The organism is Mesorhizobium sp. YL-MeA3-2017 (assembly GCF_030814575.1).
GTDB lineage: Bacteria > Pseudomonadota > Alphaproteobacteria > Rhizobiales > Rhizobiaceae > Mesorhizobium > Mesorhizobium terrae.
The window spans coordinates 913269-1025115 of sequence record NZ_JAUSVH010000001.1; the positions used below are offsets into that span (position 1 = coordinate 913269).

117 protein-coding genes, 1 tRNA gene, 1 other RNA gene and 1 riboswitch (1 of these 120 running past the window's edge) are annotated in these 111847 nt (G+C 63.4%); of the genes, 34 read left to right on the forward strand and 85 right to left on the reverse strand.

What is annotated here, in order from left to right:
* Positions 1-71 precede the first annotated feature (71 nt).
* From QFZ88_RS04240 to QFZ88_RS04360, 25 genes are all read right to left on the reverse strand, one after another.
* On the reverse strand, positions 72-539 hold the full coding sequence (locus QFZ88_RS04240; RefSeq protein WP_024924589.1) for a DUF6006 family protein: 468 nt from the start codon (positions 537-539) through the stop codon (positions 72-74).
* Positions 540-666: 127 nt separating this feature from the next.
* Positions 667-1347, reverse strand: a complete 681-nt coding sequence (locus QFZ88_RS04245; RefSeq protein WP_036255054.1) for an ABC transporter ATP-binding protein — start codon at positions 1345-1347, stop codon at positions 667-669.
* Entirely contained in the window at positions 1347-2633 is a 1287-nt protein-coding gene (locus QFZ88_RS04250) for a lipoprotein-releasing ABC transporter permease subunit (RefSeq protein ID WP_024924587.1), read from the reverse strand. The genes QFZ88_RS04245 and QFZ88_RS04250 overlap by 1 nt, the downstream gene beginning before the upstream one ends.
* On the reverse strand, positions 2630-3958 hold the full coding sequence (gene proS / locus QFZ88_RS04255; RefSeq protein ID WP_024924586.1) for a proline--tRNA ligase: 1329 nt from the start codon (positions 3956-3958) through the stop codon (positions 2630-2632). The genes QFZ88_RS04250 and proS overlap by 4 nt, the downstream gene beginning before the upstream one ends.
* Before the next feature lie 728 nt (positions 3959-4686).
* Positions 4687-4980, reverse strand: coding sequence for a DUF1467 family protein (locus QFZ88_RS04260; RefSeq protein WP_024924585.1), 294 nt, complete (start codon positions 4978-4980; stop codon positions 4687-4689).
* A complete protein-coding gene (gene mce, locus QFZ88_RS04265) occupies positions 4977-5381 on the reverse strand; it encodes a methylmalonyl-CoA epimerase (RefSeq protein ID WP_024924584.1) in 405 nt (134 codons plus the stop codon). The genes QFZ88_RS04260 and mce overlap by 4 nt, the downstream gene beginning before the upstream one ends.
* A gap of 117 nt (positions 5382-5498) precedes the next feature.
* Entirely contained in the window at positions 5499-7169 is a 1671-nt protein-coding gene (locus QFZ88_RS04270; RefSeq protein ID WP_024924583.1) for a ribonuclease J, read from the reverse strand.
* Positions 7170-7217: 48 nt separating this feature from the next.
* Positions 7218-8042, reverse strand: a complete 825-nt coding sequence (locus tag QFZ88_RS04275) for a biotin--[acetyl-CoA-carboxylase] ligase (protein WP_024924582.1) — start codon at positions 8040-8042, stop codon at positions 7218-7220.
* A gap of 184 nt (positions 8043-8226) precedes the next feature.
* A complete protein-coding gene (gene nuoN, locus QFZ88_RS04280; protein ID WP_024924581.1) occupies positions 8227-9663 on the reverse strand; it encodes an NADH-quinone oxidoreductase subunit NuoN in 1437 nt (478 codons plus the stop codon).
* A 10-nt stretch (positions 9664-9673) separates the two neighbouring features.
* Positions 9674-11179, reverse strand: a complete 1506-nt coding sequence (locus QFZ88_RS04285) for an NADH-quinone oxidoreductase subunit M (RefSeq protein ID WP_024924580.1) — start codon at positions 11177-11179, stop codon at positions 9674-9676.
* Complete coding sequence (nuoL, locus tag QFZ88_RS04290; protein ID WP_024924579.1) at positions 11179-13170, reverse strand: NADH-quinone oxidoreductase subunit L; 1992 nt, start codon at positions 13168-13170, stop codon at positions 11179-11181. The genes QFZ88_RS04285 and nuoL overlap by 1 nt, the downstream gene beginning before the upstream one ends.
* Before the next feature lie 10 nt (positions 13171-13180).
* Positions 13181-13489, reverse strand: coding sequence for an NADH-quinone oxidoreductase subunit NuoK (nuoK, locus tag QFZ88_RS04295; protein ID WP_024924578.1), 309 nt, complete (start codon positions 13487-13489; stop codon positions 13181-13183).
* Between the two features lies 1 nt (position 13490).
* Complete coding sequence (locus QFZ88_RS04300; protein WP_024924577.1) at positions 13491-14111, reverse strand: NADH-quinone oxidoreductase subunit J; 621 nt, start codon at positions 14109-14111, stop codon at positions 13491-13493.
* Between the two features lie 130 nt (positions 14112-14241).
* Complete coding sequence (gene nuoI / locus QFZ88_RS04305) at positions 14242-14733, reverse strand: NADH-quinone oxidoreductase subunit NuoI (RefSeq protein WP_024924576.1); 492 nt, start codon at positions 14731-14733, stop codon at positions 14242-14244.
* Positions 14734-14737: 4 nt separating this feature from the next.
* Positions 14738-14968: a hypothetical protein gene (locus QFZ88_RS04310; RefSeq protein ID WP_024924575.1), complete on the reverse strand. Its 231-nt coding sequence runs from the start codon at positions 14966-14968 to the stop codon at positions 14738-14740.
* Complete coding sequence (gene nuoH / locus QFZ88_RS04315; RefSeq protein ID WP_024924574.1) at positions 14968-16011, reverse strand: NADH-quinone oxidoreductase subunit NuoH; 1044 nt, start codon at positions 16009-16011, stop codon at positions 14968-14970. Before nuoH ends, QFZ88_RS04310 begins: the two co-directional genes overlap by 1 nt.
* Positions 16012-16014: 3 nt before the next feature.
* Positions 16015-18093, reverse strand: a complete 2079-nt coding sequence (gene nuoG, locus QFZ88_RS04320; protein WP_024924573.1) for an NADH-quinone oxidoreductase subunit NuoG — start codon at positions 18091-18093, stop codon at positions 16015-16017.
* The gene (locus tag QFZ88_RS04325; protein ID WP_244431118.1) at positions 18093-18359 is read right to left on the reverse strand and encodes a pentapeptide repeat-containing protein; all 267 of its coding nucleotides are present in this window, start codon (positions 18357-18359) and stop codon (positions 18093-18095) included. The genes nuoG and QFZ88_RS04325 overlap by 1 nt, the downstream gene beginning before the upstream one ends.
* Positions 18360-18393: 34 nt before the next feature.
* Positions 18394-19116: an NADH-ubiquinone dehydrogenase gene (locus QFZ88_RS04330; RefSeq protein ID WP_024924571.1), complete on the reverse strand. Its 723-nt coding sequence runs from the start codon at positions 19114-19116 to the stop codon at positions 18394-18396.
* A 94-nt stretch (positions 19117-19210) separates the two neighbouring features.
* A complete protein-coding gene (gene nuoF, locus QFZ88_RS04335; protein ID WP_024924570.1) occupies positions 19211-20515 on the reverse strand; it encodes an NADH-quinone oxidoreductase subunit NuoF in 1305 nt (434 codons plus the stop codon).
* A 10-nt stretch (positions 20516-20525) separates the two neighbouring features.
* Complete coding sequence (nuoE, locus tag QFZ88_RS04340; RefSeq protein ID WP_024924569.1) at positions 20526-21647, reverse strand: NADH-quinone oxidoreductase subunit NuoE; 1122 nt, start codon at positions 21645-21647, stop codon at positions 20526-20528.
* Positions 21648-22838, reverse strand: a complete 1191-nt coding sequence (locus tag QFZ88_RS04345; protein ID WP_024924568.1) for an NADH-quinone oxidoreductase subunit D — start codon at positions 22836-22838, stop codon at positions 21648-21650.
* An 8-nt stretch (positions 22839-22846) separates the two neighbouring features.
* The gene (locus tag QFZ88_RS04350) at positions 22847-23452 is read right to left on the reverse strand and encodes an NADH-quinone oxidoreductase subunit C (RefSeq protein ID WP_024924567.1); all 606 of its coding nucleotides are present in this window, start codon (positions 23450-23452) and stop codon (positions 22847-22849) included.
* Positions 23453-23458: 6 nt separating this feature from the next.
* Entirely contained in the window at positions 23459-24040 is a 582-nt protein-coding gene (locus tag QFZ88_RS04355; RefSeq protein WP_024924566.1) for a NuoB/complex I 20 kDa subunit family protein, read from the reverse strand.
* The gene (locus QFZ88_RS04360) at positions 24031-24396 is read right to left on the reverse strand and encodes an NADH-quinone oxidoreductase subunit A (protein WP_024924565.1); all 366 of its coding nucleotides are present in this window, start codon (positions 24394-24396) and stop codon (positions 24031-24033) included. The genes QFZ88_RS04355 and QFZ88_RS04360 overlap by 10 nt, the downstream gene beginning before the upstream one ends.
* Before the next feature lie 331 nt (positions 24397-24727).
* Here QFZ88_RS04360 and QFZ88_RS04365 point away from each other — a divergent pair, with 331 nt between their 5' ends.
* Genes QFZ88_RS04365 through QFZ88_RS04375 form a run of 3 tightly spaced genes read left to right on the forward strand, consistent with a single transcriptional unit; the run spans position 24728 to position 26955 of the window.
* Positions 24728-25942 carry a winged helix-turn-helix domain-containing protein gene (locus tag QFZ88_RS04365; protein WP_024924564.1) on the forward strand — a complete coding sequence of 405 codons (1215 nt, stop codon included), beginning with the start codon at positions 24728-24730 and terminating at the stop codon, positions 25940-25942.
* 15 nt (positions 25943-25957) lie between these two features.
* Positions 25958-26425: a GNAT family N-acetyltransferase gene (locus tag QFZ88_RS04370; protein ID WP_024924563.1), complete on the forward strand. Its 468-nt coding sequence runs from the start codon at positions 25958-25960 to the stop codon at positions 26423-26425.
* A 41-nt stretch (positions 26426-26466) separates the two neighbouring features.
* Complete coding sequence (locus QFZ88_RS04375; protein WP_024924562.1) at positions 26467-26955, forward strand: shikimate kinase; 489 nt, start codon at positions 26467-26469, stop codon at positions 26953-26955.
* Positions 26956-27011: 56 nt separating this feature from the next.
* Here the strand turns inward: QFZ88_RS04375 and QFZ88_RS04380 are convergent, their stop codons facing one another.
* The 3 genes from QFZ88_RS04380 to QFZ88_RS04390 form a co-directional block, all read right to left on the reverse strand.
* Positions 27012-27455, reverse strand: a complete 444-nt coding sequence (locus QFZ88_RS04380) for a hypothetical protein (RefSeq protein WP_036255072.1) — start codon at positions 27453-27455, stop codon at positions 27012-27014.
* A gap of 2 nt (positions 27456-27457) precedes the next feature.
* Positions 27458-28162 (reverse strand): SDR family oxidoreductase, encoded by a 705-nt coding sequence (locus tag QFZ88_RS04385; RefSeq protein ID WP_024924561.1) that lies wholly within the window; start codon positions 28160-28162, stop codon positions 27458-27460.
* Between the two features lie 147 nt (positions 28163-28309).
* Positions 28310-29203 carry an NmrA family NAD(P)-binding protein gene (locus tag QFZ88_RS04390; protein WP_036255053.1) on the reverse strand — a complete coding sequence of 298 codons (894 nt, stop codon included), beginning with the start codon at positions 29201-29203 and terminating at the stop codon, positions 28310-28312.
* 109 nt (positions 29204-29312) lie between these two features.
* On the opposite strand from QFZ88_RS04390, the gene QFZ88_RS04395 reads away from it, so the two are divergent.
* The 8 genes from QFZ88_RS04395 (at position 29313) to QFZ88_RS04430 (ending at position 38949) form a co-directional block, all read left to right on the forward strand.
* Positions 29313-30227, forward strand: coding sequence for a LysR family transcriptional regulator (locus QFZ88_RS04395; protein WP_024924559.1), 915 nt, complete (start codon positions 29313-29315; stop codon positions 30225-30227).
* Positions 30228-30311: 84 nt separating this feature from the next.
* Positions 30312-30517, forward strand: a riboswitch (cobalamin riboswitch).
* Between the two features lie 33 nt (positions 30518-30550).
* Positions 30551-30976 (forward strand): DUF1636 family protein, encoded by a 426-nt coding sequence (locus QFZ88_RS04400; protein WP_024924558.1) that lies wholly within the window; start codon positions 30551-30553, stop codon positions 30974-30976.
* A gap of 2 nt (positions 30977-30978) precedes the next feature.
* The gene (gene cobW / locus QFZ88_RS04405) at positions 30979-32016 is read left to right on the forward strand and encodes a cobalamin biosynthesis protein CobW (RefSeq protein WP_024924557.1); all 1038 of its coding nucleotides are present in this window, start codon (positions 30979-30981) and stop codon (positions 32014-32016) included.
* Between the two features lie 3 nt (positions 32017-32019).
* The gene (gene cobN, locus QFZ88_RS04410; RefSeq protein WP_024924556.1) at positions 32020-35457 is read left to right on the forward strand and encodes a cobaltochelatase subunit CobN; all 3438 of its coding nucleotides are present in this window, start codon (positions 32020-32022) and stop codon (positions 35455-35457) included.
* Positions 35454-36797, forward strand: coding sequence for a precorrin-3B synthase (gene cobG / locus QFZ88_RS04415; protein WP_024924555.1), 1344 nt, complete (start codon positions 35454-35456; stop codon positions 36795-36797). Before cobN ends, cobG begins: the two co-directional genes overlap by 4 nt.
* A 12-nt stretch (positions 36798-36809) precedes the next feature.
* Complete coding sequence (locus QFZ88_RS04420; protein WP_024924554.1) at positions 36810-37442, forward strand: precorrin-8X methylmutase; 633 nt, start codon at positions 36810-36812, stop codon at positions 37440-37442.
* Positions 37439-38188 (forward strand): precorrin-2 C(20)-methyltransferase, encoded by a 750-nt coding sequence (locus QFZ88_RS04425; protein ID WP_024924553.1) that lies wholly within the window; start codon positions 37439-37441, stop codon positions 38186-38188. The genes QFZ88_RS04420 and QFZ88_RS04425 overlap by 4 nt, the downstream gene beginning before the upstream one ends.
* Complete coding sequence (locus tag QFZ88_RS04430) at positions 38185-38949, forward strand: precorrin-3B C(17)-methyltransferase (protein WP_024924552.1); 765 nt, start codon at positions 38185-38187, stop codon at positions 38947-38949. Before QFZ88_RS04425 ends, QFZ88_RS04430 begins: the two co-directional genes overlap by 4 nt.
* Here the strand turns inward: QFZ88_RS04430 and QFZ88_RS04435 are convergent.
* Positions 38913-39680, reverse strand: coding sequence for a cobalt-precorrin-6A reductase (locus QFZ88_RS04435; RefSeq protein WP_024924551.1), 768 nt, complete (start codon positions 39678-39680; stop codon positions 38913-38915). The two genes, QFZ88_RS04430 and QFZ88_RS04435, sit on opposite strands and share 37 nt — an antisense overlap.
* A gap of 1 nt (position 39681) precedes the next feature.
* Here QFZ88_RS04435 and QFZ88_RS04440 point away from each other — a divergent pair, with 1 nt between their 5' ends.
* The 9 genes from QFZ88_RS04440 to QFZ88_RS04480 all read left to right on the forward strand — a co-directional run bounded on the left by QFZ88_RS04440 (position 39682) and on the right by QFZ88_RS04480 (position 47030).
* The gene (locus tag QFZ88_RS04440) at positions 39682-40917 is read left to right on the forward strand and encodes a bifunctional cobalt-precorrin-7 (C(5))-methyltransferase/cobalt-precorrin-6B (C(15))-methyltransferase (protein ID WP_024924550.1); all 1236 of its coding nucleotides are present in this window, start codon (positions 39682-39684) and stop codon (positions 40915-40917) included.
* Entirely contained in the window at positions 40896-41303 is a 408-nt protein-coding gene (locus QFZ88_RS04445; protein WP_245317510.1) for a cobalamin biosynthesis protein, read from the forward strand. The genes QFZ88_RS04440 and QFZ88_RS04445 overlap by 22 nt, the downstream gene beginning before the upstream one ends.
* A complete protein-coding gene (cobM, locus tag QFZ88_RS04450; protein ID WP_024924548.1) occupies positions 41300-42058 on the forward strand; it encodes a precorrin-4 C(11)-methyltransferase in 759 nt (252 codons plus the stop codon). Before QFZ88_RS04445 ends, cobM begins: the two co-directional genes overlap by 4 nt.
* On the forward strand, positions 42055-42840 hold the full coding sequence (cobA, locus tag QFZ88_RS04455; RefSeq protein WP_024924547.1) for a uroporphyrinogen-III C-methyltransferase: 786 nt from the start codon (positions 42055-42057) through the stop codon (positions 42838-42840). Before cobM ends, cobA begins: the two co-directional genes overlap by 4 nt.
* Positions 42837-44153 carry a cobyrinate a,c-diamide synthase gene (locus QFZ88_RS04460; RefSeq protein WP_024924546.1) on the forward strand — a complete coding sequence of 439 codons (1317 nt, stop codon included), beginning with the start codon at positions 42837-42839 and terminating at the stop codon, positions 44151-44153. The genes cobA and QFZ88_RS04460 overlap by 4 nt, the downstream gene beginning before the upstream one ends.
* Positions 44150-44917 carry an adenosylcobinamide-GDP ribazoletransferase gene (locus tag QFZ88_RS04465; protein ID WP_024924545.1) on the forward strand — a complete coding sequence of 256 codons (768 nt, stop codon included), beginning with the start codon at positions 44150-44152 and terminating at the stop codon, positions 44915-44917. The genes QFZ88_RS04460 and QFZ88_RS04465 overlap by 4 nt, the downstream gene beginning before the upstream one ends.
* 24 nt (positions 44918-44941) lie before the next feature.
* Entirely contained in the window at positions 44942-45952 is a 1011-nt protein-coding gene (gene cobT, locus QFZ88_RS04470) for a nicotinate-nucleotide--dimethylbenzimidazole phosphoribosyltransferase (protein WP_024924544.1), read from the forward strand.
* 133 nt (positions 45953-46085) lie between these two features.
* Positions 46086-46373: a hypothetical protein gene (locus QFZ88_RS04475; RefSeq protein WP_024924543.1), complete on the forward strand. Its 288-nt coding sequence runs from the start codon at positions 46086-46088 to the stop codon at positions 46371-46373.
* Positions 46374-46754: 381 nt separating this feature from the next.
* Positions 46755-47030, forward strand: coding sequence for a hypothetical protein (locus QFZ88_RS04480; protein WP_137900528.1), 276 nt, complete (start codon positions 46755-46757; stop codon positions 47028-47030).
* A gap of 79 nt (positions 47031-47109) precedes the next feature.
* Here the strand turns inward: QFZ88_RS04480 and QFZ88_RS04485 are convergent, their stop codons facing one another.
* Genes QFZ88_RS04485 through QFZ88_RS04515 form a run of 7 tightly spaced genes read right to left on the reverse strand, consistent with a single transcriptional unit; the run spans position 47110 to position 54444 of the window.
* Positions 47110-47613 carry a DUF995 domain-containing protein gene (locus QFZ88_RS04485; RefSeq protein WP_024924541.1) on the reverse strand — a complete coding sequence of 168 codons (504 nt, stop codon included), beginning with the start codon at positions 47611-47613 and terminating at the stop codon, positions 47110-47112.
* 29 nt (positions 47614-47642) lie between these two features.
* Positions 47643-48605, reverse strand: coding sequence for a glycoside hydrolase family 26 protein (locus tag QFZ88_RS04490; protein ID WP_024924540.1), 963 nt, complete (start codon positions 48603-48605; stop codon positions 47643-47645).
* Positions 48606-48620: 15 nt separating this feature from the next.
* Positions 48621-49193 carry a DUF995 domain-containing protein gene (locus QFZ88_RS04495; protein WP_024924539.1) on the reverse strand — a complete coding sequence of 191 codons (573 nt, stop codon included), beginning with the start codon at positions 49191-49193 and terminating at the stop codon, positions 48621-48623.
* Positions 49194-49200: 7 nt separating this feature from the next.
* A complete protein-coding gene (locus QFZ88_RS04500; protein WP_024924538.1) occupies positions 49201-50592 on the reverse strand; it encodes a UDP-glucose dehydrogenase family protein in 1392 nt (463 codons plus the stop codon).
* 32 nt (positions 50593-50624) lie between these two features.
* A complete protein-coding gene (locus QFZ88_RS04505; RefSeq protein ID WP_024924537.1) occupies positions 50625-52472 on the reverse strand; it encodes a glycosyltransferase family 2 protein in 1848 nt (615 codons plus the stop codon).
* A complete protein-coding gene (gene galE, locus QFZ88_RS04510) occupies positions 52469-53455 on the reverse strand; it encodes a UDP-glucose 4-epimerase GalE (protein ID WP_024924536.1) in 987 nt (328 codons plus the stop codon). The genes QFZ88_RS04505 and galE overlap by 4 nt, the downstream gene beginning before the upstream one ends.
* Positions 53455-54444 (reverse strand): UDP-glucuronic acid decarboxylase family protein, encoded by a 990-nt coding sequence (locus tag QFZ88_RS04515; RefSeq protein WP_051504772.1) that lies wholly within the window; start codon positions 54442-54444, stop codon positions 53455-53457. Before QFZ88_RS04515 ends, galE begins: the two co-directional genes overlap by 1 nt.
* Positions 54445-54766: 322 nt before the next feature.
* On the opposite strand from QFZ88_RS04515, the gene QFZ88_RS04520 reads away from it, so the two are divergent.
* Positions 54767-56056: a helix-turn-helix domain-containing protein gene (locus QFZ88_RS04520; RefSeq protein ID WP_244437887.1), complete on the forward strand. Its 1290-nt coding sequence runs from the start codon at positions 54767-54769 to the stop codon at positions 56054-56056.
* 91 nt (positions 56057-56147) lie between these two features.
* On the opposite strand, the gene QFZ88_RS04525 is transcribed toward QFZ88_RS04520, so the two are convergent.
* The 4 genes from QFZ88_RS04525 to QFZ88_RS04540 all read right to left on the reverse strand — a co-directional run bounded on the left by QFZ88_RS04525 (position 56148) and on the right by QFZ88_RS04540 (position 59313).
* Positions 56148-56223, reverse strand: a tRNA-Lys gene (locus QFZ88_RS04525).
* A gap of 136 nt (positions 56224-56359) precedes the next feature.
* Entirely contained in the window at positions 56360-57268 is a 909-nt protein-coding gene (locus QFZ88_RS04530) for a PhzF family phenazine biosynthesis protein (protein WP_024924533.1), read from the reverse strand.
* Positions 57269-57487: 219 nt separating this feature from the next.
* Positions 57488-58201, reverse strand: a complete 714-nt coding sequence (locus tag QFZ88_RS04535) for an NUDIX hydrolase (protein WP_024924532.1) — start codon at positions 58199-58201, stop codon at positions 57488-57490.
* A 2-nt stretch (positions 58202-58203) separates the two neighbouring features.
* Positions 58204-59313: an endonuclease/exonuclease/phosphatase family protein gene (locus QFZ88_RS04540; RefSeq protein WP_024924531.1), complete on the reverse strand. Its 1110-nt coding sequence runs from the start codon at positions 59311-59313 to the stop codon at positions 58204-58206.
* Between the two features lie 189 nt (positions 59314-59502).
* On the opposite strand from QFZ88_RS04540, the gene QFZ88_RS04545 reads away from it, so the two are divergent.
* Positions 59503-60048 (forward strand): BA14K family protein, encoded by a 546-nt coding sequence (locus QFZ88_RS04545; protein WP_024924530.1) that lies wholly within the window; start codon positions 59503-59505, stop codon positions 60046-60048.
* A 351-nt stretch (positions 60049-60399) separates the two neighbouring features.
* Here QFZ88_RS04545 and ilvC read toward each other — a convergent pair whose 3' ends face one another.
* The 4 genes from ilvC to QFZ88_RS04565 form a co-directional block, all read right to left on the reverse strand.
* Positions 60400-61419, reverse strand: a complete 1020-nt coding sequence (gene ilvC / locus QFZ88_RS04550) for a ketol-acid reductoisomerase (RefSeq protein WP_024924529.1) — start codon at positions 61417-61419, stop codon at positions 60400-60402.
* A gap of 24 nt (positions 61420-61443) precedes the next feature.
* Entirely contained in the window at positions 61444-62133 is a 690-nt protein-coding gene (locus tag QFZ88_RS04555) for a TetR/AcrR family transcriptional regulator (protein ID WP_373426369.1), read from the reverse strand.
* Positions 62134-62233: 100 nt separating this feature from the next.
* Positions 62234-62962: a GNAT family N-acetyltransferase gene (locus tag QFZ88_RS04560; protein ID WP_024924527.1), complete on the reverse strand. Its 729-nt coding sequence runs from the start codon at positions 62960-62962 to the stop codon at positions 62234-62236.
* 120 nt (positions 62963-63082) lie between these two features.
* Positions 63083-63994, reverse strand: coding sequence for a LysR family transcriptional regulator (locus tag QFZ88_RS04565; protein WP_024924526.1), 912 nt, complete (start codon positions 63992-63994; stop codon positions 63083-63085).
* Positions 63995-64102: 108 nt separating this feature from the next.
* Between QFZ88_RS04565 and QFZ88_RS04570 the strand changes: the two genes are divergently transcribed.
* Positions 64103-65290 carry an MFS transporter gene (locus QFZ88_RS04570; protein WP_024924525.1) on the forward strand — a complete coding sequence of 396 codons (1188 nt, stop codon included), beginning with the start codon at positions 64103-64105 and terminating at the stop codon, positions 65288-65290.
* On the opposite strand, the gene QFZ88_RS04575 is transcribed toward QFZ88_RS04570, so the two are convergent.
* The 9 genes from QFZ88_RS04575 to QFZ88_RS04615 form a co-directional block, all read right to left on the reverse strand.
* A complete protein-coding gene (locus QFZ88_RS04575) occupies positions 65287-66552 on the reverse strand; it encodes an FAD-dependent oxidoreductase (protein WP_024924524.1) in 1266 nt (421 codons plus the stop codon). The genes QFZ88_RS04570 and QFZ88_RS04575 overlap by 4 nt on opposite strands.
* Before the next feature lie 6 nt (positions 66553-66558).
* Positions 66559-67416: an alpha/beta hydrolase family protein gene (locus QFZ88_RS04580; RefSeq protein WP_245317511.1), complete on the reverse strand. Its 858-nt coding sequence runs from the start codon at positions 67414-67416 to the stop codon at positions 66559-66561.
* A gap of 25 nt (positions 67417-67441) precedes the next feature.
* On the reverse strand, positions 67442-69361 hold the full coding sequence (locus tag QFZ88_RS04585) for a potassium transporter Kup (protein WP_024924522.1): 1920 nt from the start codon (positions 69359-69361) through the stop codon (positions 67442-67444).
* Positions 69362-69467: 106 nt separating this feature from the next.
* A complete protein-coding gene (locus QFZ88_RS04590) occupies positions 69468-70208 on the reverse strand; it encodes a pyridoxine 5'-phosphate synthase (RefSeq protein ID WP_024924521.1) in 741 nt (246 codons plus the stop codon).
* A gap of 149 nt (positions 70209-70357) precedes the next feature.
* On the reverse strand, positions 70358-70831 hold the full coding sequence (locus tag QFZ88_RS04595; RefSeq protein ID WP_024924520.1) for a DUF1801 domain-containing protein: 474 nt from the start codon (positions 70829-70831) through the stop codon (positions 70358-70360).
* 47 nt (positions 70832-70878) lie between these two features.
* The gene (locus QFZ88_RS04600) at positions 70879-71352 is read right to left on the reverse strand and encodes a DUF1801 domain-containing protein (RefSeq protein WP_024924519.1); all 474 of its coding nucleotides are present in this window, start codon (positions 71350-71352) and stop codon (positions 70879-70881) included.
* Between the two features lie 10 nt (positions 71353-71362).
* Positions 71363-71584, reverse strand: coding sequence for a hypothetical protein (locus QFZ88_RS04605; protein WP_024924518.1), 222 nt, complete (start codon positions 71582-71584; stop codon positions 71363-71365).
* 45 nt (positions 71585-71629) lie between these two features.
* Positions 71630-72061, reverse strand: coding sequence for an SRPBCC family protein (locus tag QFZ88_RS04610; protein ID WP_024924517.1), 432 nt, complete (start codon positions 72059-72061; stop codon positions 71630-71632).
* Positions 72058-72381, reverse strand: a complete 324-nt coding sequence (locus QFZ88_RS04615) for an ArsR/SmtB family transcription factor (RefSeq protein WP_024924516.1) — start codon at positions 72379-72381, stop codon at positions 72058-72060. Before QFZ88_RS04615 ends, QFZ88_RS04610 begins: the two co-directional genes overlap by 4 nt.
* 153 nt (positions 72382-72534) lie before the next feature.
* Between QFZ88_RS04615 and QFZ88_RS04620 the strand changes: the two genes are divergently transcribed.
* Complete coding sequence (locus tag QFZ88_RS04620; RefSeq protein ID WP_024924515.1) at positions 72535-73398, forward strand: hypothetical protein; 864 nt, start codon at positions 72535-72537, stop codon at positions 73396-73398.
* 60 nt (positions 73399-73458) lie between these two features.
* Here QFZ88_RS04620 and QFZ88_RS04625 read toward each other — a convergent pair whose 3' ends face one another.
* The 8 genes from QFZ88_RS04625 to QFZ88_RS04660 form a co-directional block, all read right to left on the reverse strand.
* The gene (locus tag QFZ88_RS04625) at positions 73459-74586 is read right to left on the reverse strand and encodes an ATP-dependent DNA helicase (protein WP_024924514.1); all 1128 of its coding nucleotides are present in this window, start codon (positions 74584-74586) and stop codon (positions 73459-73461) included.
* Positions 74587-74720: 134 nt separating this feature from the next.
* Entirely contained in the window at positions 74721-75284 is a 564-nt protein-coding gene (locus QFZ88_RS04630; protein WP_024924513.1) for an NADPH-dependent FMN reductase, read from the reverse strand.
* A gap of 154 nt (positions 75285-75438) precedes the next feature.
* Complete coding sequence (locus QFZ88_RS04635) at positions 75439-78585, reverse strand: efflux RND transporter permease subunit (RefSeq protein ID WP_024924512.1); 3147 nt, start codon at positions 78583-78585, stop codon at positions 75439-75441.
* A gap of 6 nt (positions 78586-78591) precedes the next feature.
* Entirely contained in the window at positions 78592-79896 is a 1305-nt protein-coding gene (locus QFZ88_RS04640; protein ID WP_024924511.1) for an efflux RND transporter periplasmic adaptor subunit, read from the reverse strand.
* A 191-nt stretch (positions 79897-80087) separates the two neighbouring features.
* Complete coding sequence (locus QFZ88_RS04645) at positions 80088-80684, reverse strand: LysE family translocator (protein WP_024924510.1); 597 nt, start codon at positions 80682-80684, stop codon at positions 80088-80090.
* Between the two features lie 136 nt (positions 80685-80820).
* Positions 80821-81396 carry an acetolactate synthase small subunit gene (ilvN, locus tag QFZ88_RS04650; protein ID WP_024924509.1) on the reverse strand — a complete coding sequence of 192 codons (576 nt, stop codon included), beginning with the start codon at positions 81394-81396 and terminating at the stop codon, positions 80821-80823.
* A gap of 73 nt (positions 81397-81469) precedes the next feature.
* Positions 81470-83251, reverse strand: a complete 1782-nt coding sequence (locus QFZ88_RS04655; protein ID WP_081766885.1) for an acetolactate synthase 3 large subunit — start codon at positions 83249-83251, stop codon at positions 81470-81472.
* Positions 83252-83595: 344 nt separating this feature from the next.
* Positions 83596-84933: a DUF6600 domain-containing protein gene (locus tag QFZ88_RS04660; protein WP_024924507.1), complete on the reverse strand. Its 1338-nt coding sequence runs from the start codon at positions 84931-84933 to the stop codon at positions 83596-83598.
* Between the two features lie 296 nt (positions 84934-85229).
* Between QFZ88_RS04660 and QFZ88_RS04665 the strand changes: the two genes are divergently transcribed.
* A complete protein-coding gene (locus QFZ88_RS04665; RefSeq protein ID WP_024924506.1) occupies positions 85230-87029 on the forward strand; it encodes an NAD(P)/FAD-dependent oxidoreductase in 1800 nt (599 codons plus the stop codon).
* A gap of 71 nt (positions 87030-87100) precedes the next feature.
* Here the strand turns inward: QFZ88_RS04665 and QFZ88_RS04670 are convergent, their stop codons facing one another.
* The 4 genes from QFZ88_RS04670 to QFZ88_RS04685 are packed head-to-tail and all read right to left on the reverse strand — an operon-like array spanning position 87101 to position 89039.
* Positions 87101-87559 carry a GNAT family N-acetyltransferase gene (locus tag QFZ88_RS04670; RefSeq protein ID WP_024924505.1) on the reverse strand — a complete coding sequence of 153 codons (459 nt, stop codon included), beginning with the start codon at positions 87557-87559 and terminating at the stop codon, positions 87101-87103.
* Complete coding sequence (locus QFZ88_RS04675; protein WP_024924504.1) at positions 87556-88125, reverse strand: GNAT family N-acetyltransferase; 570 nt, start codon at positions 88123-88125, stop codon at positions 87556-87558. The genes QFZ88_RS04670 and QFZ88_RS04675 overlap by 4 nt, the downstream gene beginning before the upstream one ends.
* 36 nt (positions 88126-88161) lie before the next feature.
* Positions 88162-88470: a hypothetical protein gene (locus QFZ88_RS04680; RefSeq protein ID WP_024924503.1), complete on the reverse strand. Its 309-nt coding sequence runs from the start codon at positions 88468-88470 to the stop codon at positions 88162-88164.
* 2 nt (positions 88471-88472) lie between these two features.
* The gene (locus tag QFZ88_RS04685; protein WP_024924502.1) at positions 88473-89039 is read right to left on the reverse strand and encodes a helix-turn-helix domain-containing protein; all 567 of its coding nucleotides are present in this window, start codon (positions 89037-89039) and stop codon (positions 88473-88475) included.
* A gap of 157 nt (positions 89040-89196) precedes the next feature.
* On the opposite strand from QFZ88_RS04685, the gene QFZ88_RS04690 reads away from it, so the two are divergent.
* Positions 89197-91023, forward strand: a complete 1827-nt coding sequence (locus QFZ88_RS04690) for an ATP-binding protein (RefSeq protein WP_024924501.1) — start codon at positions 89197-89199, stop codon at positions 91021-91023.
* Between the two features lie 74 nt (positions 91024-91097).
* Here the strand turns inward: QFZ88_RS04690 and QFZ88_RS04695 are convergent, their stop codons facing one another.
* Positions 91098-91889, reverse strand: coding sequence for a GGDEF domain-containing protein (locus QFZ88_RS04695; RefSeq protein ID WP_024924500.1), 792 nt, complete (start codon positions 91887-91889; stop codon positions 91098-91100).
* Between the two features lie 103 nt (positions 91890-91992).
* Entirely contained in the window at positions 91993-92958 is a 966-nt protein-coding gene (gene miaA / locus QFZ88_RS04700; protein ID WP_024924499.1) for a tRNA (adenosine(37)-N6)-dimethylallyltransferase MiaA, read from the reverse strand.
* Between miaA and serB the strand changes: the two genes are divergently transcribed.
* Together serB and QFZ88_RS04710 are read left to right on the forward strand one after the other, a co-directional pair.
* On the forward strand, positions 92957-93844 hold the full coding sequence (serB, locus tag QFZ88_RS04705) for a phosphoserine phosphatase SerB (RefSeq protein WP_024924498.1): 888 nt from the start codon (positions 92957-92959) through the stop codon (positions 93842-93844). The two genes, miaA and serB, sit on opposite strands and share 2 nt — an antisense overlap.
* Positions 93841-94413, forward strand: a complete 573-nt coding sequence (locus QFZ88_RS04710) for a GNAT family N-acetyltransferase (RefSeq protein ID WP_024924497.1) — start codon at positions 93841-93843, stop codon at positions 94411-94413. The genes serB and QFZ88_RS04710 overlap by 4 nt, the downstream gene beginning before the upstream one ends.
* Positions 94414-94460: 47 nt before the next feature.
* Here the strand turns inward: QFZ88_RS04710 and QFZ88_RS04715 are convergent, their stop codons facing one another.
* The 6 genes from QFZ88_RS04715 to QFZ88_RS04740 form a co-directional block, all read right to left on the reverse strand.
* On the reverse strand, positions 94461-95966 hold the full coding sequence (locus QFZ88_RS04715) for a DegQ family serine endoprotease (protein ID WP_024924496.1): 1506 nt from the start codon (positions 95964-95966) through the stop codon (positions 94461-94463).
* A gap of 129 nt (positions 95967-96095) precedes the next feature.
* A complete protein-coding gene (locus tag QFZ88_RS04720) occupies positions 96096-96281 on the reverse strand; it encodes a DUF2065 domain-containing protein (RefSeq protein ID WP_024924495.1) in 186 nt (61 codons plus the stop codon).
* Positions 96282-96284: 3 nt separating this feature from the next.
* Positions 96285-97199, reverse strand: a complete 915-nt coding sequence (hflC, locus tag QFZ88_RS04725) for a protease modulator HflC (protein ID WP_024924494.1) — start codon at positions 97197-97199, stop codon at positions 96285-96287.
* On the reverse strand, positions 97199-98293 hold the full coding sequence (hflK, locus tag QFZ88_RS04730; RefSeq protein WP_024924493.1) for an FtsH protease activity modulator HflK: 1095 nt from the start codon (positions 98291-98293) through the stop codon (positions 97199-97201). Before hflK ends, hflC begins: the two co-directional genes overlap by 1 nt.
* A 150-nt stretch (positions 98294-98443) precedes the next feature.
* Positions 98444-98959, reverse strand: coding sequence for a dihydrofolate reductase (locus tag QFZ88_RS04735; RefSeq protein WP_024924492.1), 516 nt, complete (start codon positions 98957-98959; stop codon positions 98444-98446).
* Positions 98959-99975, reverse strand: a complete 1017-nt coding sequence (locus QFZ88_RS04740) for a DUF4424 domain-containing protein (protein WP_024924491.1) — start codon at positions 99973-99975, stop codon at positions 98959-98961. The genes QFZ88_RS04735 and QFZ88_RS04740 overlap by 1 nt, the downstream gene beginning before the upstream one ends.
* 143 nt (positions 99976-100118) lie before the next feature.
* Between QFZ88_RS04740 and cobF the strand changes: the two genes are divergently transcribed.
* Positions 100119-100880 carry a precorrin-6A synthase (deacetylating) gene (gene cobF, locus QFZ88_RS04745; RefSeq protein WP_024924490.1) on the forward strand — a complete coding sequence of 254 codons (762 nt, stop codon included), beginning with the start codon at positions 100119-100121 and terminating at the stop codon, positions 100878-100880.
* Between the two features lie 35 nt (positions 100881-100915).
* Here cobF and QFZ88_RS04750 read toward each other — a convergent pair whose 3' ends face one another.
* The 4 genes from QFZ88_RS04750 to modA all read right to left on the reverse strand — a co-directional run bounded on the left by QFZ88_RS04750 (position 100916) and on the right by modA (position 103969).
* Positions 100916-101257, reverse strand: a complete 342-nt coding sequence (locus QFZ88_RS04750; RefSeq protein ID WP_024924489.1) for a winged helix-turn-helix domain-containing protein — start codon at positions 101255-101257, stop codon at positions 100916-100918.
* Positions 101258-101353: 96 nt separating this feature from the next.
* A complete protein-coding gene (gene modC / locus QFZ88_RS04755) occupies positions 101354-102466 on the reverse strand; it encodes a molybdenum ABC transporter ATP-binding protein (protein WP_024924488.1) in 1113 nt (370 codons plus the stop codon).
* Positions 102463-103167: a molybdate ABC transporter permease subunit gene (gene modB, locus QFZ88_RS04760; RefSeq protein ID WP_024924487.1), complete on the reverse strand. Its 705-nt coding sequence runs from the start codon at positions 103165-103167 to the stop codon at positions 102463-102465. Before modB ends, modC begins: the two co-directional genes overlap by 4 nt.
* Before the next feature lie 16 nt (positions 103168-103183).
* The gene (gene modA / locus QFZ88_RS04765) at positions 103184-103969 is read right to left on the reverse strand and encodes a molybdate ABC transporter substrate-binding protein (RefSeq protein ID WP_024924486.1); all 786 of its coding nucleotides are present in this window, start codon (positions 103967-103969) and stop codon (positions 103184-103186) included.
* A 207-nt stretch (positions 103970-104176) separates the two neighbouring features.
* Between modA and QFZ88_RS04770 the strand changes: the two genes are divergently transcribed.
* Positions 104177-104383, forward strand: a complete 207-nt coding sequence (locus tag QFZ88_RS04770) for a TOBE domain-containing protein (protein WP_024924485.1) — start codon at positions 104177-104179, stop codon at positions 104381-104383.
* Between the two features lies 1 nt (position 104384).
* The gene (tsaA, locus tag QFZ88_RS04775; RefSeq protein ID WP_024924484.1) at positions 104385-104876 is read left to right on the forward strand and encodes a tRNA (N6-threonylcarbamoyladenosine(37)-N6)-methyltransferase TrmO; all 492 of its coding nucleotides are present in this window, start codon (positions 104385-104387) and stop codon (positions 104874-104876) included.
* Between the two features lie 38 nt (positions 104877-104914).
* Here tsaA and QFZ88_RS04780 read toward each other — a convergent pair whose 3' ends face one another.
* Both QFZ88_RS04780 and QFZ88_RS04785 read right to left on the reverse strand, forming a co-directional pair.
* On the reverse strand, positions 104915-105709 hold the full coding sequence (locus QFZ88_RS04780) for a thymidylate synthase (protein WP_024924483.1): 795 nt from the start codon (positions 105707-105709) through the stop codon (positions 104915-104917).
* 141 nt (positions 105710-105850) lie between these two features.
* Positions 105851-106162, reverse strand: a complete 312-nt coding sequence (locus QFZ88_RS04785) for a DUF2853 family protein (RefSeq protein ID WP_024924482.1) — start codon at positions 106160-106162, stop codon at positions 105851-105853.
* Between the two features lie 167 nt (positions 106163-106329).
* Here QFZ88_RS04785 and ssrA point away from each other — a divergent pair.
* Positions 106330-106692, forward strand: a transfer-messenger RNA (tmRNA) gene (gene ssrA / locus QFZ88_RS04790).
* A 33-nt stretch (positions 106693-106725) separates the two neighbouring features.
* Here ssrA and QFZ88_RS04795 read toward each other — a convergent pair.
* The 4 genes from QFZ88_RS04795 to QFZ88_RS04810 form a co-directional block, all read right to left on the reverse strand.
* The gene (locus tag QFZ88_RS04795; RefSeq protein ID WP_081766884.1) at positions 106726-107808 is read right to left on the reverse strand and encodes a tyrosine-type recombinase/integrase; all 1083 of its coding nucleotides are present in this window, start codon (positions 107806-107808) and stop codon (positions 106726-106728) included.
* 283 nt (positions 107809-108091) lie between these two features.
* Positions 108092-108658 carry a hypothetical protein gene (locus QFZ88_RS04800; RefSeq protein WP_024924479.1) on the reverse strand — a complete coding sequence of 189 codons (567 nt, stop codon included), beginning with the start codon at positions 108656-108658 and terminating at the stop codon, positions 108092-108094.
* A gap of 148 nt (positions 108659-108806) precedes the next feature.
* On the reverse strand, positions 108807-109094 hold the full coding sequence (locus QFZ88_RS04805; protein ID WP_024924478.1) for a hypothetical protein: 288 nt from the start codon (positions 109092-109094) through the stop codon (positions 108807-108809).
* Complete coding sequence (locus tag QFZ88_RS04810) at positions 109091-109768, reverse strand: hypothetical protein (RefSeq protein WP_024924477.1); 678 nt, start codon at positions 109766-109768, stop codon at positions 109091-109093. The genes QFZ88_RS04805 and QFZ88_RS04810 overlap by 4 nt, the downstream gene beginning before the upstream one ends.
* Positions 109769-110038: 270 nt before the next feature.
* On the opposite strand from QFZ88_RS04810, the gene QFZ88_RS04815 reads away from it, so the two are divergent.
* Entirely contained in the window at positions 110039-110281 is a 243-nt protein-coding gene (locus QFZ88_RS04815) for a helix-turn-helix domain-containing protein (protein ID WP_024924476.1), read from the forward strand.
* A gap of 7 nt (positions 110282-110288) precedes the next feature.
* Positions 110289-110636: a hypothetical protein gene (locus tag QFZ88_RS04820; protein ID WP_024924475.1), complete on the forward strand. Its 348-nt coding sequence runs from the start codon at positions 110289-110291 to the stop codon at positions 110634-110636.
* A 177-nt stretch (positions 110637-110813) separates the two neighbouring features.
* On the opposite strand, the gene QFZ88_RS04825 is transcribed toward QFZ88_RS04820, so the two are convergent.
* On the reverse strand, positions 110814-111356 hold the full coding sequence (locus QFZ88_RS04825; protein ID WP_051504754.1) for a hypothetical protein: 543 nt from the start codon (positions 111354-111356) through the stop codon (positions 110814-110816).
* A 434-nt stretch (positions 111357-111790) separates the two neighbouring features.
* A protein-coding gene (locus tag QFZ88_RS04830) for a DUF6950 family protein (protein WP_024924473.1) crosses the window boundary here: on the reverse strand, positions 111791-111847 show its 3' portion. The gene runs 384 nt beyond the window's last position; only the last 57 of its 441 coding nucleotides appear in the window; its start codon lies beyond the right edge, outside the window — the gene reads right to left on this strand; the stop codon is at positions 111791-111793.

Here is a 111847-nt window from a genome sequence, read left to right on the forward strand (position 1 = left end):
ACCGGGCAATTGTTGGCCGGAAGGGACCAGCTCCTGCCAACAGCGCGGCTATGCCGCGACCCGGGTGCAGGCTAGCGCCAGCAGGACAGGCCGTAGCGGCTGCCGTTCCATGTGGTCCAGCCACTCGAGCGCCCGCCAACCGGCTTGCGCAGAAACCAGCGATTGCCGTCGGCATGCCGGAAGTACACACCGCCGCCATCGCTGGGACGCGGATTGGTCAGCGGCACCCAGCGTGAACCGTTGTCGGAGAACGACCCCTTCCAGCGCACGCCGGAAGTGGAAGTGCAGACATCGCCGTCGCAGTTGGTCTGGGAATCGTCGACCACCACCCATTTCATCCGGGCTGGGCGGCCGTCGATGTTGCAGGACCAGTTGCCGCCCCACCAGCCAATGGCCTGGCTGGCGACGGCTGGTGCCGTGAGTGCTAGGCTCAATGTGGCGGCGCAGGCAGCGCCGAGAAGCGCTTTTGCCAATGTGGATGTCGATAGAGGATGCACGTCGTGCGGCACATGCGCCGCGGCCTTGTCGCGAGAAAGCATGACAGTTTCCCCCTTCAGGTTTCGTCGCAACGACGAACCTAGGAGAGACCTGCGTTGCGGTCTGTAACGGCGATCACATTGTCCGCAATGCCGGCGGAAACCAGCCGGCGGGCTTCAGCAGCCGGTTCTAAAGCGGCACCACCTTGCCTTCATTGAGCGTCACCCGGCGATCCATGCGGCCGGCAAGCTCGTGGTTGTGGGTGGCGATCAGCGCTGCCAGGCCGGACTGCCTGACCAGCGCTTCCAAGGCGTCGAAGACATAGGAAGCGGTGACCGGATCGAGATTGCCGGTCGGCTCGTCGGCCAGGAGCACCAGCGGCGCATTGGCGACGGCGCGCGCGATCGCCACGCGCTGCTGTTCGCCGCCGGACAGTTCCGAGGGCCGGTGCTGGGCGCGTTTGCCGATCTGCATGTAGTCGAGCAGCTGGGCGGCGCGCTTGGCCGCCTCCGGTTTCGACAGGCCGCGAATGAGCTGCGGCATCATGATGTTTTCCAGCGCCGAGAATTCCGGCAGCAGGTGGTGAAACTGGTAGACGAAGCCGATGTCGTTGCGGCGGATCGCGGTGCGCTCGTCGTCGGAGAGCCGCCCGCAGGCCTTGCCCGACAGGATGACGTCGCCGCCATCCGGCCGTTCGAGCAGGCCGGCCGTATGCAGGAGCGTCGACTTGCCGGTGCCTGACGGCGCCACCAGCGCCACCATCTCGCCCCGGTGCAGCGTAAACTCCGCGCCGTTGAGGATGGTGAGCTTGCGCGGCCCCTGCACATAGTGCCGTTCGACACTCTTCAGTTCCAGCACTGCCGCGGCCATTATTCGTACCTCAGCGCTTCGACCGGATCGAGCCGGGCCGCCCGCCAGGCCGGGAACAGCGTGGCGATGAACGACAGCACAAGCGCCATGACAACGACCGAGACCGTCTCGCTTGCATCCATCTTGGCCGGTAACTGGCTGAGGAAATAGAGCTCGGGATTGAACAGCACCGTGCCTGACAGCCAGGAGAAGAACTCGCGGATACGCTCGACATTGAGGCAGATGACGACGCCCAGCAGCACCCCGGCAAGGGTGCCGACCACGCCGATCGCCGCCCCCGTCATCAGGAAGATGCGCAGGATGGCACCACGCGTCGCGCCCATGGTGCGCAGGATGGCGATATCGTGCCCCTTGTCCTTCACCAGCATGACAAGGCCGGAAATGATGTTGAGCGCCGCCACAAGGACGATCAGCGTCAGGATCATGAACATGACGTTGCGCTCGACCTGCAGCGCCGAGAAGAAGGTCTGGTTCCGCTGGCGCCAGTCGGTCATGTAGATTTGCCGCTGCGCCGCCTCCTCCACCTTGGGTTTCAGCGCCTCGACATTGTCGGGATTGTCGAGATAGACCTCGAGGCTCTGCGCCTTGCCTTCAGAGTTGAAATACATCTGGGCTTCGGAGAACGGCATGTAGACGATCGAGGTGTCGTATTCCGACATGCCGACCTCGAAGATCGCCGTCACCGGATAGCCTTTTAGGCGCGGCGTCGTGCCGAGCGGGCTGACGTCGCCTTCGGGCGAGATCAACGTGATGGTGTCGCCGAGCGCCAGGCCGAGATTATCGGCCATACGCCGGCCGATCGCCACGCCGCCGGCGGTGTCGAAGGCAACGATCGAGCCCTGCTTGATGTTGTTGGCGACCAGCGTGACCTTGCCGAGATCCTCGCCGCGGATGCCGCGCACCAGCGCGCCGCCGCCCGAACCGACATTGCCCTGCGCCAGCACCTGGCCCTCGACTAGCGGGATCGCGTATTTGACGCCGGGTACGCCGTTGATGCGCTTGGCGAGCTCGGCATAGTCCTCCAGCGGCATATCCACCGGCGTGATGATGAGATGGCCGTTGATGCCCAGAATGCGCGACAGAAGCTCGGCGCGGAAACCGTTCATCACCGCCATGACGACGATCAGCGTCGCCACGCCCAGCATGATGCCGAGGAAGGAGATCGAGGCGATCACCGAGATCACCGTTTCCTTGCGCCGCGAGCGCAGGTAGCGCCAAGCCACCATGCGCTCGAAACCGGAGAAAGGTCCGGCGCTCGCCGCCTTGACCGCCGCGCTCTCGCTCATCCGGCAACACCCAGGCGCTTGAGGGCGGCAGCCAGCGGCAGCGTCTCGCGCTCGCCGCTCTTGCGGTTCTTGATCTCGACCTCGCCGGCGGCGACGCCGCGCGGCCCGACGATGAGCTGCCACGGCAAGCCGATCAGGTCGGCGGTGGCGAATTTGCCGCCCGGTCGCTGGTCTGTGTCGTCATAAAGCACGTCCTTGCCGGCGGCGGTCAGCGCTGCGTAGAGCTCGTCGCAGACGCGGTCGCAATCGGCATCGCCCGCCTTCATGTTGATCAGGCCGATGTCGAACGGCGCCACGCTTTCCGGCCAGATGATGCCGGCCTCGTCGTGGCTGGCCTCGATGATGGCGGCGATGAGGCGCGTCGGGCCGATGCCGTAGGAGCCCATGGAGACGTTGTGCTCCTTGCCATCGGGGCCCTGCACCTTGGCACCCATCGGCTTGGAATATTTGTCGCCGAAGTGGAAGATGTGGCCAACCTCGATGCCGCGCGCCGAGAGGCGCTCGCCGTCGGCGATCTTGTCCCAGGCGGCCTCGTCATGCATCTCGTCGGTCGCCGCGTAGGGCGTCGTCCATTCCTGCACGATGCCGGCGATTTCGGCATCGTTGCCATAATTGACGCCCTCGCCGGGCACGGGCAGCGACAGGAAGTCCTTGTGGCAGAACACCTGGCTCTCGCCGGTTTCGGCCAGGATGATGAACTCATGGCTGAGGTCGCCGCCGATCGGGCCGGTATCGGCGCGCATCGGGATCGCCTTCAGGCCCATGCGAGTGAAGGTGCGCAGATAGGACACGAACATCCGGTAGTAGGCCGCCTTGGCGCCCTCATAGTTGAGGTCGAACGTGTAAGCGTCCTTCATCAGGAATTCACGGCCGCGCATGACGCCGAAACGAGGACGCACCTCGTCGCGGAACTTCCACTGGATGTGATAGAGGTTGAGCGGCAGGTCCTTGTAGGACTTGACGTAGGAGCGGAAAACCTCCGTCACCATTTCCTCGTTGGTCGGCCCGTAGAGCAGCTCGCGGTCCTGGCGGTCCTTGATGCGCAGCATCTCCTTGCCATAGGCGTCGTAGCGACCGCTTTCGCGCCACAGCTCGGCCGACTGGATGGTCGGCATCAGGATTTCCAGCGCGCCGGCGCGATTCTGCTCCTCGCGGATGATCGCGCAGACCTTGTCCAGGACGCGCTTGCCGAGTGGCAGCATGGTGAAAGAGCCCTGTCCCTGCTGCCGGATCATGCCGGCGCGCAGCATCAGGCGATGCGAGACGATTTCGGCCTCGCGGGGGTTCTCTTTCAGGATGGGCAGGAAGTAGCGCGACAACCGCATGGATGGGTCCGTAAGTGAGGAAGGCCGCGCCGGAATCGGTGCGCGGCGGGCTTCAATGCAAGGGCTTCATAGCCATTTCATGGCGGAATGGAAACCCGCGCGGCCCGTGGCAATATCGCGCCGGGAACGGCTGAGGGTTTGCTAGGCGAGGAACGCCGTTTTATTGTGCAATGCAGCACATGAAACAGGCTTCCGATGAAAAATTTCCCGTGACATTTTCATCGGCGCCAGTCTAAAGTAATTGAATAACCGAGAGGACGGAGCGAAATCTGTTCTCCTGCGCGGTCAAAGTCTTGGGAGGATGCGATCTAGGCGCGGTAACTCGCAGCCGCCGGAAACGGAAAGCAGATCGGACGCGTTAAAATTGCAAGGCCTCGTGCCTTGCATTTTTTTTGGGCAATCAACAAATTGCATGTGCCGGCTGATGCACACTATCAAGCCGGCTCAAGACTATTGGTGACGCGCTGCGATCGTTTTCCGAAGCTGTGCGGCGTTCTCCCCGTCTCTCTCGTCTCGGTCTTCCACTGCCCATCTCGCCTGAAGCGTGGCCTCCTCGCCGCTGCTTCAGGCGCTTGCACACCGAGGTGTAGGCGATCGCGGCGCGACGCACTGTGAACGGCTTCACACTTGTTCGTGATCGTCGTGGGAAGGCAGACGCCAATTTTCCGCTGCATCGCAGCAAAACGAGCGTTTGGCACCGGCGGCGGCCTGGAAATTAAGGCAGGCCGCTAGGTGAAGCTGGGCAGGATCTGCGGGATGTCGTCGACCGTGTAGCCGAGCCCGGCGGTGACGCCATAATAGGTGGCGAGCACGATGAACGCCCACACCGTCGTCCACAGCAGGATGTAGAAATAGCGCGGCCGCTTCGGCGCGCTGGCGGTGGTGCCCAGCACCACCTCCTCCTGCTCGTCCTGCCGGCGGAAGGAGAAGGGCAGAATGGCGAACAGCGTGATCCACCACACCACGAAATAGACCGCGACCATCGAGATCCAGTCCCAGGCGGTAAAGCTTCCTCCGGTCATGACTGCTCCAACTCCACAAGCGTGCCGGAAAAATCCTTCGGATGCAGGAACAGCACCGGCTTGCCGTGCGCGCCGATCTTAGGGGTTCCATCGCCCAACACGCGCGCGCCCGACGCCTTCAGGCGATCGCGCGCGGCGAGGATGTCATCCACCTCATAGCATATATGATGCATGCCGCCCGACGGGTTTTTTTCCAGGAAGGCTGCAATGGGCGATGCCTCGCCCAGCGGCTCAAGCAACTCCACCTTGGTGTTACCGAGATCTATGAACACCACCGTCACCCCATGCTCCGGCAGCGCCTGCGGCGCCGTCACCCTGGCACCGAGAGTGTCGCGATAGGTGGCCGCCGCCGCACCGAGATCGGGCACGGCAATGGCGACATGATTGAGACGTCCAAGCATGGAAACTCCACGGCAGTCGGCAGTCGGCAGTCGGCAGTCGGGACGGAATGCAATTTGCCTGACAGTAGCAAGCAACCTTCAATGTCGACTGCCGATCGCCTACTGCCTACTCCCTTTTCACCGCGTCACAAACACCGTCACCAGCGGCTTCTTGCCCCAGGTCTCGTTGGCGGCGGCGCGTACGGAGCGGCGAACGGACTCCTGAACCAGGTCCAGATCCTTTCGGCGCTGGCGCGGTATGGAGTCCACCGCACCAACTGCCGCATCGAGCATGATGTCCTCGAGCAACTCGCCCGAGGCATCCGCCTCAGCGACGCCGATGGCGACGAGATCGGGGTCGCCGGCGAGTTCATATTTGTCGTCGAGCACGACATTGACCGCGACATGGCCGGCGAAGGACAGTTTGCGACGGTCCTTGATGCCCATCGCCTCGTCGCTGCCAACCAGCTTGCCGTCCTTGTAGACCCGGCCGAACGGCACCTGGTCGACGATTTCGGCCGCCCCCGGATAGAGCCTGAGCATATCGCCGTCACGCACCTGCGCCACCTGGCGGATACCGGACATCGACATCAGGGAACCCTGCGCCACCAGATGCGCAGCCTCGCCATGCACCGGCACGCCGATGGCCGGCCGCACCCATTCATACATGCGCTTCAGTTCGCTGCGGCGCGGATGGCCCGACACATGCACCAGCGCATCGCCATCCTCGATGATCTTCATGCCGAGATCGATCAGCCGGTTCTTGATCTCCAGGATCGCCTTCTCGTTGCCGGGAATGGTGCGGGAGGAGAAGATCACGGTGTCGCCGGCGGTGAGCGCCACCGACTTCATCTCGTCGCGCGACAGCTTGGCGAGCGCCGCCAGCGGTTCGCCCTGGCTGCCAGTGCAGATGACGACCAGGTTCTCGCGCGGAATGAAGCCGTAATCTTCCTCGGCGATGAATTCCGGCAGGCCGTCCATGTAACCGAGTTCACCCGCCACATCGATGGCGCGTTTCAGCGAACGGCCGAGCACCAGCACCTGGCGGCCGGCGTCGCGCGCAGCGCGCGCGATCGCCACGATGCGCCCGACATTGGAGGAGAAGGTGGACACGGCGACGCGGCCCTTGGCCTCCTCGATCAGCTTTTTCAGGCTTTCGCCGACAGCCTGCTCGGAAGGCGAATCCCCTTCCCTCAGCGCATTGGTGGAATCGCAGACCAGCGCCAGCACGCCCTTGTCGCCATAGGCGCGGAAACGCGCCTCGTCGGTCATCGGGCCGATGGACGGCGCCGGATCGATCTTCCAGTCACCGGTGTGGATGACGGTGCCGACCGGCGTGGTGATGGCCAGCGACATCGGCTCGGGGATGGAATGGGCGACCGGGATCGCCTCGATCTCGAACGGACCGATCGTGAATTTCTCGCCGGCGCGGTAGATGGTGACCGGGATCTTCGGCGCGTTCTGCTCGCCCTGGCGCTTGGCCTCGAGCAGGCCGGCGCCGAACGGCGTCATCCACACCGGCGCCTTCAGCTTCGGCCAGATGTCGTGCAGCGCGCCGTAGTGGTCTTCATGGGCATGGGTGATGACGATGCCGCGCAGCTTGGCGAGCTTGTCCTCGATGAAGCGCGTGTCGGGCAGGATCAGGTCGACGCCGGGATGGGCGGCATCGGGAAAAGTGACGCCGACATCGATAATGATCCACTCGCGGTTGTTCGCCGGACCATAGCCGTAAAGGGCGAAGTTCATGCCGATTTCGCCAACGCCGCCCAGCGGCACGAATACGAGCTCGGCGTTGTCCGCTTTCGCCATCCAGTCTCTCCTTTTGCCACAATCCGGCGCGACCGCGCCGTGGCGGCCCTATTGTGCCCCGGCCGAAGCCACCGCGCCGAAATGCACGTCGCCGGCGGCGACCGTAATCATTTTGCCTGCACTATCGCGGATCACGAAACGGCAATCCTCGTCAATGGTCTCGAAGGTACCACGCACCACATTGCCGTCGATCCTGACGGCAACCTCGCCGCCAAGCCCCGCGGCGCGCCTGAGCCAGCGCTCGCGAATGGCGGTCAGCCCGCGTCCCTCGGCCCACAGGCCGGCGTTTTCGCTCCAGGCGTCCGACAGCGCCAGGAACAGTGTTTCGGCGTCGCAATTCGCCCCCAGCGCCTTCAACGAAGTGGCGGGGTAAGGCAGGTCTTCAGGATGGGCCACGACATTGACGCCGATGCCGACGGCCACGCCGAAACGGCCGCCGTCCAGCATCGCCGATTCCAGCAGGATGCCGGAGAGCTTCGCGCCGGAGGCCAGAACGTCGTTCGGCCATTTCAGCTCGAAACGGTTGCGCCCCGCGCCGGCTCCGTCGAGCCCGACCGCGATGCGCCCCTTGGGCACCACGGCGTCGAGCGCATCTGCCAGTGCCAGCCCGGCGACGAAGCCGAGCGTTGCCGCCATGCGCAGCTCGCCGGTGGTGACTACAAGCAGGGTCGCGGCAAGATTACCTTCCAGCGTCGCCCACACCCGGCCACGCCGGCCGCGCCCGCTTTCCTGTTTCTTGGAGACGATCCAGAGCTTGCCGGGATCGCCGGCGCGGGCACGATCCAGCGCCAGCGCGTTTGTGGAGCCGACGCTCTCATGCGCCTCGAGGCGAAAGCCTTGGGCTTCGACAGTGGGTGCGAGACGGAAGCTCACGACGAAAAAACCTCTTCTCCCCGTTCACAGGGAGAAGATGCCGACAGGCAGATGGGGAGCGGCGCAAACCCGACAAGGACGGCCTGCCCTTTTCCTACCGGACCCTTCGCAGGCTGAGGGCGTTCGAAGCTCGAAAGGCCAAGCAATTGGCTTTTCATGCGCTGCGCGCGCCGCTTCTCACCCATCAAAAGAACGTCTTTGCCGCAGCTTGCGCGTAGGTGCTAATCGGACCGCCGATCAGCACATAGAGCAGCACGAAGGCGCCGGAGAGGCCGAGCACCAGGCGAAGCTCGCCGGCCATCGGCTGGAAAGCGCCGACCGGCTCATCGAACCACATGAGCTTGATGATGCGCAGATAGTAGAACGCACCCACCACCGAGGCCAAGACGCCGATGATCGCCAGCGCGTAGAGATTGGCGTTGATGGCGGCCAGGAACACGTACCACTTCCCCCAGAAGCCGGCGAGCGGCGGAATACCGGCCAGCGAGAACATCAGAATGGTGAGGATGGTTGCCATCATCGGGTTGGTCGACGACAGGCCGGCCAGATCGCTGATCTGTTCGACATTCTGGTCGTTGCGGCGCATCGCCAGGATGAAGGCGAAGGTGCCCAGCGTCATCACCAGATAGATCAGCATGTAGATGACGACGCCGCGCACGCCGGCTTCGGAATTGGCAGCAAGGCCGACCAGCGCGTAACCCATATGGCCGATCGAGGAATAGGCCATCAGGCGCTTGATGTTGGTCTGGCCGATGGCCGCGAAGGCGCCCAGCGCCATCGAAGCGATGGAGATGAAGACGATGATCTGCTGCCAGTCCTTGGCGATCGGCTCGAACGCACCCATGGTGACGCGCACGACGAGTGCCATCGCCGCCATTTTCGGCGCCGCCGCCAGGAAGGCGGTGACCGGGGTCGGCGCGCCTTCATAGACATCCGGCGTCCACATGTGGAACGGCACGGCCGAGATCTTGAAGGCAAGGCCGGCCAGCACGAAGACCAGACCAAACACCAGGCCCAGCTGGCGTCCGCCATGGCTGAGCGCATTGGCGATCGCCTCGAAGCCGACATTGCCGGTGTAGCCGTAAACGAGCGAGATACCGTAGAGCAGCATGCCGGACGACAAAGCGCCGAGCACGAAATACTTCAGGCCTGCCTCGGTCGAGCGGACATTATCGCGGTTGATGGCGGCCAGCACATAGATCGCCAGCGATTGCAGCTCGAGGCCCAGATACAGCGCGATCATCCCGTTGGCCGAGATCATCAGCATCATGCCGAGCGTGCACAGAAGGATCAGCACCGGATATTCGAACTTGTCGAAGCGTTCGGCCTTGGCGAAGCGCACCGACATGATCAGCGTGACCGCCGAACCGACCAGCGACAACAGCTTCATGAAACGCGCGAAGGCATCCTGCACGAAGGCGCCACCATAGGCGTTGCCCTCGCCCGTGACGAACAGCATCCAGCCGCCGGCGACGATGAGGATGGCCACGGCGAGCCCGCTGATGGCGCCGCTCGACGCCTCGCGCGAATAGGCGCCCACCATCAGAAGGACCAGCGCGCCGATGGCGATGATCAGTTCCGGCGTCGAGAGCGAAAGGCTGGAGAGAAGATCCGGTGTCATGATGCTCTACTCAGTGCGCCGCCGCGGTCTGCGCGGAGCCGATGGATGCGGTGACGTTGGTGACGAGCGACTTGACCGAAGCGGCCGTCGCGTCGAAGACCGGCGCCGGGTAGACGCCGAAGAAGATGACCAGGATCACCAGCGGATAAAGGATCACCTTCTCGCGTGGCGACAGGTCGAGCATGCTCTTGAGGCTGTCCTTGGTCAGCGCGCCGAAGATGACGCGGCGGTAGAGCCACAGCGCATAGGCAGCCGACAGGATGACGCCCGTGGCGGCGAAGAACGCCACCCAGGTGTTCACCTTGAAGGCGCCAATCATGGTCAGGAATTCGCCGACAAAGCCTGAGGTGCCCGGCAGGCCGACATTGGCCATGGTGAAGATCAGGAACGCGGTGGCGTATTTCGGCATGTTGTTGACGAGGCCGCCATAGGCGGCGATCTCGCGGGTGTGCAGGCGGTCGTAGATGACGCCCACGCACAGGAACAGCGCGCCCGAGACCAGGCCGTGCGACAGCATCTGGAAGATGGCGCCCTGGATGCCTTCCTGGTTGAGGGCGAAGATGCCCATGGTGACGAAGCCCATATGCGCCACCGACGAATAAGCGATCAGCTTCTTGATGTCCTCCTGCATCAGCGCCACCAGCGAGGTGTAGATGATGGCGATGACCGAAAGCGTGAACACGAAGGGTGCGAAGAACTCGGACGCCAGCGGGAACATCGGCAGCGAGAAACGCAGGAAGCCGTAACCGCCCATCTTCAGGAGGATGGCGGCCAGGATGACGGAACCCGCTGTCGGCGCCTCGACGTGTGCGTCAGGCAACCAGGTGTGCACCGGCCACATCGGCATCTTCACCGCGAAGGAGGCGAAGAAGGCGAGCCATAGCCAAGTCTGCATGTTGGCTGGGAAGTTGTGTGTCAGCAGCGTCGGGATATCGGTGGTGCCCGCCTGCCAGAACATCGCCATGATGGCCAGAAGCATCAGCACCGAGCCGAGCAGCGTGTAGAGGAAGAACTTGAACGAGGCATATACGCGCCGCTTGCCGCCCCACACGCCGATGATGATGAACATCGGGATCAGGCCGGCCTCGAAGAAGACGTAGAACAGCACGATGTCCATTGCGCAGAACACGCCGACCATCAGCGTTTCCAGGATCAGGAACGCGATCATGTATTCCTTGACGCGCTTCTCCACCGAGGTCCACGACGCCAGGATGCAGAGCGGCATCAGGAAGGTCGTCAGGATGACGAACAGCATGGAAATGCCGTCGACGCCCATGTGGTAGGAGATGCCTGAATCCAGCCAGCCCATCTTTTCCACGAACTGGAAGCCGGTGCTCGACTTGTCGAAGTAGAACCAGATCGGCAGCGACACCAGGAAGGTGACGATCGTGGTCCACAGCGCGATGGCGCGCACGTTGCGGCGCCCCGCATCGCTGTCGTCACGAATGAACAGGATCAGCAGCGCGCCGACGAGCGGCAGGAAGGTGACCGTGGAGAGGATTGGCCAGGTCGACATCAGAGCATCATCCAGGTGACGAGTGCAGCAACGCCGATCAGCATGGCGAAGGCATAGTGATAGAGGTAGCCGGTCTGCAACTTGACCACGCGGTTGGTGACATCCACCACGCGGGCCGAGACGCCGTCGGGGCCGAGACCGTCGATGACGGCGCCGTCGCCCTTCTTCCACAGGAAGGTGCCGAGGCGCTTGGCCGGCCGCACGAACAGGAAGTCGTACAACTCGTCGAAGTACCACTTGTTGAGCAGGAAGGCATAGAGTCCGCGATGGCGCTGCGCCAGCGTCACCGGCATCTCGGGCGAAGAGATGTAGAACTTCCAGGAGACCAGGAAGCCGACCACCATGGCGACGAACGGCGCCAGCTTCACCCACACCGGCACGCCATGCATGTCGTGCAGGATATGGTTGTCGGGCAGCGTGAACAGCGAGCCCTTCCAGAATTCGGCATAGGCTTCGCCGATGAAGTAGTCGTGGAACAGGAAGCCAGCAGCCAGCGCGCCGGCCGCCAGGATGAACAGCGGCACTAGCATCACCGGCGGCGATTCATGGACATGGTGCATGACGTCGTGGCTGGCACGCGGCTTGCCGTGGAAGGTCATGAAGATCAGGCGCCAGGAGTAGAAAGAGGTGAAGCAGGCGGCGATCACCAGCAGCGCGAAAGCGAAGATCGCCATCGCATTGTGACCGACAAAGGCCGATTCGATGATGGCATCCTTGGAGAAGAAGCCGGCCGTGCCGATGACGGTCGCCGGGATGCCGACGCCGGTCAGCGCCAGCGTGCCGATCACCATCATCCAGTAGGTGGTGGGGATCAGCTTGCGGATGCCGCCCATCTTGCGCATGTCCTGCTCGTCCGACATCGCGTGGATGACCGAGCCGGAGCCCAGGAACAGCAGCGCCTTGAAGAAGGCGTGCGTGAACAGGTGGAAGATTGCCGCGCCATAGGCGCCAACACCGAGCGCCACGAACATGTAGCCGAGCTGTGAGCAGGTCGAATAGGCGATGACGCGCTTGATGTCGTTCTGCACCAGGCCGACGGTGGCCGCGAAGAAGGCGGTGATGGCGCCGACCAGCGTGACGACGGTAAGCGCGGTAGCCGACAGTTCGAACAGCGGCGACAGGCGCGCCAGCATGAACACGCCGGCGGTGACCATGGTGGCGGCATGGATCAGCGCCGAAACCGGCGTCGGGCCTTCCATGGCGTCCGGCAGCCAGGTGTGCAGCGGCACCTGCGCCGACTTGCCCATGGCGCCCATCAAGAGAAGCAGGCAGACGACGGTGAGCGCCGCACCCTTGTCCAGCGCATAGCCGAGGAAGGTCAGCACCGTTTCGCCATGCGCTGCAGCGGTGGCGGCGGCGTCATGGCCGGCCGGCGCGAAGGCGGCGGCATTGGCGAAGATGGTCGATAGGTTGACCGAGCCGAACAGCACATAGACGCCGAAGATGCCGAGCGCGAAACCGAAGTCGCCGACACGGTTGACGACGAACGCCTTGATGGCGGCGGCATTGGCCGACGGCTTCTTGTACCAGAAGCCGATCAGCAGATAGGACGCGAGACCAACGCCTTCCCAGCCGAAGAACATCTGGATCAAATTGTCCGACGTCACCAGCATCAGCATGGCGAAGGTGAACAACGAAAGGTAGGCGAAGAAGCGCGGCCGGTTCGGATCGTGGTGCATGTAGCCGATCGAATAGATGTGCACCAAGGCGGATACGGTGTTGACCACAACCAGCATGACGACAGTCAGCGTGTCGATCCGCAGCGCCCAGGCGGCGTCGACGCCGCCGGACTGAATCCAGCGCATGACCGGAACGGTGAAGGCTTCGCCCGAGCCCAGCGCGACCGTGAAGAAGGCCACCCAGGACAGAACCGCCGAGATCACCAGGAAACCAGAGGTGATGTATTCCGATGCCTTGGCGCCCAGCGAATTGCCGAACAGCCCGACGATCAGGAAGCCGATGAGGGGAAGAAAGACGATGGCTTGGTACATGATTGCCCCGTTAACCCTTCATCATGTTCACGTCTTCGACCGCGATCGAACCGCGGTTTCGGAAGAAGACGACCAGAATGGCAAGACCGATCGCCGCCTCGGCCGCCGCCACCGTCAACACGAACAGTGCGAAGACCTGGCCGACGAGGTCGCCCAGCGCCGCCGAGAAGGCGACGAAATTGATGTTCACCGCCAGCAGGATCAGTTCCACCGACATCAGGATGACGATGACGTTCTTGCGGTTCAGGAAAATGCCGAACACGCCGAGCGTGAACAGGATGGCCGAAAGGGTGAGGTAATGTCCGATGCCGACGGTCATCTCAGATACCCTTCCCCGTCTCGACTTTCTTGATTTCGATGGCGGTCGCCGGCGTGCGGGCGACCTGCTCCGCGATCGACTGCCGCTTGATGCCCGGCTTGTGGCGAAGCGTCAAAACGATCGCGCCGATCATGGCGACGAGCAGCACCAGGCCTGCGATCTCGAAGTAAAAGAGATAATTCGTATAGAGAATGTCGCCGAGTGCCGCCGTGTTGGTGCGGGTGGCAAGATCGGGCGTCTTCTGCGTGATGGTGGTGGCGAGCTGCGGCGCGAAGGTGTAGCCGCCCAGCACCACGATGAGCTCCGCCGCCAGGATCAGCCCGACGAGCGCGCCGATCGGCGCATATTGCAAGGCACCGCTTTTCAGTTCCGCGAAGTCGACGTCGAGCATCATGACGACGAACAGGAACAGCACCATGACCGCGCCGACATAGACGACCAGCAGGATCATCGCCAGGAACTCGGCGCCGGTGAGCAGGAACAGCCCAGCCGCGTTGAAGAACGTGAGGATGAGGAACAGCACCGAATGCACGGGGTTGCGCGACGAGATGACCATGAAGGCCGACGCCACAGCGATAAAGGCGAAGAGGTAGAAGAAGGCCGCCTCTAGTCCGTTCAGCATAGGGGTTCCCCCAGGTTCCTGTTGGGCAAGGCTGGCGCCCTGCTCCATTCTTTTCGGCCTCGCCCCGCCTCCGGTTGCGAAACCGCGTTGTCCTTAGACGAGCCGTTGCGGCGCGTCCATCTTTCAAAACTCACCGGTAAGGTGCGTCCAGTTCCATGTTGCGCGCGATCTCGCGCTCCCAACGGTCGCCGTTGGCGAGCAGCTTTTCCTTGTCGTAATAAAGCTCCTCGCGCGTCTCGGTCGCGAACTCGAAATTCGGCCCCTCGACGATGGCGTCCACCGGGCAGGCTTCCTGGCAGAAGCCGCAATAGATGCACTTCACCATGTCGATGTCGTAGCGCACGGTGCGGCGGGTGCCGTCATTGCGCCGCGGACCGGCCTCGATGGTGATGGCCTGCGCCGGGCAGATCGCTTCGCACAGCTTGCAGGCGATGCAGCGTTCCTCGCCGTTCGGATAACGCCGCAGCGCATGCTCGCCACGGAAGCGCGGGCTGATCGGCCCCTTCTCGTGCGGGTAGTTGATCGTCTCCTTCGGCGACACGAACTGGCGCATCGACAGGAAGAAGGCGCCGACGAAGTCCTTCAGAAGCAGTGCCTTGGCGGCCTGAGCAAGAGCGGACATGTTCCTATTCGCCTCCAAATAATGCCGGTCCGCCCTGCCAACCGATGAACACACCGCCGAGCGCGGCCAAGGCCGGTAGGATCCAGAAGTAGCGACGGAGCTGCTGTGCAGAAAGCCCGTGATTCATTCCTACATTCTCAAGCCACGTGGTTTTATGGAGCACCAACCAGATCAACAAAATTCCCAGTTCCAACCAGAAAACGGCAACGATCGCACCCAAAACATTCGGGGACATCACGCCCCCCCCGTGAGTTTCAGGAACGCGGCAGTCGCCACCACCATGAACAGCGAGATCGGCAGGAACACCTTCCAGCCCAGACGCATCAGCTGGTCGTAGCGGTAGCGCGGCACGAATGCCTTCACCATGGAGATGAAGAAGAACATCAGGCAGACCTTGAGGACGAACCAGATCACGCCCGGCACCCAGGTGAAGGGTGCGAAGTCGAACGGCGGCAGCCATCCGCCCAGGAACAGGATGGTGGCCAGCGCGCACATCAGCACGATGGCGACATACTCGCCCAGGAAGAACAGCAGGAACGGCGTCGACGAATATTCGACCATGTGGCCGGCGACGAGTTCCGATTCCGCCTCGACCAGGTCGAAGGGCGGCCTGTTCGTCTCGGCCAGCGCCGAAATGAAGAAGATCACGAACATCGGGAACAGTGCCAGCCAGTTCCAGTCGAGGAAGGTGTTGGGCAGGCCCAGACGGGTGCCGAGGCCATCATGTTGCGACAACACGATGTCGGTGAGGTTCAGCGAGCCGACGGTGAGCAGCACTGTGACGATGACGAAGCCGATGGAGACCTCGTAGGACACCATCTGCGCCGCCGAGCGCAACGCGCCGAGGAACGGGTATTTCGAGTTCGACGCCCAGCCGCCCATGATCACGCCATAGACTTCGAGCGAGGAGATGGCGAAGACGTAGAGGATGCCGACATTGATGTTGGCGATCGCCCAGCCATTGTTGACCGGGATCACCGCCCAGGCGGCGATGGCAAGCACCGCCGAGACCAGCGGAGCGAGCAGGAACACGCCCTTGTTGGCGCCGGACGGAATGATCGGTTCCTTGAAAACGAACTTGAACAGGTCGGCGAAGGCCTGCAGCGTGCCCCACGGACCGACGACGTTCGGGCCGCGACGCAGCTGCACCGCCGCCCAGATCTTGCGGTCGGCATAAAGGATGTAGGCCACGAAGATCAGAAGCACGACGATCAGCACGACCGACTTCAAGAGGATCAGCAGCGCCGGCAGCACGTAGAAGGAGAAGAAGCTGTCCATGGTTTATTCCGCTGCCTGCCTGAAGCCGTTCTTCGCGAGCGCCGAGCATTCGGCCATGACCGCGGAGGCCCGCGCGATCGGGTTCGTCATGTAGAAGTCCTTCACCGGCGAGGTGAAGGCCGCCTTGTTGAGGCGGCCGCCGAGCTTTGCCACCTTGGTGACGTCGCCCGCTTCGCCTGCCGCGATCTGGTCGACGCGGGCAAGGTGCGGATGCTCGCCATAGAGCTTCTGCCGGAGCTGCGCCAGCGAATCGAACGGCAGCTTCTTGCCCAACACGTCCGACAATGCGCGCAGGATCGCCCAGTCCTCGCGGGCATCGCCCGGCGCGAAACCGGCGCGGTTGGTCTGCTGCACCCGGCCTTCGGTGTTGACGTAGGTGCCCGACTTTTCAGTGTAGGCCGCCGCCGGCAAGATGACATCGGCGCGGTGGGCGCCGGCATCGCCATGCGTGCCAATATAGACGACGAAACCGGAAGCCTTCGCCAGATCGAGTTCGTCGGCGCCGAGCAGAAACAGCACTTCGCTGTCGCTCAAGATGCCGGCGGTGTCCTTGCCGCCCTCGCCCGGCACGAAGCCGATGTCGAGGCCGCCGACGCGGGCAGCCGCGGTGTGCAGCACCGCAAAGCCGTTCCAGCCATCCTTCACGGCACCGACAGCCTGCGCCAGCTTGGCCGCCTGGCCGAGCACGGCAGCGCCATCCGAACGCGACAGCGCACCCTGGCCGACGATGATGAGCGGGTGTTCGGCCTTCTTCAGCGCCTGGAAGAATTTGCCATTGCCCTCGGCCAGATCCTTCAGCGTGTCTGGACCGGCGCCCAGCGCCTCATAGTCGTAGCGTGTGTCGCCGACCTCGCCGATCACGCCGACCGGCATATTGCCGGCGCGCCAGCGCTTGCGGATGCGAGCATTCAGCACCGAAGCTTCGAAGCGCGGATTGGTGCCGATGATCAGCACGGCGTCGGCGTGTTCGATGCCTTCGATGGTCGGGTTGAAGATGTAGCTGGCCCGGCCGAGCGACGGGTCGAGCGCTGCGCCATCCTGGCGACAGTCGATGCCAGCGGAACCCAGCGACTGCACGAGCTGCTTCAGCGCATACATTTCCTCGACAGCCGCCAGATCGCCGGCGATGGCGCCGATCTTCTCCGGTGCAGCCTTGGCGACGACATCTTTCACTGCTGCGAACGCCTCGGCCCAACTGGCGGGAGCCAGCTTGCCGTTCTTGCGCACATAGGGCCGGTCGAGGCGCTGCGTGCGCAGGCCGTCCCAGATGTAGCGGGTCTTGTCGGAAATCCACTCCTCGTTCACCGCTTCGTTGACGCGCGGCAGGATGCGCATGACCTCACGCCCACGGCTGTCGACGCGGATCGCCGAGCCGACCGCGTCCATGACGTCGATCGATTCGGTCTTGGTCAGTTCCCACGGCCGCGCCGTAAAGGCGAAGGGCTTTGAGGTCAGCGCGCCGACCGGGCAGAGGTCAACGACGTTGCCCTGCAGTTCCGACGTCATCGCCTGTTCGAGATAGGTGGTGATCTCGGCATCCTCGCCGCGGCCGATCAGACCGAGCTCGGAAATGCCGGCGACTTCGGTGGTGAAGCGGACGCAACGCGTGCAGTGGATGCAGCGGTTCATCACCGTCTTCACCAGCGGGCCGATATATTTGTCCTCGACCGCGCGCTTGTTTTCGTGGAAGCGCGAGGAATCGACACCGAAGGCCATCGCCTGATCCTGCAGGTCGCACTCGCCGCCCTGGTCGCAGATCGGGCAATCGAGCGGATGGTTGATGAGCAGGAACTCCATCACGCCTTCGCGCGCCTTCTTGACCATGGGCGAATTGGTCAGCATTTCCGGCGGCTCGCCATTCGGGCCGGGGCGCAGGTCGCGCACGCCCATGGCGCAGGAAGCCTGCGGCTTGGGCGGGCCGCCCTTCACCTCGACGAGACACATGCGGCAGTTGCCGGCGATCGACAGCCGCTCATGGAAACAGAAGCGCGGCACTTCCGCGCCCGCCGCTTCCGCCGCCTGCAGCAGCGTGTAGTGGTCGGGTACCTCGATGTCTTTGCCGTCGACCTTGAGCTTTGCCATCAATTGCTCCCGGCGTCTTTCGCCGTCTTATATGCCGCGAACAGATCAACGACGCTGACGCCGTTGATCTCCATTCCGGCGATCTGCGCATTTTCGATCTTTACGTTGCTCATGTTCACATCGGTGAACAACGTATTGGAAAGATTGACGTCTTCCACCCTGGCGTTGGCCAGGTTGACGTTGTGAAACTGCGTGTTCGACATGTTGACGTCGTCGAAGCACGAATTGGTGACGACGGCGCCGCGAACGTCGAGCACATCGCGCATGTCATGGACTTGCATCGCCGTCGCCTCCCTTCGCTCAATCGTTCGTCTTGGCGGCCAGAGCCGCCGCTTGCATCAGCCAGCCGTCGCGTTCGACGCGGCCCTTGAAGCCCAGATAGTCGTCAACCCAGGCGACCTCGGCCGACGTCCAGCCGGCGATCTGCGCATAGGTCCAGACGCCCTGGCCGTTCAGCACCTTTTCCAGCTTCGGGCCGATGCCGGTGATCGCCTTGAGGTCGTCTGGCGTCGCAGGCTTGTCGACAGCTGCCGGCTTGCGGAAATCCTCCGGCATCACGGCGACCGTCGGCGCAACGGGAGCCGGCACTTCGGCAACCGCGATCTCGGCGGGTGGCGCTTCCTGGATAGGCTCGGCTATCGGTTCGGCAATTTTCTCGGCAACCGACTGCGCTTCGGCGATCAGCTTTTTGGTGGTGGCGCGTGCCCTCGCCGCGGGAGCCTTGGCGGCCGTATCTGCGCCCTCGCCGGCAAAACTTTCGACACTGCCCGGGAAATCGTCCAGAACCGGCTGCAGCAGGCGTTGCGAAACCTCGGCCGCGCCGGTCAGCGCGCCAACCCACAGTCCGAAGGCATGGCTGGCCAGGCCGACGCCGAGCGCCGACATCGCTGCGGCTCCGGCGACCGGATGCGCGAACAGATTGACGGCGTTGGCCATCTCCTGCGGCATCAATTTGGTCAGCTCTTGGTTCATGGTCTCGAAATCGTTCACGTCAGGCACTTCGCGATCGGGGGTGGGAAACATCGATGGCCTCCTAAGCCGCTTCGTTCCGTATGCCCTGCTCTTGCTGCCGTTTCCTGTTCAGCAGGGCTTGCGCCCCTGTTCTCTCATTGTCTTGTTACTCTGCCGCGACGAGAACCGGCTCGGCGCGATGCGCATTGCGGGTGAATTCGTCGATGCGCCGCTCGATCTCCGGGCGGAAATTGCGGATCAGGCCCTGGATCGGCCATGCGGCCGCGTCGCCCAGCGCACAGATGGTGTGGCCCTCGATCTGCTTGGTGACGTCGAGCAGCATGTCGATCTCGCGCTTCTGCGCCTCGCCGCGCACCAGCCGCTCCATGACGCGCCACATCCAGCCGGTGCCCTCGCGGCACGGCGTGCACTGGCCGCAGCTTTCGTGCTTGAAGAAATAAGCGAGCCTGGCGATCGCCTTCACGACGTCGGTCGACTTGTCCATGACGATGACGGCGGCGGTGCCGAAGGACGACTTCTTCTCGCGCATGCCGTCGAAATCCATGATGGCATCGGCCATGTCCTCGCCCTTGATCACGGGGCAGGACGCGCCGCCGGGGATGACGGCCAGCAGATTGTCCCAACCGCCGCGGACGCCGCCGCCGTGCTTTTCCACCAGTTCGCGGAAGGTGATGCCCATCGCTTCTTCGACGGTGCACGGCGTGTTGACGTGGCCGACCAGCATGAACAGCTTGGTGCCGACATTGTTGGGACGGCCGATGGACGAAAACCAGGCAGCGCCGCGACGCAGGATGGTCGGCGCCACCGCGATCGATTCGACGTTGTTGACCGTGGTCGGGCAGCCATAGAGGCCGACATTGGCCGGGAATGGCGGCTTCAGGCGCGGCTGGCCTTTCTTGCCTTCCAGGCTTTCGAGCAGCGCGGTTTCCTCGCCGCAGATATAGGCGCCGGCGCCGTGATGGACGTAGATGTCGAAATCGTAGCCGTTCTTGTTGCCCTTGCCGATCAGCTTGGCCTCGTAGGCCTCGTCGATGGCGCGCTGCAGCGCCTCGCGCTCGCGGATAAACTCGCCGCGCACATAGATGTAGGCGGCGACCGCGCCCATGGCGAAGCCGGCAAGCAGGCAGCCTTCGACCAGCGTGTGCGGGTCATGGCGCAGGATATCGCGGTCCTTGCAGGTGCCGGGCTCGGATTCGTCGGCGTTGACGACCAGATAGCTCGGCCGGCCATCACTCTGCTTGGGCATGAACGACCATTTGAGACCCGTCGGGAAGCCGGCGCCGCCGCGACCGCGCAGGCCCGACGCCTTCATCTCGTTGATGATCCAGTCACGGCCTTTCTCGATCAGGCCCTTGGTTCCATCCCAGGCGCCGCGCGACATCGCGCCGGCCAGCGACTGGTCGAAGCGACCATAGATGTTGGTGAAGATGCGGTCCTTGTCCTGAAGCATTGATCGTCCCTCAGACCGGTTTCTTGCCGAACACGCGGATGTATTCCTCGACCCCGCCCTTGGCGAGCGCCTTGGCCTGCTTCACCCAATCCTCGCGCTCGATGCGGCCGTGGAAGGCAAGATAGCCGTCGACCCATACGCGTTCGGCCTTCTTCCAGGACGCGACCTGGGCGTAGGTGAAGATACCCAATTCATGCAGCGTCGCCTCGATCTTCGGCCCGACGCCGGAGATGAGCTGGAGGTCGTCCACCGCAGTCGGCTTCTCGATGCCCTTCGGCCGATCCTTGTGATCGAGCGAGGGCTTGGCCGGCGCGGCTGCTTTTTTCGGTGCCGCAGCCGCAGCCTCGGTCTTCTTCGCGACGGGCTTTGCTTCGGCCTTCGCCTTGGCGGGAGCCTTCGGCACGGCTGCGACCTTCGCCGGCTCGGCCACCTTGGCTGGCTCGGCGGCAACGGCCGGTGCTTCCTTGGCGGCTTTCGCGGCCGCCTTGGCTTCCTTGTCGCGTGTCGTCTTGAGGATGGCCTTCTCGTCAGCCAGCGCGGAGAAGCCGCTGATCGGCGCCGAGAATATACGGCCGTTCTGCGGGCCGACCGGCACATCCGCGCCCTTGCCCGCTTCGAAGGCGTCGATGATCTCGGCCAGACGTTCCGGCGTCAGATCCTCATAGGTATCCTTGAAGATCATGACCATCGGCGCGTTGACGCAAGCGCCGAGGCATTCGACCTCTTCCCACGACAGCGTGCCGGTTTCATTGGTGTGGAACTGGTCGTGATGGATCTTGGAACGGCAGACGTCCATCAGCTCTTCCGAGCCGCGCAGCATGCAGGGCGTGGTGCCGCAAACTTGGATGTGGGCACGCGTGCCGACCGGCTTCAGCTGATACTGCGTGTAGAAGGTGGCGACTTCCAGCCCGCGAATGAAGGGCATGCCCAGCATCTCGCAGATCGATTCGATCGCGGCCTTGGTGACCCAGCCTTCCTGCTCCTGCGCAATCATCAGGAGCGGGATGATCGCCGACTGCTCGCGGCCCTTCGGATATTTGGCGATCCACTTCTTGGCCGACGCCGCATTCGCCCTGTTGAAGGCGAAGGAAGCTGGCTGGACGCTGGCATCTGCGAGACGACGGACTGACATTTAGCGATCGACCTCACCAAACACGATGTCGAGGGAGCCGAGGATGGCGGTGACATCGGCCAGCATGTGGCCGCGACACAGGAAATCCATGGCCTGCAGATGCGCGAAACCGGGCGCGCGCAGCTTGCAGCGGTAGGGTTTGTTGGTGCCGTCGGAGACCAGGTAGACGCCGAACTCGCCCTTGGGCGCTTCGACGGCCGCATAGACCTCGCCGGCCGGCACGCGATAACCTTCGGTGTAAAGCTTGAAGTGATGGATGAGCGCTTCCATCGAGCGCTTCATCTCGCCACGCTTCGGTGGCACCACCTTGCCGTCGACATTCGACACCGGACCGGTGCTTTCCTTGCCGAGCAGAAGGTCGATACACTGGCGCATGATCCTGGCCGACTGGCGCATCTCTTCCATGCGGATGAGGTAGCGGTCGTAGCAGTCGCCGTTCTTGCCGATCGGAATATCGAAGTCGAGCTCCGAATAGCACTCGTAGGGCTGCGACTTGCGCAGGTCCCACGCAGCGCCCGAGCCACGCACCATCACGCCGGAGAAACCCCAGGCCCAGGCATCGGCCAGCGACACCACGCCAATGTCGGCGTTGCGCTGCTTGAAGATGCGGTTGGGGGTGAGCAGCGCGTCAAGGTCGTCGATCGACTTCAGGAACGGGTCGATCCACTTGCCGATGTCTTCGATCAGCTTGGTCGGCAGGTCCTGATGCACGCCGCCCGGACGGAAATAGGCGGCATGCATGCGCGAGCCGGAGGCGCGTTCATAGAACACCATCAGCTTCTCGCGCTCGACGAAGCCCCACAGCGGCGGGGTGAGCGCGCCAACGTCCATGGCCTGCGTCGTCACATTGAGGATGTGCGACATGATGCGGCCGATTTCGGAAAACAGCACGCGGATCAGCTGGCCGCGCTTCGGCACTTCGATACCGAGCAGCTTCTCGGCGGCGAGCGCGAAGGCATGCTCCTGGTTCATCGGCGCGCAATAGTCGAGCCGGTCGAGATAGGGCACGGCCTGCAGATAGGTCTTCTGCTCGATCAGCTTCTCGGTGCCGCGATGAAGCAGGCCGATATGCGGATCGACGCGGTCGACCACTTCACCGTCCAGCTCCAGCACGAGGCGCAGAACGCCGTGCGCGGCCGGATGCTGCGGACCGAAGTTGATGTTGAAATTGCGGACGGAGGTCTCGGCCATGGGGCGCCTCAGTTCGTCTTGGCTTTTTCATCACCCGGCAGCACGTAGTCCGTGCCTTCCCAGGGAGACAAAAAGTCAAAATTGCGGAATTCCTGCTTGAGCTCGACCGGCTCGTAGATCACCCGCTTGGCTTCGTCGTCGTAGCGAACCTCGACGAAACCGGTGAGCGGAAAATCCTTGCGCAGCGGATGGCCCTCGAACCCGTAGTCGGTGAGGATGCGGCGCAGGTCCGGATGGCCGGAGAACAGAACGCCGTAGAGATCGTAGGTCTCGCGCTCGAACCAGTCGGCACCCGGCCACACGCCGGTGACCGACGGTACCATCGTCTCCTCGTCGGCAAGGACCTTCAGGCGCACGCGCAGGTTCTGCTTCGGCGAAAGCAGGTGATAGACAACGTCGAAGCGTTGTGCCCGCGACGGGTAATCGGCACCGGACACGTCGATGAACGAGATGAACTGGCACTTGGTGTCGTCGCGCAGGAAGGTCGCCGCCTTGACGACGTCGGCGGCGTTGACCGTCACGGTCAGCTCGCCATAGGCGATCACGCTGTCGGTCACCGTGGCGCCGAGCTTGTCCTTGATATGGGCGGCAAGGTCGTTGAGGGCTTCACTCATGATCGATCACCGCTCGATGGTGCCGGTGCGGCGGATCTTCTTCTGCAGAAGAAGCAGGCCGTAGAGCAGCGCCTCGGCGGTCGGCGGGCAGCCAGGCACATAGATGTCGACCGGCACCACGCGGTCGCAACCGCGCACCACCGAATAGGAATAGTGATAATAGCCGCCGCCATTGGCGCAGGAGCCCATCGAGATGACGTAGCGCGGCTCCGGCATCTGGTCGTAGACCTTGCGCAGCGCGGGCGCCATCTTGTTGGTCAGCGTGCCGGCGACGATCATCACGTCGGACTGGCGCGGAGACGCGCGCGGCGCGATGCCGAAACGCTCGCTGTCATAGCGCGGCATGGCGCTGTGGATCATCTCCACCGCGCAGCAGGCCAGGCCGAAGGTCATGTACATGAGCGAGCCGGTGCGCGCCCAGGTGATCAGCGCCTCGCTGGAGGTGACCAGGAAACCCTTGTCGGCGAGCTCATTGTTGATCTCGAGGAAAAAGGGATCGTTGGACCCGAGCGGCTTGCCCGTGTTCGGGTCGAGAATGCCCTTCGGCCGCGGCGCGACGAGCGTGCCGGAATTGTCGTTCAATCCCATTCCAGCGCTCCTTTCTTCCATTCATAAGCAAAGCCGATGGTCAGCACACCCAGGAAAACCATCATCGACCAGAAGCCGAGCATGCCGATCTGACCGAATGACACCGCCCAGGGGAACAGGAAGGCCACTTCCAGGTCAAAGATGATGAACAGGATCGACACCAGATAGAAGCGGATGTCGAACTTCATGCGGGCGTCGTCGAAGGAATTGAAACCGCATTCGTAAGCCGACAGCTTTTCCGGGTCGGGATTGCGGTAGGCGACAAGGAAAGGCGCCACGATAAGGGCAAGGCCGACGATCAGCGCCACACCGATGAAGAGGACGATGGGCAGATACGAACTGAGGAGTGCGTTCATGCTGCGACTTTCCGTTGGTGGCTTATCCACCTGATACAGCACAAGACCTTAGGGCGGAAGCGCGCGTGTTCAACGGCTAAACCGTTTTACGGGGCCCATGCTGCAATGCGGCGACGGTTAGCGCAGCGCTCCCGGCGAAGCAAGTCAAACCTTGTCCAAAATGCGGCTGTGGACGCTTGATCCGGGAAAACTGGTCCGATCGGCTCCTATTTGATTTCCTTCACTTTTTACTCCACTTTTCTCTCCTGACAGGATTGGCGCCGAAACCCTGCTAGCATGGGTGGAATCGCCGCCCTTGGCGGCCAGCTCGAACCGCCAGAATGCCGTCAGGATGAAAGACAAGATCTCGCTCAAGACCGCGCGTCGCATCGCCCTGGCGGCGCAGGGTTTCGCCGACCCGCGACCAAGTACCACGCCCGACCGCCGCCATCTCGGCCGCGTGCTTTCCCGCACCGGTCTGTTGCAGATTGATTCTGTCAGCGCGGTGGTGCGCGCCCACTACATGCCGCTCTATTCGCGCCTCGGCGCCTATCCGATGTCGCTGCTCGACGAAGCCATGGCGCCGGGCCGCAAGCGCGCGCTGTTCGAATATTGGGCGCACGAGGCCTCGCTCTTGCCGATCGAGACCTATCCCTTGATGCGCTGGCGCATGGAGCGAGCCGAACGCGGCGAGGAAATGTATACCGGCCTTGCCAAATGGGGCTGCCAGAACGCCAACCTCATCGACGAGATCTTTCGCGAGGTCGAAACGCGCGGACCGATCGCCGCCTCGGAAATCGAAGGCCACAAGGGCAATGGCGGCTGGTGGGGCTGGAGCGCGGCCAAGCATGCCTTCGAATGGCTGTTCTGGGCCGGCCGCATCACCACCCATTCGCGCCGCGGCTTCGAGCGCCTCTACGACCTGCCCGAGCGCGTGCTGCCACAGGCCGTGCGCGACCTGCCCGTCCCCTCGCCCGAGGACGCGCACCGCGAACTGTTGCGCATGTCTGCCCGCGCTCATGGCGTCGCCACCTATGCCTGCCTGCGCGATTATTTCCGCCTTGCCCCGGAGGACACAAAGGCGCGGCTGGAGGAACTGGTCGAGGACGGCGAACTGATCCCGGTGCGCGTCGAGGGTTGGGACAAACCGGCCTATCTGCACAAGGACGCCCGCCAGCCGCGCAAGGTGGAAGCGCGCGCGCTGCTCGCTCCGTTCGATCCGTTGGTGTTCGAGCGCAGCCGCGCCGAGAACCTGTTCGACTTCCGCTATCGCATCGAGATCTACACGCCGGCCGAAAAGCGGCAATACGGCTATTACGTGCTGCCTTTCCTCCATGAAGAGAAGATCGTCGGCCGCATCGACGTGAAGGCGGATCGGCCAGCCGGTGTGCTGCGCGTGCATGCCGCCTATGCCGAGCCGCACGCGCCGGCCAACACCGCCGAGGCACTGTTCGAGGAATTGAAGCAGATGCAGGGCTGGCTCGGCCTGGAACGCATCGAGGTCACGCCGGCCGGCGATCTCGGCCCTGCCCTGGCCGATGTGGCAGGAATGGCCAAAGCCGCCTGAGGAGAGAATACCCGAATGCCGCACGAACCCGCTTTGCAATTCCGGGCAGCGACGATGGACGATGTCGCGCTGGTTCGCGACATCGTGCGCGCGGCCTATTCGAAGTGGATTCCCGTGATCGGCCGCGAGCCAAGCCCGATGAAGGCTGACTACGATGAGGTGCTGCGGAAGCACCAATTCACCCTTCTCCATGAAGGTCCTAAGGTTGCCGGACTAATTGAGACGACGCTGGAAGACGATCATTTGTGGATCGAGAATGTCTGCGTGCTGCCCGCCCATCAGGGCAAAGGGTTCGGCAAGACGCTGCTTCGCTACGCCGAGGAGATGGCGGTTGAGGCCGGCCGCAAGGAAATCCAATTGCTGACCAATGCCGCCTTCGAGGCCAACATCGCCCTCTATGAGCGGCTCGGCTACATCATCACCGGACGCGAAGCCTATATGGAAGGCACGACGGTCTACATGAAGAAGCGGCTTGAAGCGTAGTGCCGACGTCAACCCACCCACCGATATCCTCGAGAAGAAATATGAAGCGCGTGTTGATCACCGGCATGTCCGGAACTGGAAAGTCAGCGACGATCGGAGAGCTTAGCGCGCGTGGCTATGCCGCCTGCGATCTCGACACGCCCGAATGGTCGCACTGGATCGACGCCGCCTCGGACGACACGCTGACACCCGGAGATGGCAAGGATTGGGTGTGGCAGCTGGACAAGGTCCGGGCCCTGCTTTCCGAACCGCGTGAAGGCATGCTCTTCATCAGCGGCTGCGCTGAGAACATGGGAGAGCTTTTCCCGCTGATCGACACCGTGATTCTGCTTTCGGCGCCGATCGATACGATCATGCAGCGCGTGTCGGCACGCATGTCGAGTGGCTACGGCGGTGTGGCGGAGGAGCGCCGCAAGATCGCCGAACTGATCGAGCTGATCGAGCCGCTGCTTCGGGAGTCCGCCGACCACGAAATCGATTCCAGCGGTCCTCTTCAAGCAACGGTCGACCGGATCCTACAAGTCGCATAGCGTTTCAGTTGCATTCTCGCCGGCGGATATCCCACCGCACCGCAAAATTTAGACGATCAGTCCGCCTCGGTTCGCATGTGGAGCCTGTCCAGTCCGGTCTTGATCATGGAACCGTAGCCGTTCTCCTCAAGAACACTGGCCCGCCTTAGGCCGGCTTTCGCATGAAACCTGGCTTGTTCAAGATTCCCGATTCGGCGATACGCATCCCCCACATTGAGATGGAGCGAAGGAAGAAAGCTCGCAAGCGCCGGCGCCAGCGGATCCGCGTCCCCCTCCGCCCTCCCTGTCGCCGCCTCAAGAGCGGCGATGTCCCAGGCAAGCTCCATGGCCACATCTTCTTCTGTATCGGCCAGAAAATGCGCGATGATACAGCGGCGATAAGGATCGGTCTCGAAGCCGTCGTTCCATAGCCGCTGAAGCTCCAACTTTCCCGCGCAACGATCGCCGCTTTGAAGAATCGCCACGGCTGCGGTGATCGCGTCGATGGAAAGTTCAGCCACCACTACACCGAGCGTGTCACGCCGCCGTCGACGCGGATGTTCTGGCCGGTGATATATGCCGCGGCATCCGAGGCCAGGAAGGCGATGGTAGCGGCGATTTCCTCGCTGGTGCCGTAGCGCTTCAAGGGCACGCTGTCGCGCCGCTCTTCGGTCGCCGGCAGGCTGTCGATCCAGCCCGGCAGCACATTGTTCATGCGGATGTTGTCGCCGGAATAGGCCTCGACGAAGATCTTGGTAAAGGAAGCAAGTCCGGCCCTGAAGACCGCCGACGTCGGAAACATCGGGCTCGGCTCGAATGTCCAGGCAGTCGAGATGTTGATGATGGTGCCGGCCTTTTGCCTCTGCATCACCGGCGCAACCAGCCGCGTCGGGCGGATGACGTTCATCAGATAGGTGTCGAGGCCCTTGTGCCAGTCATCGTCGCTGATCTCGAGGATCTGCGCGCGCGGGCCATGGCCGGCGCTGTTGACCAGCACGTCGATACGGCCCCAGGTCGAAACGGCGAGGTCGACCAGCCGCTTGAGATCGTCATTGGACTGGTTCGAGCCGGTGACGCCGACGCCGCCCAGTTCCTTGGCCAATGCCTCGCCCTTGCCGGAGGAGGACAGGATCGCGACCTTGTAGCCGTCCGCTGCCAGCTTGCGCGCCGCCGCCGCGCCCATGCCGCTGCCGCCGGCAGTCACCACCGCCACCTTCTGAACCGCCATTACCTTCTCCTCTCCGATGCGGCCGAGCCGGACGGCTCCGCCATGTTGCTATCCTCAGATAGCATCAGACGATAGCAGACGAACCCCGGCAAGAGGCAACTTCGGCAGGGCCAGAGGACGAACGTGGTGATGGAATAAACAGCCCGTTCAAGCCCGCATCGGCTCGCCAGGCTCGGCGGCAGCAAGCTCTTCGAAATACTGGCGCAACGTGCGTGGTTCGCGTCCGAGGATGGTACGCAGCGTCAGGCTGTTTCCCGCAGAACCAAAGGCCGAATAGGATTCGAACACGCGCGCGAGTTGCTGCAGCGCTTCCCCCTCAAAGGGCGGCCTGGCGACAGCTGCCCACTCCTCGAAACTGCGTTCCACCGCCTCGATCGAGCGTCCGAGCACGGCGCTCATCATCGCGGCGATCTCGACGCGGTTGTACATACCGTCTGCGGCGAGCTCGAAGGAGCCATAGGCAAGCCGGTCATCCGTCAGAGCCTCGGCAGCCACTTCGGCGACATCGCGATAGTCGACCCGCGCCAGCCGCGCAGTGTTCGAAAAGGGTTCGACGAACATACTGTCCCGGACAATGGCTCGCCACGCCGGCGCGATGTTCTGGAACAGTGTTGCGGGGTAAAGAATGGTGTAGTCGAGATTGGAGCGCAGCAGCGCCTCTTCGACGGGCAATTTGCTGGCGTGGTTGGCCAGTCCGTTGGCCGGATGAATGACCGAAGAAAACACGAACTTGCCCACCCCTGCCCGTTTCGCCGCATGCACCATGGCGATGCCGAGTGCCGGTTCGTCCGCTACGAAAGGTGGACCGACATAGTAGACGCCATGGACACCCCTGAGCGCAGCGTCGAGGCTTTCGGCATCGCGCAGGTCACCGTCCACGATTTCGGAAGCGCCATTGTTCCGCGCCGAATGTGCGGCAGCCTCGTTGCGCACCAACGCCCGCACGATGACGCCACGCCGGGCAAGCTCGGCAGCGACATAGCCGCCGCTGCGGCCGGAAGCGCCAACCACGAGCACGGTTTTCCTGTTCACATCGGACATCCCGTTTTCCTTCCATATTGGATCCGCATGTCCTGAAACATCGGTCTCTCGCCCTTCGGTTGGTAGAGGGCCAATTCGTGATACCGTCTCTCGAAAATCGGAGAACGGTATGGATCGGTTTGGTGATGTCGAAGCGTTCCTGGCAATCGTGGAACGCGGAAATCTTTCAGCCGCTGCCCGGCATCTCGGCCGCTCGTTGCAGGCGGTCAGCCGTTCGCTGGCAGCTCTTGAAAAAAGCGTTGGCGTTGAGCTCGTGCGCCGCACCACGCACAAGGCGCAGCCCACGGAAGCCGGATATGATTTCTACCGCCGCGTGAAACCGGCACTTTCGGAGATTGCCGAGGCCAGGGCCGAGGCAGGCAATCGCAGCGCCGAACCTTCCGGGCTGCTCAAGATCGGCGGGCCGGAATTGTTCGGGCCAAGCTATCTCATCCCCATCGTCGCGCGCTTCATGGAAATGCACCCCAAGGTGGAGGTCGAACTCAGCCTCTCGAACCGCTTCGTCGATCTTGCCCAGGAAGGGCTCGACCTTGCCATCCGCATTGGCGAGCTGCCGGATTCGGACTTGAAGGCGCTCCGGCTCGGTGTCATGCGCCGTGTGGTCTTCGGCGCTCCGTCCTATTTCGACAAATATGGCAGGCCACGGCATCCGCGTGAATTGGCGGAACATCAATGCGTTTTCCGCAACACCGACCGTGACGCTGGTGCATGGCAATTTCAGGATGGCGGCAGACCGATGACCGTCAAGGTGAGCGGACGGCTGCATCTCGACAACGCCGCGGCGAGCCATTCCGCCGTCGCTGTCGGTCTTGGCATCGGCCGCGTACCGCTTTGGCAAGTGCAGGATCTCGTCGACAGCGGCGCAATCGAGGTGATCCTCGAAGCGTTTGAACAACCGGCGGTCCCGGTTCATGTCATCTGGCCGGCCGCTCGCCTGCCGCTCGCCAAAACGCGGCTTTTCATCGACTTCCTGGCCGCCAATCTACACATCGAACGGCGCAATCGCGAATGCGTCGTGGTTTGATCGCCAGATCGGCGCCGGACTGGCATGGCCACGCATGCGACGTCATCCGCCGTAACCATGCGTTGACAGCACGGCCCGCCCAAGCCTAAATCCGGCAAAGACGGTCTCCTCTCTTCACCGGGAGGAGCGAAGAGGGAATGCGGTGCGAGGTTCAAAAACCTCAACTCCGCGGCTGTCCCCGCAACTGTGAGCGACGAGCCAAGGCCGATAGCCACTGGGATTTCCCGGGAAGGCGGCACCGAGGCGACGACCCGCGAGCCAGGAGACCTGCCGTCCGACCAAAACCCCAACGCCTGGCGGGTGTCCCGGGCAAGGAGTCCGATTTGGATCGCAACGGCAGTTTTTCGGCTGAGACGGCGGGTGTTGCGGCAGACGCCGACACCGCGCCCGTCACCATCATCGTCTGTTCCTCGTGCCGCGACGAGACCGGCTCGGACGCGCGTCCACGTGCCGGCGCGCTGCTGGCCGAGGCTACTCGCACCGCCGCCGAGGATAACCGGAACATCGAAGTCCGCACCGTCGAATGTCTCGGCAACTGCAAGCGCCGGCTCTCCGCCGCCTTGTTGCGCGACGGCTGCTGGAGCTATGTCTTCGGCGACCTGACCGCCGAAAGCGGCCCCGACCTCGTCGCCGGCGCAGAACTTTTCGTCACCTCCGAGGACGGCCTCATCCCATGGCGCGGCCGCCCTGATTCGCTGAAGCGCGGCCTGATCGCGCGCATCCCTCCCCTTACCATGCTGAAGGACTAGACATGACCGCTTCCGTTTCCCGCGTGCCCTGCACCGTCGTCACCGGCTTCCTCGGCGCCGGCAAGACGACGCTGATCCGCCATATCCTCGAAAACGCCAAGGGCAAGCGGCTGGCGCTGATCGTCAACGAGTTCGGCGACGTCGGCGTTGACGGCGAAATCCTCAAGGGCTGCGGCATCGACACCTGCCCGGAGGAAAACATCGTCGAGCTCGCCAATGGCTGCATCTGCTGCACCGTAGCCGACGATTTCGTGCCGGCGCTCGACCAGATCCTGTCGCGCACGCCGAAGGTCGACCATATCCTGATCGAGACCTCGGGTCTCGCTCTGCCGAAGCCGCTCGTGCAGGCCTTCCAGTGGCCGACCGTGAAGAACCGCGTCACCGTCGACGGCGTTATCGCCGTGGTCGACGGCCCGGCACTGGCCGAAGGCCGTGTCGCCGCCGACATGGACGCGCTCGCCGCCCAGCGCGTGGCGGACGATTCGCTCGACCATGACGATCCGGTCGAAGAGGTGTTCGAGGATCAGGTCGCCTGCGCGGACCTGATCATCCTTTCCAAGAGCGACCTGATGGACGCCGCTGGCACGGCAAAAGCCAATGCCGTGCTGGACGAGCACGTCGCACGCGCCGTCAAGGTGGTGCCGACCGCCCAGGGCAAGGTCGATCCTTCCGTGCTGCTCGGTCTCGGCCTGGCGGTCGAGGACGACATCGAGAACCGCAAGAGCCATCACGACGGCATGGGCGACCACGAGCATGACGACTTCGATAGCTTCGTCGTCGAGATACCCTCGATCGCCAATCCGGACGAACTGGCCCGCCGCGTCGCCGACGCCGCAGAGAAGGAAAACGTGCTGCGTGTGAAGGGCTTCGTCGAAGTCGACGCCAAGCCGATGCGGCTCCTGCTGCAGGCGGTCGGCCCGCGCGTGAACCACTATTACGACCGCGCATGGACCGCTAGCGACGACCGCCGCTCGCGGCTGGTGGTGATCGGTCTGAAGGGCCTCGACCGCCCGGCCATCGAACGTATTCTGGTGGGGTAAGACTTGCACATCCTGACCACCACCTCCGCCTCGCTCGACGACATCGCCGAGCCAGTCGACCTGCGCCAGCAGCCGGCGGAGATGGTGGCGCTGTCGTTCACCGACAGCGATCTGGCCGGACTGGCATCGGCCTGGCAGGCGGATGCCGGCAACCTGCCTTCGATGCGGCTGGCGGCGTTGCGGGATCTGCGCCACCCGATGTCGGTCGATCTGTGGATCGACAGCGTGGCCCAACACGCCAAGGTGATCCTGGTGCGCATCCTCGGCGGTCACGACTGGTGGCGCTACGGCTGCGACCAGCTCGCCGCGGTGGCGGGTGCCAAGGGCATCAAGCTGGCGCTGCTGCCCGGCGAATCGCACGATGAAGACCTGCGGCTCACCGAGGCCTCCACCTTGCCCGCGGATGAGCTGGCGGCGCTGCTTTCCTATTTCCGCCAGGGCGGCGCAGCCAACATGACGGCGCTCGTGCGACGCCTGGCCGGGCTTTGCGGCCGGAACGTCGTCGCAACCCAGCCGGTCGAAGTGCCGAAGGCTGGTTTTTATCAACCGGGCATTGGTGTGGCGGATGGATTGGCTTCCTTCTTCCCGTTCACGGGGAGAATATCCCAGCAGGGGGGTCTGAAGGACGGGCAGGAGCCGCCCCTCATCCGCCCCTTCGGGGCACCTTCTCCCCGTGAACGGGGAGAAGGAAACAACCCCGTTGTCCCGATCCTGTTCTACCGCTCGATGCTGCTGGCGGCCGACGCCGCGCCTATCGATGCTTTGGCTGAAGCGTTGCAGGCACGCGGCATCGCCGCGGTGCCGATCTTCGTTTCCAGCTTGAAGGACAAGACCTCGCTCGATTTTGTCGAGACCGCGTTCGGCGAGCTAAAGCCGGCGGCGATCGTCACCGCCACCGCCTTTGCTTCCGGCGCGGAACCCGGCACCGAGACGCTGTTCGACCGTGCCGGCGTGCCGGTGTTCCAGATCATCGTCGCCACCACGCGCCGTGACGCCTGGGAAACCAATCAGCGCGGGCTAGCGCCCGCCGACCTTGCCATGCATGTCGTGCTGCCGGAGCTGGATGGCCGCATCCTCGCCGGCGCCGTCTCCTTCAAGGCCGAGGTCGAGGCGAATGCCGCTCTTGCCTTCCGCGCCTTCGCCAACCGGCCGGAACCCGATCGTGTCGAAAGCGTCGCCAACCGCATCGCCGCCCATATCCGGCTGCAAAAGACACCGGCGAGCGAACGCCGCCTTGCCATCCTGATCCCGGACTATCCGAGCGCACCGGGGCGCACCGGCTATGCCGTCGGTCTGGATGTGCCTTCCTCCGTGCTTGCCATGCTGCACGACCTTAAGGAGGCCGGTTACGCGGTTGAGAAGATTCCGCAATCGCCGCGCGTGCTGCTCGATCTTCTCGAACGGAACTGCGAAGGGCTTTCGCTGGAAGACTACGCAATACTGTCCGAACATCTGCCGGACGAGGCACGCCGGATAGTGGTCGAAGCCTGGGGCGAGCCGGCGGCATCGTCCCGCTTCCCCTTCCGTGCGGCCACCTTCGGCAACGTCACCGTGGCGCTGGCGCCGGATCGTGGCCGCTCGGCGGACCGGCGCGCCGACTATCATGACCCGACGCTGCCGCCGCGCCACGAACTGGTCGCTTTCGGCCTGTGGCTGCAGCAATCGCTCGGCGTGCAGGCGATCGTCCATGTCGGCGCCCATGGAACGCTGGAATGGCTGCCCGGCAAGACGGTGGCGCTTGGGCAGAATTGCTTCCCCGAGATCGTCACTGGCGCGCTGCCGGTCATCTATCCTTTCATCGTCTCCAATCCGGGCGAGGCCGCACAGGCCAAGCGCCGCATCGCCGCCGTCACCCTCGGCCATCTGCCGCCGCCGTTGACCGGCGCGGGCCTGGACGAAAGCCAGCAGGAACTGGAGCGGCTGGTCGACGAATATGCGCAGGCCGATGGGCTCGACCGCCGCCGTCGCGACCGGCTGGCGAAGCTGATCGTGGAGACTGCCTCCAAGACCGGCCTTGCCTCGGAAGCCGGCGTCGCCAGGACCGACGCGCCAGATGAAGCGCTGCGTCGCATCGACGCCTGGCTGTGCGACGTCAAGGATTTCGCGGTCAAGGACGGCTTGCATATCTATGGCCGCGCGCCGGATGGCGAGGCCAACGCACTGCGCCTGCAAAGCGCGATCAATGAAAAAGCCACCCTGCTGGCCGCGCTCGACGGCCGCCACATCACCGCAGGGCCGGCGGGCGCGCCGGCGCGTGGCCGCACCGACGTGCTGCCCACCGGGCGCAACCTGTTCACCGCAGATCCGCGCACCATGCCGACGCCGACCGCCTTTGATCTCGGCAAGGCCGCTGCCGACGAGATCGTGGTCAGTTTCATGCAAAGCCATGGTGACTGGCCGCGCGCTCTGGTCATCGATCTCTGGGGTTCCGCCTCGCTGCGCACCGGCGGTGAGGAGATTGCCCAGGGCCTGGCGCTGATGGGCTGCCGCCCGCAATGGGATGCCGCCACCGGCCGTATCACCGGCATCGAAGTACTGCCGCCGGCGGCACTTGGGCGGCCGCGTGTCGACGTCACCTGGCGCATATCAGGCCTGTTCCGCGACATGTTCCCAACCCAGATCGCGCTCATCGACGCCGCCGCGCGCGCCGTTGCCCAGCGAGACGAGGACGACACCGAAAATCCGCTCGCCGCCGCCACGCGTGCCGCAGGGCGGGTCGAGCCACGCATCTTCGGTTCTTCGCCCGGCACCTACGGCGCCGGCCTGGAAGCCATGCTGGCCAGCGGCGAATGGCAAAGCCGCGAAGAGCTTGGCCGCGCCTATCTCGATGCAGCCTCGCACGCCTATGGCGGCGCCGAAGGCGAAGGGGCAGCTGCGCCCGGTGCCTTTGCCGGCCGTATCGCGGAGGCTGATCTTCTCGTGCATACCGGCGACGATCCCGGCCGCGACATCCTCGAGGGTTCCGCCGACGTCGCCTTCATTGGCGGCTTCGCGGCGGCTGTCGCAGCGCTTGGCGGCAAGGCCGACGTTATCGTACTCGACACCACTGACCCGGCGAAGCCGAAGCCGCGTTCGGTGTCAGAAGCGGTGACGCGTGTGGTGCGGGCACGCGCCGTCAACCGGCGCTTCATCGAGGGACAGATGCGGCACGGCCCGCGCGGCGCCTCGGAATTCGCCGAGACGGTCGACAGGCTCGTCGGCTTCGCCGAAACCACCCAAGCCATTGCAGGCAATCTGATCGGCGCCGTGCACGATGCCTATCTGGGCGACGAGACTGTGCGCGCCTTCCTGTTGCGCGAGAACCCGGCAGCCGCGAAATTCATCGCCGAACGCCTCGCCTCGGCAAGACGGCGCGGACTGTGGCACCCGCTGCGCAATTCGGTCGACGACGACCTCGCGGCATTGATCGCCGAGGCTGGCCGCAGCGAGGCAGCCGAATGAATGCCGCCCGACGCCGGGGCGCCTGCCCCGCCCTGACGGCGCCGATGCAGACCGGCGACGGGCTTTTGGTGCGGCTCAACCCCGTTGCTGGAGGACTCGCTTCCAAAGCCCTGATCGGACTCTGCGAATCGGCCTCACGCCACGGCAACGGCATCATGGAGGTGACGGCGCGCGGCTCGATCCAGATTCGTGGGTTGACGGCGACAAGCGCGGCGGTGCTGGCCGCGGAAGTGAATGCGCTGGGCATCGCCGTGCGCACCGGCGTACCGGTCGAGACCGGGCCTCTGGCCGGCCTGGACTTGAGCGAAACAGCCGACCCGCGCGCCTTGGCCGAGGCGATCCGCGCCGCGATCTACGAGGCCGGCCTTGCCGGCAAGCTCGGGCCAAAAGTGTCCGTTGTCGTGGATGGTGGCGGGTTGATCAGCCTTGACGCGATTCTAGCCGATGTGCGGCTGGTCGCGGTTCGTCGCGATGGTAGCGTAAGCTGGCATCTCTCGATTGGCGGCACGGCGACCACAGCGCGACCGCTGGGCCTGTTCGACGAAGCGCGAGCCAGCGACCTGACCATGGCGATTCTTAAGGCAATCGCCACACTGGGCCGCGAAGGTCGAGCGCGGGACCTGGATACGGAACAGCTCACGGAGCGGAGTGCCGTCGCGCCCGAAGGTGTCATTGAATCACCTTCTGAAAAGCCCCTCTCAAGCGATTCATTTCCCATTGGAATTTTCCCGCTCACCAATTCGGCCGAAGTTCTCGGCATCGCCCTGCCCTTCGGTTCGATGCCGGCCCAGGCAATCGCAAGGCTCGCAGCCGAGGCAGTCGCGCGCGGTGCCAGCGAGATCCGCCCGTCGCCACAGCGCACATTGTTGTTCCTTGGCCTGACAAGGCAAGCCGGTGCCGAACTGCGACAGGCCGCAGGCGCGCTCGGCTTCGTCACCGAAGCGAGCGACCCGCGCACCCATATCGCGGCCTGCCCCGGCACGCCGGCCTGCGCGTCCGGTCATCTGTCGACGCGGGGGATCGCGGAAACAATCGCCGCCGACCATACCGGTTTTCTCGACGGCTCGTTCACCCTGCATATTTCGGGCTGCGCCAAGGGCTGCGCGCACCCGGCAGCAGCGGCGCTGACGCTGGTGGGCGACGAAAACAAAGCCGGACTTGTCGTTGACGGGACGGCGAAGGCCCTTCCGCCCCGATACAGCCCACGATATGAAGCCGCGCGCGGCCTCGGTCGCGTTGCCGCGCTGGCCGGCGGCGCAAGGCGCGACAACGAAACGGTTGCCGCCTGCCTTGCCCGGCTGGGCGAGACGGCGATCACGCAAGCCTTCGCACGGGAATGAGCACGGATGAGCATGGCCGCCTACGACTACATTCATGACGGCAACGCCATCTACGAGCGTTCTTTCGCCATCATCCGTGCCGAGGCGGACCTGTCGCGTTTCTCCGAAGCCGAGGCCGACATCGCCATTCGCATGATCCATGCCTGCGGTCAGGTCGAGGCGGCCCGGCATTTTGTCTTCTCTCCGGATTTCGCCGACACCGCCCGTAATGCGCTGAAAGCCGGCGCGCCGATCCTGTGCGACGCTCAGATGGTGGTGCATGGTGTCACCCGCGCCCGCCTGCCCGCCGGCAATGAGGTGATCTGCACGCTGCGCGACCCGCGCACCGCAGAAATCGCCAAGGCGATCGGCAACACGCGTTCGGCCGCCGCCATCGACCTGTGGAGCCAGCATATGGCCGGTGCGGTCGTCGCCATCGGCAACGCGCCGACGGCTTTGTTCTATCTGCTCGAAAAGCTGCGCGACGGCGCACCCAAACCAGCCGCCATCATCGGCATGCCGGTGGGTTTCGTCGGTGCCGCCGAATCCAAGGACGCGCTGGCCGAGAACTCCTACGGCGTGCCTTTCGCCATTGTGCGCGGCCGGCTGGGCGGCAGCGCCATGACCGCCGCCGCGCTGAATTCACTGGCGAGGCCGGGCCTGTGAGCGCGGCTGTCAAAGGCCGTCTCATCGGCGTCGGCACCGGTCCCGGCGACCCCGAACTGATGACGCTGAAGGCCGTGCGCGCGCTGGCCGAGGCCGATGTCGTCGCGCATTTTTCCAAACGCGGTGCCAATGGCAATGCCCGCACCATCGTCGGCGAGCACCATCGCCCGGACTGGATCGAACTGCCGCTCGTCTATCCCGTCACCACCGAGATCGACAAGGACAGCGACGACTACAAAACGGCGATCACCGGCTTCTACGAAGAGTCCGCTGCAAAGGTCGCCGAGCATCTCGACCAGGGCCGAACCGTCGCCATCCTTTCGGAGGGCGATCCGCTGTTCTACGGCTCCTACATGCACCTGCACGTGCGCCTTGCTCATCGTTATCCGACCGAAGTCATTCCGGGTGTGACCGCCATGTCGGGCTGCTGGTCGGCCAACGGCCTGCCTATTGTCCAGGGCGACGATGTGCTGACCGTATTGCCCGGCACGATGAGCGAGTTCGAGCTGACCCGCCGGCTGGCCGACACCGATGCCGCCGTCATCATGAAGGTAGGCCGCAACCTGCCGAAGATCCGCAGGGCACTGGAAGCCGCCGGCAAGCTGGTCCGCGCCGTCTATGTCGAACGCGGCACCATGCCAGGCTCGATCTCCATGCGGCTGAAGGACAAGGAAGACGACAAGGCGCCCTATTTCGCGGTGGTGCTGGTTGCCGGCTGGTCCGGCCGCCCGGGGGCGGACCAATGAGCGGCCGTCTCTTCGTCATCGGGCTTGGTCCCGGCAACGCCAATCAGGTGACGCCGGAAGCCAGCCAGGCGGTTGCGGAAGCCGAGTTCTTCTATGGCTACAAACCCTATGTCGACCGGCTGGACCTCAAACCGCACCAGACCCGCATCGCCTCCGACAACCGCGAGGAACTGGCGCGCGCCAAGGAAGCCATCGTCAAGGCGTCTGAAGGTCATGCCGTGGCCGTCGTCTCCGGCGGCGATCCCGGCGTGTTCGCCATGGCAGCCGCCGTCTGCGAGGCGATCGAGGACGGTCCGGCCGAATGGCGCGACATCGACCTTCAGATCGTGCCGGGCGTCACCGCGATGCTGGCGGTGGCGGCACGAGCCGGCGCACCGCTCGGCCATGATTTCTGCGCCATCTCGCTGTCCGACAATCTGAAACCCTGGGACCTGATCGAACTGAGGCTGCTGGCGGCGGCCGGCGCCGGTTTTGTCGTCGCGCTCTACAATCCGATCAGCAAGTCGCGCCCATGGCAGCTCGGTCGCGCCTTCGAGGCGCTGGCCGCCGTGTTGCCCGGCACCACGCCGGTCATCTTCGGCCGCGCCGCCGGGCGCCCTGACGAACGCATCAACGTCGCAGCCCTAGCCTTCGCCAGGGCCGAGATGGCCGACATGGCCACCTGCGTCATCATCGGATCGCCAGAAACCCGTGTCATCAAGCGCGACGGCAAGCCGGCGCTGATCTACACGCCGCGCTCGGCCACGGGACGCAGGGAATGATCGATCATGGCAAGCAGATCGGGAATGCTCGGCGCCGAAGGCACGGCCGGCAGCACCGGCCTGCGGATCATCACCACGTCGATGCCAAGGCTACGCGCCGCGGCGATCTTGCCATAGGTCGCCTCGCCGCCGCTGTTCTTGCACACGACGGCATCGATGCGCTGGTCCACGAGCAGGCGGTGTTCGTCCACCTCGCGAAACGGGCCACGCGCCAGAAGATAGTCGACATGGGAGACGCCAAGCGGCGGTTCGACAGGGTCGACGCTGCGCAACAAATAATGATGCTGCGGCGCTGCTTCGAAGGCGCCAACCTCCTGTCGCCCAAGCGCCAGGAAAACGCGCCGTGCGATTGGTCCCAATGCCGCGACGGCCTCGGGCACCCCCTCAACCTCCACCCAGCGATCGCCCTGTTCACGCTGCCAGCCGGGACGCCGCAATGCCAGGATCGGCACGCCGGCAAGACGGGCCGCCTCGGCCGCGTTGGCGGAAATGCGCGCCGCATAAGGATGCGTCGCATCGATCAACAGATCGGTCTCGGTCTCCTTCAGATAGGCCGCGAGCCCTTCCGCGCCGCCGAAGCCGCCGACACGTGTCGGCACCTGCTGCGCGACCGGATTTTCGGTGCGCCCCGCCAGCGACAGGATAAGTTCGACATCCGGCCGCGCCGCCAGCCGGCCGGCCAGCTGCCGTGCCTCAGTGGTGCCGCCCAGGATCAGAATGCGGTGGGACATCATGCCTGCTGAGAAAGAAACACATGCCGCGCCCGCCTGGCTCGCCATCGTCGGTATCGGCGAGGACGGTGTAGCGGGTCTGGGCGACGAGGCCAAGCGGCTGATCGCGGATGCTGAGTTCGTCTTTGGCGGCAAGCGCCATTTCGACCTCGCCGGTACGCTCGTCACCGGCGAGATGCATGAATGGCCATCACCTTTCGACCCGGAAATGGAAGCCGTGCTCGACCGCGCCGGACGCCGCGTCTGCGTGCTCGCCTCCGGCGATCCGTTCTTCCACGGCGTCGGCGTGACGTTGGCGCGCAAGGTCGCCGCCGCCGACATGGTGGTGGTGCCCGCTCCTTCGTCTCTTTCGCTCGCCGCTTCCAGGCTCGGCTGGGCGCTGCAGGATGTCGAGACGATCTCGCTGCATGGCCGCCCGCTCGACCTGATCCGCCCGCTACTGCATCCCGGCGCACGTTTACTGGCGCTGACCTCGGACGGCGCAGCCCCGGCCAAGGTAGCGACCCTGCTTTCCGAGCTCGGTTTCGGCCCATCGCGACTGACGGTGCTGGAAGCACTGGGCGGTCAGGAAGAAGTCGTCCGCGGCGCCCGCGCCGGCGATTTCAACCTCAAAAACATCAATCCGCTCAATGTGCTGGCGCTCGAGATTGAATCGGAATCCGAGGCGCGGATATTGCCCTTGGCCTCCGGTCTCGCCGACGATCTGTTCGAGAACGATGGCCAGATCACCAAGCGCGAGGTGCGCGCCGTCACGCTCTCCGCGCTGACGCCGCGCCGCGGCGAAGTGTTGTGGGATATCGGCGCGGGATCGGGTTCGATCGCCATCGAATGGATGCTGTCGCACCCTTCGCTGCGCGCCGTCGCCATCGAGGCCAATGCCGAGCGCGCCGGGCGCATTCGCCGCAATGCGGCTGCCTTCGGCGTACCGGGGCTCGCAGTGGTCGAAGGCCTAGCACCGCAGGCGCTCGCCGGCCTGCCGGCACCGGACGCGATCTTCATTGGCGGCGGCGGCACCGACGCCGGCGTCTTTGACGCTGCGCTCAAGGCCCTGCCGTCGGGCGGCCGTTGCGTGGCCAATGCGGTGACGCTGGAGATGGAGGCGCTGCTCGTGGCCCGCCATGCGGCTCTCGGCGGCACGCTGACCCGCATCGCCATTTCGCGGGCTGCCCCCGTCGGCACCATGCAGGCCTGGCGCCCGGCCCTGCCGGTGACGCAATGGAGCTGGGTCAAGACATGATCGTCGCGGGCATAGGCTGCCGCAAGGGTGCGGATACTGCGAGCGTCATTGCCGCCATCGATGCCGTGCTCGCCGGCCACAGTCTCGATCGTTCCGCGCTCTCCGTGCTGGCCACCACAACCTTCAAGAAGGACGAGGTCGGCATCTTCGCCGCGGCACGGAAGTTGGGATTGGAGGTGATCGTGGTTGAGGTCACCGCCGCAGATGAGCCAGGCGGAGAGGATACGCTCACCCGGTCCGAAATTTCCCTCGCCATCGCCGGTTCGTCATCGGTTTCGGAAAGCGCGGCGCTTGCAGCGGCGGGCGAAGGCGCGCGCCTGCTAGGGCCACGCATCATTGTCGGCGCCGTCACCTGCGCCATAGCCACCAGCGGAGCCTCGGCATGACCGTGCATTTCATCGGCGCCGGTCCGGGTGCCGCCGACCTCATCACCTTACGCGGCGCCAAGCTGCTTGGCTCGTGCCCCGTGTGCCTTTACGCAGGCTCGATCGTGGCGCCCGAACTGCTCGAACACTGCGCGCCAGGCACGCGATTGGTCGACACCGCGCCGATGTCGCTGGACGAGATCGAGGCCGAATATGTTGCCGCCGCCCAGGCCGGCCAGGATGTGGCGCGTCTGCATTCAGGCGACCTTTCGGTGTGGAGTGCCGTCGCTGAGCAGATCCGCCGTCTCGAACGCAACGGCATTGCCTACACGCTGACGCCCGGCGTCCCGTCCTTTGCCGCCGCGGCCGCAGCGCTGAAACGCGAACTGACCATCCCGGAAGTCGCGCAGAGCCTGGTGCTGACCCGCGTCTCTGGTCGTGCCTCCAAGATGCCGCCTGGCGAAACGCTGTCGGCCTTCGGCCGCACCGGCGCCACGCTGGCGATCCATCTCGCCATCCACGCCATCGAACAGGTGGTGGCGGAACTGACCCCGCATTATGGCGGCGACTGCCCGGTCGCCATAGTCTTTCGCGCCTCCTGGCCCGACGAACGCGTCATCCGCGCGACGCTGGAGACGGTCGCGGCCGCCCTTGCCGCCGATCCGATCGAGCGCACCGCGCTGATCTTTGTCGGGCGTTCGCTGGCGGCGCAGGATTTCACCGAAAGCTCGCTCTACGACCCTTATTATCAGCGGCGCTTCAGGAACCGGCAATGACGTTTTCCGAAACCTTCCAGAAGCTCACCGCACACAAACCGCGGCTGCAACCCGGCCATGTCTGGCTGGCCGGCTCCGGCCCCGGCGACCCCAGCCTGCTCACGCTGGAAGTGCTTTCGGCGCTGACCGAGGCCGACGCGCTGGTGCATGACGCGCTGGTCTCGCCGGAGATCATCGCTGTCGCCGAACGGGCGGAGAAATTCTATGTCGGCAAGCGCGGCGGCCGGCTGTCCATTCCGCAGGAAGACATCAACGCCCTTATCGTGAAACTCGCCAAGGAAGGCCGCAAGGTGGTGCGCCTGAAGGGCGGCCATCCTTATGTCTTCGCGCGCGGCGCCGAGGAAACGCTGGCTTTGGCCGAGCACGGCATTCCCTACCGGGTTCTGCCGGGTGTCACCTCGGCCTTCGGCGGCCTGACCTCGGCCGGCATTCCGGCCACCATGCGCGGCATCAACGGCGCCATCATCCTAGCAACGGGCTTCGCCGCTGTCTCCGACGACCGGCCGGACTGGGCAGCCCTTGCCCGCACCGGCCAGCCCATCGTCATCTATATGGGCCTGACCCATATGGAGGCGACCATCGCCGACCTTATGGCAGGTGGGCTGACGGCGGACATGCCGGCGGCGCTGATCGAGAACGCCACATTGCCACAAGAGCGCACCGTGGTCGCCACGCTGGGCACACTGGTCGAAGCAGCCGCGCGGGAGGCAATCGTTTCTCCCGCGCTCATCGTCATCGGCGGCATCGTCGCCATGCGCGACAGGCTGGTGCAGCGACCATGAACGCGACGGCCCTCATCGTCGGCGCGCCGCGCTCCGGCTCCGGCAAGACCAGCGTCACCATCGGCATCCTGCGTGCGCTGGCCAGGCGCGGCGTTCGCGTGCGCGGCGCGAAGTCCGGTCCCGATTATATCGATCCCGGCTTCCATGCCGCCGCCACCGGTCTGCCCGGCGTCAATCTGGACAGTTGGGCGATGCCGCCTTCCCTGCTCAACGGCCTGGCGGCGCAGACAGCCGACAATGCCGAACTGGTGGTGCTGGAAAGCGCCATGGGCCTGTTCGATGGCATCCCTTCGCCGGACGGGCGCACGGGATCGGCCGCCGACCTCGCCCGGCTCTACCGGCTGCCCGTCCTGTTGGTGCTTGACGTCTCCGGGCAATCGACGACGGCCGCGGCGATCGCCAAGGGCCTTTCCTGCTATGATCCGAATGTGCGCGTGGCCGGCGTCGTGCTCAACCGGCTGGGCAGCGAGCGCCATCGCAAGCTCTGCACCGAGGCCATCGAGGCGCTGGGCTTGCCCGTAGTCGGTGCCATTCTGCGCGATTCAGCCCTTGCCTTGCCCGAACGCCATCTCGGCCTTGTCCAGGCCAGCGAACATGCCAGCCTGATGCAGCATCTCGACCGGCTGGCCGATATGGCCGACGCTTCGCTGAACCTCGACGCCATCATGGCGCTCGCCGCCCCGCTCGAACCGGCTGATGGCAGTTTCGAGGCAGCGCTGCCGCCGCCGGGACAACGCATCGCGCTCGCCGAGGATGCCGCCTTCACCTTCATCTATCCGCATGTCGCCGCGCATTGGCGCAAATCGGGCGCCGAGATCGTGCCCTTCTCGCCACTGGCGGACGAGGCGCCGGACGAGAGCTGCGACGTCTGCTGGCTGCCCGGCGGCTATCCGGAGCTGCATGCGGGCAAGCTGGCCGCCGCCAGCGATTTCCAGGCGGGCATCAAGCGCTTCGCCGCGACGAAGCCGGTCCATGGCGAGTGCGGCGGCTTCATGGTTCTGGGCAAGGCCCTTGAAGACGCCGAAGGCGTCACCCATTCCATGCTCGGCTTGCTCGGCCATTCGACCTCCTTCGCCAAACGCAAGATGAACCTCGGCTACCGCGAGGCCAGGCTGAAGAGCGACAGCGCGCTCGGGCCTGCCGGAACAGTGGTGCGCGGCCACGAATTCCACTACGCTCAGGTGACCGACACCGGCAGCGACGAGCCGCTCGCCGAGCTCGCCGACGGCCAGGGTAACGCGCTCGGGCCCTCCGGTGGACGGCGGGGTCCGGTCAGCGGAACCTTCTTCCACGCCATCGCGATGAACCCATGAGCCGCTTCTCCGCGCCCGGCAAGATCCTCACCGACATAGCGCTTTGTCTGGTCTTCTTCACGCGCTCGCCGTTGCCGGTTCTCGACTTCGGCGACCGCAAGCTGGCCGATGCGATATGGGCGGCGCCGGTGGCAGGTGCGGTTGTGGCCCTGATCGGTGCGATCGTCTTTTCGCTTGCCACCACCTTCGGCGTCGCCTCCGGCCCGGCAGCCGCTCTGACGCTGGCCGCGATGATGCTGACCACCGGTTCGCTACACGAGGACGGCCTTTCCGATGTCGCCGACGGTTTTGGCGGTGGCCGCACGACCGATCGCAAGCTGGAGATCATGCACGACAGCCGCATCGGCGCTTATGGCGCTTCCGCGCTCGGCCTGACCATCCTCATCCGCTGGAGCGCGCTGGCGGAATTCTCCCATGGCTGGTCGGCGCTGTTGGCGCTGATCGCCGCTCACGCCGCCTCGCGCGGGCTGCTGGGTGCCTTCCTGCATCTGATGCCACCGGCCACGGCCGACGGCCTCTCCAGCCGCGCCGGCACCGTCTCTGCCACCACCGCACAGGCAGGCGCGATCCTCGGCGCCGTTGCACTGCTCACCCTCGGGCTGGGCGGCGCGATCGTGGCCGTGGCCCTGCTTGGCCTCATCTTCTACGGTTTCCGCAAGCTCTGTCTCAGCCAGATCGGCGGCCATACCGGCGATGCCGCCGGCGCACTGCAGCAGCTTTGCGAAATCGCCATCCTTGTCGTCGCTTCCGTGTCGCTCACCTGATTCTCTTTCGGAGACACTTCTGCCATGTCCTTCAAAACTCTCGATGAACTGCACAATGCCTGCCGCAACCTGCCTGCCGGCAGCGACACCGCCGCCGCCGCCGTCGCCCGCCGTCAGGATACGCTGACCAAGCCGCAGGGCAGCCTCGGCCGGCTGGAAACCATCGCCGCCTGGCTGGCCCGCTGGCAGGGTCGCGACATGCCGAAGCTGGACCGCGTCAAGGTGATCGTCTTTGCCGGCAACCACGGCGTCACCGCCCAGGGCGTGTCGGCCTATCCGTCGGAAGTGACCGTGCAGATGGTGGCCAATTTCGCCGGCGGCGGCGCCGCCATCAACCAGCTCGCCCGCGCGGCTGGCGCGGAACTCGACGTCATCCCGCTCGATCTCGACCATCCGACCGGCGACTTCACGCAAGGCGCGGCGATGGACGAGGCTGCCTTCCTTGCCGCAGTTTCGGCCGGCTACGACGCCGTCGACGCCGATATCGATCTCCTCTGCCTCGGCGAGATGGGCATCGGCAACACCACGCCGGCGGCGGCGATCTCGGCCGCCCTTTTCGGCGGTGGCGCCGAAAAATGGACCGGTCGCGGCACCGGCGTCGACGACGCCGGCCTGAAGCGCAAGGTGGTCGCCATCGAGGCCGGCCTGCAACGCCATGCTGCCGTGCTGGCCGATCCGCTGAAAGCCGCAGCCGCACTCGGCGGTCGCGAACTGGCCGCCATCTTCGGCGCCACGCTTGCCGCGCGCCACCGCAACGTGCCGGTGCTGCTCGACGGTTTTGTCTGCACGGCGGCCGCGGCTCCCTTGGCCAAACTGCATGCCGCCGGGCTTGCCCATACCATTGCCGCCCATGTCTCGGCCGAAGCCGGCCATCGCGGCTTGCTACAGGCGCTGGGCCTCACGCCCCTGCTCGACCTCGGCATGCGACTGGGCGAAGGCTCCGGCGCTTGCCTGGCTGTCAATCTCGTGCGTTCGGCGCTCGCCTGCCACGCGGGAATGGCCAGCTTCGCCGAGGCAGGCGTTTCGGAGAAATAGACCGGGGCCAGCAAGCCCGGAGAAGACCCGGGCAATCGCCCGACATTGCCAAGCCGGTCGTTTTCGAGGAACCTTCCGGCCATATGGTGGTTTTGACGAGATGCCGGCATCGGACGACAGCAGGAGATTTTCCATGACGATCAGACATTTCGCGACCTGCGCGCTGACGATCGCCATCGCCCTCCCGCTGGCCTCGCCAAGCTTCGCGGGTGAAAACAAACATCATCACAAGAAGCATCGCGCTCATCACGGGGAGCGCTACGTTCCGGCCGGCCGCACCGTCGTCGAAATGCTGTTCGGTGGTCCCCGATACTACGACAGCCAGATGTTTACCACCGCGGCGGGCGCCTGCGCCTATCATCGCGTCGGGCCCGACGCGCGCGCGGCCAACGACGTCAACGACCATTATTGCGGCAAATAGCGACCTTCGATCCGAGCTGGATGACACCCGCTACGTCGCGGCATCGGCTGGCGCCAAATCAGAAATCTGTTGAATATGGCGGCCTGCGACCATTTTTCTATGTCCACATCCGAAACGGAATGCTAGGGGACCGGCTAGTCGGCCATGTGCCGCAGAATGCGGGCCCTGATTTCTGGACGCACCGTCGGACAGTGTCGCGTTAGCCCGAAACAGTACTTTCCGCGGAAAGCTTGCATTTTCAGTTTCATCTCCACGGCGTCTTAAGGCTCCCCGAGTATCGTTGCTGTACTGAACCTGCGCCAATCGACGAGGTCGTGACCCATGGCATTTGGCAATAAATCTTCAGCTTCCGGGATGGTTGGCCACGCCCGGACGATTTTCATGGCTAGCGCCGCGATCATGCTCGCCGCCACGGCGGGATGTTCTGCCGTTGCCGACAGCAATGTGAAAACCGCCTCCTTCAGCGCCAAAACGAGCTATGCGTACCTGGTTCCGACGGCCAAGCCGAAGGCCAAGGTCGTGGCCGCGAGGCACAAGCCAACGGCAACGAAGGATATCGCCAAGGTGGCCAGCGCCACCCCATCCTACGGCAACGCTCCCTATATCTGCACGCCGAGCGGCTTCGGCCATCTTGCCCGTTGCTTTGCCCGGACCTAGTCCAGGCAACGCCTCATCCTAGCCACAGCGTGCGACGATTGCCGGCGGCAGCCTGAAAGCTGCCGCCTTCCTTCTATGACTAGTGGTCCAGCTTAGCCTCGATCCTGGTCAGCCGGTGGCTGACATAGTCGCCGTGCCGCAGCTTCCTGGCTTCGTCGTCTTTCCTTACCGGCGCGTTGGCGAACACATACCAATCGCCCTTCGGCTCGCGCTTCTGATAAACGACGTCACCCTTCTTGCGATGGCTGAAACAGGTGAGGTCGGGCTTGGCGCCACCCATCGCATGCCAGTCGGCCCGGAAACACAGTTTGCCAGGATCGGTGATGAACCAGGTGCCCACCCCGTAACTCAGGGTCTTGCCCCTGCCCGACCAGGCGGTGAAACGGCGCATCGGGATTGCGAAATAGCCGGCGCCGTCCTTCCACATCCATGACCGCTGGCTGTAGAGCCTGTAGAGTTCGTTGTCGTTCAGCGGCTTTGCCTTTTCTATGACTGCGGCGCTGGGCGCCGCAGCCGAGGCTGTTCCGGTACCGGCGACGGTGCCGGCGACCAGCAATAGAAGTATGTTCCGTATCGCGGACATAACCTTTCCTCCCGCGCTTCCACCCTGGTTCAGTTCGCTGCCTGCTGCGTGTGCACGACGCGCCAGTTGGGCAACCCATAACCGTCGGGCCACGGATAGACCTCGCGGTCGTCGAAGTAGACGATATCGGTCAACTCGGGGAATTGCGGATAGGTCTTGGCGACGCTTTCGGCCCAGTCGCGCACATAGTGGTCATCGCCTTCGTATCCCAGTTCCGCCACCACCACCGGTTTGCCGAAACCTTTGACGCGGTTGTATTTCGGCTCCATCTGCTCGACGAAAGTGGTGTCGTGACCGACCTTGTCCCGGTCGAAGGGTTGATAACCGAACACCGACAGACCGATGACGTCGACAAAATCGTCGCCCGGATAGAAGGCTTCGAGACCCTCATTGCCTTTCGGCGACCACATATATTTGGCCGTCTTGATGTGCTGACGGCAAATCGTGACCATGCGCTTGTAGGCAGTCACATAGTCGGCCGGCGGCCAGTGCGCCCAAGAGAACTGGTTGCTGGTCTCGTCCATCTCCTGCGCCCAGCGGATCGTCACCGGGCTCTTGAGCGTCGCGGCTTCCGAACAGACCGCCGCCATGTAGGAATCGCGTTCGCCGTTCAGGATGCTGTGAAGCAATTGCCGCGAAGTGACACGCCAGTGCGGCGACCACGACCACGGCTCCACCGATATCAGCAGCGAGCGACCCCGCTGCTGCGCATAGGCGTCGGCAACCGCCAGCGTGCCCAGATCGACATCCTCCCACGGCAGGAAGAGATGCTCGATCTTCGAGCTGGAATCGCTGCCGAAGTCGCCATAGGGATCATAGGCCCCGAAGCCGATGGATGTGGGCGTGATCACCGGACGCTTGTCCGACGGCATGGTTGCCGTGGCGGAGTTGTTCTTCGGGATACCAAGCGGCAGGTTGCTGGCCGCCATGACCGCTCCCGATGCGATTAGCCCCACGCATGAAAGCGCGATGGCCGCGAGTTTCCTGTTCATCGTCGTTCTCCGATCTCAATAAGCACCTGCCGGCGCTGCGGTCGGCAACGGTGCATGTTCCGGGGTAAGCACGGCCTGCGCCACCGGCCGGTTGGCCATGACCTTGGCGCTTACCGTGTCCTGTTCGACGAGCTTGCCATACTCGTCGTCTTTGTCCGGCACCGCGTGCTTGAACACGTACCAGGCGCCGGAAGGCTCCTTCTTCTGATAGATCGTGCCCTCATCGATCTTGTGGCGGAAGCATGTCTTGTCGGGAGAGGCGCCGGTCGGACCGTGCCACACGGCCCTCAGGCACATCTGCCCGTCATTGGTGAGTACCCAGCGACCTTCGGCCCAGCTTGCGTTGTCGCCAGTGCCGGACCAGGCCCTGAAGAGACGACCCCTGTCTTGCATGCGGCCGGCGCCGTCCGGCCATTGCCAGGTCTTGTCGCGATAGAGGTCGTAGAGGTCGAGCGCAGTCATGGTGCGCGCCTGCGCCGGCACCACGACTGGCTCTTCGGCCCGGGCCGAGCCGCAGTACATCGCAATGCCGAAGCCGGCCAGGAGGCCGTGGCGCGTCAGGGACCAGGTGATGGAATGATTGTCCATGTGAACCTCACTTTCCACGTACCTGGCGGGACCGGATCTGGCGCGAGGTGTCGCGATCCACGTCGTCCGTCAGCAGATTGAGGCGCTCGGCCCGCTCGGGACGTTGGCCGATGGTCGAAACCCGAAACCCTGCGGCCGACGCGGCGCCTGGCTCGAAGGCGCTGCGCAGATCGACAAGGACAGGCCTGCGCATCACGCGCCTGAGACGGCTAAGATCGATGCGGCGGATGCTGTCCCATTCGGTGACGACGACGACCGCATCGGCGTCACGCGCGCATTCATAGGGATCGTCGACCAGCGCGACATTTTCCAGAACGCAACTGGCATTCTCGTTCCCGACCGGATCGTAACCGCGCACGGTTGCGCCGTAACGCTGCAGCGTTTCGATCAGCGGCACCGCCGGCGCTTCGCGCATGTCGTCGGTGTCGGGTTTGAAGGTGAGGCCCAGAACCGCAATGGTCTGGCCATCGACGTCGCCACCGACCGCGTCGACAACCTTGAGCGCCATCTTGCGCTTGCGGGCTTCGTTGGCGACGATGGTCTCCTCGACGATGCGCAACACCACGCCATAGTCCTGCGCGATACGCAGCAGCGCCAACGTATCCTTCGGGAAACACGAGCCGCCATAGCCCGGCCCGGCGTTCAGGAAGCTGTTGCCGATGCGCTTGTCGAGGCCGATGCCGAGTGCCAGTTCGCCGACATTGCTGCCGACTCTCTCGCACAGATCCGCCAGTTCGTTGATGAAGGTGATCTTGGTGGCGAGAAAAGCGTTGGCTGCGTATTTGATCAGTTCGGCGGTGCACCGGTCGGTGACGACCAGCGGCGTTGACCCGAGCGGTTCACGATAGAGCGCCAGCATCACCGCCCGTGCGCGACCGTCCTCGGCGCCGATGACGACACGATCGGGCTTCAGGAAATCGCCGATCGCCACGCCCTCGCGCAGGAACTCCGGATTGGACGCGACCGAGAACGAGCCGCGCCGGCAGACACTGGCGATGATCTTCTCCACCGCGTCGCCAGTGCCGACCGGAACGGTGGACTTGACCGCCACGACCGCACCTTCGGCCAGGAACGGTGCCATCTCGCGCGCCGCCATGTAGACGAAGGAGAGGTCGGCATCGCCCTGCCCGACGCGGGACGGTGTACCGACCGCGATGAACACGACCTGTGCATTGGTGATGGCAGAGGCCAGATCGCAGGTGAAGGACAGCCGATCCGCTTCGCGGTTGCGGGCCACCAGGATATCGAGATCCGGCTCGTAGATCGGCAACTGCCCGTTGTTGATGCGACTGATCTTGTCGGCGTTCTTGTCGACGCAAACAACATCGTGACCCCATTCGGCGAAGCATGTCCCGCTGACGAGACCGACATAACCTGTTCCGATGACCGCGATCTTCATGGTGTCTATCGCCTTGCGGCGCCTCTGCTTGCTCAGTTCAGTTGATCCGATGACGTCGATTGCCAATGCGGGTTGAAAACGGTGGTGCGCAGCGCGGTTCGCCCAACGCCCGCCCCGGCCGCCGAATAGCGTTCGTCGAAAAGCTGTAGACGACCCGAACCCCAGACCAGCACCTCGATGCTCTCACGACCGTGCTCGGCCGTAGCGACGCCCGGCAGCACGATCATCGACAGGAGACCAGCCGCGATCGCGGGGCGATGGAAGCGACTGCCCGCCCGCACCCGGTTCTCGCGCTCGTGCCGGTACAGGATGACCAGGGTCAGCACCGTGTAGAGCAGGCTGTTGACGATGGCGAACAGGTAGAAGCCGCGGCTGGCGCCGGCGTCCTTCACCAGCAGAACCGGCAGGATCGAGGCCAGCGCGACCACCACGTAGGGCGCATAGACACGGAACGGCAACGGATCGACGTCGGAAGTGCCCTTCGGGGTGACGCGGAAATCGACAACCGTGCCGGTGAGCCAATCCCGCAAGGCGGCGATGCATCCGGCAAACGCCCAGGGCCAGCGCGCCAACAGGAACAGCGCGTTCTCCCAGCACAGGATCTTGCCGTCGATCGGACGGAAGCTGCGCGTCGCGCGCCAGCGATAGGATAGGCCGACCAGCAGCAGCGACAGCGGCATGAAATGCGTCAGGAAATCGGGATAGGTCACCGCGACGAAGTTTTCTCCGCGCAGCAGTGCGATGATCGGCGTCGCCACCAAAAGCAGCATGAAGGTGGCAAACAGCGGATACCAGACCTGCGAAAACAGGAACTGGAAGCGCAGCCGCAACGGCAGCCGCGGCACATAGGTCGGCGAATATTGCAGAAGCAGCATGACCAGGCTACGCGACCACTGGAATTCCTGCGTCACCAGATCGCCGAAGGTGCTGGGGCCATCGCCATGCGCGATGGCATCCAGCGCATGCACGCCGCGCCAGCCATGCGCGTTCATCATCAGCGTGGTCGAATGATCCTCGGCCAGTTCCGGTCCAAGACCGCCAATCTCCTTGAGCGCCCGCGTGCGCACCGCGTAGTGCGATCCGATGCAAAGGGGAGCGAAACCGCCATTGTAACCGGCCTGCAAGGCGCCGTGCATGCTTGCTTCCGCATAGAGGCGGCCGCGCGCCGACCAACTCTGGTTGGCATTGCTGTCACAGATGCTCGGTGCGGACACATAGCCAACCGCCGGATCGGCGAAGGGCCGCAACATGTGCCAGAGATAATCCGGTTCGGGCACGTGATCGGCGTCGAGCTGCGCGACGAAGTCGTAATAATAATAGCCGTAGTGATCATAGAAGAAGGCGAGATTGCCTTCCTTGCAGCGCGTGCGGCGCGGCCACGTTGGACGATGATAATCGCTGCGCCCACGGCGGGTCGAAACGTAGACGCTGTGACGGCGACACCAGTCGATGGTTTCGGACGACGGATCTTCGTCGGCCAGCCATGTATCGTGCGGCACTGTCTGTGCGAGCATGGCGCGCAGCGTCTGTGCGACCACCTGGAATGGCTCGGACGGCGCTTTGGTTACCACCATGGCGACACGGCTGCCCTGCGGTATCCGAAGCGGCCCGGTGGGCTTCCTGGCAAAAGCGAAGACGGCCATGAAGTATCCGGGGATCAGCGTGATCCAGGCCAGCTCGCAGGTGGTCAAGACCGTGCCGAACAGGCTGAAATGATGCACCGGCGCCAGCCACCAAACCCAGAAATAGGCCAAAGCCCCGAGCCAAAGCGCCACGCCGGCGAAATACTCCATCCGCCGCAGACCGGTCACGACCGGCACCATGAGCGGCTCGACCGTTGGCCAGCCTCGCAGATTGTCGTTGGCCAGGCGCGTCGTCATGGCTGCGCCTCCAGGCCGAAGAACCGGGCGGCCGTCCGCACGATCGTCTCAAGGTCCGAATATTGGGGTGAGAAACCGAGCGTGGCGCGGGCGAGGTGTGGGTCGGCGTAGAGAGCCGGTGGATCACCGGCGCGACGCGGATGGATGGCGATGGGGACGCTGTGCCCTGTGACCCGATCTATGGTCTCGAGGATTTCGAGAACCGACGACCCGTGGCCGGTACCGAGATTGACGGCGATGTTATCCCCGCCCCGCACCAGATGTTCGTAGGCGAGCACATGCGCCCAGGCGAGGTCGCTGACATGGATATAGTCGCGTACGCAGGTGCCGTCGGCGGTATCGTAGTCGTCGCCGAACACATCCAGCCGTTCGATGCGGCCGGCGGCGGCCAGCAATGCCCGCGGAATGAGATGGGTCTCGGGGTCATGCCATTCGCCCAATTCGCCTTCTGGGTCGGCCCCACAGGCGTTGAAATAGCGCAGCGCCACGTAGCGCAGGCCGAATGCCGCCGCATAGTCGGCCAGCATATGTTCGGCGATCAGCTTGGTCTTGCCGTAGGGGTTGATCGGAACCTGCGGCGTCGTCTCGGCGATCGGCAGCACGGCCGGCACGCCATAGGTGGCGCAGCTCGATGAGAAGATGATCTTGTCGACCCCCGCCTGCAGGCAGGCATCAAGGAGCGAGAGCGTACCCGCGACATTGTTGCGGTAATATTTCGACGGCTCCTTCACGGACTCGCCGACATAGGCCGAGGCGGCGAAATGGATGATCGCGGCCGGCTTCTGCTGGGTGATCGTGCGTGCCAGATGCACCGTGTCGAGCACGTCGCCATGGATGAACGGACCCCAGCGTACCGAGACACGATTGCCCGTTGCCAGGTTGTCGTAGACGATCGGTTCCAGCCCACGCGACCGCAGCAATTTGGCTGTGTGGCTGCCGATGTAACCGGCCCCGCCGGTAACAAGGATACGCTGGACCGACATCACGCCACCTCGGCAAGCTTGCGCCCCTTGGCTGAGAGAAGGCCGTCGAAATAGGCGATGGTCTGCTTCAGCCCGTCGGCGAGAGGCACATTCGGGTGCCAGCCAAGATCACGGGTGGCCTGCGAAATGTCGGGGCGCCGCTGGCGCGGATCGTCGGCCGGCAGCGGACGACGGACGATCTTCGAACGGGAGCCGGTCAAGTCGAGGACCAGTTCAGCGAGTTCACCGACGGTGAACTCTGCGGGGTTGCCGAGATTGACGGGTCCAGTCAGCGACGCCGGCGAGGCCATCATGCGCAGGAAGCCGTCGATCAGGTCGTCGACGAAGCAGAACGAGCGCGTCTGCGAGCCGTCGCCATAGACGGTGATGTCTTCGCCACGCAGCGCCTGGACGATGAAATTCGAAACCACGCGGCCATCGTCGGACCGCATGCGCGGCCCGTAGGTATTGAAGATGCGCACGACCTTGATTTCGACACCGTGCACCGCGTTGAAATCGTGAAACAGCGTTTCCGCGCAGCGCTTGCCCTCGTCGTAGCAGGAGCGCGACCCGAATGGATTGACGTTGCCCCAATAGGCCTCGACCTGCGGATGCACATTGGGGTCGCCATAGACCTCGGAGGTCGACGCCTGGAAGATACGCGCCCCGGACCGCGCGGCGAGCTCAAGAAGGTTCAATGAGCCGAGCACGCAGGTCTTGGTGGTGTGGATGGGATCTGCCTGGTAGTGCCGAGGCGAGGCTGGGCAGGCAAGATTGTAAATCTCGTCGACCTCGGCATCGAGCGGAGCAATGATGTCGTGGTGACGCGCTGTAAAAGCGCCCAGCAGCTTCAGATGTCCGATGTTTTCCGCTCTGCCCGTGGAAAAATTGTCGGCGCAGATCACGCTATGCCCCTCTCGCAAGAGGCGTTCGCACAAATGCGAACCAAGAAAACCTGCGCCGCCAGCAACGAGAATTGTCTTCAAGGATTCCGCGTGCCGTATCTGCAGACTGCCGCGCCGGGCTGATACAGCATTGGAGCGAAGATATGATGCTCGACTACGCACATACGCCTCCGAAAACTCTGCAACACCGTCAGGCAACGAACCGAAAACACAACGTTGCTTGAAACTTATCTCAACTCTCGTTGGACAACTCTGGAACTTTGTACTGAATGTTAACGATGTTAATTAGATTTCCGTTTCTTAATACTTACTCATATCCATGCTTGAGTGTCGTTATCTCAAAATCCGAGAAATTATCGCTCAGTACATATCTCCACTGCTGCAGGTGATGCGCGGAGACCTTTTTTGGGTGTATTTGATTTGAGCAATGTCTGCCGACCAACTACTCAGCGTTAATAATCTTGAGTGCAGGCGTAGACATTTCTTGACCATGCAACTTTTTAACCAGTCGCGACGTTTAATCGGCGAAGGGGGGCTTGGTGGAGGGCTCTGGATGAGTGATCATTCAGACCGACCGAACAGGCCAGACACGTCGCCCGGCGCGGAATCCGTACCCGGCGTCGAAAGGCGGCGTTGGCCACGCGAACCGGTCAATGGGGCAGTTGCTGATCGTGCTGCACCAACCGAACCCGCGCTGAAGCCGCTGCGATTTTCAACGCTGCCGCTGGCGATCGCAGATCAGTTTCCAGCGTGGCGCGCGCATCTTGACCCGATTGCCGAAGTTCTTCTGCCGGACGACGCCAGGCCCGAGAACGGCTTCAACGCCGAACATACGGCCTGGAATCTCGGCAAGATGTTGCTTGTCCAGCAGCGCGCGGCCGCTTACCGCTATGTGAGATCGGCGGCAAAACTGAAATCGAGTTCGATCGACCACTGGTATATCGGCATTCCCCGACGGGGCCACGCCTGGACGGAGGTTGACGGGCACGTGGTCGAAAGCACCTCGGGCACGGTAACATTCCGGTCTCTTGGCCATCCTTATCGCGGGCGTGTGACAGAGTCCGAAGTCATGCTCCTCTACATGCCCTATGACCTGTTCGCCGAACACGCGGGAATGCTCGTCGCAGCCAACAACTCGATCCTGAGCGGCAACTTCGCTACCCTGTTGATCGACTACATTGCCAGCGTCGAGGCCAGACTACCGACCCTGGTTGCCGACGACCTGCCGAAGATCGTGCACACGATCCGCGACATGCTCATCACCTGCCTTGCTTCATTGCCTTCGTCCGGCAAGGAACCGGTCGCGCAATCGATGCTCGGCGTGATGGAGCGGGTACACCGCCACGTCCACGACAATCTTCATTCGCACGATCTCAACCCGGATACCATTTCCAGAGCCGCCGGCATTTCGCGGACCCGTCTCTACCAGCTCTTCGAAGCGAGCGGCGGCGTGCTCAACTACATCCGCAAGAAGCGGCTGCAGGATGCCTATGCGACGTTGAGCGACCCGACCAACAGCAGTCGTATTCTGGATATCGCCGAAGACGCCGGCTTCGACGTCGCCGCCAATTTCACCCGTGCCTTCTCGCACGAATTCGGCCTCAGTCCGCGTGAAGTGCGCAAGGCAGCCGCCACCAACACGCCGCCTTTGGCCACCAAGAGCGATGGCGCGGCAACACCCACATTCGAAAGGTGGCTACGCGAACTGGGGCAGTGAACCGGTGCGCCGACAGGCCAGACCTGTCGGCCGCAGTTCGCCCTGCCGCGCGAAGGCAGGGCCGCAAACCAATGATAAATAAGAGAGAAAATGGTGGGTGTGCACAGGATCGAACTGTGGACCCGCTGATTAAGAGTCAGCTGCTCTACCAACTGAGCTACACACCCACGCCGCTGGAAAACCAGCGTCGGCGGGCATATAGCCGCCGCTTCCGCTCCTGTCCAGCCCTGTCCTGTCATTTCCCGACAAATCGATGATGTTCTTTTCCAATGCCCTTGGATTGCGCCTTTTGCGCGTGTCCGCTCACACCAGAAGCTTGCCCTCGGCGACCTTCACAGCCTGACCGCCGATGCGGGCGGACGCCAGCTTGCCGCCCGCAACGTCGAGCTCGAGGCGGATACGCGAGGGACGCCCCATCTCCAACCCCTGCTCGATCCAGTAACGCGCCATGCCGTCGCCAGGCCGGTCGAAATGCATGATCGCACCGGCGAAGGCCGCCGCTGCCGAACCGGTCGCCGGATCCTCATAGGAAGGGTTGCCCGGCACGATCATGCGCACATGGAAAGCGCTTTCCTGGTTCACCGTTTCGCGGCAGTAGACATAGGGGCTGGCGAAGGCCCAATCGCTTTTTTTCGGCGCAAGCTGCGCCCACATCTCGTTGTTGAGCCGCGCCTTGGCGGCGGCCTGCAAATTGGCGACCGGGATGGTCACATAGGGCACGCCGGCACTGAAAAAAGCGACGCGATGGTTCTCGAAGCCAATTTCATGCGGCCCAAGGCCAAGGGCTGCGCCGATCGCCTCGGGATCGGCCGTCAGTGTCAATTGCTCGGGCAGTTTGGCAAGATCGAACTCGGCGAAGGTCGCGCCGTCGCCGTGGCTGACCGCGCACCGAACAGGCCCGATGTTCTCCTCGAGTACGAAGATCGCATCGCCATTGCCCTCTGCAAGTTCTGCCAGGGCAATCGCGCTGCCGACGGTCGGATGACCGGCAAACGGCATCTCGTAGTCGGGTGTGAAAATGCGGACACGGGCGCGATGCCTCGGATTCTCCGGGGGCAGCACGAAGACCGATTCGGACAGATTGAACTCACGCGCGATGCGCTGCATCGCTTCGAGATCCAGCCCCTCGCAGTCGAGCACGACCGCAAGCGGATTGCCGGCCAGCCTGTCTCCGGTGAAGACGTCGTAGACGAGGTAGTTGCGTGGCGTCATGATCAGGTTCCTGCCCTCGCCCGGTTTTCAATCGCGAGCGAAAATTAATGTGAAATCCGACGCGGAGAATATCGGCACCAGCAACGTGTCGGGCCAGCATAGGGGTCCGCGCCGACCGGGATTGTCAAGCAGCCACGAGTGGAAACGGCATCCGCCATCGTGGCACCGCGCGTTCCAACGAACCGGCCATGTCGCATTGGACGCAGCCTGCAGCGTTGGTCAGCCGAAATGCCAGCGCGCAACGGCGGCCAGATGGTTCAGTGCTCCCTCCGGCAGGTTTTGTGCGGACCGAATGACCACCGGCCCTTCGATTTCGGGGTCTGCTTCGGAAGCAACGAAGGTCCTGATCCCGTCCGCGACGACATCGGCGTCGTCGGCCAGGAAGTAGCGCCGGAACAGCATCGTCGAGCCATTGATCGAATGGAGATGGTAAAGCGGCTCGTGGCGGACATCGCCAAGATCGAGCCCGGTCTCCTCCTTCACCTCGCGATGCATGTTGGCGGCGATGTCGGCGCGGTCCTGGACGAAGTCCACCGCTTCGAACGAACCGGCGGCGAAATAGATGCGGCCGGCATTGGCCGTATGCGGCCCCATGCGCACCGCCACCAACGCACCGTCGCGCGACACCAGGGCCGCCTGCGCGAAACAATGCTCGATATCGGGACTGCCCTTGTTCTTGCGCCAATAGAGCATCGTGGCGAAACGGACATTGTGGCAGCGGCCGACAAGCCTGCCCTGCCCGTCCAGCTTCAATTCCGAAAGCAACACCATGGCGCCATCGAACAGGCGCGGATTGGCCGCATGTTCCTGCCGCCAGTTCGCCTCGATAGCCGCGACGTTCTCCAATTCGAAGGGGTGAGGGCCGGGATCGAGCCGGACCTCGACCGCGGTCACCGGCACAATCTGATCGCGCGGCAGCTCGAACTTCGCCACGGTCAGACCAGATCCAGCGTCACCGCCACCGGGCAATGGTCCGAAGCTTTCGGGCGGTCCCAGCCGATGCGCGGAAACCGCGGCACTTCCTGGCCGGGCGGGAACGGCGTGCGCCACGGCTGGCCGTTGCGCACGATGTCGGGAATGGCCGCGTTTCGCGCCGCAAGCCCTTTCGACAACAGGATATAGTCGAGCTGGCAAAGATGCCGCTCCTGCGGACCGCGCGTGTGGTAGAGCGTCCACCGGTCCATTTCGGGACGCCGCTCGACGATGTTTTCGGCGAAACCGTCGGAAAGGAAGACGTTGAGGCAGGTGTTCGTCTCCACCACCGGCTCGAAGTGGAAGCCGGCATGGGCATCGCCGCCGATGAGGACACGTTGGCGATAATCGTTCATGTCGCCGCAGATCGCCCAGCGTTTGCCGGCGGCGTGATCCTTGCCGAAGCGCTGTTCGATGATGTGGCGCACCGCGCTTGCCTCGGCGATGCGCAGCGGCATGGTGGCGGCACGACCGTCGAGCCCGTTGCGCGGTGGCCCCATCGACTTGAAATGCACCAGATAAAGCGTGAGCGGCACACCGCCGACGGTCACGTCCACCTCCAGGCAGTCGCGGCGGAAGATACGTTCGCCGGGCTCATGCCCCATTGCGGCGAGATCGTCGTTGAACAGGCCGAACTGCTCGAAGGTCACATAGGCGTGGCTGGTCATGCGCACGAATTCGATCGGCTGGCCATGAGCCGTTTCGGTACGCATCATCAGCGCGACGTCGATGCCGCGCGAATCATTGCCTTCGGTCGTGTATTTCTGCCGGTAGCCCTCGCCCACCATCTTGAAGAGATAGCCGTATTCGAACGCTTTCAGCGCCTCGATATTGTCCACCTCCTGCAGGCAGACGATGTCGGCTCGGGTCGCGGCGATCGCCAAGGCTGTCAGCTGGCGCGTATCGTCGGAATGGGCGATCACGCGGGCTTGCTCGAGCAGCCTGTATTCGGCCTCGCTGCGGATATCGAAGAGGGCCAGCGTACGGTCCTCGTTCAATTGGTTGCGGTAGCCGGAGAAGTCGAACCTGTTCATCAGGTTCTCGACATTGAAAGTGGCGAGGCGCAGCGACATGGAATGAGGTTTGCCTGCAAGCCCGGCCAAAGACAAGACCTGATCCTGTTCGATAACGGGACGCGACAAGTCGTTTGGAATAGTTGATGAAACCAACCCGTTCATCGCTCGTTCATGCACCGAGGCCCATTGTCGCCGCCTCCCACGAAATCCAAGGGGCGCGGGGCCTGTGGTTCATTGGAGAGTGTTATGAAACGGCTCATCAACTTCCGCACCGGGCTCGTGACGCTCGGCCTGCTTGTCGGCCTTTCCGTGCCGGCATTTTCCGTTCCCATGCCCGCGCCGATAGCCCCGGCCGCGCCATCCGATATCCAGACGGTGCGCGACAGCTGGGCCGGCGGCAACGATCGTGGCAACGCCAGCCAAGAATGGCGCCGCAACTGGCGCGGCGATGGCTGGCGCGGCAACCGGCATTGGCGTGGCGATCGTGACTGGCGCGGCGACGGCTGGCGGGGCGACCGTCATTGGCGCCGCGGCTGGCGTGACGACGGCTGGCGCTACCGCCACCGCCCGCGCTGGGGCAATTCCGGCGTCTATTTCGGGCTCGGCCTGGGTTCCGGCATGCTCTATGACGATTATTACTACCGGCCCCGGCCGCGCATCTACCGCGCGCCGCGTGCGTCTGGCCATGTGCAGTGGTGTTATGCCCGTTATCGTTCGTACCGGGCTTGGGACAACACGTTCCAGCCGAACTACGGCCCTCGCCGGCAGTGCATCTCGCCCTACCGCTACTGAAGCGGTCATGTTCTGAACGACTGAGCCGGCGCGGCCCCCCGCCGCACCGGCTCTCGTACCGCCGCCGTAGCCCCCCGCGGGACCGGTCGAAACGGCACGGAACTATCGGCCCCGAGCCGACCGCAAAGTCGACACCGATGCCGCCGGGCGCAGGTCCATTTCCGGACGACCGCCCTCCCCATCGGGAGACATGCGACCTTTATGCCAATTTAGTCGTGCCGAATTGGCACATGAAAAAAGCCGGCGAAGCGATTCGCCGGCTTTGAGTTTTCTCGCTGAACATTACAGGAGGCTGTCATCGGCGCCCGCGAGCAAAGCCCGGGACGCGGGGAAGAAAGCCGTGAAGCCTGCTTAGTTCTTGGCCTTGTCGACCAGCTTGTTCTTCGAAATCCACGGCATCATGCCGCGCAGCTTCTCGCCGACCTGCTCGATCGGATGTTCGTCGTTGAGGCGGCGGGTCGCCTTGAAGCGGGCAGCACCCGAACGATATTCCTGCATCCATTCCGAGGTGAACTTGCCGGTCTGGATGTCGTTGAGCACGCGCTTCATCTCGGCCTTGGTCTCGGCGGTGATGATGCGCGGACCCGACACATATTCACCCCACTCGGCGGTGTTCGAGATCGAGTAGTTCATGTTGGCGATGCCGCCTTCATAGATCAGGTCGACGATCAGCTTCACTTCGTGCAGGCACTCGAAATAGGCCATTTCAGGCGCGTAGCCGGCTTCCACCAGCGTCTCGAAGCCGGCGCGGATGAGTTCGACCAGACCGCCGCACAGCACAACCTGCTCACCGAACAGATCGGTTTCGCATTCCTCGCGGAAATTGGTCTCGATGATGCCCGAGCGGCCGCCACCGACGCCGCAGGCGTAGGAGAGCGCCAGATCGTGGGCATTGCCCGAGGCATCCTGGTGCACCGCGATCAGGCACGGCACGCCGCCGCCCTTCTGGTATTCGCCGCGCACGGTGTGGCCCGGGCCCTTCGGCGCGATCATGACGACGTCAACCGTCGCCTTCGGCTCGATCAGGCCGAAATGCACGTTGAGGCCGTGAGCGAAAGCAATCGCGGCGCCGTCGCGGATGTTCGGGGCAATCTCGTTCTTGTAGATGTCGGCCTGCAGTTCGTCCGGCGTCGCCATCATCATGAGGTCGGCCCACTTGGCAGCCTCGGCAACGGTCATCACCTTGAGGCCGTCGGCCTCGACCTTCTTGGCGGTCGCCGAACCGGCCTTCAGGCCGATGACGAGTTCCTTGGCGCCGGAATCCTTCAGATTAAGCGCATGGGCGCGGCCCTGCGAACCGTAGCCGATGATGGCGACCTTCTTGCCCTTGATCAGATTGAGATCGGCGTCGCGATCGTAATAGACACGCATTTCTTCTTTCCTTCCCGTTTGAAGTCAGAGGCCTCTCGGCCCGGTTTTTGCCCCGTAAAGAGCGAGAAACTGCTGCGTTGCCCGGACGGCGTCGCCGCCGATCTCCGCCTCAGTCAAATCCAGTCTGTCGCCGAGCAGCAGGCGCACCTGCACGTCGCGGCCGACAAGTCCGAAGAAAGTACGGAACGCCGTTTCGGCGTCCGCGAAATCGAGAAGCCCCTTTTCGCGCCCGGCCTCCAGCAGCGGCTTCAGGCGTCTGGCCAGCGCGAAGCGACCGTTTTCGAGCACGATGCGGCCGAGATCGTCCTTGCCGGAGCCGGCATGGCCGACCGCGACACGGTTCAAGGCAATGGAGGTGTCGCTGGAAATGACGCGCAGCCAGTCGCGGGCAAAGCCTTCCAGGCTGGCGCTCAGCGAGGCAAGGTCAAGTCCCTCGCGATCGACGGTAGCCACCCGCACCTTCGACGCCTGCCATTGTACAGTGGCGGTGAGCAGCCCGTCGCGGTCACCGAACCATTTGTACAGCGTTTCCTTGGAACAGGAGGCGCGCCGCGCCACCGCCGTCATGGTCAGCGCATCGCCTTCCTCGACAAGGAGGCGCAAGACAGTGTCGAGCACATCCTTCTGGCGATCGGTCAAGGTTTCGGGTTGCGCCGGCCGCGCCTCCCCTCCACTTTGGTTGACAGCCTTTTCGGCAGTCGTTTCCATTGCCATCAGAACCGTACCGTACGTTACGGTTCTTTCGTAGTGGCGAACGCGGCGCTTTGCAAGCGGATTCGCCAGCGCCGTTCGAACCTGTCGAAAACAGCCCGCATCAGTCCGGGCTGTCGGGTGAAATCACCTCCCATGTTCCGAACAGGGTCAGGCCGGCGGTCTTGGCCAAGGCCACGGACGCCAGATTGTCGGTCTGGCAGCGGTATTGGGGTTCGTAGCCCTGCTCGCAGGCATACCGGCTGATCGCGCGCACGACCTTGCGGGCATGTCCTTTTCCCCGATATGAAGGCAAAGTCAGCACACCGGTATCGGCGATCGGCGCATCCTCCCAGGGATACATGCTGGCCGCGCAAACCAGGCGACCATCGTCGAAGGAACCGAACACCGCCCAGTGGTCGAGTTCCACATAGGCGTCGTCCAGATCCTGCTCGGAGGCCGAAGACTGGAACGCCGAAAAGATCGCGCCATCCTGATCCGTCAGCTGGCCTACACCGGCTTCCGGCTTCTCCTGCGTCAGGGCCTGCCTGGCGCCGTCGGAAAAATAGAACACGAAATCCGCGCCATTGAGGATCACACCCGCCTCGGCCAGTTTCCGGCGGAACGTCGCCTCCGTTAGGTCGTGCCCTGCCGCAAGGCCCAGCCTGTCGGCCATGGTAGGTGTCAGTACGGCTGCGCCTCGACCGTCGGTCGTCTTCAGCACCATGACCCGGCTGCCCTCTTCGAGCTCCGGATTGACGGCGATGGTGAAAGTCGTGTCTCCGTGGAAAAGAGCCGCGTTTGCGAACTGCGTTCTCCAGAATTCGGTGACGATGGGCGAAAACAGGGACATGGCTCTCAACTCAAGGCTACTCATTGATGGGGAGCCTTAGAGGCGGCGGATATGTCTCGCCAATCCGCCACCGGCCACCGCTGGAGAAAAAAGATTGACCCACGAAAGCGGCGACGGCCGCTACCGCACCTTCACGCGCTCGGTCAGGAAGTCGAGGAAGGCGCGCACACGCGCCGGCAGCACACCGCCTTGCCCGACATAGACGGCATGGATCGGCTCGACCTCGCCGGGGCTGTAGTCTTCGAGAAGCTGCACCAGCCGGCCGGTCGCGAGATCCTCTTCGAGCTGGAAGCGCGCCACGCGTGCGATGCCGACGCCCTCCACCGCCAGCCGGCGCATGGTGTCACCGTCACTGACCAGCACATTGCCTTGCGGAGCAACGCGCACCACTTGCCCGTTCTCGCCCAGGAAGGGCCAGCCCTCGACCAGCCTGGAAAAGCCGAAGCCGAGCAGATTGTGGCGGGCAAGATCGGCAGGCTCCCGTGGCGTGCCCATCTGATCGAGATAGGCGGGAGCGGCAACCACGATGGCGCGGCTTGCGCCCAGTTTGCGCGCGATCAGGCTGGAGTTGGCGAGCGGGCCGATGCGGATGGCGACATCGGCATGCTCCTGCAGCAGGTCCACCACGACGTCCGAGACGACGAGATCGAGAACGATCTCCGGATAGCGCGCCAGAAAATCCGGCAGGACCGGCGTCAGCACCCATTGCGAGAAGGCGACGTTGCAATTGACCCTGAGCCGACCGCGCGGAACCGCGCCGGCGGCGGCCTCGCGTTCGGCGCCGTCAACATCGGCCAGGATTTGCACGCAGCGGTCATAGAAAATGCTGCCTTCGGCCGTCAGCGCCAGCTTGCGCGTCGAGCGGTTGAACAGCCGCGTGCCGAGGCGGGTTTCCAGCCGCGTGATCAGCTTGCTGACGCCCGACGGCGACAATCGCAGCGCGCGTGCCGCCGGCGAAAAGCCGCACAGCTCGACCACGCGCACGAACACGTCCATCTCGCCCAGCCGGTTGGTGTCGATGCGGGTCGTCATATCTGTGAATTTAGTTCAAGGATCCTATGCCAGCCGGCAGTCTAGTTCATGGCAGCGATGCTGTCCATTTTCCGGTCCGAACGCCCCGCCTAACCGGAAAGCGCCGCCATGCCCCTTGCCCTCTACGCTCTCACCGCCGGTGCCTTCGGCATCGGCGTCACCGAATTCGTCATCATGGGTCTGCTGATCGATGTCGGCAAGGATCTCGGCGTCTCCATTACCGCTGCCGGCCTCTTGATCTCCGGTTATGCACTCGGCGTCGTGCTTGGCGCACCGCTGCTCGGCATTGCCACCGCGCGGTTGCCGAAGAAGCCGCTGCTGCTGGCATTGATGGTCGTGTTCACGCTGGGCAACGCCGCCTGTGCGCTGGCGCCGGATTATTGGACGCTGATGGCCGCACGCGTCGTCACCGCTTTCGCACACGCCACTTTCTTCGGCGTCGGCTCGGTCGTCGCCACCAGTCTCGTCGCTCCCGACAAAAAGGCGACGGCGATCGCCGTCATGTTCACCGGCCTCACCGCCGCCACCATCCTCGGCGTGCCGTTCGGCACCTGGCTCGGCCAGCATTCTGGCTGGCGCTCCACCTTCTGGGCGGTGACGTTGATCGGCATTGTCGCGGTCGTCGTCATCCAGCTTCTGGTGCCGAAGCGCCTGCAGGCCGACGCAGTGGCGCAAGACAGCGTCAGCCTGGCCATATTGGTGCAGCCCGCCGTGCTGGTCGGGCTCGCCGTCACCATCCTGTCCTGGATCGGCGTGTTCGGCGCCTTCACCTATATCGCGCCGCTGCTTACCCAGGTGGCCGGTTTCTCCGAGGCCGCCGTCTCGCCCATCCTGCTCGTCTTCGGCGGCGGCCTGCTGGTCGGCAATCTTCTCGGCGGCCGCCTGGCCGACAAGCGGCTCAACGCCACCGTCATCGCTTCACTGGCCGCATTGGCTCTCACTCTGGCGCTTGCGGCATTCGCCATGCATCAGCAGGTCGCGGCCGTCATCTTCGTCGGCCTGCTTGGCACCGCTGGCTTCGCCACGGTGGCGCCGCTGCAGTTGTGGGTGCTGGGCAAGGCCGGAGAAGGCGGCCAGAGCCTGGTATCCTCCTTCAACATCGCCGCCTTCAATCTCGGCAATGCGCTGGGCGCGTGGCTGTCCGGCCTGGTGATTGACCGTGGCCCTGGCCTGGCCGCAGTGCCGCTGTTTGCTGCCATCGCCCCGATCCTGGCTTTGCTCATTGCCGCGATCGCCATCCGCCGGGAACAGCGACAGGCGCTGATCCCGGTCAAGGCCGCGCCGACCCGTTGCTAGGTGACGCTGACGGCGACGGTCGAGAGATTGGGACGTATCTCGCGCCAATCCGGCTCGACCAGGCCGATCGACCGGAAGGGATCGACCATCGTTCCGGCCACCATCGAGGCCAGCAGTTGCGGCGCGGGCGGCACCCGTGCCGCGATCGCAACCAGCCGGTCGCGGATGAAGGGCAGTACCGTCGAATCCGACTGATAGAACGGCGTGAACATCAAGGACAGCGCCTGGAAGCTGCGCACGTGCCGCCGCCGCGCCGCGGCATAGACCGACAGCGCATCGGTCACGTCGCCGTTCTCTTTCAAGGCATGGGAAAGTGCCGCCGCATCGAGCAGCGCCATATTGGCGCCCTGCCCGAGTTGCGGGCTTGTCGAATGAGCAGCGTCGCCAATGATGGCCAACCGCCGCCCGGCCGGCATCTTCAACGTGTGATGGCCATAGCGGGCCAGCGTCAGCTGATCGAAGCTGTCGATCTGCGCAAGGTAAGGTGCGCAGGCCGGCCACAACGCCAGCACACGCTCCTTCCATGCCTGTAGCCCCCGTGCCTGCACCGCCTCGGCATCCGCCGGCTTCAAGCTCCAGAAGAAGGCCGCCATCTTCTCGCCGCCGGGCTCGGCCCGGCCGATCGGCAGCACGCCGATCATCACATTTGCCCGATTGTAGCGCTGCAGCAGCGCATGCTCGTCAAAACCCTCGCCGCGCCAGCCAAGCGATGCCCAGAAAGCGCCATAGGTCAGCGGCCGCGGCTCGGCCGGAGCCGCCGCATACCCACGCAGCTTCGACCGCGAACCGGTGGCATCGACGACCAAATCAAACGGGCCGGCACCACGGCCGTCGCCATCAACGAGGCGGGCCCGCTCGCCGCTTTCCAGGCCGATCAGATCGACGCCGGTCTCGATCGTTATGCCCGCCTCGCGCACGGCGCGATAAAGCACGCCGAACAGCGCCGCGCGATGGACGGCAAGGCCGAAGCGCCCGCCCGGACGGGCGTCGTAGCGCACGTCGAGCACGGTGCAGCCGCTGGACGAATCGGCGCCATGCAGGCGGTCGATGCGGCTGCCGAGTGTTAGGATCGCGTCGAGCAGGCCGAGATCGGAGAGCACTGTGAGCCCGGTCGGCTGCAGGATCAGGCCGGAGCCGACGGGCGATGGTTTTTCGAAACGCTCGAAGACGGTGACGTTGTGGCCGGCGCGATGCAGATAGAGCGCGGTCGCCAACCCGGCCGGACCAGCGCCGGCAATGGCGATATCGAGACGTTTGGACATCAATGGCTACAGCGTCTTGGCGAACCAATCGGCGGTCTTGGCGATCACCGGCTCGACACCGCTGCGGAAGAAACTCAGCGCATGGTAGATGTGGTTCTCGCCCGGCAGCACCAGCGCCTCCTTCGGGCTAGCTGGAGCGGACGCGACGAACGGCTCGACATAGGCCGCCGAAAAGTCGTCGCTGCCGGCAATAGCCAGATAGGCGCCGTGATAGCGGGCAATGGCAGGCGCGAGCTGGAACTTGTCCAGGCTGTCGAAGAAATCCTTCTTCAGAACGAGTTGGTGATTGCCGAAGTCGATGACGGCAACACCAGCTTTCGCTGCCTTATCGAACGTCTTCTGGCCGACGTCGCCCACCATGTCCTTGTGGAAGTCGCCGACGGACGACCAGGTGACCAGCGATTTCACCAATGCTGGGTTCTGCTCCGCCGTCAGGATGGCGATGCCGCCGCCAAGGCTGAAGCCCAGCACTCCGAGCCGCGCGGGATCGACATGGTCATTGGCCTTGAGATAGGCAAGTGCGGACGTCGCGTCGGCCAACTGGCTGTCGACGGTCAGATCCTCGGCACTGCCATCACTTTCGCCGAAGCCGCGGAAGTCGATGCGCAGCGAGGCGATGCCATTGGCGGCCAGCGCCTCCGCCTCGCGCTTGTACATGGAAGCGACTTCGTCGCGGCTGCCCGCGAAACCGTGCAGCATCAGCACCACCGGCGCCTTGGCGACGCCGTCTGGCAGGCTGAGCGTACCGGCCACGCCGCTTTCCAGCGTCACCACCGTCTCAGCGGCACGTGCGGCGCCAATGGACGAAAACGCTGCAACGACAGCCACCAACATGGCAGCCAATGGCTTGGTCCCCCGCATCATTGCCTCCCCCAGGACCCGTGAACGGTTAGATCGCCACCTGTGTACCGATCTCGACGACGCGACCGGTTGGAATCTGGAAATATTCGGTGGCGTCAGCGGCCGTGCGCGCAAGGCCGATGAACATCCTGTCTTGCCACACCGGCATGCCGGAACTGGGCGAAGCCTTCAGCGAGCGGCGCGACAGGAAGAACGAGGTCGTCATGATGTCGAACTTCCAGCCCTGCTTGCGGCAGATGGCCAAAGCCTTCGGAATGTTGGGCTGCTCCATATAGCCGAAGGTCAGCGTCACACGCATGAACAGCTCGTTGATCGTCTCCATCTTGACGCGTTCGCTGTCGGGCACGACCGGCTGCGGCGCCGTCACCACCGAAAGAATGACGTTCTGCTCGTGCAGCACCTTGTAGTGCTTGAGGCTGTGCATGAGCGCGGTGGGCGCGCTCATCGGATCGCTGGTCAAGAACACCGCTGTGCCGGCGACGAGCTGCGGCTTCTTCTTCTGCAGATTGCCGGCCAGGAAATCGAGCGGGATTTCGTTGCGGCGCGTCTTCTCGAACAGGTAGCGGCTGCCGCGCACCCAGGTCCACATCACCAGCACCACCGAGAAGGCGACAGCCAGCGAGGCCCAACCGCCTTCGAACACCTTGACGATGTTGGAAATAAAGAAGCCAAAATCGATGAAGGCGAACAACGCGGTCAGTGCCACGGCGACGCTGAGCGGCCACTTCCAGATGCGGGTCATGATCACGAACAGCAGAACCGTCGTGACCAGCATGTTGCCGGTGACGGAGATGCCATAGGCCGAGGCCAGCGAACTCGACTGCTGGAAGCCGACCACGAGCAGCATAACCACGATCGCCAGGATGAAGTTGACGCGCGGCATGTAGATCTGGCCGGACTGCCTTTCGGACGTATGCTGGATTTCGAGGCGCGGCAGCATGTTGAGCTGCACGGCCTGACGGGTCAGCGAAAACGCACCGGAGATCACCGCCTGGCTGGCGATCACGGTTGCCGCCGTGGCCAGAACGACCATCGGGATCAGCGCCCAACCCTCGTTCATCTCGAAGAAGGGATGGCCGACTTCACCGCCCTTGGCCAGCACATAGGCGGCCTGGCCGGCATAATTGAGCAGCAGGCACGGGAAGACGATGGAGAGCCAGGCCAGCACGATCGGCTTGCGGCCGAAATGGCCGAGGTCTGCGTAGAGCGCTTCCGCGCCGGTCACCGCCAGGAAGATCGCGCCGACCGTGACGAAGGCGACACCCGGCGAATTGATGAGGAAATGGACGATGTAGTAGGGATTGATCGCCAGCAGCACCTCGGGATCGTCGACAATATGCACGATGCCGGAGGCGCCAATGGCAAGGAACCAGAAGGCGGTGATTGGCCCGAAGATCATGGCGACGCCACCGGTGCCGAAGCGCTGGACGGAAAACAGGATGGCCAGGATGAACAAGGTCAGCGGCACGACATAGGGGTCGAAGGCCGGCGTAACGACCTTCATGCCTTCAACCGCGGAGAGCACGGAGATCGCCGGCGTGATGACGGCGTCGCCATAGAACAGTGCTGCACCGACCATGCCGATGCCCAGCACGAGGGCCGAGCGTTTCTGGAAAGTGGCGCGCGCCAATGCCATCAGCGACAGCGTACCGCCCTCACCGCGGTTGTCGGCGCGCAGCACGAACATGACATATTTGATGGTGACGATGATCGTCAGCGCCCAGATGATCAGCGACAAGACGCCGAGAATGTCTTCGCGCTTGGTCAGCTCGCTGCCAGACGCTGCTACCAGCGCCTCGCGGAACGCATAGATCGGACTGGTGCCGATATCGCCATAGACAACCCCCAGCGCGCCCAGCATCAGCACCTTGGTGCTGTGCTGTTCGACCCCGGAATGCTCGGGTTGTTCGGTTGCTTCTGCCTCAGAGCCATTATTGGCAAGGGCCATCGGCGACACTCCGTTTCAAGCGCGCGGTGCTCTACGCTTGCTGCATTGCAATATCAAGTGCCCCGACGTCACTGCCCGCAGATAGCCGGCAGCCGCAAGACGTACCCTACCATCCACATGCCTTGAGGAACCTTGCGACCGTTCCCGCCATGCCATACTGCAGCGCATCGGCTGTCAAGCCGTGCCCGATCGAGACTTCCGCCAATTTGGGGATACGTTTCACCAGCGGCGGCAGATTGGCTACCACGAGGTCGTGTCCGGCATTGACCTCAAGGCCGGCAGCGATTGCCGCGTCGGCGGTTTTTCCGAGCTTTTCCAACTCCTTACCTGCCTTTTCGGAATCGGAATGATAGCCGCCATAGGGGCCGGTGTAGAGCTCGATACGGTCGGCGCCGATGTCGCGTGCGGCGGTCACCCCGGCCGGATCTGGATCCGCGAACAGCGAGACCCGAAAACCACCCTTCTTCAGCCTTTTCACGACGGGGGCCAGGAAGGCCGCCTGTTCGACGAAGTTCCAGCCGTGGTCGGAGGTGGCCTGCGCTGGATCGTCCGGCACCAACGTCACCTGTTCGGGCTGGTGCTTTTCCACAAGCGCCAGAAAATCTTCCGTGGGATAACCCTCGATGTTGAATTCGGCCTTGGGGAATTCGTCGTCGATCAGCGCCCTGAGCTCGGGCAAGTCCGAATGGCGGGTGTGGCGCTCATCGGGGCGCGGATGCACGGTGAGCCCATGCGCGCCGGCGGCAAGCGCGATGCGGCCAAGCCCGGTGACACTTGGCCAAGGCAGATCGCGACGGTTGCGCAGCAGCGCGACGGCATTGAGGTTCACGGATAGTTTTGTGGGCATGGTCGGCCTTGGGCGGTTGCGGGCGGCAGAAGCTATAGCCCAGCCCCAGGCAAACAAACAGGGTCGAGTACGGGGCAGCAAGTGCGCCAGCATGCCCAGCTCACAGGGCCAATGCCATGCACGGTCAACCCGAGAAGTACCCACCAGCGCTACCTTTGGGCGCTCTTCGGCGCTTTCCCGGAGCGGGCAGGGTGCGTTGCAGCCCGTGTCGAAACATTCAGTGCCACGGCGGCACGAATGAGCGCCACGAATGCCTCTTCATTGATCTTGCCACCCTCATGGAAATCGATGGCGCGCCGGACATTACCATCGAGGCTGGAGTTGAAGAGACCCGTGGGGTCTTCCAGCGCGGCACCCTTGGCAAAGGTCAGCTTCACGGCGGCCTTGTAGGTCTCGCCGGTGCAGATCATTCCATCGTGCTCCCATACCGGAACACCCAGCATCGAGTTCGATGGCTTGCGCCATTTTACTTCCTCGACCACGTCGGGCTTGGCCCGTTTGATAAGTGCGCGAAGTCGTCCGAGCACTTCACCCCGCCAGTCGCCAAGCGCATTGATCGTGGCATCGATCAGTTGGGAGGGGGAGGCTTCTTGGCCTAAGTCCGTCGAACCGTTTTTCTGCATCGTCGCCATCGCTTCCTTCGTGCTTGTCGTCGCTATCACGCCGGACGTTACAGTTTTTCGCCCAGCAACTGACTAGCCTGCTTCACCCAGTCGGCAAATTGCGCTTCGTCGAACCGGCCTTCGTGAATGTCGTAGTAGCGGATTTCCTTCTGTTTGGAGGTGCCTGGCGGAACTGGGTCCAGCGCCGCACCACGGAAGAAGCTGACTTTCACATATTTGGCGAACACGTGCAGGCCGAGGAACCAGCCCTGGCCTTCGTCCGCAACGCCGTAGAGAGGCGAATTCCATTTCACCGCCTTGCGCACGCCGGGAACGGTGCGTTCGATGACAGCATCAATGCGACGACCAATATCGCTCTTCCAGCCCGGCATGGCCGCGATATAGGCCTGAACCGGCTCGTCGCCGTAGCCCTTTGCGATCTGCGGGTTGCCGCCTGAGAGCAGCACCGGTTCCCCGGCCGCAGGCTTGGTTGTGGTTTTCTTTGTGCTCATCGCCGATTTTCCGGATGTCTTTCCAGCCATTGCGTTCACTCTACCCAACCGTGCTTCGCTCGCCGCGCCACTTGGCGGCATGGGGCAAGATGAACATGTAGAGGCCTGAGAACAGCAGCAGGAAGAGCGGCAGCAGCGGCGAATAGACGATCCAGGCCGGCGGTTGTCCCAGCGCCATGGCAGCGAAATTGGCGGCGACTGTCGCCGTGAAGACAATCGAAAGCCAGCGATGGCCCTGACGTATCCACTTGTTCCAGTTCATTGTTTCTATCTCCCTTGAAAGCGAGCCAAGTCGGCGCGGCAACCTTCATTCCGTCCTCGCCAAAACCTGTTCGAGGTTCGTGAGGAACTGCTGCCAGCCCGCCTTGGCGCCGCCGAAAGCCTGTTTCTGATCCGGCCGGAAGCCTGCCTGTTCCACACGCAAACGCGTGCCCGAACCCGTTGGGGTGAGTGTAAACGTCACCACACTTTTCATATTGTAGGCCGGATCGTCGTGGGCGAAGTCCCAGGTATAGGACAGCGTCTTGCCCGGATCGATGGCAAGGACTTCGCAGTCCAACACACCGCCCCAGTCGCCGCGCAGATTGAAGCGGTGGCCGACGGCAGGTTTGAAATCGTTCTTCATCAGCCACTCCTCCATCAGGTGCGGTTGCGTGAGCGCGCGCCAAAGCTTCTCCGGTGGGAAAGGGATATCGCGTTCAACGACGACAGAGCGCGTTTCGGTCGACGTTTCAGTCATTGGTCCATCCTTTTCAGCAAATCTTCGAGTTTGTCGAACCGGCTCTCCCAGAACCCGGCCATTTCGCTGGTCCAGTCGACCAGAGGAGAGAGAGCGGCGAGTTGCGCGCTGTAGTGGGTCTGCCGTCCTTCATGGCGGTCGCGCACCAGTCCCGCGTGTTTCAGGACGCCGAGATGCTTGGAGACGGCCGGCTGCGAGACCCCTGCCCGCGCCGTCAAGGCGCCGACTGTCTGCTCGCCTTCCCGACACAGCCGCTCGAAGATCGCCCTCCGCGTCGGATCGGCGAGTGTTTTGAAGAGCAGATCGTGATTGTCCGGCATTTGAAATCGATAACCCGCTGGCTATTGATTGACGTATAACCAAAGAGCTATATGTCAGTCAAGTCCACTCCCCGCCCCGATGTGAAAGGGCTCCAGCTTTCTGTTGCGCCCAGGCTTTGGATGGGCGACATGGAAGGGCTCCCGGGAGGCCCCATGCCAACACTGCGCATTCTCGATTCGCTGACCGACCCTGGAAACGCTGCCCGCGCCAATGAGGACGCCGTCGGCGGCAACGCGTCCGCTGCCTTCGTTATCGATGGCGCCACCGGTCTTGGCGGGCGGCCGCTGCTCGGTCCGACATCCGATGCGGCATGGCTCGCCGGTTTCGCGAAAACGGTTTTCGAGGCCGAGGCCACCACCGCGACGCCGATTGCCGATGTGGTGCGTGCCCTCAACAACCGCGTCGCGCAATTGATCGCCGAGGCTGCAGGCTCAGACCCGGTCGAGGCCTGGGCGTTGCCTACGGCGAGTTTCCAGCTGGCGCGTGTCGAGGGCTCCGAACTCGCCATCTACGGTCTCGGCGATTGCCGGCTTTTCCTCGTCGGCGCCGACGGCGCGACATTCGAAACCAGCGAGGCATACAGCAAGGCCGAAGGCGAAAGCGCACGCCGCGCCGTCACGCAGGCTGGCGGCCTTCGCGCATGGCGTTCACTGGCCGAGGAGCCGACGGTGCGCGAAGCCTTGCGCCGCTCGCGCGCTCGCCACAACCAACCGGGCGGCGCGGTCTGGACTTTGGGCAGCGCGCCGGAAGCCGCATCCCATCTTGCCGTGCAGCGGATTACCCCTGCCCTGCCGGCACGCGGCCTTCTGGCCACAGACGGCTTTTCCGCGCTGGCCGACAAATATGGCCGCTACGACGGTGCCGCGCTTATCAAGGCAACCTCGGAACGCGGCCTTGTCGCCCTCATGGCCGAACTCCGCCGTATCGAGCGCGAGGAAGACCCCGACGGCCAGACATATCCGCGCTTCAAGGTGAGCGACGACGCCACCGCCTTGCTGTTCGAGATTATCGACTGATCTGCTGAACAAAGGGCTGCGCCGTCGCTTCGACGGCGCGGACAAGGCATGTCTTGCGCTCTAGCGCACCACAGTCAAACGCTCAGCCGCGCGCGTGATCGCCGTATAGAGCCAACGCTGACGCGTTTCCTTGAAAGCGAAGCTTTCGTCGAACAGCACGACCTCGTTCCACTGCGAACCTTGCGCCTTGTGTACGGTCAGCGCGTAGCCGAAGTCGAAATCGTCGAAACGCTTCTTCTGCTGCCATGGGATTTCTTCATCCGGGTTCTCGAAGACGGCCTTGAGCAGCTTGATCTTGGCGACGCCGCGATCTGGATCGTCTTCTTCGGGCGAGACTAGCAGGTTGATGCCCGGCTTTACCGTTTCGCGCGACGACGTCATCACCTTCCACAACGAGCCGTTGAGCAGCCCCTTGGCGGGATCGTTGCGCAGGCAGACCAGCTTGTCGCCGGCTTGCGGATAGTCGGCGGTGAACCCCTTCAGCTCGCGCAGGCGCTGGTTGTAGCGGCGGCGCGTCTGATTGCGACCGACCAGCACCTGGTCGGCCTTCAACACCAGGTCCTGCGTGACATCCTCGCGCCCGATCACCTGCGCGGCGCCAAAGTCGCCCTTCATGAACTCGCGGCCTTCACGCACGTCGAGTGCCAGCCTGATGATCGGGTTGTCGCGCGCCTGGCGATGGATCTCGGTGAGCAGATAATCCGGCTCGTGCTCGGTGAAGAAGCCGCCACCGGAGATCGGCGGCAGCTGGGCCGGGTCGCCCAGCACCAAAACGGGCGTGCCGAAAGACAGCAGATCGCGCCCCAGCTGTTCGTCCACCATCGAGCATTCGTCGATGATGACGAGTTTTGCCTTGGCGATCGGGCTCTGGCGGTTGAGCGAAAAGGTCGGATTGATCGAGGTCTTGCCGGTGGTCTCATCCTCCACCGCCTCCTCGCCGCGCGGGCGGTAGATCAGCGAATGGATGGTGCGGGCATTCACCGCGCCCTTCGAACGCAGCACCTGCGCCGCCTTGCCGGTGAAAGCCGCGAATTGCACCTGGCCGTCGACATGTTCGGCGAAATAGCGCGCCAGCGTGGTCTTGCCGGTGCCGGCGTAACCGAACAGGCGGAAAACCTGCGGCTGGCCGATCTTCAACCAGCGCGCAACCGCCTTCAGCGCCTCGTCCTGTTGAGGAGAAAATTCCATCGGCGAGACAAAGGAGATTCTGTCGCCGTCGGCAAGACCCTTGCCGCATATTGCTGCCAAAGGTTAGCGGCTTGTGGCATGAAAAAGGCCGGGCATTTGCACGCCCGGCCCGCATTGTTCACCGGAAAACGGCTTTACGCAGCTTTCTTGGTATGCAGCGCGATGTGCTGCTGGAATGCCTTGCCGAAGGCGGTCAGGAAATCCTTGGTGCCCTGATTGGTCAGGTTGCCGGCTTCGTCGAACAGGCTGGCCGCGCTGCCGATATAGGCTTCCGGCTGTGCCATCACCGGCATGTTGAGGAAGGCCAGGGACTGGCGCAGATGATGGTTGGAGCCGAAGCCGCCAACGGCGCCGATCGATGTCGAGACCACCGCCGCCGGTTTGCCGTTCAGCGCACCCTGGCCATAGGGACGGGAAGCGACATCGATGGCGTTCTTGAGCACGCCCGGCACCGAGCGGTTGTATTCGGCGGTGACAAACAGAACCGCGTCCGCATTTGCGATATGCTTGCGGAACGCGACCCAGTCGGCGGGCGGGTTGGTGTCCAAATCCTGATTGTAGAAAGAGACAGCGCCGATATCGAGGAAATCGAACTCGAGGCCCGGCGTCAGTGCGACGAGCGCCTTGGCGATCTTGCGGTTGAAGGAATCCTTGCGGAGGCTGCCGACAAGCACGGCCACTTTGGTCATGGAAAACATCCCTTGGGAGAATGGATTGCTGCTTGGCCCCGATATGCGGGACCGACGAAAAGGCGCCCGCTGGCTCGTTCATCCCCTCAGCCGTCGACAGGCGGGGACACCTTACCCGGATCGACCCGCGCGGCAATTCAACAGATTGCGAACAGTGCGTCGCCTATTCGGCTGCCGCCTTGCGCTCCTCGTCTTCCTCGAACAGCGAGGCCTGGTCGCCGCCAACCACATGCAGCTCCGGCTTGCGCTTGCTGCCGAAGCTCAGCAGCCACTCGGACAACCACTCCATGTAGAGGTAGATGACCGGGGTGACAAACAGAGTCAGCACCTGCGAGACCATCAGGCCGCCGACAACGGCGATGCCGAGCGGCTGGCGCAGTTCGGCGCTGGCACCATGGCCGATGGCGATCGGCAACGTGCCCATCAGCGCCGCCAGCGTCGTCATCATGATCGGGCGGAAACGCATGACGCTGGCCTTGAGGATGGCATCCAGCGGCGTTCGTCCCTCGCGTCGCAGCACCAGTGCGACGTCGATCATCATGATGCCGTTCTTCTTGACGATGCCGATCAGCATCAGAAGGCCGATGACGGCGATTACCGAAAAATCCATGCCGGCCAGCCTGAGCGACAGCATGGCGCCGAGCAGCGCCGAGGGCAGGCTGGTCAGGATGGTCAGCGGGTGGATGAAGCTCTCATAGAGCATGCCCAGAACGATATAGATCGTCAGGATCGCGCCGGCGATCAACAGGCCCTGGTTGGCCAGCGAATCCTGGAAGGTCTTGGCCGTACCGGCAAAGGTGGTCGAGACGGTCTTCGGCACGCCGATCTGCGCCTTGATCTGCTCGATGCGGTTGACCGTGTCGCCGAGTGCAACGCCGTCCGGCAGATTGTAGGAGACGGTCACCGCCGGCAGCTGGCCGAGCTGGTTGATGGTGAGCGGACCGGCGGTACGGTCGACGCGCGCGAAGGCGCCGAGCGGGACCAGCGAACCGCTGGAGGTGCGGAACTGGATCGACAGCATGCGCTCAGGCGACCAGTCGATCTTGGGATCAAGCTCGGTGATGACCTGGTAACTGTCGGCGGCACCGAAAATGGTCGTGACCTGGTCGGTGCCAAAACCGCCATAAAGGCTGTTGAGCAAGGTGTTGGTGTCGACGCCAAGCGTCGCCGCCTTGTCGCGATCGACGATCAGAGACGCCTGCAAGGCATTGTTCTGCAAGTCGTTGGTGACATCGGTGAAGGTGGCACGGTCGGCCACCATGGCGTCTGTCAGCTTCTGCGCCCACAGATTGGTATCACTCGTGGACAGGGCCTGCACGACCAGCTGATAGGAGCTCGCCGAGGAGCGCGCGCCCAGGCGCAGGTTCTGCACCGGCTGCATATAGGTATCGATGCCGGCGACGCCGGCAAGCTGGCGCCGCAGCGAGGAAATGACCGTGGCCATGTCGGGACGCTGGGCCTTCGGCTTGAGCTGGACGTAGAGCGACGCCTGGTTCAGCGCACCGGAATTCGAGCCCACCGACGAGGTCACATGGGCGACATAGGGCGAAGTCTGGAAAACATTCGCCACCTGCCCTTGCAGCTTCACCATCGCGTCGAAGGAAATGTCCTGGCGCGCGCGCGTCGTCACCGAGATCTGGTCGATATCCTCTTGCGGCAGGAAACCCTTCGGCGAGATCGTGAACAGCCACACCGACAGTATGGCGGTGCCGATAAAGACGAGGAACACCATGAAATGGTGCCTCAGGCAGAAGGACAACACGACGTCGTAGGAACGGACCAGCCAATCGCGCTCGTGTTCGGGGCCGTGCTCGCCCTTGCCATGCCGCTTCGGCAAGCTGAGAAGTCTGGAGCACAGCATCGGCGTCAGCGTCAGCGACACGAACATCGAAGCCAGGATCGCGACCGTCACCACCACCGCGAATTCGTTGAAGATACGGCCGATGACACCGCCCATCAGAAGCACAGGGATGAACACCGCCACCAGCGAGATCGAGATCGAGACGATGGTGAAGCCGATTTCGCGGGAACCCTTGAGCGCCGCCTGATAGGCCGGCAGCCCGTCCTCCTCCATGTGCCGGTAGATGTTTTCCAGCATGACGATGGCGTCGTCGACGACGAGGCCGACGGCCAGTGTCAGGCCCATCAGCGAGATGTTGTCGATGGAGAATCCCAGCAGGAACATGACGCCGAGCGTCGCGATCAGCGAAATCGGCACCGCCACGGCTGGGATGATCGTCGCGGTCACGCGGCGCAGGAAGACGAAGATCACCAACACCACCAGCGCGATTGTGAGCAGAAGCGTGAACTGCACGTCGACCACCGCAGCGCGGATTGAGGTCGAGCGGTCGTTCATCAGGTTGATGGACGCCGCGGCCGGCATCTGGCTCTCGAAGGACGGCAGCATCGCCTTGACGCGATCGACCACGTCGACGGTGTTGGCGTCGGGCTGGCGTTGAACGGCCAGGACGATGGCGCGTGTGTTGTCGAACCAGGAGGCGGTCGTCGTGCTCTGGACGGAATCGATGACGCGCGTGACGTCGCCCAGTCGGACCGGATTGCCGTTCTTGGTGGCGATGATGATGTTGGAGAACGCAGCCGCATCCTGAAGCTGCGTGTTGGTAGTGATGGTCAGCTGCTGCTTGCTGTTCTGCAGCACGCCGACCGGCGCGTTGCTGTTGGCCGACTGCACCGCCGACTGCAGCTGATCGATCGAGATGCCGCGCGCCGCCAGCGCCGTCGGGTCGATCTGGATGCGCACGGCGTATTTCTTCTGGCCCCAGACCATCACCTGCGCGACGCCGTCGATGGTCGACAGCGACGGCGAGATGACGTTTTCGGCAATGGCGTCGAGCTGGGTCAGCGGAACCGTGTCGCTGGCCAGCGCCATCAGCAGGATCGGCGCGTCGGCCGGATTGACCTTCCTGTAGCTTGGCGGCGACGTCATTTCCGGCGGCAATTGCCGCTGCGTTCGGGCGATTGCCGCCTGCACGTCAGCGGCGGCGGCGTCGATGTCACGGTTGAGCACGAACTGCACCGCGATCGAGGTCGAACCCAGCGAGTTGCTGGTCGAGATCGAATCCACGCCCGCAATGGTTGCAATCTGCTTGATCAGCGGAACGGCCACCGACGTCATCATCGAGTTCGGCGAAGCACCGGGCAGCGAGGCGGAAACATTGACCGTCGGGAATTCCGCGCTCGGCAGCGCCGCGACCGGCAGGAACTTGTAGGCAAACAGACCGCCCAAAATGAGCGCCATCGACATCAGCAATGTGGCGACAGGCCTGCGGATGCAGAACTCGGAGATCATCGCTCGTCAGCCCGCTGTTTCGGTCTTGGTGGCTTTGTCCGCCGACTTCGGCGCCTTGCTGTCGCCAGAGCCGCCCTTGTCGCTTCCAGTCTTGCCGGTGCCTTCCTGGGCGCTTGCCTCGCGCACCGCCGCACCCGGCTTCAGGCTGAGCTGGCCATCGACGACGACCTTTTCGTCGCCCTTCACGCCGCTGGCGATAGCACTGTCTTCACCATGCGTGAGCGCGACTACCACCGGCCGTGCCTCGACAGTGTTGTCGGCCTTGACCACATAGACGAACGAACCGCTCTGGCTGGGCTGGATGGCAACGGTAGGCACGGACACCATCTGCGGCATGGCGCCGGCATCGACCGTGACCTTCACATATTGCCCGGGCCACAGCTTCAGGTCGGCATTGGGCACCGTAGCACGCGCCGTGATGGTGCCGGACGCGGTGTCCACCGTGGAGTTCACAAAATCAAGCGTGCCGGAGCCGATCGGCTTCGCATCGCCGTCCTTGGTCAGCGTCACCGTGATTGAACCCGGCTTCGCCAGCGCCTGCTGCAAAAGATTGAGGTCAGCTTCCGGCAGATTGAAGGAGACCCGCAACGGATCCATTTCGGTGATCGTCACCAATGGTGTCGCGCCGGTACCAGTCGCGCCGCCGGCCGTGACGAGATCGCCGATGCTGACGCTGACGGCACCGAGTCGACCGGAGATCGGCGCGGTGATGGCGGTGAAGCTCAGTTGCACGGTGTCGACGTCGATCGCCGCCTGGTCGGCGGCCACAGTAGCGTGAGCAGCCTTCTGGGCCGCCAGCGCCTGATCATAGCTCTGTTGCGTTCCGGCTTGCTTGGCGAGCAGGTTCTGGGCGCGGGCAAGGTCGGCATCGGCACTTGCGGCCAGCGCTTGATCCTTGGCCAGCGTCGCCTTGTCCTTCTCGACCTGCGCCTTCAGCGCGCGATCATCCAGCGAAATCAGCAGATCGCCTTGCTTGACCATCTGGCCGTCGGTGACGGCGATGGCCATCACCTGGCTGGCGACGCGGGCATTGATATTGGCCACCGCCGGCGAAGCCAGAAAACCGATAGCGTAGCGTTGAACCGGAAAATCCGTGACCTTGGCGACCGCTGTCGCGACAGTGACAGCGCGATTGCCTGCCTTGCCCTTGCCTCCGCTCAGATCGGTCGCCGCCTGGGCGGCAACCTCCTTCTGGCCGAACGGCAGCTTTTGCCAGACCCATGCCGCACCCGCGGGCCAGAGATAGAGACCTGCGGCCACGATCGCGACAGCCCCACCAAGTGCGGCGAATGTTTTCCTGCGATCCGACAAAGGCCCTCTCGATCCGACCCATCAGCGCCTCCGCAAGCGCCATCCGATGGCCACGCGCGGCGGGTCATTCGCTAAAATAACGCAAATCTCCGCCAAAAAAGGGGCAAACGCCGTCATTACAAAGATTTAATGTGCGCTGCACAACGGCGCCCCCTGCCGGAATGCCTTGCCGAGAAGTCGAAAAGCGCTTCTCAGCGCAACATCGGCCACAAGGTCAGCGCCAGGAGCACGCCCATGGCAATGTTGAACCATTTGAGCCGTGACGGGTCGGACAGAAAGCCGCGCAGCGCCATGCCAAAACCCGCCCAGCAAGACACCGATGGCACGTTGACCACCGCAAAAGCGATGGAAATCAAGAGCACGGACAGGAATGGCCTGTCGGCGTCCGTGTAGAGGGCCATGCCGGTCATCGCCATCACCCAGGCCTTCGGATTGATCCACTGGAAGGCGGTCGCTTCCAGGAAGGTCATGGGCTGCGTCTTGCCGTTGGCCTGCCCACCCATCGAACGCGACATCGCGATCTTCCAGGCGAGATAGAGCAGATATGCGCCGCCGGCGATCTTGAGGGCCATATGCAGTGCCGGCAAGGCGGTGAGCACCGTGCCGAGGCCGAAACCGACCGCCAGAAGCAGCGACAGGAAGCCGAAACCGATGCCCAGCATATGGGGGATGGTGCGCGTGAAGCCAAAATTCACGCCCGACGCCAGGAGCATGAAATTGTTCGGCCCCGGCGTGATCGAGGTGACGAAAGCAAACACCAGCAGGGCAAGGAAAGTATCGACGGACATGGCGGCTTTTCGGATAGGGCCGGTTTTCAGATACAGAACCGGCAAATAGGTCAGTCTAGTTGACCCACCCGCCGGTCCAAGTCACGAAAATTGTTGTCTCGGTGACAATGCCCCGGACATGAAATCCTTCGCGGCCCTACATCCCCTGCGGGCCACGGTTCATCGCCGCCACGCCGGTGCGGCAGATCTCGACCAGGCCGAGCGGGCGCATGATGGCGATGAACTGGTCGATCTTCGAGCCCTTGCCGGTGATCTCGAAAATGAAATGTTCGGTGTTGGCGTCGATGACACTGGCACGGAAAGCGTCGGCCAGCCTGAGCGCCTCGACGCGGCTGTCGCCCGTTCCCGCCACCTTGACCAGGGCAAGTTCCCGCTCCAGCGGCCGCTCCTGGCCGAGCTCGGTCGAGCGCACGGTCAGGTCGACCACCCGATGCACCGGCACAATGCGCTCGAGCTGGTGCTTGATCTGCTCCAGCACATGCGGCGTGCCGCGCGTCACGATGGTGATGCGCGACAGGTGTTTCTCGTGCTCGGTCTCAGAGACGGTCAGGCTTTCGATGTTGTAGCCCCGCCCGGAGAACAGGCCGATGACGCGGGCAAGCACGCCCGGTTCGTTGTCGACCAGCACGGACAGCGTGTGGTTTTCCGGTACTTCCGTTTCCTTGGCGATGAAGTAGGCGGAGCCGGTGGGTTGAAGGTGCTGTGCATTCATCGGATGAATCTCGATCTCAGGCGTTTACGCTAACTTGTTGATTATGCCGCGTCTGGCAAGGCCACGCTATCCGTCACACCAGCTCCCTGCCCTTGGCGTCGATGGCGTTGGCGACAGCCTCGTCCGTTGCCTCGTCGGGAAGCAGCATCTCGTTGTGCGCCTTGCCCGACGGGATCATCGGGAAGCAATTGGCGAGATTGGCGACACGGCAGTCGAACAGAACCGGCTTCTTGACCGAGATCATCTCCTTGATGGCGTCGTCCAGATCGCCCGGCTTCTCGCAGCGGATACCATGGCCACCATAGGCTTCGGCCAGCTTGACGAAGTCGGGCATCGCTTCGGTGTAGGAATGCGACAGCCGGTTGCCGTGCAGGAGCTGTTGCCACTGGCGCACCATGCCCATGTACTGATTGTTGAGGATGAAGATCTTGATCGGCGCCTCGTATTGCACCGCCGCGCTCATTTCCTGCATCGTCATCTGCACCGAAGCATCGCCGGCGATGTCAATGACCAGTGAGTCGGGATGGGCGATCTGCACGCCGAGCGCCGCCGGCAGGCCGTAGCCCATCGTGCCGAGGCCGCCCGAAGTCATCCAATGGTTCGGCTTGTCGAAGTGGAAGTGCTGCGCCGCCCACATCTGATGCTGGCCGACCTCGGTGGTAATGTAGGTGTCGCGATCCTTGGTGAGTTCATAGAGACGCTCGATCGCATATTGCGGCATAATCACGTCGTTGCTTGGCTTATAGGCGAGCGAGTCCCGCGCCCGCCAGCGGGCGATCTGTTCCCACCACGGATAGAGCGCCTTCTTGTCGGCCTTGGCAGTGGCGCGCCACAGCCGGACCAGATCCTCCATCACCCGGCCGACATCGCCCAGAATGCCGACATCGGCGCGCACGTTCTTGTTGATCGAGGACGGGTCGATATCGATGTGGATCTTCTTGGAATTCGGCGAGAACGCGTTGAGACGGCCGGTGATGCGGTCGTCGAAACGGGCACCGACGCACAGCATGACGTCGCAATCATGCATGGCCATATTGGCTTCGTAGGTGCCGTGCATGCCGAGCATGCCGAGCCAGTTCTTGCCCGACGCCGGATAGGCGCCGAGCCCCATCAGCGTCGAAGTGATCGGGAAACCCGTCAGGTCAACCAGTTCGCGCAGCAAATGGCTGGCCTCAGGGCCGGAATTGACGACGCCGCCGCCCGAATAGATGATCGGCTGCTTTGCGCCAGCCAGCATTTCGACCGCGGCCTTGATCTTCTCCAGATCGCCCTGGACCTTGGGCTGATAGGAGGTGCGCGGCGCCGTCTGCGGCGGCGTATAGATGCCCCTGGCGAACTGCACGTCCTTCGGAATGTCGACGACCACCGGGCCCGGCCGGCCGGTGGTAGCGACATGGAAGGCCTCGTGGATGATGGCCGAGAGTTCGTTGACGTCCTTCACCAGCCAATTGTGCTTGGTACAGGGCCGCGTGATGCCGACAGTGTCGCATTCCTGGAAGGCGTCCGAGCCGATGAGCGAGGTCGGCACCTGGCCCGTGAGGCAGACCAGCGGGATCGAATCCATCAGCGCGTCCTGCAGCGGCGTCACCGCATTGGTAGCGCCGGGGCCGGAGGTGACCAGCATGACACCCGCCTTGCCGGTCGAGCGCGCATAGCCTTCCGCCGCGTGGCCGGCGCCCTGTTCGTGGCGCACCAGGATGTGCTGCACAGCGTCCTGCTGGAAAAGCTCGTCATAGATCGGAAGGACCGCGCCGCCCGGATATCCGAAAAGATGCTTGACGCCATTGTCGATCAGCGCCTGCACAACCATTTCGGCGCCTGTCATCTCACGCCGCTCGCTTTGTCCGTTGCTCATGGGTTCGGTTCCGTCTTTTTCCTGCTTTTTCAAGCTCTTGCTGGTCGTCTGGTCATGGTTTGGATAATAAAAAAGGCCCCCGAGGGAGCCTGTGTGTTGCGCATGGGAGGTTTTCGCCTGGCGGTTACACCGCCTTGCCCACGCGCCTTCCTACGAGAATGAGTGCCGTCTTCATGGTGGCGGACAATAGGTGCAAGCACGAAGCGCTGTCAACCGGGATATCGCACTGATTTTGCAACGGCCAAGCCGCCGTCTTCGTGCTCGCCGAACCAACGCCATTCGCCGCGACCTTGCCCTGAGGTGGTCGCGGCGAGGCATCTGGCAGTCCCTGACCGCAGCAGCGCTCAGCCGTGCGGCTTGCAGCGCGGATCGTGCGGATCGCATTTCACCGGCTTGCGCGCTGCCGGCGGCGGCTTATGCGGCGCGGCCTGTGGCCGGTGCGGCGCATTCACGCGCGCCATCTGGTGCTGAGGCACTGGTTTCGCCGCCGCGTGGTGCGGTGGCCGGCCATTGCCTTGTGCGACCGCCGCGTTCGCGCGGTGGCGCTGCGCAACCGCCGGACTTGGCGGTGTCGGCTTGTGCGGTAGGTTGTGTACTTGCACTGACTGCTGCACCGTCTTCTTCTTGACGATGTTGGCCTTGGCTGCAGGCGATCCGGAGCTTGCCTGTGCTGCAGGTGGCAACGGCTTCCTGAGCGGAAGCTGTGCAACCCCGGCCGGCGCGTTTCCTAAGGGTTTCGACGGCACCACCGGTTGCGCGGTTACCGCTGGTTTGCCGGCAGTCGCGCCGTTTGGTTTCGTCGGCACAGCCGCGTTCGGCGCCACGGGAGCGACACCAGCAGGCGCCGTGGCAGGCTTGCCGGGTACAGGCAAAGGCTGTCCTGGTTGCAGTGATGCTGCCCTCCGCTTGACCTCGCCGGCCTTCGACGCATCCAGCTTGCCCGGTGCGAACGAACCCCTGGCCGGCGGCACGATGTTCGCGGCCCTCACAGCCGCCACGACCGGCCTTGGCAACGCCGCCAACGCCGGCCCGGCGTTGATGGGCACGGTCCGGTTCTCCACCTGCACGGTGGAGTTGTTGTAGATGTTGTTCACCACCACGCGCTGCTCGATGATGGTGGTGTTGCGCACGATGGTCACATTGTTTTCGACAGGGCGCAGCGCCGGCAGGATTTCGACGGCACCGATCGCCGCCACCGGCACGAAGGACCACCACACGTCGCGGAACACCACGCGTTCCTCCGGCGGCGGTGCCGGCACCCAGCCGACATAGTCCGTGCTCTGGCGCCAGACCACCCAAGCCGGCGCCCATTCGTCGCCCGCGATCCAGATCCAACCCAGATCGTCGTCATAGGCCCAGCGGCCGTAGTGGAAGACGACAGGGCCGAAAGGCTCGCTGGATTCCCAATACCAGCCGTCGTCGGTCCACACCCAACGCCCCACCGTGTATGGCCGCCATGCGACCGCGACGGAAGGCACCCAAACCTCGCCATAGCGGCGCGAGATTTGCCAGACGCCGTATTCAGTAAGCCGCTCGCGCACCGCCATTGAGACAGTGGCCGCCTGCGCCGGCTGAAAGGCGGGCAACGTCAGCGGTGTGCCGACCATACCGCCAAAAGCAAGAATAAGGGCTAGTGCCGCCCCTCTCCCGCGGCGGCTTATCGCAAGAATCTTCGCGTTCATGACACATGCTCCAGTTTTGTGCCCTTCTGCGAAACCTCCCCTGCGAGCGTCCCCTAAACGCTGGTTGAGATATCGGTGCGAGCATGGTCCCGAAGCGAGGCGGCGGCATTGCGGCGCGCCTCATCACGTTCTCGCGAGGACGCCGTTGTCTGGCGCGACGCGCGATAAATCCTTGAAAACGCGCCAAACTATGGTGGGGCGTGACGAATGGCGCCGTCTCTGCCGATACTTTCCCGACCAGCCGGCAGCTCCGGCGGAGCCACACCGATCATCATGATTCCATGGGAGGAACCCACATGCTCGACAAGGCGCCCAACGCAAAGCTCGCCAAGTTGCTGGCTGATTTTGGTACCGCACTGGCAGCAGGCGACATCGAAAAAGCAGTCTCCTTCTTCCAGGACGATTGCTACTGGCGCGATCTCGTCGCCTTCACCTGGAACATCAAGACGCTGGAGGGTCGCGACCAGATCAGGACGATGCTGAAGAGCCAGCTTGGCGCCATCAAACCCTCCAATTTCGCGATCGCCGAGGGCGAAGATGCCGCGGAAAACGAGGGGCTGCTGGAGGGCTGGATCACCTTCGAGACCGAAGCTGCGCGCGGCTACGGCCACATCCGGGTTAAGGACGGCAAGATCTGGACCTTGCTCACCACCATGGCCGAGTTGAAGGGACATGAGGAGAAAGCCGGCTTCACCCGGCCGCTCGGCGCCAAGCATGGTCAAGGCAGGAACCGGCCGAGCTGGAAGGAAGAGCGCGAGAAGGAGGTGGCCGAACTCGGCTTCACCACGCAGCCACACACCCTCATCATCGGCGGCGGCCAGGGCGGCATCGCGCTGGGCGCACGGCTGAGGCAGCTCGGCGTGCCCACCATCATCGTGGAGCGCAATGAACGGCCAGGCGATTCCTGGCGCAAGCGCTACAAGTCGCTCTGCCTGCACGACCCGGTCTGGTATGACCACCTGCCCTACATCGATTTTCCGAAGAACTGGCCGGTCTTTTCGCCCAAGGACAAGATCGGCGACTGGCTGGAAATGTACACCAAGGTGATGGAGCTGAATTACTGGTCATCCACCGAGGCCAAAAGCGCCGTCTATGACGACAAGAAGAAGGAATGGGCTGTCACGGTGCGGCGCGACGGCAAGGATATCGTGCTGAGACCGAAGCAACTGGTGCTCGCCACCGGCATGTCGGGCCGCGCCAATCTGCCGAAATACAAGGGCATGGAGACGTTCAAGGGCGATCAGCACCATTCCTCAAGGCACCCGGGCCCCGACAGATATACCGGCAAGAAAGCGGTCGTCATCGGCTCCAACAACTCGGCCCACGACATCTGCGCGGCCCTTTGGGAGAACGGCGTCGATGTCACCATGGTGCAGCGCTCGACCACCCATATCGTGAAATCCGATACGCTGATGGATGTCGGGCTCGGCCCGCTCTATTCCGAACAGGCGGTGGCCAATGGCGTCACCACCGCCAAGGCCGACCTGATCTTCGCCTCGGTGCCGTACAAGATCCTGCACGAGTTCCAGATCCCGCTCTACCAGCAGATGAAGGAACGAGACGCGGCCTTCTACCAAGGCCTGGAAAAGGCGGGGTTCATGCTGGATTGGGGCGACGACGGCTCCGGCCTCTTCATGAAGTATCTGCGGCGTGGCTCGGGCTACTACATCGACATCGGCGCCTCGCAGCTGATCATCGATGGCGAGATCAAGTTGAAACGCGGCCAGGTAAAGGAAATCAAGGACCATTCCGTCCTGCTCGAAGACGGCACCGAACTGCCGGCCGACGTCATCGTCTATGCCACAGGCTATGGCTCGATGAACGGCTGGGCGGCGGAACTGATCAGCCAGGACGTGGCCGACAAGGTCGGCAAATGCTGGGGTCTAGGCTCCAGCACCACCAAGGACCCAGGCCCGTGGGAAGGCGAACAGCGCAACATGTGGAAGCCGACACAGCAGGAAGCGCTGTGGTTCCACGGCGGCAACCTGCACCAGTCGCGCCATTATTCGCAATTCCTGTCGCTGCAATTGAAGGCTCGCCAAGCCGGCATCCCGACGCCGGTCTACGGCCTTCAGGATGTGCATCACAAGGGTTAGGCGGTGGGCGGCCGGGCCGGCACGTTGGGCCGGTCCGGCTTCGGTGTTCCCACGGATGCGATGCGGGCGAACTAGGCCAGCCGCTTTTCCATAAAGACGCTGAGCGGATCGGGGCGATAATCGCCGAACGGCCCGCGCCGTACGAAACCGCTGCGGTCATAGAGGCCGAGCGCCTCGTGATTGTCGACCCCGGTCTCCAGACGGAGTAGGCCGATGCCTGCCTCCAGCGCCTTGCCTTCGAGATCGGCGAGCAGCGCCTTGGACAGCCCCTTACCGCGTACCGCCGGCACAACCCACATGCGCTTCAGTTCCGCCCAATCGTCATTCAGCGCCAGCGCGCCCGTTGCCACGGCGATGCCGCCAGCGTCCCGCGCAACCACGAAGCGCACATTGTTGGCCCGCAGGCTCTCGATGGACAGGAAATGATTGCTTTCCGCGGGATAGAGCGACGCCCCATAGCGCTCGCCGTCCTCCAGCAGGGCGATGATGTCCGGTTTGGCCGGATCTTCGAGTGCGATCGCGAATGTCATTGAGCGAAATCCTTCAAGGCGTTTGCGATTATCGGCGTTTGTCCGGCCGAACCTATGCGTTTCCAGAACAGAAGCGTGCCGGTCAGACCACCATGTGGCTTCAAGGCGTAGTCCGGGATTTCGCCGGCCAGGATGAAGCCAAGCTTCGCGTATAGGGCGGCGGCCCCTCCGTCTTCGGCCGTATCGAGAACCAGCAGTGTGCGGCCACACCGCACGGCCAGCTCTTCGACGGCCAGCATCAGCCGGGTGGCGACGCCCCTGCCCCGATGGCTCGTCCGGGTCATCAGCTTGGCGATTTCCGCCCGATGCGGCTGGTTGGGCGGCAGGCTGAGCAGCAGCGTGACCGTACCGATCAAATCGTCGCCTTCGAAGGCGCCAAGCACCACCCGCTCGCCCCGCGCCGCCGCCGCAAGCGAATCATCCCAGAACGCGATGGCCGCATCCAGCGGCAGCGGATGCATGAAACTCACCGATCCGCCGGCCGCGACGGTCTCGACCAGGATTTCGGCCAGCGCCCGCAATGTCTCGAACGAGCGGACAAGGGGTCTGATTTCGATGGAACTCATCTTTTGTCTTCTCGCTGATGGGAAGAGCCAAAACGCTCAATCGAAATGGCTAAAGCCGCGGCGCTTGCGCGACCGTTTGATTTCATCGACGCGGGTGCCGTCGTCGGCGCTGAGGTGGTGGCCGCGCTCCAGCAATTCCAGCGTGTATTCCTCATAAGTCAGCCCGACCGCTTCCGCCTTGGCCAGTCTGAACAACGCGATGTCGCGCGATTTCGGCTTCCATGCCGCCTTGTGGGCGCTCCGCCAATGCATGAAACGGTGCGGGTCGCCCTTGCCCCAGGCCGGCCCCTTGTAGTCATCGAGCGGCGGCCCACCATTGTGGTTTCGCTTCGGCAAGCGCGGCATGGTCAGGTCCTGATAAGTGCGGTGATGTAGCGGGCCGGCTCCGGACCGGGCGCGAAGAAACTGCAATCGGCCGGCGCGCCGAGCGCCAGGCAATCGCCCGGCTCCAGATAATGCACCACCTCGCCTTCGGTGAAGTCGAGCCGCCCTGCCATCAGCCAGATCTGCTGGCGGATGAAGGCATAGGAAGCAGCAGGCAGGTTGACGCGCGCGCCGGCCGGCAATTCGACCTGCACGAGTTCCATCGGCATATCAGTCTGCGGCGACAGATGGCGGCGCACATAGCCAGTGCCGGGGTCGCGCCATTCAGGCTGGTCTTTGCGCCGGGCAACACCGCCGCCCTGCAATTCGGCACGGGCGATGAGGCTGGACAGTGTCATCTCGAAAGCCGTGGCGATGCGCACCAGGATCGGTGCGGTCGGGCTCGTCGAAGCACGCTCGATGGTGCTGAGCATCGCCTTGGACACCCCGGAACGCTCGGCAAGCTCTGCCAGTGACCAGTTCCGCAGCGTCCGTTCGGCGCGGATGCGATCGGCGATCCTTGCCGAAAGATCATTCGATATATCAGACATTTGTCCAACATATCATATGAAGCATGAACTGGAAGGGACTTTTGCCGGATTGTTCAAATTGTCGCGCCGCCCTTAACCGCTGCTAAACCATCCCCTCACACGCGACTTTAACCGAACCATATTAGAGTTCGCTGAGGTAGTGGGGATCCCCTCGTTGATGTTTGTCGAACGTGCAGTCTCCGGCGGCGAGCCGGTATCGCAGGAGCGACGCGACGCCGCTCAGACTGACAAGCGCATCCTCGGCCATGTCGTCCGCTGCGACGGCGCCCGCGCCACCATCAGCGCTTTCGCTGACGGCGAAGATGGTTCCGCCGGTGGCCAATGGGCTGTCGGCAAGATGATCTCCATCAATCTGGGCAGCAGCCGCACGGTCGGTCTGGTCTATGCGATCGCCAAGGCCGATCTTGCCTGGAACGCCGAAGGCCTGAACCCGATCGAGGTCAGCGTCGAACTGGTCGGCGAGGTGCGCGATGGTTTCGAGCCCGGCGCCAAACCGTTCTTTGACCGTGGTATCACCATATACCCGCATATCGGCGCGGTTGCCCACCGCATCCGCAGCCGCGATCTCGAGGCCGTCTACGACCTCGCCGGCCGTCCTTCGGTGGCCATCGGCACACTGTCGCAGGACGAGGCGATCGCGGCCAGGATTGCCGTCGACGACACGTTGACCCGGCATTTCGCCGTGGTCGGCACCACTGGTGTCGGCAAGTCGACAGCCGTTTCGCTGCTGCTGCGCAAGGCGATCGCGGCGCGGCCTGACCTGCGCGTACTGATCCTTGATCCGCACAATGAATTCGCCTCTTCGCTGAAGGACCAGTGCGTCAAGATCGACGCTTCGACGCTCGATCTGCCCTTCTGGATGTTCCGCCTCGAGGAATTCGCCGAAGTGCTGTTCCGTGGTCGCGAGGCACCGCCCGAGGAGGTCGACATTCTGCGCGATCTCATTCCGGTGGTGAAGCATCTCTACCGCACCGGCAACGGTGTCGCCTATGTGCGCCGCGGCGCCGACACCATGACCGCCGACACACCGGTCCCCTACCGGATCGCCGATCTGGTGAAGCAGATCGATGACCGCATGGGCCTGCTCGAAAGCAAGGCCGAGCGGCCGGCACTGAAGTCGCTCAAATTGCGTATCGAATCGGCCGTCGCAGACCCGCGCTACCGCTTCATGTTCAATTCACGCCTGATCGAGGACACCATCCACGAAACGGTCGGCAACATCTTCCGCGTGCCGCATCACGGCCGGCCGGTAACCTGTTTCGAAATGGCGGGCCTGCCGTCCGAGGTCGTCAACTCGGTCTGTTCGGTTCTCGCGCGGCTGGCCTTCGATCTCGCGCTGTGGAGCGAGGGGCGGCTCAGGCTGCTGCTTTTGTGCGAAGAAGCGCATCGCTACATGCCGGCCGATCCGCGCCTCGGCTTCGCGCCGACCCGACACGCACTGTCGCGCATCGCCAAGGAAGGCCGCAAATATGGCTGCTATCTCGGCGTCGTCACGCAGCGCCCGGGCGAGCTCGACCCGACCATCCTGTCGCAATGCTCGACCTTCTTCGCCATGCGCCTGTCCAACGAACAGGACCAGGCGATCATCCGTTCAGCCATTGCCGACTCCTCCGCCTCCAGCCTTGCTTTCCTGTCCTCGATGGGACAGCGCGAGGCAATCGCCTTCGGTGAGGGCGTCGCCACCACCATGCGGCTGAAGTTCGAGAAGCTGGATCGCAGCCTGATTCCCGGCACAGCCAAACACTCCATGGAAGCACCTTCCGGTGACGGCGAGGTCGATCTCGTCGGCATCGTCGAAAAACTGCGCAACGTACCGAAGCCACAGCCGGCGATGAATTTCTCCGAAATGGCCGACGCCACACGCCAGCCCGGCGACCCGGACTACCGGCAGCCGGCCGCGCCGCGCCCGCCGCATGACGACGATTTCGACACGCGTTACGGGCTGAAGCCGATGACGTTCGGCCTCAAACCCCTGAACGATTGAACCGACGGAGCGAGCCCAGCCTGGCCGGCTCGTTCGCCATTTCAAAATTCAACTGAATTGACGCTCTGCCCGGCCTAAGCACACACGCGGTTACGGCCTTGGCGCTTGGCCTCGTAGAGCTGCTTGTCGGCGCGGCGGTAGAAGGCCTCGGCCGTCTCGGAATGGTCCCAAACCGCCAGCCCGACGCTGGTGGTGACCTTCAGCCGCACATTGCCGTTGACGATGGCCAGATTGGCGACGCCCTTGCGGATGCGCTCGGCGAAACGCGTCAGTAGTTCCGCGTCCATATTCGGGGTCACAATGCCGAACTCCTCGCCGCCCAGCCGAGCCACGACATCGTGGTAGCGGGTCATGCCCTTGAGGCAGCCGGCGACCGAGCGCAGCACTTCGTCGCCGATATCGTGGCCATGGGTATCGTTGACGCTCTTGAAATGGTCGAGATCGAGGATCATCAGCCCGACCGGCTTGCCGATGCGATGGAATTCCGCGATGTATTCGCGCAGCGCGTCGTCGAAAAACCGCCGGTTCTGCATGCCTGTCAGCGCATCTGTCAGCGCCGCCTGCTCAAGTGTCTCGGAACGGGCGCTCAGCGTCGCCGTCATCGCCCGCAACTTTCCCTCCTCGCGCACCTGATCGCGGATCAGCGGGTAGATGAAGAACACGCCAAAGAAGAAGGCGGTGGCCAAAAGCACGCCGATGGCAAACAGCAGCGTGCCGATATATGCGACGCTGTCCAACGCCGCGCCATCGCCGATCTGGGCCGTCGCGGTCTCCACCACGCCGTGGGCATGCAACGTCACCATGCCGGCGGCGACGATGACAAAGATAAAGACGAAGAAGGCGTGTTCCGCCTTGTGAAAATGCATCTGCACCCAGCCTACTGCAACGCCGGATGGTTATGGCACGGATAGGCTTACGCCGCAGTTAACTTGAACAAGCCTTGAAAAAGCAGCGTTAATACTGAGAATTCTATCGATTTCTCTTTTCGATCGACATGCGAATGATGGTCGCCATGTCTTCGCCCGGCGACAATCTTCGCCATTCCTCGCCGAACTGGTTGCGAAACCAGGTGGATTGCCGCTTTGCGTATTGCCGGGTGGCGATCTTGGCCATTTCCATCGCCTTTTCGGCTTCCATCTCGCCCGCCAGCACGGACTGAAGCTCACGCACGCCGATTGCCTTGACGGCCGGCAGCGCCGGGTCGAGATGGAGCGCCAGGATCTGGCGTACCTCCTCCATGGCACCCTGGTCGATCATCGCGTCGAATCGTCGGTTGATGCGTTGGGTCAAGGCATCCCGGTCTGGTTCGATGACGAAGAAATGCGCGCTGGCGCGATCGATCAACGGGCGACCACGCTCGGCCTGCCACGAACGGATCGAACGGCCCGACGCATCCAGAACTTCCAGCGCCCTGGCGATGCGCTGACCATCGCTCGGTCGCAACAACATGGCCGTGGCCGAATCCCTGTGCATCAGTTCGCGGTGCAGCCGTGGCGCGCCGCGCTCGACCAGTTCGTGACGCCAGCGGTCGCGGATATGCGCCGGGATATCCGGCATCGCTGAAATGCCTTCGGCCAGCGCCCTGAAATAAAGCCCGGTGCCGCCGACGAAGACCGGAGGGCGACCGGCCAGCGCGCCTTCGTCGATCAGCCGTTCGACGTCCCGCAACCAGGCGCCGGTCGAATAGGCGGTCGAAGGGTGGACATGGCCGTAAAGGAAATGCGGAACCCGGGCGAGATCCGCCGGCGCAGGCCGCGCTGTCAGCACGTTGAGGATCGAATAACCCTGCATAGAATCGGTGTTGACGATGACACCGCCGAAGCGCTCGGCCACCTCCAGCGCCAGCGCCGACTTGCCGCTGGCAGTCGGGCCGGCTATCAGGACCGCATCCTTCACGCGGCCTTCGTCGGCCACCTCCCGCAGGGTCTCCTCCATGCCGCTCGTCGCCACGCTCGTCTCCAATCCAGCCGGCGGCGCACTCACGCCGGCCCTAGCGAATAAAGCCTCGCAGGCGGTCGGCGCAAGCGCGACGCGTTGGTTGGGCGAGACGATCGCCTGCGATCTCGTCCTGCCGTCAGGCGCCGACAGCCGGGAGACCGCAGCCGCGCTCGCTACCGCGCTCGGTTCCAACCCCGTTGACTTCGCCATCCAGGACGAAGCGACGCGACGCAAGAAAATCCTAATCGCCGACATGGATTCGACCATGATCGACCAGGAATGCATCGACGAACTCGCCGACGAAGTCGGACTGAAGGAACGGGTGGCGGCGATCACCGCCCGTTCGATGAATGGCGAGATTGCCTTTGAACCAGCATTGCGCGAGCGCGTCGCGCTTCTGAAGGATCTCGACACCGCGGTGGTCGACCGCATCATCGCCAATCGGCTCACACTGGCTTCCGGAGGCCGCGCTTTGGTGCAGACGATGCGCAAGGCCGGTGCCCATACCGCGCTGGTCTCGGGCGGCTTCGACGTCTTCACCAGCCGTATCGCCACGATGCTAGGTTTCCATGAAAACCGCGCCAACCGCCTGGTCGAGCGCGACGGTCGCTTCACCGGCGAGGTGGCGGAGCCGATCCTCGGCCGCGCCGCCAAGGCGGATGCGCTCATCGACATCGCCGCCAGGCTCGGCCTCACGCCGGCGGATGCCGTCGCCGTTGGTGACGGCGCCAACGACCTCGACATGATCCAGCTGTCGGGCATGGGTGTCGCGCTGCATGCCAAGCCTTCGGTGGCCGCCCAGGCCAGAGTGCGCATCGACCATGGCGACCTGACCGCCCTGCTCTATCTGCAAGGTTACAGGCAGGAAGATTTCGCCACATGATCCCGATCCGTACGGAAAGACTGATCTTGCGCAACTGGGAAGAGCGCGACCGGTCCCTCTTCCATCTCATCAATTCCGATAAGCAGGTGATGGAGTTCTTTCCGTTCCGGCGCGATCGCGCGCAGTCCGACGCCAAGATGGACGAGTTGCGCGCCTGGATCGACAGCCACGGCTACGGTTTTGCACCAGTGGAGGTAGCCGCGACCGGCGAATGCATCGGCTTCGTCGGCCTCTATGATGCCGACTATCTTCCCGCCCTGCCGAAGGGTTCTGTCGAAATCGGCTGGCGCCTTGCGCCGGAGTTCTGGGGCCATGGCTACGTTGCCGAGGCCGCACGCGCATGGCTCGCCTTCGGCTTCGAGACGCTTGGTCTGGACGAAATCGTTTCCTTCGCCGTACGCGAGAACCGCCGCTCGACTGCTGTCATGGAACGTATCGGCATGACGGCAGACCCGTCGCGCGATTTTGACCACCCGCTGGTTCCTGAAGAATACACGCGTCTGCGCCCGCACGCTTTTTACAGTCTGAAGCGCCAGGGTTGGGAAAAACAGAAAAGGGCGGCCCGCTAGCCGCCCTTTCTTCTTTTTAAGTCAACCCGTTGCGCCGTTTTCCGGAATCAATCCATCCGGATCGTGACGAAACGCAGTTCGCCGGTCTTGGACGCCAGCATCAGAAGCGCGTTCTTGCGGCCTTGCTGTTTCAGTGCCGCGATGCGGTCCATGACGTCCTTGGGTTTCGAGACCGATTCCTGCGCGATCTCGGTGATCACTTCGCCCGGCTGGATGCCGCGTTCGGAGGCGGCCGAATCCTTGGCGACATCGGTGATGACCACGCCCGATACATCAGCAGCAATGCCGAACTTGCTACGCGTCTCGTCGTTCAACTCGCCGATCGACATGCCGAGCACCGAGGCAGCCGCCACCGGCGCGCCCTTGCTGTCGCTGGGTTTGCTCTCGTCGGCGGAGGCGAGTTTCTCGCCATCCTCCAACCGGCCGAGCGTGACCTTCACCGTCTGCTCCTTGCCCTTGCGCACGATCACCACGTCGACCGCCTTGCCGACCGGGCTCTCGGCGACCACGCGCGGCAGGTCGCGCGTTTCAGCGATATCCTTGCCGTCGAACTTGGTGATGACGTCGCCGGCCTGAATGGTGCCGTTGTCAACCGGACCGCCCTTGATGATGCCGGCCACCAAAGCGCCCTTGGGTTCCTTCATGCCGAGGCTCTCGGCGATGTCACTGGTCACCGGCTGAATGCGTACGCCGAGCCAGCCGCGGCGCGTTTCGCCGAATTGGCGCAGCTGCTCGACCACGCCGGCGGCAAGTTGCGCGGGGATGGAGAAGCCGATGCCGATCGAGCCACCCGAAGGTGAGATTATGGCGGTGTTGATGCCGATGACTTCGCCGTTCATGTTGAACAGCGGACCGCCCGAATTGCCGCGGTTGATGGCGGCGTCGGTCTGGATGAAATCGTCATATGGGCCGGAATTGATGTCGCGGTTGCGCGCCGAGACGATACCCAGCGTCACCGTACCGCCGAGGCCGAACGGATTGCCGATCGCCATCACCCAGTCGCCGATGCGCATCTTGTTGGAATCGCCGAACTTCACTGCCGTCAACTTGTGGCCCTTGGGGTCCACCTTCAGCACGGCGATGTCGGTCTTGGTGTCGGTGCCGATGAGCTTTGCCTTCAGCGTGACGCCGTCGGAGAAATTCACCTCGATGTCGTCGGCGTCGGCAATGACGTGGTTGTTGGTCACCACGATGCCTTCATTGGCGTCGATGACGAAGCCGGAGCCCAGCGACTGCACCTTCTGCGAGCCGCCTTTGTTGCCCCCCTTGTCCTTGAAGAAATCGTTGAAGAAATCCTGGAAAGGCGACCCTTCCGGCAACTGCGGCATCGGTACGGCGCCCGGTCCTTCGCTGCCCTTGACAATCTGCGACGTAGAAATGTTGACGACCGCGCCGAGCAGGCCTTCCGCGAGGTCGGCCACTGAGGCCGGCCCGTTGGCGTACGACTGCGGCTGTGCGGCCGCGAACGAGACGGCTGACGTACCGACGACCAGCGCCGCCGTGGCGGCGACAAGCGTCTTCCTTGCCGCGCTGAGGATGGAATAGGATTTCATCAGGGCCTCCCGGCAAGTCAGCAACAGCGTCTGGCGCGACGCGATGTCAGTGTTAAAAGAAATAAGGCACGTTTGCGGCCGTTACCACCCGCGGCGAACAAATCCCTAGCCCGCAGGATGGCGTATTTGTCAGCCGCGCACCAGCCAGACGACACCGACGCCGACGGCGATCACCATCAGACCGGCGATACGCAGCGCGCCCTCCGGCATGCCGAGCATCTCGCCGGCCAGCCGTTTGGCCAGACGTGGAAAACCGCCATAGATCAGGCCCTCGGCAACGAGGACCAGACCCATGGCGGCTAGAAAGTCCTGCACGAATTATTGCGCAGGCTTAGCGGGAGCGGCCGGAGCCGCCTTGCCGGCTGGATCGCGGAAGTAGCGGAAGAACTCCGAATTCGGCGAAAGCAGCATTGTGGTGCCGGCGCCATCCAGCGCCGTTCCGTAGGCATTCATCGAGCGATAGAAGTCGAAGAAGGCCGGATCGCGATTGTAGGCGTTGGCGAAGGTCGCACTGCGTTGGGCATCGCCCTCACCGCGCAGGATTTCCGACTCCTTGTTCGCTTCGGCGACGATTTCGATCACCTCACGGTCGGCACGGGCCTTGATGCGCTGTGCCGCTTCGTTGCCGCGCGCCCTTAGCCTTTCAGCCTCGGCAAGACGCTCGGCCTTCATGCGGTCATAGGTCTGCTGCGAGACCTCGGCCGTCAGGTCGGTGCGACGAATGCGGACGTCGTCGATCTCCAGCCCCAGCGACGTCGCGTCGGGACGGAGTTGATCGCGCACCTCAAGCATCATCGTGCCGCGCTCTTCGGATAGGGCGGCCTCGAAGGCGCGCTGGCCGTAGACACGACGCAACGCTGCGTCCAGACGGGTCTTGAGCCGCTGTTCGGCAAGCTCGATCTGACCAGACACCGCCGAACGGAAGACGCGCGGGTTGGAGATGCGGTAGGCGATGAAGGCGTCGACCTCGTAGAACTTGCCGCCCGAGACCTGGACACGGATGTTGTCCAGATCGAAGCGCAGCACGCGTTTTTCGATCATCTGCACGGTGTCGGCGTCGAACATAGCGAACGGCGCCTTGAAATAGATGCCGGGCTCGGTCTTGACGTCGACGATCTCGCCGAAGCGCAGCACGATCGCCTGTTGGCGGGCGTTGACCACGAACACCGAGGAATAGAGCAGGAACAGGATGATGGCGACCGCCACCACGATGGCTGGGAGACGATTGGCCATTAGCGGTTCCCTCCCGAAGCCTGCGGCTGCAATGCCGGCAACGGCAGATAGGGAACAACCCCCTGACCGTTGCTGCCCGGCTCGACGATCACCTTGCTGGAATCCTTCAGCACCTTCTCCATCGTCTCCAGATACATGCGCTGGCGCGTCACTTCCGGCGCCTTGGCGTATTCGTCATAGACGGAGATGAAGCGCTGTGCCTCACCCTCCGCTTCCTGCGTGACACGGTTCTTGTAGGCGGCAGCCTCTTCACGAACCTGCGCAGCCTGACCACGCGCGGCACCGAGCTTCTGGTTGGAATACTGGTTCGCCTCTTCGACGAAGCGGTCCTCGTCCTGTTCGGCGCGCTGCACTTCGTCGAAAGCATCGGCCACTTCGCGTGGCGGCGCTGCATCTTCGATGGAGACGGCGTTGATGGTCAGACCGGCCTTGTAGCTGTCCAGCGTCGCCTGGATGTTTTCGCGCACGGCGGTCGCGATGCCCTGGCGGTCATCGCGGAAAATATCCTGCGCCGGACGCCGGCCGACGGCTTCGCGCATCGCGCTCTCGGCCACCTGCTTCAGCATCTCGTCGGGATCGGCGACATCGAACAGATAGGTGCGTGGGTCAGCCACCTGATAGGCGACGGAGAACTGCACGTTGACGATGTTCTGGTCGCCCGACAGCATCAGGCCCGATGTGTTGCCGCTGCGGGCGCCGCCACCGATATTGACCAGCTGTTCGGAAATCTTGGCGGTCTCGACCGTCTCGACCGGCCACCAGTGGAAATGCAGACCAGGTTCGGAAAGCTGGGCCTTCGGCTTGCCGAAGCGCAGCTCGACCGCAACCTCGTCGGGCTGCACGGTATAGACGGCCTTGAACAGCCAGCCTGCGATCAGCACCAGTGCGATCAGCAGATAAAGAGCCGGGCTGCCGCCACCGGGCAGCACGTTGCGCAGCCTGTCCTGGCCACGGCGGATGATGTCTTCGAGATCGGGGGGCGAGCCCTGTGGACCGCCGGGACCGCGCGGTCCCTGCCCCCATGGGCCCTGGTTGTTACCGCCGCCGCCTCCCCAGGGGCCGCCTCCGCCGCCACTTTTGTCGTTCCAGGGCATGAATGTCCTTTCGCTGGAATCCCTCATGCGCCGAAAGTCGGCGCAAATCCGTACTGTCCTTCTATAGGGATGCCATGACGCGCTTTCAACGCGTCGGGGTCCCAAGCCACTCTTCTTCCATCCGCTTCGACCGCGACGCTTTGTCCCCGGTCAGCCGGTACGACGCTCATAAACGACGTGACGGGTCGGATGGCTGTCCTTCTCGCCGGCCGGCACGTCGAGCGACGAGACAGCGCGCCAGACCTGTGGATCAATCACCGGAAAATAAGCATCGCCGTCGATCGCCGCTAGCACGTGGGTGACGTGCAGCCGGTCGGCCAAGGGCAATGCCTGGGCATAGATCTGCGCCCCGCCGATCACGCAAATCTCGTCGACGCCCGCCATGCAGCGCCCGCGGATACGCGCCAGCGTCAATGCGTCCTCCAGCGAATGCGCCACTTCGGCGCCGTCGGCGCGCAATGCCGCGTCCCGGGTTACCAGGATATTCAGCCGGTCCGGCAGTGGGCGCCTGGGAAAACTGTCCCAGGTCTTGCGCCCCATGACGATGGGTTTGCCCAGCGTATCGGCCTTGAAACGCTTCAGGTCCGTGGACAGGCGCCAGGGCAAACCGCCCTCGCGCCCGATCACGCCATTCTCGGCAATCGCGACATGAATGGACACAAACATCAGTTGCCGGTTCCGCCTTCGCTGTCGGGCCGGTCGAGCAGCAATATGTTGATGTCGCGCTCCGGCACGTAATTCTCCGCGGTCATTTCGAAGGTGGTCGGCCCGACCTTGCGGACACCATCGCCGCAGAACGAAACCAGGCTTTGCGCGTCGCCCTTGTCGACGGTCAGCTTGAATTTGCCGATGCTGCCGGTCGCCCAGTTGCCGCCGGTTGTCAGGATATAGGCGATACGGCTTTCATAAAGCTGCGGGACGGCGTCGGTATTATTTTGTTGCGCCTTGCGCACACCGGCCTCGAAGGCATTGTCCATGCAGTAGGTGCGCTTGTAGCTGTCATACTCGCCCTGGAATTTACCGTCGTAGAAGAAATTCAGGCCCGCCGTGGCGCCGACACTCGGCTTGTAACGGTGCGCGACATGCACGGCCTTGTTGGCCGGGAAGGTCGCACGCCACCAGAAAGTCGAGCGCAGCTGCCAGAAGGGCGAGCGCACGCTTTTCCAGCCGGTACCGTCGTCAAAGTCGTCCATGACGATGATGCCGCGTGCCAGCCAGTCGTCGGCCACCTGTTGCGGCAGCTTGGCGAGCGCATCCAGCACCACCTTGCCATAAGGATAGAGCGGTACGTTCTGCGCCTTAAGCTCCGCGCCGACATCGACGCCGACCGCGAAGGCTTTCTGCTCCAGTTCGGGTTTGACGGATGCACCGTCAACCGTCACCTCGAAGCCGAGGAAATTGTCGCTGCCTTCATCCGGAATGGATGGCATCTCATAGGGATTGGCCTCGATTTCCGGCAAGGGAAAAGCGACGACGGTCGAGACATCCTTGTCCGACGTATTGCGAAAGACATAGTCCACCGTCACCTTGTCGCGCGAGATGAACAGGTCCTCGCTGTCCATCGAGACGACGTCGTTGCGCGACAGGATCAACCCGCCGGCACCCAGTTCCGCGGTGGAATCGTTGGCGAAGGCAGGAGCCGCGACAAGCGCGAGGCCGAGCGTCAGCGCAATGCGGACCATCGAAGCGATTCCCTTCCCAACAAGCCTGTCCGACCCTACTTGCTTCGACCGCCCGTTCAAAGCCCTTCCGTCGTCGCCAAGACCGGCCGCCGACCCGGTGCCAACACTGGACAGGTCGTCTGCGATCGGGCAGGACAGCGCCCATGCGCAGGCTTCTCGTCATCGGCATCGGCGCCGGCAATCCCGAACATATGACGGTACAGGCCATCAACGGCCTGAACCGAGCCGATGTGCTTTTCATTCCCGACAAGGGTGCGAAGAAAAACGAGCTCGCCGACCTGCGCCGCGCGATCTGCGACCGCTTCGTCACCAATCCGAACTCCCGCCGCGTCGAATTCGACGTACCGGTTCGCGCCGAGCCGGCGCTATCCTATCTCGCCACGGTCGACGATTGGCACGAGGAAATCGCCGGCATCTACGAGCGGCTGGTGCGCGATGAAATCGGCGAGGACGGCTGCGGTGCCTTCCTGATCTGGGGCGACCCGTCGCTCTACGATTCAGCGCTGCGCATCCTTGAGCGCGTCACCCGGCGCGGCAATGTCTCCTTTGAGCTGGAAGTCATCCCCGGCATCACCGCCATCCAGGCGCTGGCAGCCGGCCACAGGATGGCGCTCAACCGCATTGGCGACCCCTTCCTGGTGACCACGGGCCGCCGGCTGACCGAAGAAGGCTTACCCGGCAATGCCACCAGCACCGTGGTGATGCTGGACGGCAAATGTTCCTTTCAGACTGTCTCGGACAAGGATGCCATCATCCATTGGGGGGCCTATCTCGGCACGCCGGACGAAATCCTCATCCAGGGCCGGCTCGGCGACGTCGAGGACGAGATCGTCCGCACTCGTGAAAACGCCCGCCAGCGCAAGGGCTGGATCATGGACACCTATCTGCTGCGCAAGCCTGAGTAGCCGGCGCCTCTACCTGCCCACCGCAACGCCGTTGCTCATCCGGCATCGATCTCCGCCTGCAGCGCGTCCATATGCGCGGCTGCGGCCGCCGTCGCCGCGCGCTCGATGGCGCGATAGCGGCTGACAACCGCCAGCCCGACAGGTGTCAGCTGGGCGCCACCGCCCTTGCGGCCGCCAGTCTGCGCCGCCACCAGCGGCTTGCCGAAGACGCGGTTCATGTCTTCCACCAGGTCCCAGGCGTGCTTGTAGGACATCTCCATGCCGCGCGCGGCGGCCGAAATCGACCCGAAGGCGGCGATCTGCTCCAGGAGTTCGATCTTGCCCGGCCCGATGCGACCGTCGGGATCGAGATTGATCCTCAGACTGAGCGACGGCATTGTTCTTCCTCCCGGTCTGGGGCGTCGATGCCGCCACGTCAAAAGATCATTCGTTATTCCACGGGAGAATAGCGACATGCCGTCGCAAGAGCGTCATCACGCGTCGAATTCCGCCCTTGGCGTGGCCGCCACATTGGCTTCGTCGAAGCTGACGGTCTTGATGACGGCGAAGACGTCGAGCCCAGGAGCCAGCGACAGCGCATGCTGCGACTGCCGGGTAACGCGCGCCATGACGGCCACTCCGTTGCAATCGATCCTGACCTCGACCGCCGCGCCCTCGCCAGGCTCGATCGCGGCAATGCGGCCAGCCAGCACGTTGAGGGCGCTCAGTCCCTGCGGCCGTTCAGTGGCGATCATCACGTCGCGGGCCCGAATACGCAGCCGGACCGGGTGACCGACTGCCGCTTGCAGATAAGGCACGTGGATTTCGCCGGCCGGCGAGCCAAGCACGCTCATGCCGAACCGTTGGTCGTGCTGCAGCACATGCGTGTCCAGAACGGCACCGCCCTCGCCCCGCTCTTCATGCGCCAGAAGATCAAGCCGCTGCATGATCGCGGCGGTCGGACCGGAGGCGGCGACCTTGCCTTGCGCCATGACCACCACGTCGCTCGCCAGCCGCGCCACTTCCGCCACCGAATGGCTGACATAGACGATCGGCACCTTGGTCTCGTCGCGCAGACGTTCGATGTAGGGCAGGATCTCAGTCTTGCGCGCCTCGTCCAGCGAAGCAAGCGGCTCGTCCATCAAAAGCAATCTCGGGCTGGCCAGCAATGCCCGCCCGATCGCCACGCGCTGCTTCTCGCCGCCGGAAAGCCCGGCCGGCCGCCGATCCAGCAAATGGCCTATGCCGAGCAACTCGACCACCGCGCCGATATCGCCGTAGCGCTCCGCGGCCGGCGCGAACCAGCGCCCGTAACGCAGATTGGCCGCCACGCTCAGATGCGGAAACAGCCGCGCATCCTGGAACACCATGCCGATGCGGCGTTTGTGCTTGGGTATGAAAACTCCGTCGCCGGTGTCGACCAGCACCCGCCCGTCGACGGCGATGCGGCCGCGCTGCGGGCGGATCAGCCCGGCGATCGCGTTGATCAACGAGGTCTTGCCGGAACCGGACGGCCCGAACAGCGCCGTCAGTCGGCCCGTGCTTTCGAAGGCCGCATCAAGAACAAAGCTGCCCTGATGGTGACCGATGTCGACCGAGACACTCATTCGATGTCCATCCGCCGACCGAGTCGCCGCGCCAACACCTCCGAGGCGACGAGTGCGCCCATTGAGATGACGATGCTGATGAGGGTGAGCCGCAAAGCGCCCTCGTCGCCGCCAGGCACCTGCGTGAACGTGTAGATGGCCGACGGCAACGTCTGTGTCTCGTTGGGAATGTTGGAGACGAAGGTGATCGTCGCACCGAATTCGCCCATCGCCTTAGCAAAGGACAGGATGGCGCCGGCGATCATGCCCGGCAGGATCAATGGCAGCGTGATGGTAGCGAATACCCAGGCTGGATTGGCGCCAAGTGTACCGGCGGCGGCTTCCAGCTTGCGGTCCACCGCCTCGATGGAAAGCCGGATCGCCCGCACCATCAGCGGAAAACCCATCACCCCGCAGGCAAGTGCGGCCCCGGTCCAGCGGAAGGAAAAGACGATGCCGAAATGCTCCGCCAGGAAAGCTCCGGCAGGACCGCGCCGGCCGAAGGCGAGCAGCAGCAGGTAGCCGGTGACGACCGGCGGCAAAATCAGCGGCAGATGCACGACACCATTGAGGAGGGTCTTGCCCCAGAAGCGACCGCGCGCAAGCAAGAACGCGACCGCGATGCCGGCCGGAAGGCTGGCCAGCATCGCCACCGTCGCCACCTTGATCGACAGCCGGACCGCATTCCATTCGTCGGGCGTGAGGTCCAGCAGCCAGTTCATTCGGTAGTGCTATGCCTTACTGGGTCGGCGCGAGAACCGTGAACCCCTGCGCCTTGAAGAGTTCGCCTGCCTTAGCAGATCGCAGGCACTTCAGGAATGCGGGGGCATCCTTGTCCTTGGAAGCTGCCGTCTGGGCGGCCGGATAGACGATGGGAGGATGCGTCTCTTCCGGGAAGGTTCCAATGACCTTGACGCCCTTCTCGGCGTTGGCGTCGGTCTGATAGACGATGCCCGCCGCCGCCTCGCCCGTGGCGACCAGCTTGAGGGCCGCGCGGACGTTCTCCGCCTGCGCCACCTTGCCCTCGACCGAAGACCAGACGCCGAGCGATTCCAGCGCCGCCTTGCCGTATTTACCGGCCGGCACCGCCTTGAAATCACCCATGGCGAGCTTGCCGTCGCCGATCACCTTGGCGAGATCGAACCCCTTGGCGATCTTCACCTCGGCCTTGGAATCCTTCGGCGCCACCAGCACGATCTCGTTGCCGAGCAATTTCACCTCGGTATCGGCCTTGGTCAGCTTCTTGTCGGACAGATATTTCATCCAGTCGAGGTCGGCCGAGATGAACACATCGGCCGGCGCGCCTTCCTCGATCTGCTTGGCCAGCGCCGAGCTGGCCGCATAGGAAATCTTGGCGGTCTCGCCGACTTCCTTCTCGCAAGCGACATTGACCGCGTCGAGCGCGTTCTTGAGGCTGGCGGCTGCAAACACCACCACCTGCTCATCAGCCCGCGCCGGTGCCGCCAGCATCGCGGCCATGCTGCCGGCAGCCAGCGCCGCCAGCACCAAACCATTACGTTTCATCATCGAACCTCTCCCTGATTTTGCAGACCCGTCCAGCCTTTGGCTCGGAGCGATATATTCATATGAACATAACAAAGGGAAGGCTTTTGCACATTTTTCAGGAAAAGAGTTTCACTGAAAATACGTTGTGGTGCGGCTGTCCGGCAGGCTATTTTGGCCGCCCGCGCGACACTGCGGGGCGGACAGAAACGAACGAAGGAATTTTCCATGAAAATCAGCGCGCGTAACACCTTGAAGGGCAAGATCGTCGAGATCACCAAGGGTGCCACCACCTCGCATGTCCGCATCGACATCGGCGGCGCCGTCGTCACCGCTTCGATTACCAACGAGGCCGTCGCCGATCTTGGCCTCGCCGTCGGCAAGCAGGCCTATGCCGTGATCAAGGCATCCGACGTGATGGTCGGCATCGACTGATTTGGTTCGCGAGAACGAAATCCGCCAAGGCGAGATCGCCGTCGAAGCGCCCGCGGCGACGGATGCCGGGCTCGTCTTCATCGGCACCATCCGCACACCCTGGACCTCGCGGCTGGTGACGCCGCGCCAGGGCCGCGCCGACGGTCCGGTCTGCCACATCGAGGTCTTCCCGCTCTGGCAACAGGCGCTGGCCGGCATCGAACAGTTCGAGCGGCTGGAAGTACTTTACTGGCTGCATCTGTCGCGCCGCGACCTCGTCAGGCAGAGCCCGGCCAATGACGGCAGTGCGCGCGGTACTTTCGCCCTGCGCTCGCCGGTCAGGCCGAACCCGATCGGCACGTCCATCGTCACGTTGGTCGACGTCGAGGGATCGACCGTTCTGGTCCGCGGCATAGACTGCCTCGACGGCACGCCATTGCTCGACCTGAAACCCGACCGCACGCTGTTCACGCCTATCGCTCCGCCGCAGGCCGGCGACTTCGAAGTGGGCTGAAACGATCGCCCCGCAGCCATTCGGCTGGCCGGCGGCGATTACACCGCGATCGGTGCCTTGATCGTCGCGTCGGCGACGTAGTTCTCAAGACGGAAATCCTCGAAGCGGAAGGAGAAAAGGTCCTTCACCTCGGGGTTCATCCACATCGTCGGCAGTGTTTTCGGCTTGCGCTGCAACTGCTCGCGCGCCTGTTCGAAATGGTTGGAATAGATGTGCGCGTCACCCAGCGTGTGCACGAAATCGCCGGGTTTCAGCCCCGTCACCTGCGCCACCATCATGGTGAGCAGCGCATAGGAAGCGATGTTGAACGGCACGCCGAGAAAGATGTCCGCGGAACGCTGGTAGAGCTGGCATGACAGCCGTCCGTCCGAAACGTAGAACTGGAACAGGCAGTGGCAGGGCGGCAGCGCCATTGCCTCCACCTCGGCCGGATTCCATGCCGAGACGATCAGCCGGCGTGAATAAGGATTGCAGCGGATTTCGCGGAGCAGATTTTCGATCTGGTCGATGGTGCCGCCATGCGCATCCGGCCAGGAGCGCCACTGCTTGCCATAGACCGGGCCGAGATCGCCCTTGGCATCCGCCCACTCGTCCCAGATGGTGACGCCGTGGTCGTTCAGATATTTGATGTTGGTATCGCCGGCCAGAAACCACAGAAGTTCGTGGATGATCGACTTCAGGTGCAGTTTCTTGGTGGTAAGCACCGGGAAGCCGTCGGCCAGATCGAAACGCATCTGATAGCCGAACACCGAGCGTGTGCCGGTGCCGGTGCGGTCGCCCCGGTTGGTGCCATGCTCCATCACATGGTTCAGCAGGTCCAGATATTGGCGCATCGCTATTGCCCTGATTCGCGGGATTTGCGTCGCTGTCGATCATAACCGACCCGCCGCCGCAGGGCTATCGCCCAGGCACGCCAAACCACAGCCTTCCGGCGCGATACCGCGCCGGATACACATCCAACGTGTCTCTGAAGCTTAGAGCGAGCCGAGCTTGCCGAGATCCTTGGCGACCAGATAGTAGAAGGTCACGCGGCCCTTGCTGTGGTCGGCATGCATGGCCTTGCAGGTCTTCTCGATCGCTGCGTCGGCCTTCTTGGCGTCGGCGATGCCGAGCTTCTTGCCCACCCAGCTGTCTCTCACGCGCTTGAGCTCTTCCGGGTCGGTGCAGGACACCAGCGAGGAATCGCGGTTCCGGAGCGCGATGCCCAGGTGCTTCACGATCTTTTCGACAACTTCGGCGCTGGCGCCGGCGTCATATTTCTTCACGTCTGCAAGATAATCGCTCATCAGGAATTCCCCTCATCGGAGCCATGCGTCTGTCCGGTGAGAGCAACTGGAATAAGCCGCGAACCCGGACACAACCGGATTCTCCTCACCGACCCAAACCTTCGGTTGCGCTTTTGCGCAAGTCAAGCCTCACAACATCGATTGGCACAGCATCGATCCGCGAAAGCAGCCTTTCATTTTCCGATCGCGCCCCCTATATTCGCTTCGTCGGCTCGACCGACTATGGCGATAAACAGGCGATGAAATAAGCCGTTCGGACCCGGGGGCGGTACCCGGCGCCTCCACCAAAAACCGCTGTCTCCCGGAGGGAGCGGCTTTTGCTGGGGGCGAAATAGGATCGACGAAGGTGTAAAGATCGTACTTTTGCCCGGCATTGTACCACCGTTATCGGGCTAAACTTATAGTTGCCAACGACAACTATGCGGAAGCTCGTCTCGCTGCTTAATGCGGCGCGAACGCTTCAAATCAAGCCCTAGCGGTTCGCACCTCTAGGCGGGGTCCGGAGGCACCTGGCAACAGAAGCCTCCACTTCCTTTTCTGCCCTTTAGTGCCTTGATCTGCCGTCATTTCCGCTTTCCAGTTTTACCGCGTTTTACAATTTTGGCCTGTTTCCGTTCTTCCATTTGCAAAAGGACGGCCTGCCCGCCGGCCTTGCGGTCGGCATATCGGCTGTATCTCTCGACCATGGGAACGCTCATCCCCACCATGTCGCTGATCTGAAGGGCGGTGTATCCTTCCTGCCGCAACCGGATGACGGCATTGGCGCGAAGCCCATGCCAAACGACGCCGGCGAGTTCGGGATGGTCTTCCCTCACCCTGTCGAGCATCTTCCATAGGCCATTCGGGGTGAACGGCTTTCCGCTCTCCTGCCGCAAGAACGGACCCGGCCGCTTTTCCCACGTCTCCATTTCAGCCTCGAGCTCGGGGAAGATGGGACACCACGGCCGGACGCCGGTCTTTTTCTGACGAAGGCTGAAGCCACCTTCGTCGACATCGGTTGGGCCAAGCCGGACCATGTCGCTGATTCTCTGCCCGGTGAAACGCCCAAGCACGTAAGCGCGACGCAGCATGCCCGTCAGGTTCTTGTCGGCCCATGCGAGTTGCTCCGGCGACCACGGCTTATGCCCCTCGCCCTGCTCGAAATGAGGAACGCCTTGCGTCGGATCGCGGCTCAACAACTCGCGCGGTCCACATGCCCAACGACACATGGAGCGCAGCGCATCCAGCACGTTGTTGGCCGTTCCGGGCTTTTCGGCTCCAATCGTCTCGATGAGCGCCAGCACATGGGAGGGCCGGAGACTTTCAGCCTGGAGGTTGCCCCAAGCAGCGCGCACGGGGCGCAGAGACTGCTTGTATTTCTCCTGGGTGCTTTCCGCCAGCTTGCGGGGAAGACTCGGCCACGCGGCTTCGTACGCGTCGATCAAAGCGCCGATGGTGTTGGCCGTCACGGATCCGGCGATGCCTTGCGCCTGGCGAAGGGCTGTCCAGAATTCAGGCGACTGCGGATCGTTCGGGAGCTTGATCCGCGCCCCTACATGGTCGGTGCCCCTGCCCGGCTGATAGTAGAAGTATTCGCGGCCACGCGACACGACGCGGTGAACGCCTTTCGGCAGCGTGACGGCCGCTCTATGCCGGCGATGCGACATTCTTCAAACCCGCCAAGAAAGGATCGCCGGCGACCTCCGAAGCGCAACCTACGGACAACGATCCGAGTGCCGACTCCACATCTGCCCAGCACCAACGGACGCAACCGTTCGACAGCTTCACGGGCTGGGGAAGGACGCCGCGCCGGACCATCTCGTACACGGTCGATTCCGACACTTCGAGTTCACGTGCCAATGTGCTGCAGGTAATATAAGACGGCGGCCGGCTATGATCCGCCGGTTTCGAATAGCTGTTGGGGCGCGCCATGATCATGTCTCCGGCCGTTTACGCGATAATCTCGCCTTCTTCGTTCGCCTCAGCCAATTCGGTCGCAGCTGCTTTGAGGAAGCCTATCCCGATCACCAGAAGCCTGTAGCAGCCGTCCAAGGCCGCAGCTGAATACAATTCGGCGCTCGACGAAACGCTTTCGCGGATGTGAGCGTCATTGGTGAAAAGCGCAGTCGTCCCATCCCTGAAGATGAGGCGGGCTATCTTCCCGGTTTCTGCAATCTCGAAGCGAACCGCTCCTACATATTCCGCAGCGGCGGGATCGGTGATGAAGCCGGCGAGACACTCTTGCAGCGATTTGCCGACAAGGTCGCTCGGAACCCCTTCTCGGCCCACAATCCGCAGTTTCATCGCCTCCGGGGTCACCTTGGCCGCATCGCTGGCGCGCCTCGACACCAGCGAGAGAATCATCGCAGCCATCTGTTCCGGATTGATGTCGGGAGCATAGCGACCGCGGACAGTCGACAGAACATCGATATCTCGCAAGAAGCGGACCCGCTGATCCACCTCACCCGCATTGCCAGAAAATTGCGCAAGGAAGCGTTCAAACTCTTTCGTAAGCATGGATATCTCCAATGTGATTTCCACATTAATTTGGTCCAGCGCGCATCCTTTGTCAAATGTGGAAATGACATTTAGCGTGGAGCACGCCTAATTTCGCCGCTGGAAACCCACCCCTGCCGGTATATCAGCAGGGGTCAGATTGCGGTCATCACGCCGGAAGATCGCGCGCATCGTCTTCAAGCTCGTCACTGCCGCTATAGCCGGCAGCGGCCCAATCACCTTGATGAGCCAAGTTATTCAAGGCCCCAAGGGAAGGTTCATCGTCGGTATCCGGCTCCTCGTCGCCGCCGTCCTCATCGTCAACGGCCGGCTCGATTTCAGCGTCGCCATCAATCTCGTCCAGCAGCGCAATCAGATTCTCAATCGCGGCTTCCAGCCGAAGCCGCATGGTGAGTGTGATCGGCAGGAACAAGATCGGCTCCAGGCGAGTGTTCATGCTGCGTGCTCGCGGGGATAGCCGTCACAGGTGCTTCCGATCTCCCGGAAGTTGTCCGTGATTCTCTGAGAGAGCTGCCCGGCCAGATCACGAGCGATCCACAGGAGAGCACAAATGCGATCCAGTTGGGTGTCTCGCTTGCCATCCCGCTCGAAGCTCATGTCCATGATGCTGTCGACGATCGTGTCGAGAAGCTCGTGAAGATGGGCTGTGTCGGAATCGAGGTGGTTGAGGTCATAGGATTTGGAAGTTGGCACTTCTGCTTTTTGGGCTTCATTGGCGCTGGCGGCCTCCGCAATCTCCCAGCGACGATCAGCCAGGTCTTCGCATTCGAGTTCGGAAGCGAAGAACTTGAAAGCTACATTGACCATGCTCGACGCGAGCGGAGAGCCGACAAATTCATCGTTCTCGTCCACAGCCAGCCGCAAGGCGGCAACAGCGGATTTCCGGCTAGGGGCGGCCTCAGTCCAATTCGAGAGGCGTTGAAAAAAGGGACTGTAAATAGAGTCCATCAACGCGTCTCTTTCATCATCCTCAATGCCTCGAACACGATTTGCGAAATCGCGGCCGGCCTCGAAGGATCTGATGGCGTCAAGCAAACGGTCGCCAGTTTCCGCTTCTGTGTTGAGGGCGGCGTTCGAAATAGCGCTCAATGTCCGGACATGCTGGTTCATGATCTTCTCCAAGGATGTAGCGGGCGAAATTGCCTGCGGTTCATTGGAAGAACCGGTGCCGCTACCGCCCGGTGCACAAGGATTCGTGCCTCCCGATATCCTCGCTGTTGTCCGGAGCTTTTCGGGGTCAGAGTTCCCAAGGATTGAATCCTGTCCCTCAATTGTTGACAAAGGATTCTCGTGGCGAGTCCTTGCGGTTCGCATCGTTTGCTCCTACGATTGTGCCAACGGCACATTTATGGTGACAGGTGCACCATACAGGAATTCAACATGGTGACAAGTGCACAAATTCGTGCCGCGCGCGGGCTATTGAACTGGACTGTTCGCGATCTCGCCGAGCGCTCTGGTGCACACCGTAATACGATCACCAGGATCGAAACAGACGCCACTGGCCCGGGCTATTCGATCGACGCAATCCAGCGCGCGCTCGAAGCGGCCGGAGTAATCTTCATCGAGGGGGACGGCGAAGGGCCAGGCGTCCGCCTGCGTAATACGCCTCAAGCGGCCGAGTAGCACATCAATGCCAGCCGGCAGCCGCGCGAAGTCGTCGAACGAGATCGATCCGTTCACACACATCAGGGAAGAGGAACAGGCGCTGCAGGTCCTGCGCATACTCCTGCACGACGCTTTCGGCGGGCATGGCAGCAATCGTACTATCGGCGCCTGCCTGGAAGAAATCGGGCTCTACGGCAGCCCGACACAGATCCGCGAAATCTTGCAGCGGCTTGAGGCGCAAGGATTGCTTAGGTCCAGGACTGTCGAAGGTTACGACGAAGCCCATCTGATCGTATCGCTCACCGACGAGGGAGAACGGGTTGCGCGCGGCAAGCAGATGGCTGATGGCGTCGCGCGACCCAGCCGCGACTAGAAGGATTCGCCTCATGATCGAATAGGATTCCCGGATAATGTTCCAGGCGGAAACATTAGGCCTATTGTCTTAAATCCTTCGTGGGTCTGCAAATTTGCAGACCCTGATTCCCTAGCTTCCGATAACCTCGAACTTGTCGAAGCCTAGCAGCGCACGCGCCGCCTCAAAGGAGTATCGTCATTCCCATTCAGCTTTGATCTCTCCGCCAAGTTCCCTGACCGCTCGTGCGATGATACGAGCACTGAACCAGTTCCTACGCCACTCCGAGCGTTGGAAGTATTTCCCGGATTTTGCATAAAAGTCTAAGTCGGGCATGGTGTAACCCTTTTCGAAGCAATGTGTCCGGAGCTGATCTAGCATCGTGTTGCCAGTAACCTTGTACGGCTTTCTGTCGCGGCGCATGCCACGCTTGTTCGCAGCAACACGGATTGCATCCTCCGATCTGCCGGGAAATGCAGCAAGAAGTTCGCGCCAGGTGGCAGAATGATAGATCTTGCGAAGACGCATTACATCCGCCCCGGTCCACTGATTCCTCACCGGGGTCAGCCCCAATTCGTTACACTTGTGGCGGATCGCCTCAGCGCTTCGCCGTGGCAGGCGCTGTGCAATCGCATCCCTATCTGGATAGTGATCCCGGCACTGATTCAATTCGTCGTCGGTCCAGAGGTCCTGCCCAGCAAGATTCTTGCCTGTGCGGACCATGCGCTCGCGAAGTTCCATAGCGGCTTTCGCGCCATCTATGTGGCGGCGGCTGGACGGAGACAGAGGCATGCCGCATTGAAGCAGATGGAGACAGCACGCGCGATGAGCTACTTGCCAATACACCCGCTTTCCACAACTCGCTTATAAGGGCCGCAACATCGATCGGCAGGAGCGTTTGTCGAAAATCCAAGCGAATCGCTGCGAAGAAGGCGGCAACGTTGGCCCAACAGAAGGCCATCGCAGCCGAAGCTAAAGTCGCCATCACCGGCCGTCTGAAAGACCCGAATAACTGTTTCAGTGGTGGTCACGTGAAACTATTCCGGACGGGAATGGTTTTGGGCGGCCCTTCTGGGATCCCGTGCGGCACGGCACTGCTTTAATGCGCGAGGCGCTTACACAAGCCCGCCCGGAACTAGCAGCCAGTCAGGTATTTGCTTGGACGCATGGCGCGACTAACTCGAAGCTTTCTGCTCCGAAAACATTCTGATTAAGACGGGTTGCCTCCAGAC

Bases quoted from the DNA above. Each gene is read 5' to 3' on its own strand.
- QFZ88_RS04240 (WP_024924589.1), bottom strand. From the start codon at position 539: ATGCTTTCTCGCGACAAGGCCGCGGCGCATGTGCCGCACGACGTGCAT.
- QFZ88_RS04245 (WP_036255054.1), bottom strand. From the start codon at position 1,347: ATGGCCGCGGCAGTGCTGGAACTGAAGAGTGTCGAACGGCACTATGTG.
- QFZ88_RS04250 (WP_024924587.1), bottom strand. From the start codon at position 2,633: ATGAGCGAGAGCGCGGCGGTCAAGGCGGCGAGCGCCGGACCTTTCTCC.
- proS (WP_024924586.1), bottom strand. From the start codon at position 3,958: ATGCGGTTGTCGCGCTACTTCCTGCCCATCCTGAAAGAGAACCCCCGC.
- QFZ88_RS04260 (WP_024924585.1), bottom strand. From the start codon at position 4,980: ATGACCGGAGGAAGCTTTACCGCCTGGGACTGGATCTCGATGGTCGCG.
- mce (WP_024924584.1), bottom strand. From the start codon at position 5,381: ATGCTTGGACGTCTCAATCATGTCGCCATTGCCGTGCCCGATCTCGGT.
- QFZ88_RS04270 (WP_024924583.1), bottom strand. From the start codon at position 7,169: ATGGCGAAAGCGGACAACGCCGAGCTCGTATTCGTGCCGCTGGGCGGC.
- nuoN (WP_024924581.1), bottom strand. From the start codon at position 9,663: ATGACACCGGATCTTCTCTCCAGCCTTTCGCTCTCGACGCCGGAACTG.
- QFZ88_RS04285 (WP_024924580.1), bottom strand. From the start codon at position 11,179: ATGTCGACCTGGCCAATCCTCTCCACGGTCACCTTCCTGCCGCTCGTC.
- nuoL (WP_024924579.1), bottom strand. From the start codon at position 13,170: ATGTACCAAGCCATCGTCTTTCTTCCCCTCATCGGCTTCCTGATCGTC.
- nuoK (WP_024924578.1), bottom strand. From the start codon at position 13,489: ATGACCGTCGGCATCGGACATTACCTCACCCTTTCGGCCATCCTGTTC.
- QFZ88_RS04300 (WP_024924577.1), bottom strand. From the start codon at position 14,111: ATGCTGAACGGACTAGAGGCGGCCTTCTTCTACCTCTTCGCCTTTATC.
- nuoI (WP_024924576.1), bottom strand. From the start codon at position 14,733: ATGTCCGCTCTTGCTCAGGCCGCCAAGGCACTGCTTCTGAAGGACTTC.
- QFZ88_RS04310 (WP_024924575.1), bottom strand. From the start codon at position 14,968: ATGTCCCCGAATGTTTTGGGTGCGATCGTTGCCGTTTTCTGGTTGGAA.
- nuoH (WP_024924574.1), bottom strand. From the start codon at position 16,011: ATGGACAGCTTCTTCTCCTTCTACGTGCTGCCGGCGCTGCTGATCCTC.
- nuoG (WP_024924573.1), bottom strand. From the start codon at position 18,093: ATGGCAAAGCTCAAGGTCGACGGCAAAGACATCGAGGTACCCGACCAC.
- QFZ88_RS04325 (WP_244431118.1), bottom strand. From the start codon at position 18,359: ATGCGCGATGTGCTCGACGTTCGCGGCGCCGTCGTCACCAATTCGTGC.
- QFZ88_RS04330 (WP_024924571.1), bottom strand. From the start codon at position 19,116: ATGTTTCCCACCCCCGATCGCGAAGTGCCTGACGTGAACGATTTCGAG.
- nuoF (WP_024924570.1), bottom strand. From the start codon at position 20,515: ATGCTTCAGGACAAGGACCGCATCTTCACCAACATCTATGGTCGCTTC.
- nuoE (WP_024924569.1), bottom strand. From the start codon at position 21,647: ATGTCAGTCCGTCGTCTCGCAGATGCCAGCGTCCAGCCAGCTTCCTTC.
- QFZ88_RS04345 (WP_024924568.1), bottom strand. From the start codon at position 22,838: ATGGCCGAGACCTCCGTCCGCAATTTCAACATCAACTTCGGTCCGCAG.
- QFZ88_RS04350 (WP_024924567.1), bottom strand. From the start codon at position 23,452: ATGAGTGAAGCCCTCAACGACCTTGCCGCCCATATCAAGGACAAGCTC.
- QFZ88_RS04355 (WP_024924566.1), bottom strand. From the start codon at position 24,040: ATGGGATTGAACGACAATTCCGGCACGCTCGTCGCGCCGCGGCCGAAG.
- QFZ88_RS04360 (WP_024924565.1), bottom strand. From the start codon at position 24,396: ATGAACGCACTCCTCAGTTCGTATCTGCCCATCGTCCTCTTCATCGGT.
- QFZ88_RS04365 (WP_024924564.1), top strand. From the start codon at position 24,728: ATGAAAGACAAGATCTCGCTCAAGACCGCGCGTCGCATCGCCCTGGCG.
- QFZ88_RS04370 (WP_024924563.1), top strand. From the start codon at position 25,958: ATGCCGCACGAACCCGCTTTGCAATTCCGGGCAGCGACGATGGACGAT.
- QFZ88_RS04375 (WP_024924562.1), top strand. From the start codon at position 26,467: ATGAAGCGCGTGTTGATCACCGGCATGTCCGGAACTGGAAAGTCAGCG.
- QFZ88_RS04385 (WP_024924561.1), bottom strand. From the start codon at position 28,162: ATGGCGGTTCAGAAGGTGGCGGTGGTGACTGCCGGCGGCAGCGGCATG.
- QFZ88_RS04390 (WP_036255053.1), bottom strand. From the start codon at position 29,203: ATGTCCGATGTGAACAGGAAAACCGTGCTCGTGGTTGGCGCTTCCGGC.
- QFZ88_RS04395 (WP_024924559.1), top strand. From the start codon at position 29,313: ATGGATCGGTTTGGTGATGTCGAAGCGTTCCTGGCAATCGTGGAACGC.
- cobW (WP_024924557.1), top strand. From the start codon at position 30,979: ATGACCGCTTCCGTTTCCCGCGTGCCCTGCACCGTCGTCACCGGCTTC.
- cobG (WP_024924555.1), top strand. From the start codon at position 35,454: ATGAATGCCGCCCGACGCCGGGGCGCCTGCCCCGCCCTGACGGCGCCG.
- QFZ88_RS04420 (WP_024924554.1), top strand. From the start codon at position 36,810: ATGGCCGCCTACGACTACATTCATGACGGCAACGCCATCTACGAGCGT.
- QFZ88_RS04430 (WP_024924552.1), top strand. From the start codon at position 38,185: ATGAGCGGCCGTCTCTTCGTCATCGGGCTTGGTCCCGGCAACGCCAAT.
- QFZ88_RS04435 (WP_024924551.1), bottom strand. From the start codon at position 39,680: ATGTCCCACCGCATTCTGATCCTGGGCGGCACCACTGAGGCACGGCAG.
- QFZ88_RS04440 (WP_024924550.1), top strand. From the start codon at position 39,682: ATGCCTGCTGAGAAAGAAACACATGCCGCGCCCGCCTGGCTCGCCATC.
- QFZ88_RS04445 (WP_245317510.1), top strand. From the start codon at position 40,896: ATGGAGCTGGGTCAAGACATGATCGTCGCGGGCATAGGCTGCCGCAAG.
- cobM (WP_024924548.1), top strand. From the start codon at position 41,300: ATGACCGTGCATTTCATCGGCGCCGGTCCGGGTGCCGCCGACCTCATC.
- cobA (WP_024924547.1), top strand. From the start codon at position 42,055: ATGACGTTTTCCGAAACCTTCCAGAAGCTCACCGCACACAAACCGCGG.
- QFZ88_RS04460 (WP_024924546.1), top strand. From the start codon at position 42,837: ATGAACGCGACGGCCCTCATCGTCGGCGCGCCGCGCTCCGGCTCCGGC.
- QFZ88_RS04465 (WP_024924545.1), top strand. From the start codon at position 44,150: ATGAGCCGCTTCTCCGCGCCCGGCAAGATCCTCACCGACATAGCGCTT.
- cobT (WP_024924544.1), top strand. From the start codon at position 44,942: ATGTCCTTCAAAACTCTCGATGAACTGCACAATGCCTGCCGCAACCTG.
- QFZ88_RS04475 (WP_024924543.1), top strand. From the start codon at position 46,086: ATGACGATCAGACATTTCGCGACCTGCGCGCTGACGATCGCCATCGCC.
- QFZ88_RS04480 (WP_137900528.1), top strand. From the start codon at position 46,755: ATGGCTAGCGCCGCGATCATGCTCGCCGCCACGGCGGGATGTTCTGCC.
- QFZ88_RS04485 (WP_024924541.1), bottom strand. From the start codon at position 47,613: ATGTCCGCGATACGGAACATACTTCTATTGCTGGTCGCCGGCACCGTC.
- QFZ88_RS04490 (WP_024924540.1), bottom strand. From the start codon at position 48,605: ATGAACAGGAAACTCGCGGCCATCGCGCTTTCATGCGTGGGGCTAATC.
- QFZ88_RS04495 (WP_024924539.1), bottom strand. From the start codon at position 49,193: ATGGACAATCATTCCATCACCTGGTCCCTGACGCGCCACGGCCTCCTG.
- QFZ88_RS04500 (WP_024924538.1), bottom strand. From the start codon at position 50,592: ATGAAGATCGCGGTCATCGGAACAGGTTATGTCGGTCTCGTCAGCGGG.
- QFZ88_RS04505 (WP_024924537.1), bottom strand. From the start codon at position 52,472: ATGACGACGCGCCTGGCCAACGACAATCTGCGAGGCTGGCCAACGGTC.
- galE (WP_024924536.1), bottom strand. From the start codon at position 53,455: ATGTCGGTCCAGCGTATCCTTGTTACCGGCGGGGCCGGTTACATCGGC.
- QFZ88_RS04520 (WP_244437887.1), top strand. From the start codon at position 54,767: ATGTCTGCCGACCAACTACTCAGCGTTAATAATCTTGAGTGCAGGCGT.
- QFZ88_RS04530 (WP_024924533.1), bottom strand. From the start codon at position 57,268: ATGACGCCACGCAACTACCTCGTCTACGACGTCTTCACCGGAGACAGG.
- QFZ88_RS04540 (WP_024924531.1), bottom strand. From the start codon at position 59,313: ATGTCGCTGCGCCTCGCCACTTTCAATGTCGAGAACCTGATGAACAGG.
- QFZ88_RS04545 (WP_024924530.1), top strand. From the start codon at position 59,503: ATGAAACGGCTCATCAACTTCCGCACCGGGCTCGTGACGCTCGGCCTG.
- ilvC (WP_024924529.1), bottom strand. From the start codon at position 61,419: ATGCGTGTCTATTACGATCGCGACGCCGATCTCAATCTGATCAAGGGC.
- QFZ88_RS04555 (WP_373426369.1), bottom strand. From the start codon at position 62,133: ATGGCAATGGAAACGACTGCCGAAAAGGCTGTCAACCAAAGTGGAGGG.
- QFZ88_RS04560 (WP_024924527.1), bottom strand. From the start codon at position 62,962: ATGTCCCTGTTTTCGCCCATCGTCACCGAATTCTGGAGAACGCAGTTC.
- QFZ88_RS04565 (WP_024924526.1), bottom strand. From the start codon at position 63,994: ATGACGACCCGCATCGACACCAACCGGCTGGGCGAGATGGACGTGTTC.
- QFZ88_RS04570 (WP_024924525.1), top strand. From the start codon at position 64,103: ATGCCCCTTGCCCTCTACGCTCTCACCGCCGGTGCCTTCGGCATCGGC.
- QFZ88_RS04575 (WP_024924524.1), bottom strand. From the start codon at position 66,552: ATGTCCAAACGTCTCGATATCGCCATTGCCGGCGCTGGTCCGGCCGGG.
- QFZ88_RS04580 (WP_245317511.1), bottom strand. From the start codon at position 67,416: ATGATGCGGGGGACCAAGCCATTGGCTGCCATGTTGGTGGCTGTCGTT.
- QFZ88_RS04585 (WP_024924522.1), bottom strand. From the start codon at position 69,361: ATGGCCCTTGCCAATAATGGCTCTGAGGCAGAAGCAACCGAACAACCC.
- QFZ88_RS04590 (WP_024924521.1), bottom strand. From the start codon at position 70,208: ATGCCCACAAAACTATCCGTGAACCTCAATGCCGTCGCGCTGCTGCGC.
- QFZ88_RS04595 (WP_024924520.1), bottom strand. From the start codon at position 70,831: ATGCAGAAAAACGGTTCGACGGACTTAGGCCAAGAAGCCTCCCCCTCC.
- QFZ88_RS04600 (WP_024924519.1), bottom strand. From the start codon at position 71,352: ATGGCTGGAAAGACATCCGGAAAATCGGCGATGAGCACAAAGAAAACC.
- QFZ88_RS04605 (WP_024924518.1), bottom strand. From the start codon at position 71,584: ATGAACTGGAACAAGTGGATACGTCAGGGCCATCGCTGGCTTTCGATT.
- QFZ88_RS04610 (WP_024924517.1), bottom strand. From the start codon at position 72,061: ATGACTGAAACGTCGACCGAAACGCGCTCTGTCGTCGTTGAACGCGAT.
- QFZ88_RS04615 (WP_024924516.1), bottom strand. From the start codon at position 72,381: ATGCCGGACAATCACGATCTGCTCTTCAAAACACTCGCCGATCCGACG.
- QFZ88_RS04620 (WP_024924515.1), top strand. From the start codon at position 72,535: ATGCCAACACTGCGCATTCTCGATTCGCTGACCGACCCTGGAAACGCT.
- QFZ88_RS04625 (WP_024924514.1), bottom strand. From the start codon at position 74,586: ATGGAATTTTCTCCTCAACAGGACGAGGCGCTGAAGGCGGTTGCGCGC.
- QFZ88_RS04630 (WP_024924513.1), bottom strand. From the start codon at position 75,284: ATGTTTTCCATGACCAAAGTGGCCGTGCTTGTCGGCAGCCTCCGCAAG.
- QFZ88_RS04635 (WP_024924512.1), bottom strand. From the start codon at position 78,585: ATGATCTCCGAGTTCTGCATCCGCAGGCCTGTCGCCACATTGCTGATG.
- QFZ88_RS04645 (WP_024924510.1), bottom strand. From the start codon at position 80,684: ATGTCCGTCGATACTTTCCTTGCCCTGCTGGTGTTTGCTTTCGTCACC.
- ilvN (WP_024924509.1), bottom strand. From the start codon at position 81,396: ATGAATGCACAGCACCTTCAACCCACCGGCTCCGCCTACTTCATCGCC.
- QFZ88_RS04655 (WP_081766885.1), bottom strand. From the start codon at position 83,251: ATGAGCAACGGACAAAGCGAGCGGCGTGAGATGACAGGCGCCGAAATG.
- QFZ88_RS04660 (WP_024924507.1), bottom strand. From the start codon at position 84,933: ATGAACGCGAAGATTCTTGCGATAAGCCGCCGCGGGAGAGGGGCGGCA.
- QFZ88_RS04665 (WP_024924506.1), top strand. From the start codon at position 85,230: ATGCTCGACAAGGCGCCCAACGCAAAGCTCGCCAAGTTGCTGGCTGAT.
- QFZ88_RS04670 (WP_024924505.1), bottom strand. From the start codon at position 87,559: ATGACATTCGCGATCGCACTCGAAGATCCGGCCAAACCGGACATCATC.
- QFZ88_RS04675 (WP_024924504.1), bottom strand. From the start codon at position 88,125: ATGAGTTCCATCGAAATCAGACCCCTTGTCCGCTCGTTCGAGACATTG.
- QFZ88_RS04680 (WP_024924503.1), bottom strand. From the start codon at position 88,470: ATGCCGCGCTTGCCGAAGCGAAACCACAATGGTGGGCCGCCGCTCGAT.
- QFZ88_RS04685 (WP_024924502.1), bottom strand. From the start codon at position 89,039: ATGTCTGATATATCGAATGATCTTTCGGCAAGGATCGCCGATCGCATC.
- QFZ88_RS04690 (WP_024924501.1), top strand. From the start codon at position 89,197: ATGTTTGTCGAACGTGCAGTCTCCGGCGGCGAGCCGGTATCGCAGGAG.
- QFZ88_RS04695 (WP_024924500.1), bottom strand. From the start codon at position 91,889: ATGCATTTTCACAAGGCGGAACACGCCTTCTTCGTCTTTATCTTTGTC.
- serB (WP_024924498.1), top strand. From the start codon at position 92,957: ATGCCGCTCGTCGCCACGCTCGTCTCCAATCCAGCCGGCGGCGCACTC.
- miaA (WP_024924499.1), bottom strand. From the start codon at position 92,958: ATGGAGGAGACCCTGCGGGAGGTGGCCGACGAAGGCCGCGTGAAGGAT.
- QFZ88_RS04710 (WP_024924497.1), top strand. From the start codon at position 93,841: ATGATCCCGATCCGTACGGAAAGACTGATCTTGCGCAACTGGGAAGAG.
- QFZ88_RS04715 (WP_024924496.1), bottom strand. From the start codon at position 95,966: ATGAAATCCTATTCCATCCTCAGCGCGGCAAGGAAGACGCTTGTCGCC.
- hflC (WP_024924494.1), bottom strand. From the start codon at position 97,199: ATGGCCAATCGTCTCCCAGCCATCGTGGTGGCGGTCGCCATCATCCTG.
- hflK (WP_024924493.1), bottom strand. From the start codon at position 98,293: ATGCCCTGGAACGACAAAAGTGGCGGCGGAGGCGGCCCCTGGGGAGGC.
- QFZ88_RS04735 (WP_024924492.1), bottom strand. From the start codon at position 98,959: ATGTTTGTGTCCATTCATGTCGCGATTGCCGAGAATGGCGTGATCGGG.
- QFZ88_RS04740 (WP_024924491.1), bottom strand. From the start codon at position 99,975: ATGGTCCGCATTGCGCTGACGCTCGGCCTCGCGCTTGTCGCGGCTCCT.
- cobF (WP_024924490.1), top strand. From the start codon at position 100,119: ATGCGCAGGCTTCTCGTCATCGGCATCGGCGCCGGCAATCCCGAACAT.
- QFZ88_RS04750 (WP_024924489.1), bottom strand. From the start codon at position 101,257: ATGCCGTCGCTCAGTCTGAGGATCAATCTCGATCCCGACGGTCGCATC.
- modC (WP_024924488.1), bottom strand. From the start codon at position 102,466: ATGAGTGTCTCGGTCGACATCGGTCACCATCAGGGCAGCTTTGTTCTT.
- modB (WP_024924487.1), bottom strand. From the start codon at position 103,167: ATGAACTGGCTGCTGGACCTCACGCCCGACGAATGGAATGCGGTCCGG.
- modA (WP_024924486.1), bottom strand. From the start codon at position 103,969: ATGAAACGTAATGGTTTGGTGCTGGCGGCGCTGGCTGCCGGCAGCATG.
- QFZ88_RS04770 (WP_024924485.1), top strand. From the start codon at position 104,177: ATGAAAATCAGCGCGCGTAACACCTTGAAGGGCAAGATCGTCGAGATC.
- QFZ88_RS04780 (WP_024924483.1), bottom strand. From the start codon at position 105,709: ATGCGCCAATATCTGGACCTGCTGAACCATGTGATGGAGCATGGCACC.
- QFZ88_RS04785 (WP_024924482.1), bottom strand. From the start codon at position 106,162: ATGAGCGATTATCTTGCAGACGTGAAGAAATATGACGCCGGCGCCAGC.
- QFZ88_RS04795 (WP_081766884.1), bottom strand. From the start codon at position 107,808: ATGTCGCATCGCCGGCATAGAGCGGCCGTCACGCTGCCGAAAGGCGTT.
- QFZ88_RS04800 (WP_024924479.1), bottom strand. From the start codon at position 108,658: ATGCTTACGAAAGAGTTTGAACGCTTCCTTGCGCAATTTTCTGGCAAT.
- QFZ88_RS04805 (WP_024924478.1), bottom strand. From the start codon at position 109,094: ATGAACACTCGCCTGGAGCCGATCTTGTTCCTGCCGATCACACTCACC.
- QFZ88_RS04810 (WP_024924477.1), bottom strand. From the start codon at position 109,768: ATGAACCAGCATGTCCGGACATTGAGCGCTATTTCGAACGCCGCCCTC.
- QFZ88_RS04815 (WP_024924476.1), top strand. From the start codon at position 110,039: ATGGTGACAAGTGCACAAATTCGTGCCGCGCGCGGGCTATTGAACTGG.
- QFZ88_RS04820 (WP_024924475.1), top strand. From the start codon at position 110,289: ATGCCAGCCGGCAGCCGCGCGAAGTCGTCGAACGAGATCGATCCGTTC.
- QFZ88_RS04825 (WP_051504754.1), bottom strand. From the start codon at position 111,356: ATGGAACTTCGCGAGCGCATGGTCCGCACAGGCAAGAATCTTGCTGGG.